103 protein-coding genes (2 of these 103 only partly in view) are annotated in these 115,343 nt (G+C 65.4%); 43 read left to right on the top strand and 60 right to left on the bottom strand.

What is annotated here, in order from left to right:
• On the bottom strand, positions 1-251 hold the 5' end (the start) of the coding sequence (locus ACOGXH_RS04435) for an SDR family NAD(P)-dependent oxidoreductase (protein WP_419927911.1). 667 nt of this gene lie to the left of the window's left edge; 251 of the gene's 918 nt are visible here — the first part of the coding sequence; its start codon is at positions 249-251; the stop codon falls past the left edge of the window.
• A 70-nt stretch (positions 252-321) separates the two neighbouring features.
• Here ACOGXH_RS04435 and ACOGXH_RS04430 point away from each other — a divergent pair, with 70 nt between their 5' ends.
• A complete protein-coding gene (locus tag ACOGXH_RS04430) occupies positions 322-1,065 on the top strand; it encodes a metallophosphoesterase family protein (protein WP_419927910.1) in 744 nt (247 codons plus the stop codon).
• On the opposite strand, the gene ACOGXH_RS04425 is transcribed toward ACOGXH_RS04430, so the two are convergent.
• Positions 1,062-1,925, bottom strand: coding sequence for an SMP-30/gluconolactonase/LRE family protein (locus ACOGXH_RS04425; RefSeq protein ID WP_419927909.1), 864 nt, complete (start codon positions 1,923-1,925; stop codon positions 1,062-1,064). The two genes, ACOGXH_RS04430 and ACOGXH_RS04425, sit on opposite strands and share 4 nt — an antisense overlap.
• Positions 1,926-1,975: 50 nt before the next feature.
• Here ACOGXH_RS04425 and ACOGXH_RS04420 point away from each other — a divergent pair, with 50 nt between their 5' ends.
• On the top strand, positions 1,976-2,902 hold the full coding sequence (locus ACOGXH_RS04420) for a TauD/TfdA dioxygenase family protein (protein WP_419927908.1): 927 nt from the start codon (positions 1,976-1,978) through the stop codon (positions 2,900-2,902).
• On the opposite strand, the gene ACOGXH_RS04415 is transcribed toward ACOGXH_RS04420, so the two are convergent.
• Positions 2,887-3,738, bottom strand: a complete 852-nt coding sequence (locus ACOGXH_RS04415) for an enoyl-CoA hydratase/isomerase family protein (RefSeq protein WP_419927907.1) — start codon at positions 3,736-3,738, stop codon at positions 2,887-2,889. The two genes, ACOGXH_RS04420 and ACOGXH_RS04415, sit on opposite strands and share 16 nt — an antisense overlap.
• An 81-nt stretch (positions 3,739-3,819) precedes the next feature.
• On the opposite strand from ACOGXH_RS04415, the gene ACOGXH_RS04410 reads away from it, so the two are divergent.
• The gene (locus ACOGXH_RS04410) at positions 3,820-5,079 is read left to right on the top strand and encodes an APC family permease (RefSeq protein ID WP_419927906.1); all 1,260 of its coding nucleotides are present in this window, start codon (positions 3,820-3,822) and stop codon (positions 5,077-5,079) included.
• Between the two features lie 117 nt (positions 5,080-5,196).
• Entirely contained in the window at positions 5,197-6,843 is a 1,647-nt protein-coding gene (locus ACOGXH_RS04405; RefSeq protein ID WP_419927905.1) for a trypsin-like peptidase domain-containing protein, read from the top strand.
• A gap of 19 nt (positions 6,844-6,862) precedes the next feature.
• On the opposite strand, the gene ACOGXH_RS04400 is transcribed toward ACOGXH_RS04405, so the two are convergent.
• From ACOGXH_RS04400 to ACOGXH_RS04390, 3 genes are read right to left on the bottom strand one after another with little or no spacing between them, the layout of a single operon-like run.
• On the bottom strand, positions 6,863-7,963 hold the full coding sequence (locus ACOGXH_RS04400; RefSeq protein ID WP_419927904.1) for an NAD-dependent epimerase/dehydratase family protein: 1,101 nt from the start codon (positions 7,961-7,963) through the stop codon (positions 6,863-6,865).
• 28 nt (positions 7,964-7,991) lie between these two features.
• Positions 7,992-10,292, bottom strand: coding sequence for a CoA transferase (locus tag ACOGXH_RS04395; protein WP_419927903.1), 2,301 nt, complete (start codon positions 10,290-10,292; stop codon positions 7,992-7,994).
• The gene (locus ACOGXH_RS04390; protein WP_419927902.1) at positions 10,289-11,077 is read right to left on the bottom strand and encodes an enoyl-CoA hydratase/isomerase family protein; all 789 of its coding nucleotides are present in this window, start codon (positions 11,075-11,077) and stop codon (positions 10,289-10,291) included. Before ACOGXH_RS04390 ends, ACOGXH_RS04395 begins: the two co-directional genes overlap by 4 nt.
• 72 nt (positions 11,078-11,149) lie before the next feature.
• On the opposite strand from ACOGXH_RS04390, the gene ACOGXH_RS04385 reads away from it, so the two are divergent.
• Both ACOGXH_RS04385 and ACOGXH_RS04380 read left to right on the top strand, forming a co-directional pair.
• The gene (locus tag ACOGXH_RS04385) at positions 11,150-12,022 is read left to right on the top strand and encodes an LLM class F420-dependent oxidoreductase (protein ID WP_419927901.1); all 873 of its coding nucleotides are present in this window, start codon (positions 11,150-11,152) and stop codon (positions 12,020-12,022) included.
• A 60-nt stretch (positions 12,023-12,082) separates the two neighbouring features.
• Positions 12,083-13,018, top strand: a complete 936-nt coding sequence (locus ACOGXH_RS04380; protein ID WP_419927900.1) for an SDR family oxidoreductase — start codon at positions 12,083-12,085, stop codon at positions 13,016-13,018.
• Here ACOGXH_RS04380 and ACOGXH_RS04375 read toward each other — a convergent pair.
• The 5 genes from ACOGXH_RS04375 to ACOGXH_RS04355 are packed head-to-tail and all read right to left on the bottom strand — an operon-like array spanning position 13,015 to position 19,856.
• On the bottom strand, positions 13,015-14,070 hold the full coding sequence (locus tag ACOGXH_RS04375; RefSeq protein ID WP_419927899.1) for a DUF1214 domain-containing protein: 1,056 nt from the start codon (positions 14,068-14,070) through the stop codon (positions 13,015-13,017). The genes ACOGXH_RS04380 and ACOGXH_RS04375 overlap by 4 nt on opposite strands.
• 31 nt (positions 14,071-14,101) lie before the next feature.
• Positions 14,102-15,244 (bottom strand): sulfotransferase family protein, encoded by a 1,143-nt coding sequence (locus ACOGXH_RS04370; RefSeq protein WP_419927898.1) that lies wholly within the window; start codon positions 15,242-15,244, stop codon positions 14,102-14,104.
• A gap of 31 nt (positions 15,245-15,275) precedes the next feature.
• Positions 15,276-16,148: an LLM class F420-dependent oxidoreductase gene (locus ACOGXH_RS04365; RefSeq protein ID WP_419927897.1), complete on the bottom strand. Its 873-nt coding sequence runs from the start codon at positions 16,146-16,148 to the stop codon at positions 15,276-15,278.
• A gap of 23 nt (positions 16,149-16,171) precedes the next feature.
• Positions 16,172-18,421, bottom strand: a complete 2,250-nt coding sequence (locus ACOGXH_RS04360; RefSeq protein WP_419927896.1) for a xanthine dehydrogenase family protein molybdopterin-binding subunit — start codon at positions 18,419-18,421, stop codon at positions 16,172-16,174.
• 43 nt (positions 18,422-18,464) lie between these two features.
• On the bottom strand, positions 18,465-19,856 hold the full coding sequence (locus ACOGXH_RS04355) for an ABC1 kinase family protein (RefSeq protein WP_419927895.1): 1,392 nt from the start codon (positions 19,854-19,856) through the stop codon (positions 18,465-18,467).
• 212 nt (positions 19,857-20,068) lie between these two features.
• Here ACOGXH_RS04355 and ACOGXH_RS04350 point away from each other — a divergent pair, with 212 nt between their 5' ends.
• Genes ACOGXH_RS04350 through ACOGXH_RS04340 form a run of 3 tightly spaced genes read left to right on the top strand, consistent with a single transcriptional unit; the run spans position 20,069 to position 23,790 of the window.
• A complete protein-coding gene (locus tag ACOGXH_RS04350) occupies positions 20,069-21,292 on the top strand; it encodes an NAD(P)-dependent oxidoreductase (RefSeq protein ID WP_419927894.1) in 1,224 nt (407 codons plus the stop codon).
• On the top strand, positions 21,289-22,572 hold the full coding sequence (locus ACOGXH_RS04345; RefSeq protein ID WP_419927893.1) for a DUF1015 family protein: 1,284 nt from the start codon (positions 21,289-21,291) through the stop codon (positions 22,570-22,572). The genes ACOGXH_RS04350 and ACOGXH_RS04345 overlap by 4 nt, the downstream gene beginning before the upstream one ends.
• Positions 22,573-22,608: 36 nt before the next feature.
• On the top strand, positions 22,609-23,790 hold the full coding sequence (locus tag ACOGXH_RS04340; protein ID WP_419927892.1) for an amidohydrolase family protein: 1,182 nt from the start codon (positions 22,609-22,611) through the stop codon (positions 23,788-23,790).
• On the opposite strand, the gene ACOGXH_RS04335 is transcribed toward ACOGXH_RS04340, so the two are convergent.
• Entirely contained in the window at positions 23,783-24,196 is a 414-nt protein-coding gene (locus tag ACOGXH_RS04335; protein ID WP_419927891.1) for a globin, read from the bottom strand. The two genes, ACOGXH_RS04340 and ACOGXH_RS04335, sit on opposite strands and share 8 nt — an antisense overlap.
• A gap of 19 nt (positions 24,197-24,215) precedes the next feature.
• Between ACOGXH_RS04335 and ACOGXH_RS04330 the strand changes: the two genes are divergently transcribed.
• Complete coding sequence (locus ACOGXH_RS04330; protein ID WP_419927890.1) at positions 24,216-24,683, top strand: SixA phosphatase family protein; 468 nt, start codon at positions 24,216-24,218, stop codon at positions 24,681-24,683.
• On the opposite strand, the gene rmuC is transcribed toward ACOGXH_RS04330, so the two are convergent.
• Complete coding sequence (gene rmuC / locus ACOGXH_RS04325) at positions 24,680-26,089, bottom strand: DNA recombination protein RmuC (protein WP_419927889.1); 1,410 nt, start codon at positions 26,087-26,089, stop codon at positions 24,680-24,682. The two genes, ACOGXH_RS04330 and rmuC, sit on opposite strands and share 4 nt — an antisense overlap.
• Positions 26,090-26,185: 96 nt before the next feature.
• On the opposite strand from rmuC, the gene ACOGXH_RS04320 reads away from it, so the two are divergent.
• The 4 genes from ACOGXH_RS04320 to ACOGXH_RS04305 are packed head-to-tail and all read left to right on the top strand — an operon-like array spanning position 26,186 to position 29,883.
• Positions 26,186-27,262 (top strand): TIGR03857 family LLM class F420-dependent oxidoreductase, encoded by a 1,077-nt coding sequence (locus ACOGXH_RS04320; RefSeq protein ID WP_419927888.1) that lies wholly within the window; start codon positions 26,186-26,188, stop codon positions 27,260-27,262.
• Between the two features lie 26 nt (positions 27,263-27,288).
• Complete coding sequence (locus ACOGXH_RS04315) at positions 27,289-28,086, top strand: alpha/beta fold hydrolase (protein ID WP_419927887.1); 798 nt, start codon at positions 27,289-27,291, stop codon at positions 28,084-28,086.
• Positions 28,086-29,378: an LLM class flavin-dependent oxidoreductase gene (locus ACOGXH_RS04310; protein WP_419927886.1), complete on the top strand. Its 1,293-nt coding sequence runs from the start codon at positions 28,086-28,088 to the stop codon at positions 29,376-29,378. The genes ACOGXH_RS04315 and ACOGXH_RS04310 overlap by 1 nt, the downstream gene beginning before the upstream one ends.
• Before the next feature lie 37 nt (positions 29,379-29,415).
• Positions 29,416-29,883 carry a cupin domain-containing protein gene (locus ACOGXH_RS04305; RefSeq protein WP_419927885.1) on the top strand — a complete coding sequence of 156 codons (468 nt, stop codon included), beginning with the start codon at positions 29,416-29,418 and terminating at the stop codon, positions 29,881-29,883.
• Here ACOGXH_RS04305 and ACOGXH_RS04300 read toward each other — a convergent pair.
• Positions 29,880-31,001, bottom strand: coding sequence for an amidohydrolase family protein (locus ACOGXH_RS04300; protein ID WP_419927884.1), 1,122 nt, complete (start codon positions 30,999-31,001; stop codon positions 29,880-29,882). The two genes, ACOGXH_RS04305 and ACOGXH_RS04300, sit on opposite strands and share 4 nt — an antisense overlap.
• Before the next feature lie 74 nt (positions 31,002-31,075).
• On the opposite strand from ACOGXH_RS04300, the gene ACOGXH_RS04295 reads away from it, so the two are divergent.
• Both ACOGXH_RS04295 and ACOGXH_RS04290 read left to right on the top strand, forming a co-directional pair.
• Complete coding sequence (locus ACOGXH_RS04295; protein WP_419927883.1) at positions 31,076-31,522, top strand: flavodoxin family protein; 447 nt, start codon at positions 31,076-31,078, stop codon at positions 31,520-31,522.
• 2 nt (positions 31,523-31,524) lie between these two features.
• Positions 31,525-32,748 (top strand): amidohydrolase family protein, encoded by a 1,224-nt coding sequence (locus tag ACOGXH_RS04290; RefSeq protein ID WP_419930320.1) that lies wholly within the window; start codon positions 31,525-31,527, stop codon positions 32,746-32,748.
• Between the two features lie 27 nt (positions 32,749-32,775).
• Here ACOGXH_RS04290 and ACOGXH_RS04285 read toward each other — a convergent pair whose 3' ends face one another.
• Entirely contained in the window at positions 32,776-35,037 is a 2,262-nt protein-coding gene (locus ACOGXH_RS04285; protein ID WP_419927882.1) for a xanthine dehydrogenase family protein molybdopterin-binding subunit, read from the bottom strand.
• Between the two features lie 52 nt (positions 35,038-35,089).
• On the opposite strand from ACOGXH_RS04285, the gene ACOGXH_RS04280 reads away from it, so the two are divergent.
• Positions 35,090-36,037 carry an alpha/beta hydrolase gene (locus tag ACOGXH_RS04280; protein WP_419927881.1) on the top strand — a complete coding sequence of 316 codons (948 nt, stop codon included), beginning with the start codon at positions 35,090-35,092 and terminating at the stop codon, positions 36,035-36,037.
• Positions 36,038-36,046: 9 nt separating this feature from the next.
• Positions 36,047-36,520: a 2,4'-dihydroxyacetophenone dioxygenase family protein gene (locus tag ACOGXH_RS04275; RefSeq protein WP_419927880.1), complete on the top strand. Its 474-nt coding sequence runs from the start codon at positions 36,047-36,049 to the stop codon at positions 36,518-36,520.
• A gap of 24 nt (positions 36,521-36,544) precedes the next feature.
• On the opposite strand, the gene ACOGXH_RS04270 is transcribed toward ACOGXH_RS04275, so the two are convergent.
• Positions 36,545-37,783 carry an MFS transporter gene (locus tag ACOGXH_RS04270; protein ID WP_419927879.1) on the bottom strand — a complete coding sequence of 413 codons (1,239 nt, stop codon included), beginning with the start codon at positions 37,781-37,783 and terminating at the stop codon, positions 36,545-36,547.
• Between the two features lie 51 nt (positions 37,784-37,834).
• On the bottom strand, positions 37,835-39,559 hold the full coding sequence (locus ACOGXH_RS04265; protein ID WP_419927878.1) for an N-acyl-D-amino-acid deacylase family protein: 1,725 nt from the start codon (positions 39,557-39,559) through the stop codon (positions 37,835-37,837).
• Positions 39,560-39,658: 99 nt separating this feature from the next.
• Here ACOGXH_RS04265 and ACOGXH_RS04260 point away from each other — a divergent pair, with 99 nt between their 5' ends.
• The gene (locus tag ACOGXH_RS04260; protein ID WP_419927877.1) at positions 39,659-40,795 is read left to right on the top strand and encodes a UDP-galactopyranose mutase; all 1,137 of its coding nucleotides are present in this window, start codon (positions 39,659-39,661) and stop codon (positions 40,793-40,795) included.
• Positions 40,796-40,801: 6 nt separating this feature from the next.
• A complete protein-coding gene (locus ACOGXH_RS04255; protein WP_419927876.1) occupies positions 40,802-44,422 on the top strand; it encodes a hydantoinase B/oxoprolinase family protein in 3,621 nt (1,206 codons plus the stop codon).
• Here the strand turns inward: ACOGXH_RS04255 and ACOGXH_RS04250 are convergent.
• Together ACOGXH_RS04250 and ACOGXH_RS04245 are read right to left on the bottom strand one after the other, a co-directional pair.
• On the bottom strand, positions 44,395-44,907 hold the full coding sequence (locus ACOGXH_RS04250; RefSeq protein ID WP_419927875.1) for a (2Fe-2S)-binding protein: 513 nt from the start codon (positions 44,905-44,907) through the stop codon (positions 44,395-44,397). The two genes, ACOGXH_RS04255 and ACOGXH_RS04250, sit on opposite strands and share 28 nt — an antisense overlap.
• Positions 44,908-44,916: 9 nt before the next feature.
• Positions 44,917-45,717, bottom strand: a complete 801-nt coding sequence (locus tag ACOGXH_RS04245; protein WP_419927874.1) for an SDR family NAD(P)-dependent oxidoreductase — start codon at positions 45,715-45,717, stop codon at positions 44,917-44,919.
• A gap of 121 nt (positions 45,718-45,838) precedes the next feature.
• On the opposite strand from ACOGXH_RS04245, the gene ACOGXH_RS04240 reads away from it, so the two are divergent.
• Positions 45,839-46,696, top strand: a complete 858-nt coding sequence (locus ACOGXH_RS04240; RefSeq protein ID WP_419927873.1) for a PAC2 family protein — start codon at positions 45,839-45,841, stop codon at positions 46,694-46,696.
• 22 nt (positions 46,697-46,718) lie between these two features.
• Here the strand turns inward: ACOGXH_RS04240 and ACOGXH_RS04235 are convergent, their stop codons facing one another.
• Both ACOGXH_RS04235 and ACOGXH_RS04230 read right to left on the bottom strand, forming a co-directional pair.
• Positions 46,719-47,237: a UGSC family (seleno)protein gene (locus tag ACOGXH_RS04235; protein ID WP_419930319.1), complete on the bottom strand. Its 519-nt coding sequence runs from the start codon at positions 47,235-47,237 to the stop codon at positions 46,719-46,721.
• A gap of 28 nt (positions 47,238-47,265) precedes the next feature.
• On the bottom strand, positions 47,266-48,327 hold the full coding sequence (locus ACOGXH_RS04230) for a hypothetical protein (protein ID WP_419927872.1): 1,062 nt from the start codon (positions 48,325-48,327) through the stop codon (positions 47,266-47,268).
• Positions 48,328-48,354: 27 nt separating this feature from the next.
• On the opposite strand from ACOGXH_RS04230, the gene ACOGXH_RS04225 reads away from it, so the two are divergent.
• Positions 48,355-49,149 carry an SDR family NAD(P)-dependent oxidoreductase gene (locus tag ACOGXH_RS04225; protein ID WP_419927871.1) on the top strand — a complete coding sequence of 265 codons (795 nt, stop codon included), beginning with the start codon at positions 48,355-48,357 and terminating at the stop codon, positions 49,147-49,149.
• A 7-nt stretch (positions 49,150-49,156) separates the two neighbouring features.
• Here the strand turns inward: ACOGXH_RS04225 and ACOGXH_RS04220 are convergent, their stop codons facing one another.
• Complete coding sequence (locus ACOGXH_RS04220; protein WP_419927870.1) at positions 49,157-49,720, bottom strand: nuclear transport factor 2 family protein; 564 nt, start codon at positions 49,718-49,720, stop codon at positions 49,157-49,159.
• A gap of 131 nt (positions 49,721-49,851) precedes the next feature.
• Between ACOGXH_RS04220 and ACOGXH_RS04215 the strand changes: the two genes are divergently transcribed.
• The 6 genes from ACOGXH_RS04215 to ACOGXH_RS04190 all read left to right on the top strand — a co-directional run bounded on the left by ACOGXH_RS04215 (position 49,852) and on the right by ACOGXH_RS04190 (position 56,468).
• Positions 49,852-50,760 (top strand): branched-chain amino acid ABC transporter permease, encoded by a 909-nt coding sequence (locus ACOGXH_RS04215; protein ID WP_419927869.1) that lies wholly within the window; start codon positions 49,852-49,854, stop codon positions 50,758-50,760.
• Positions 50,757-52,097: a branched-chain amino acid ABC transporter permease gene (locus ACOGXH_RS04210; RefSeq protein ID WP_419927868.1), complete on the top strand. Its 1,341-nt coding sequence runs from the start codon at positions 50,757-50,759 to the stop codon at positions 52,095-52,097. Before ACOGXH_RS04215 ends, ACOGXH_RS04210 begins: the two co-directional genes overlap by 4 nt.
• Positions 52,094-52,921, top strand: a complete 828-nt coding sequence (locus ACOGXH_RS04205) for an ABC transporter ATP-binding protein (protein ID WP_419927867.1) — start codon at positions 52,094-52,096, stop codon at positions 52,919-52,921. The genes ACOGXH_RS04210 and ACOGXH_RS04205 overlap by 4 nt, the downstream gene beginning before the upstream one ends.
• Complete coding sequence (locus ACOGXH_RS04200; protein WP_419927866.1) at positions 52,918-53,715, top strand: ABC transporter ATP-binding protein; 798 nt, start codon at positions 52,918-52,920, stop codon at positions 53,713-53,715. The genes ACOGXH_RS04205 and ACOGXH_RS04200 overlap by 4 nt, the downstream gene beginning before the upstream one ends.
• Positions 53,716-53,854: 139 nt before the next feature.
• On the top strand, positions 53,855-55,213 hold the full coding sequence (locus ACOGXH_RS04195; protein ID WP_419927865.1) for an ABC transporter substrate-binding protein: 1,359 nt from the start codon (positions 53,855-53,857) through the stop codon (positions 55,211-55,213).
• Between the two features lie 37 nt (positions 55,214-55,250).
• Positions 55,251-56,468 (top strand): cytochrome P450, encoded by a 1,218-nt coding sequence (locus ACOGXH_RS04190; protein ID WP_419927864.1) that lies wholly within the window; start codon positions 55,251-55,253, stop codon positions 56,466-56,468.
• Between the two features lie 21 nt (positions 56,469-56,489).
• On the opposite strand, the gene ACOGXH_RS04185 is transcribed toward ACOGXH_RS04190, so the two are convergent.
• The 6 genes from ACOGXH_RS04185 to ACOGXH_RS04160 all read right to left on the bottom strand — a co-directional run bounded on the left by ACOGXH_RS04185 (position 56,490) and on the right by ACOGXH_RS04160 (position 62,731).
• Complete coding sequence (locus ACOGXH_RS04185; protein ID WP_419927863.1) at positions 56,490-57,488, bottom strand: XdhC family protein; 999 nt, start codon at positions 57,486-57,488, stop codon at positions 56,490-56,492.
• Positions 57,489-57,506: 18 nt separating this feature from the next.
• The gene (locus ACOGXH_RS04180) at positions 57,507-59,858 is read right to left on the bottom strand and encodes an aerobic carbon-monoxide dehydrogenase large subunit (RefSeq protein WP_419927862.1); all 2,352 of its coding nucleotides are present in this window, start codon (positions 59,856-59,858) and stop codon (positions 57,507-57,509) included.
• 9 nt (positions 59,859-59,867) lie between these two features.
• The gene (locus ACOGXH_RS04175; RefSeq protein WP_419927861.1) at positions 59,868-60,347 is read right to left on the bottom strand and encodes a (2Fe-2S)-binding protein; all 480 of its coding nucleotides are present in this window, start codon (positions 60,345-60,347) and stop codon (positions 59,868-59,870) included.
• A 2-nt stretch (positions 60,348-60,349) separates the two neighbouring features.
• The gene (locus ACOGXH_RS04170; protein ID WP_419927860.1) at positions 60,350-61,213 is read right to left on the bottom strand and encodes an FAD binding domain-containing protein; all 864 of its coding nucleotides are present in this window, start codon (positions 61,211-61,213) and stop codon (positions 60,350-60,352) included.
• 91 nt (positions 61,214-61,304) lie between these two features.
• Complete coding sequence (locus ACOGXH_RS04165) at positions 61,305-61,679, bottom strand: NYN domain-containing protein (protein ID WP_419927859.1); 375 nt, start codon at positions 61,677-61,679, stop codon at positions 61,305-61,307.
• 131 nt (positions 61,680-61,810) lie between these two features.
• Complete coding sequence (locus ACOGXH_RS04160) at positions 61,811-62,731, bottom strand: Dyp-type peroxidase (RefSeq protein ID WP_419927858.1); 921 nt, start codon at positions 62,729-62,731, stop codon at positions 61,811-61,813.
• 117 nt (positions 62,732-62,848) lie between these two features.
• Between ACOGXH_RS04160 and ACOGXH_RS04155 the strand changes: the two genes are divergently transcribed.
• From ACOGXH_RS04155 to ACOGXH_RS04145, 3 genes are read left to right on the top strand one after another with little or no spacing between them, the layout of a single operon-like run.
• The gene (locus tag ACOGXH_RS04155; RefSeq protein WP_419927857.1) at positions 62,849-63,643 is read left to right on the top strand and encodes an enoyl-CoA hydratase/isomerase family protein; all 795 of its coding nucleotides are present in this window, start codon (positions 62,849-62,851) and stop codon (positions 63,641-63,643) included.
• A gap of 10 nt (positions 63,644-63,653) precedes the next feature.
• A complete protein-coding gene (locus tag ACOGXH_RS04150) occupies positions 63,654-64,820 on the top strand; it encodes an acyl-CoA dehydrogenase family protein (RefSeq protein WP_419927856.1) in 1,167 nt (388 codons plus the stop codon).
• Between the two features lie 6 nt (positions 64,821-64,826).
• Positions 64,827-66,191: a phosphotransferase family protein gene (locus ACOGXH_RS04145; RefSeq protein WP_419927855.1), complete on the top strand. Its 1,365-nt coding sequence runs from the start codon at positions 64,827-64,829 to the stop codon at positions 66,189-66,191.
• A 3-nt stretch (positions 66,192-66,194) separates the two neighbouring features.
• Here ACOGXH_RS04145 and ACOGXH_RS04140 read toward each other — a convergent pair whose 3' ends face one another.
• Positions 66,195-67,073, bottom strand: coding sequence for an ROK family protein (locus ACOGXH_RS04140; protein WP_419927854.1), 879 nt, complete (start codon positions 67,071-67,073; stop codon positions 66,195-66,197).
• Between the two features lie 28 nt (positions 67,074-67,101).
• Between ACOGXH_RS04140 and ACOGXH_RS04135 the strand changes: the two genes are divergently transcribed.
• From ACOGXH_RS04135 to ACOGXH_RS04115, 5 genes are all read left to right on the top strand, one after another.
• Positions 67,102-69,456 carry a xanthine dehydrogenase family protein molybdopterin-binding subunit gene (locus tag ACOGXH_RS04135; protein ID WP_419927853.1) on the top strand — a complete coding sequence of 785 codons (2,355 nt, stop codon included), beginning with the start codon at positions 67,102-67,104 and terminating at the stop codon, positions 69,454-69,456.
• 174 nt (positions 69,457-69,630) lie between these two features.
• A complete protein-coding gene (locus ACOGXH_RS04130; protein WP_419927852.1) occupies positions 69,631-70,104 on the top strand; it encodes a cupin domain-containing protein in 474 nt (157 codons plus the stop codon).
• The gene (locus ACOGXH_RS04125; RefSeq protein WP_419927851.1) at positions 70,101-70,958 is read left to right on the top strand and encodes a TauD/TfdA dioxygenase family protein; all 858 of its coding nucleotides are present in this window, start codon (positions 70,101-70,103) and stop codon (positions 70,956-70,958) included. The genes ACOGXH_RS04130 and ACOGXH_RS04125 overlap by 4 nt, the downstream gene beginning before the upstream one ends.
• Positions 70,959-70,971: 13 nt before the next feature.
• Positions 70,972-71,859, top strand: a complete 888-nt coding sequence (locus tag ACOGXH_RS04120) for a transglycosylase family protein (protein ID WP_419927850.1) — start codon at positions 70,972-70,974, stop codon at positions 71,857-71,859.
• A 49-nt stretch (positions 71,860-71,908) separates the two neighbouring features.
• The gene (locus ACOGXH_RS04115) at positions 71,909-72,862 is read left to right on the top strand and encodes a TIGR03564 family F420-dependent LLM class oxidoreductase (RefSeq protein ID WP_419927849.1); all 954 of its coding nucleotides are present in this window, start codon (positions 71,909-71,911) and stop codon (positions 72,860-72,862) included.
• Here the strand turns inward: ACOGXH_RS04115 and ACOGXH_RS04110 are convergent.
• The 7 genes from ACOGXH_RS04110 to ACOGXH_RS04080 form a co-directional block, all read right to left on the bottom strand.
• A complete protein-coding gene (locus ACOGXH_RS04110) occupies positions 72,854-73,123 on the bottom strand; it encodes a hypothetical protein (RefSeq protein ID WP_419927848.1) in 270 nt (89 codons plus the stop codon). The genes ACOGXH_RS04115 and ACOGXH_RS04110 overlap by 9 nt on opposite strands.
• Before the next feature lie 9 nt (positions 73,124-73,132).
• Positions 73,133-74,362, bottom strand: coding sequence for an amidohydrolase family protein (locus ACOGXH_RS04105; RefSeq protein WP_419927847.1), 1,230 nt, complete (start codon positions 74,360-74,362; stop codon positions 73,133-73,135).
• Entirely contained in the window at positions 74,362-75,597 is a 1,236-nt protein-coding gene (locus ACOGXH_RS04100) for a cytochrome P450 (RefSeq protein ID WP_419927846.1), read from the bottom strand. The genes ACOGXH_RS04105 and ACOGXH_RS04100 overlap by 1 nt, the downstream gene beginning before the upstream one ends.
• 29 nt (positions 75,598-75,626) lie before the next feature.
• On the bottom strand, positions 75,627-76,211 hold the full coding sequence (locus tag ACOGXH_RS04095) for a superoxide dismutase (protein WP_419927845.1): 585 nt from the start codon (positions 76,209-76,211) through the stop codon (positions 75,627-75,629).
• A complete protein-coding gene (locus tag ACOGXH_RS04090) occupies positions 76,201-77,610 on the bottom strand; it encodes an amidohydrolase family protein (protein WP_419927844.1) in 1,410 nt (469 codons plus the stop codon). The genes ACOGXH_RS04095 and ACOGXH_RS04090 overlap by 11 nt, the downstream gene beginning before the upstream one ends.
• A 42-nt stretch (positions 77,611-77,652) precedes the next feature.
• Positions 77,653-78,873, bottom strand: coding sequence for an amidohydrolase family protein (locus tag ACOGXH_RS04085; protein ID WP_419927843.1), 1,221 nt, complete (start codon positions 78,871-78,873; stop codon positions 77,653-77,655).
• A gap of 80 nt (positions 78,874-78,953) precedes the next feature.
• Positions 78,954-79,325 (bottom strand): DUF3499 family protein, encoded by a 372-nt coding sequence (locus tag ACOGXH_RS04080; protein ID WP_419927842.1) that lies wholly within the window; start codon positions 79,323-79,325, stop codon positions 78,954-78,956.
• A gap of 86 nt (positions 79,326-79,411) precedes the next feature.
• On the opposite strand from ACOGXH_RS04080, the gene ACOGXH_RS04075 reads away from it, so the two are divergent.
• Positions 79,412-80,416: a hypothetical protein gene (locus ACOGXH_RS04075; protein ID WP_419927841.1), complete on the top strand. Its 1,005-nt coding sequence runs from the start codon at positions 79,412-79,414 to the stop codon at positions 80,414-80,416.
• Between the two features lie 70 nt (positions 80,417-80,486).
• Positions 80,487-81,419 (top strand): aldo/keto reductase, encoded by a 933-nt coding sequence (locus ACOGXH_RS04070; protein WP_419927840.1) that lies wholly within the window; start codon positions 80,487-80,489, stop codon positions 81,417-81,419.
• Here the strand turns inward: ACOGXH_RS04070 and ACOGXH_RS04065 are convergent.
• The 5 genes from ACOGXH_RS04065 to ACOGXH_RS04045 are packed head-to-tail and all read right to left on the bottom strand — an operon-like array spanning position 81,386 to position 86,963.
• On the bottom strand, positions 81,386-83,107 hold the full coding sequence (locus ACOGXH_RS04065; RefSeq protein ID WP_419927839.1) for a phospho-sugar mutase: 1,722 nt from the start codon (positions 83,105-83,107) through the stop codon (positions 81,386-81,388). The two genes, ACOGXH_RS04070 and ACOGXH_RS04065, sit on opposite strands and share 34 nt — an antisense overlap.
• A 31-nt stretch (positions 83,108-83,138) precedes the next feature.
• Complete coding sequence (locus ACOGXH_RS04060; RefSeq protein WP_419927838.1) at positions 83,139-83,948, bottom strand: purine-nucleoside phosphorylase; 810 nt, start codon at positions 83,946-83,948, stop codon at positions 83,139-83,141.
• A 56-nt stretch (positions 83,949-84,004) separates the two neighbouring features.
• Complete coding sequence (locus ACOGXH_RS04055; protein ID WP_419927837.1) at positions 84,005-84,982, bottom strand: adenosine kinase; 978 nt, start codon at positions 84,980-84,982, stop codon at positions 84,005-84,007.
• Between the two features lie 17 nt (positions 84,983-84,999).
• A complete protein-coding gene (locus tag ACOGXH_RS04050; RefSeq protein ID WP_419927836.1) occupies positions 85,000-85,965 on the bottom strand; it encodes an aldo/keto reductase in 966 nt (321 codons plus the stop codon).
• Positions 85,965-86,963, bottom strand: a complete 999-nt coding sequence (locus tag ACOGXH_RS04045; protein WP_419927835.1) for a Gfo/Idh/MocA family protein — start codon at positions 86,961-86,963, stop codon at positions 85,965-85,967. Before ACOGXH_RS04045 ends, ACOGXH_RS04050 begins: the two co-directional genes overlap by 1 nt.
• A 120-nt stretch (positions 86,964-87,083) precedes the next feature.
• Between ACOGXH_RS04045 and ACOGXH_RS04040 the strand changes: the two genes are divergently transcribed.
• Positions 87,084-87,902 carry a phytanoyl-CoA dioxygenase family protein gene (locus ACOGXH_RS04040; protein ID WP_419927834.1) on the top strand — a complete coding sequence of 273 codons (819 nt, stop codon included), beginning with the start codon at positions 87,084-87,086 and terminating at the stop codon, positions 87,900-87,902.
• 25 nt (positions 87,903-87,927) lie between these two features.
• Here ACOGXH_RS04040 and ACOGXH_RS04035 read toward each other — a convergent pair whose 3' ends face one another.
• The gene (locus ACOGXH_RS04035) at positions 87,928-90,318 is read right to left on the bottom strand and encodes a glycoside hydrolase family 3 N-terminal domain-containing protein (protein WP_419927833.1); all 2,391 of its coding nucleotides are present in this window, start codon (positions 90,316-90,318) and stop codon (positions 87,928-87,930) included.
• A 36-nt stretch (positions 90,319-90,354) separates the two neighbouring features.
• A complete protein-coding gene (locus ACOGXH_RS04030) occupies positions 90,355-91,764 on the bottom strand; it encodes an ABC transporter substrate-binding protein (protein WP_419927832.1) in 1,410 nt (469 codons plus the stop codon).
• A gap of 85 nt (positions 91,765-91,849) precedes the next feature.
• On the opposite strand from ACOGXH_RS04030, the gene ACOGXH_RS04025 reads away from it, so the two are divergent.
• The 4 genes from ACOGXH_RS04025 (at position 91,850) to ACOGXH_RS04010 (ending at position 100,527) form a co-directional block, all read left to right on the top strand.
• Complete coding sequence (locus tag ACOGXH_RS04025) at positions 91,850-92,884, top strand: hypothetical protein (RefSeq protein ID WP_419927831.1); 1,035 nt, start codon at positions 91,850-91,852, stop codon at positions 92,882-92,884.
• Between the two features lie 24 nt (positions 92,885-92,908).
• Entirely contained in the window at positions 92,909-95,086 is a 2,178-nt protein-coding gene (locus tag ACOGXH_RS04020; RefSeq protein ID WP_419927830.1) for an MFS transporter, read from the top strand.
• Positions 95,086-97,935 (top strand): ABC transporter permease subunit, encoded by a 2,850-nt coding sequence (locus ACOGXH_RS04015; RefSeq protein ID WP_419927829.1) that lies wholly within the window; start codon positions 95,086-95,088, stop codon positions 97,933-97,935. The genes ACOGXH_RS04020 and ACOGXH_RS04015 overlap by 1 nt, the downstream gene beginning before the upstream one ends.
• A gap of 69 nt (positions 97,936-98,004) precedes the next feature.
• Positions 98,005-100,527, top strand: a complete 2,523-nt coding sequence (locus ACOGXH_RS04010; protein WP_419927828.1) for a M1 family aminopeptidase — start codon at positions 98,005-98,007, stop codon at positions 100,525-100,527.
• Positions 100,528-100,616: 89 nt separating this feature from the next.
• On the opposite strand, the gene hpnH is transcribed toward ACOGXH_RS04010, so the two are convergent.
• The 17 genes from hpnH to ACOGXH_RS03925 form a co-directional block, all read right to left on the bottom strand.
• Positions 100,617-101,624 (bottom strand): adenosyl-hopene transferase HpnH, encoded by a 1,008-nt coding sequence (gene hpnH / locus ACOGXH_RS04005; RefSeq protein ID WP_419927827.1) that lies wholly within the window; start codon positions 101,622-101,624, stop codon positions 100,617-100,619.
• Position 101,625: 1 nt separating this feature from the next.
• The gene (locus ACOGXH_RS04000; protein WP_419927826.1) at positions 101,626-102,174 is read right to left on the bottom strand and encodes a hypothetical protein; all 549 of its coding nucleotides are present in this window, start codon (positions 102,172-102,174) and stop codon (positions 101,626-101,628) included.
• Positions 102,171-104,057 (bottom strand): squalene--hopene cyclase, encoded by a 1,887-nt coding sequence (gene shc / locus ACOGXH_RS03995; RefSeq protein ID WP_419927825.1) that lies wholly within the window; start codon positions 104,055-104,057, stop codon positions 102,171-102,173. The genes ACOGXH_RS04000 and shc overlap by 4 nt, the downstream gene beginning before the upstream one ends.
• On the bottom strand, positions 104,057-105,046 hold the full coding sequence (locus ACOGXH_RS03990; protein ID WP_419927824.1) for a polyprenyl synthetase family protein: 990 nt from the start codon (positions 105,044-105,046) through the stop codon (positions 104,057-104,059). Before ACOGXH_RS03990 ends, shc begins: the two co-directional genes overlap by 1 nt.
• Positions 105,043-106,518: a hydroxysqualene dehydroxylase HpnE gene (hpnE, locus tag ACOGXH_RS03985; protein ID WP_419927823.1), complete on the bottom strand. Its 1,476-nt coding sequence runs from the start codon at positions 106,516-106,518 to the stop codon at positions 105,043-105,045. The genes ACOGXH_RS03990 and hpnE overlap by 4 nt, the downstream gene beginning before the upstream one ends.
• The gene (hpnD, locus tag ACOGXH_RS03980; protein WP_419927822.1) at positions 106,515-107,369 is read right to left on the bottom strand and encodes a presqualene diphosphate synthase HpnD; all 855 of its coding nucleotides are present in this window, start codon (positions 107,367-107,369) and stop codon (positions 106,515-106,517) included. The genes hpnE and hpnD overlap by 4 nt, the downstream gene beginning before the upstream one ends.
• On the bottom strand, positions 107,366-108,268 hold the full coding sequence (gene hpnC / locus ACOGXH_RS03975) for a squalene synthase HpnC (RefSeq protein ID WP_419927821.1): 903 nt from the start codon (positions 108,266-108,268) through the stop codon (positions 107,366-107,368). Before hpnC ends, hpnD begins: the two co-directional genes overlap by 4 nt.
• A 130-nt stretch (positions 108,269-108,398) precedes the next feature.
• Positions 108,399-109,193, bottom strand: a complete 795-nt coding sequence (locus ACOGXH_RS03970; RefSeq protein WP_419927820.1) for a TetR family transcriptional regulator — start codon at positions 109,191-109,193, stop codon at positions 108,399-108,401.
• Between the two features lie 67 nt (positions 109,194-109,260).
• Positions 109,261-110,445, bottom strand: coding sequence for an NAD(P)/FAD-dependent oxidoreductase (locus tag ACOGXH_RS03965; protein ID WP_419930318.1), 1,185 nt, complete (start codon positions 110,443-110,445; stop codon positions 109,261-109,263).
• Positions 110,446-110,467: 22 nt separating this feature from the next.
• The gene (locus ACOGXH_RS03960) at positions 110,468-110,668 is read right to left on the bottom strand and encodes a ferredoxin (protein WP_419927819.1); all 201 of its coding nucleotides are present in this window, start codon (positions 110,666-110,668) and stop codon (positions 110,468-110,470) included.
• An 80-nt stretch (positions 110,669-110,748) separates the two neighbouring features.
• A complete protein-coding gene (locus ACOGXH_RS03955) occupies positions 110,749-111,081 on the bottom strand; it encodes a hypothetical protein (protein WP_419927818.1) in 333 nt (110 codons plus the stop codon).
• A 230-nt stretch (positions 111,082-111,311) separates the two neighbouring features.
• Entirely contained in the window at positions 111,312-112,481 is a 1,170-nt protein-coding gene (locus ACOGXH_RS03950; protein WP_419930317.1) for a thiolase domain-containing protein, read from the bottom strand.
• Positions 112,478-113,533, bottom strand: coding sequence for a lipid-transfer protein (locus ACOGXH_RS03945; RefSeq protein ID WP_419927817.1), 1,056 nt, complete (start codon positions 113,531-113,533; stop codon positions 112,478-112,480). The genes ACOGXH_RS03950 and ACOGXH_RS03945 overlap by 4 nt, the downstream gene beginning before the upstream one ends.
• Positions 113,533-114,132: a Zn-ribbon domain-containing OB-fold protein gene (locus ACOGXH_RS03940; RefSeq protein ID WP_419927816.1), complete on the bottom strand. Its 600-nt coding sequence runs from the start codon at positions 114,130-114,132 to the stop codon at positions 113,533-113,535. Before ACOGXH_RS03940 ends, ACOGXH_RS03945 begins: the two co-directional genes overlap by 1 nt.
• Positions 114,129-114,575: a Zn-ribbon domain-containing OB-fold protein gene (locus ACOGXH_RS03935; protein ID WP_419927815.1), complete on the bottom strand. Its 447-nt coding sequence runs from the start codon at positions 114,573-114,575 to the stop codon at positions 114,129-114,131. The genes ACOGXH_RS03940 and ACOGXH_RS03935 overlap by 4 nt, the downstream gene beginning before the upstream one ends.
• A gap of 4 nt (positions 114,576-114,579) precedes the next feature.
• Positions 114,580-114,942, bottom strand: a complete 363-nt coding sequence (locus ACOGXH_RS03930) for a PEP-utilizing enzyme (RefSeq protein WP_419927814.1) — start codon at positions 114,940-114,942, stop codon at positions 114,580-114,582.
• 37 nt (positions 114,943-114,979) lie between these two features.
• On the bottom strand, positions 114,980-115,343 hold the final stretch of the coding sequence (locus tag ACOGXH_RS03925) for a Zn-dependent alcohol dehydrogenase (RefSeq protein ID WP_419927813.1). Its footprint extends 719 nt past the window's final position; 364 of the gene's 1,083 nt are visible here — the last part of the coding sequence; its start codon lies beyond the right edge, outside the window; it ends in the stop codon at positions 114,980-114,982.

Genomic DNA, 115,343 nt, shown 5'->3' with positions numbered 1-115,343 from the left:
GCCTCCACTGTCTTGGGCACCAACTCGGTGCGCGCGCCGTTGGGATCGCTGAGGTCGGACGGAAGCACGAGGCACTCCCCGCCGAATGCCTCGATGCGCCCTTTGGTAGCGGCCAAACCCTGCTCGTCACGGGCGGTGATGGCCACACGGGCCCCCTCAGCGGCCAAGCGCAGCGCGATCGCGGTGCCCGTGCCTCCCTTGCTGGCCCCGGTGACCAGCGCAACCTTGCCCTCACAAGCGCGTTCTGCCATAGCCTTGCCTTCCGGTAAGAAATTATGTGCGAGCCTACGCCGACGAGATGAGCTGAGGACTACTAACAACGTGACCGATAACCATCTCCAACAACGCCGAGCCCTCTCCCTGCTGCACACGTCGGACTGCCACCTGGGCACCTCACCAGCCCGACGGCAAGAAGCCGCCTTTGCCGCCGCCATGGATCTGGCCATCTCCGAGGAAGTGGACGCAGTCATCATCTCCGGAGACCTGTTCGACCACAACCGGGTGAGCGACGACGTGCTGAGCTGGGCCGCCGAGCAGCTGGCTCGACTGTCGTGCCCGGCGGTGATGATCGCGGGGAACCATGACGCCCATCCAGAGACATCAGTGCTCCACCGTTTCAGCCCCCACATCCAAGACTTCCCGATCACCATCCTCGATTCCCTGGAGGGAACCACCACTCACCTCCCCGAGCTGGATCTCACCGTCTGGGGCAAGTCGATGGACGACCACCATCCCGGATTCCACCCCCTCGACGGACTCCCCGACCGCCCGGAAGAGGGCTGGTGCGTGGCCATGGGCCACGGCCTGGTAATGGACGACGAGACGCCGTCGTACCGATCATCCCCCATCTACCCCAGTCATCTCGATGCCCTCGACTGGGACTACGTCGCCCTCGGCCACATCCACCGCCACATGGTGATCCGGGAATCACCCTCTGTGGTCGCCTACTCCGGTGCCACCGCGGAATCGCTAGAGGGCGACCCCGCCGTGCTGCTCGTCACTCTTGATCCCGACTCCGGCGTCTCGTTGACTCTGCGCGAGTTGACGCCCAGTCCCGTCGCTTAGGGCTTGCCGACGCCGGGGACGGTGACATCGGTTGCGTAGATGGACCCGGTTTTGGCCGCGGTCACCACCTCTTTCTTCCAGTCGTCAGCGGCGCAGATGAGCAGCGTGCGGCGGTCGTCGCCGCCCAACACGCAGGCCACCGGGACTTTGGGGGCCATGTCATAGGAGTCGGTTACCTCTCCCCCAGGCAATACCCGGAACACTCGCAGACCCAGGGGATCGGCCACCCACACCGCGCCCTCGGCATCCAGGCAGATGCCGTCGGGCGGGGCTACCGGCAGCTTGTCGGACTCGGGCACCAACTCGGCGTAGACCCGGCGGTTGGACAGTGTGCCATCGGCGGCCACATCGAAAGCGGTGAGCCGGGAGGCGGCGCTCTCAGCCACGATCAGCGTCTCCTCATCGAGGGTCAAGATGTGGCCGTTAGGGGCCTCCATCTCGGGCGCGCCCACGCTCACCGATCCATCGGGAGTCACCCGGAAGGTCTGGCCGGTGAACCGATCACCCCCAGCGTGAATCCTCTGGCCCATGTCGCCGATGTAGGCGGTGCCGTCGGAGCGCACGATCATGTCGTTGATGTCGCCGACGGCCAGCGGCGACAAGTCGGCGTGCTCCACCATGGAGCCGTCGGGCTCTTGGCGTAGCAGCTTCTGGGTGGACATGGCCACCACCAGCAGCCGACCATCGGGCAGCCAGCCCAGCCCCGAGGGGTCATCCCAGTCGACCACCGCCACCGTCTCGTCGTTGCCCTCCATGTCGGTGCGGACCACCCGGTGGGCGTGCATGTCGGAGAACCACAGCGCGCCGTCGCGCCACCGGGGGCCCTCGGAGAAGTTGAGCCCGTCCAAAATCGTGCGCATCTGGTGCCTCCTCATCGCCTTGCTTGGGGACGAGATGGCACAATAGCCCTATGAGCATGACCCTCACCCCCGGCATCGACGCGAAAGAGTCTTACGAGACCATCCAGGTGTCCCGTATCGGCGGGTCGCTGGGCGCGGTCATCTCGGGCGTGGACCCCCGCGACGACCTCAGCGACCAGCAATTTGGCGAAATCCACGAGGCACTGCTCCGCCACGAGGTGATTATCTTCCGCAACGTGCCTATGAGCGCTGAGGCCCAGTTGGAGTTGGCCTCCCGCTGGGGCCAGCCCAGCATCTACCCGCTTCAAGCTCTGATGGGGGTCACCGAGCCCAATACCTCAGTCATCCGCGACGACGCCGACAGCCTGCCGACTACCGACAACTGGCACACCGACGTGACCTGGATCGAGGTGCCCCCCAAGGTCGCCCTGCTCCAAGCTCTGGTGGCGCCTCCCTACGGCGGAGACACCATGTGGTGCAGCATCACGTCGGCCTACGACGCTTTGTCGGAACCGATGCGAAACATGATCGACGGGCTGGAACTCCACCACTCCAACTACCCCCAGTACTGCACCAACATGGCGGAGAAATCAGGAAGCTGGGACCTGGTGCCCTTGCTGCGGGAGGCCTACCCCGGCGTGAACCATCCGCTGGTGCGCACCCACCCCGAAACTGGGCGGCGGGCGCTGTATGTGGCCACCAACTTCCAGCAGTACGTGGTGGGGCTGTCCGAGAATGAGAGCACGGCTCTGCTCGACTTCCTGCTGCGCCACATAAACCAGCCCCGTTTCCACTGCCGGTGGTCGTGGACCGAGGGTGACTTGGCCATCTGGGACGAGCGATCGACCAACCATCGGGGCGTGTCCGACCACTACCCCGAGGTCCGGGAAGTGCGCCGCTGCACGGTGGACGGCGACCGCCCCTACTTCGACCCGTCGATACCCTACGTGCCCAAGAGCGCCTACCAGCCCCAGTAATCACCGCCGAAGCGCTCATCGCGCTCGGCCAGCGCCCCCTTCATGCCCTTCTCCCGGGACGTCTCGTGGAAGTCGAACTCGTCGGGACTTCGGCGGGTGCCCATCACGAACAGCGGGTGGACGCCGTAGTGGGGGGTGAACGATTGGCCGATGCCCAAAATGTCGTAGGCCAGGTGGGCCACCGTGCGGCCGGTGGCGATGCCATCGCGGGGCAGGCTGGACAGCGCACCGGTGAGCTGGGCCACTGCCTCATCGAGCTCTTCTGCGGGCACCACTCGGTTGACTAGGCCCAGCCGATCGGCCTCGGCGGCGTCGAACTTGCGCCCGGTCACCACCAGCTCATTGGCCCGCTTCAACCCGATCTGAGAGGCCAGCATGGGATACAGCCACGAGGTGCCCGCCGAGCCGAACCTCTCCTCGGGCAGTCCGAACGTCGCATCGTCGGTCACCACCGCGAAATCGCACACCAGCACCAAGTAGAGCCCGGCACCGATGCAAGGCCCGTGGACTCGGGCCACGATGGGCTTGGCCGAATACAGCAGGTCGCGCATCACCCACGCCCGGCGGCGCAGACCAGCAACGGCGAACCGCCCGCCCTTAGTTTCGGCCCCGCCGTAGAAGTCGTCGGGGCTGGACAGGTCGAACCCCGCGGTGAACCCTCGACCCGCCCCGGCCAACACGATGCACTTCACGTCGTCGTCGGCCTCGGCCTGGCGAACGAAGGCCACAATCTGGTCGAACATCTCGTCGGTCAGGGCGTTGAATACCTCAGGCCGGTTCAGGGTTATCGAAGCCACCGCACCGTCGGTCTCATAGGTCACTAGGTCTTCAGCCATGATCCCTATCCTGCCGGACGACGGGCACTATCGCCGCAGGGAAGGAGGAACAAGTCCATTGCCCCCCTTATCCTTCTAACCGTGAGCAACCCCCCCACCCGGTTGGCCCGGCGGCTGGGCACCGGGGATGCGATCGTCATGGGGCTGGGGTCCATGATTGGGGCCAGTGTGTTTGTCGCCATCGGGCCGGCCGCGGCCGCAGCCGGTTCGGGGCTGATGATCGGGCTGGCGGCAGCTGGCGTGGTGGCCTTCTGCAACGCCACCTCTTCAGCTCAACTGGCCGCCCTCTATCCCGCCTCGGGGGGCACTTACGTGTACGGACGCAGGCGGCTGGGAAGCCTTGCCGGGTTCAGCGCCGGATGGGGATTCGTGGTCGGCAAGGCGGCCACCCTTTCGGTCTCCGCGTTGGCATTCGGCGCCTACGCCTTTCCCGAATACCCCCGTATCGCCGGCATCACCGCAGTCGTTGTGGTGACTGCCATCAACCTCCGGGGAATCACCCGCACCGCGGCAGCCACCAGGATCACCGTGACCCTGGTGTTGGTCGCCCTCGGGCTGGTGGTGGCCGCCGCAGCGGGTGGAGGCACCACTAATGCCGACAACTTGGCCGACTGGGGCGCAGGCGGTGCGGGCGGGATACTGGAGTCTGGCGGGCTGTTGTTCTTCGCCTTCGCCGGATACGCCCGTATCGCCACCCTGGGCGAGGAGATCAAGGATCCGGCTCGCACCATTCCCCGGGCCATTCCCGCCGCGCTGGGCTTTACGCTGGTCGTTTATGCCGCAGTGTCCGCCACCGCCCTGTGGGCGGTCGGCCCCGAAGTGCTGGCTGCCGCAGCCGCTCCCTTGGCCGCGGCCACCGACGCCGGGTCTTGGAACGGCCTCACGCCGGTGGTCCGGGTCGGGGCAGCCATAGCCTCGGCCGGGGCTCTGATGGCGCTGATCGCCGGCGTGGGGCGCACTACGTTCGCCATGGCCTCGGTAGGCGATTTGCCCCGAGTGCTGGACAGGGTCCATGCGACCCACAAGGTGCCCCACTATGCCGAGATTACGGTGGCCGCGGTGGTGATCGTGCTCGTTTCGCTGACCGACTTGCGCAGCGTGCTTGGCTTCAGTTCGTTCTGCGTGCTGTTCTACTACGCCGTGACCAACGCCTCGGCGTGGACTCTGTCGGATGGCCAGCGCCGCTGGCCGCGGGGACTGAGCGGACTCGGCTTCATCGGCTGTGTAATATTAGCCATTACCCTACCCGGGGCCTCCGTGATCAGTGGTCTCGCCGTCCTTGCCGCTGGAGTCCTTTTCTGGCGCATCCGCCAAGCTCTAAATCCGGCATCCTCTCAATAGCGGGAAACGAAAAGAGAAAACTTGAAATCGACACGTTCGCAGTCAGCTGCAGGTGCAATCCCTACTCCACGGCGCCTCGCTACCAGAGTCGCTGTTGTTCTTGCCATCTTTGCGGCGGTGCTGTCGGTTGCCGACGCAGCCGGGGCGCAGTCAGTCAGCCAAGCAGAGATCTCCCGGCGCGACCAACTGATCGCCGAGCAGGAGGCGCTGCTCAACGTCTACCGCTGCCGATTTGATATCGATACCCAACTTGTGCCCGGGGGCTGCATCAACGGGGCGCCCGCAGAGCCGGCCAAAGAGGCCAAGCCCTTCACCGGAACGCCGACCGCCAATGCCCTTGCCCAACGCGACTGGCTCGTAGCTTCTCAAGAGAACCTGCTCAACGCCTACCGGTGCCGATTCAACATCGATACCGCAATCGTCCCGGGCGGCTGCGGCGACGAGCAGCCCGGGCCCACGCCCAGCCAGCCTCCTCGACCGACCCCGCCACCAGTAGGCGAGGAATTGTCACCAGCTGAGGTGTACGCCCTGGTTTCACCATCCATCGCGCTGGTCGAGACCTCGTCCAAGCTCGGCAGCGGCATCCTGATCGAAGGCGGATACATCGTCACCAACAACCATGTGGTGTGGCCCTACGACGAAGCCTGGCTGGTATTCCCGGACGGCACAGAGATTCGTGACGTGCCGGTTATTGGACGAGATTTTATGGCCGACTTGGCCGTGCTGGGGCCGGTCGACGTGCCCTACCAGCCGCTGACATTCTCCGATCGGGACGACCTCCCCCTGGGCACCGACCTCTTCTTGGTGGGCTATCCGTCTGAGCCTGAGCTGTTCCCGCAGCCCACCATCACCCAGGGCATCTTGTCCCGACTTCGGGAATGGGCCACCTACGACCTCACCCTGCTCCAGTCTGATGCCGCCATCGCCGGCGGGCAGAGTGGCGGGGCACTGGTCAACTCACGAGGAGTTGTGGTTGGCATCTCCACGTGGAGGTTCAGCGAGGCTGGCTTCGCCCTGGCCACCTCAGCCGCCGACGATGCACTGATCGTTCAGAGGCTGATTGCCAGCTATGAGCCCCCCGAGGAGAAGACCGAGCGCAGGGGACCGAGAACTGTCGGGGAATTCGAACACAGAGTCACCGGAACTTCGGAAATCGACACCCCTGCATTCACCTTCAATGCCGCCGCGGGCACAAAGGTGACCATTCAAGTCACTGGCAAAAGCGACGGATACATAGTCGTTTCCGACTCGACGCGTACAATTGCCTCTCAAGACTCAACCAAGGTTGGTGCCGAGCAAACCACATTTGAAGTTCGTCGGAGCGGCACGCACTTCGTGAGTATCGGAAGCAGCTCAGATGGTGAATTCGAATTCGAGTTGACCAGCTCCATCAGGCTGCGTCCTTACACCGACGAATTCGACGGCACAACGCTGCTGGAAGAAGGCAACGTGGAGACCTTCTACGGACACTTCGACTACTTGTTTGACACCGATTGGTTCAAGGTCAGCCTCGAAGAAGACGAAACGATTGAAATCAACACCGATTCCATCCTCGCTGACACCACGATCACAGTAAGAAACCGAGAGACCGGCGAATCGGTCAAGAGCGAGAACATAAATCCGCGCACTGGTCTGGGCTTTGCCATAAACGCGCAGCTTCGGTTCACCGCACCAGAGGCAGGTGACTACGCCATTTACGTCCAAGAGAGGTCGGGAGCCCGCGGCCGCGGCTACGCCGTGACCGTCGAGCGGGTCCTGGAATAGCGACTCTCTTTTCCAGCAATCAGGCCCCGCCCTGCACATGGGCGGCGATTTGGTCCTCGAAGGTGAAGTCCAGATCGAGGCTCTGGTCGAGACCCTCGGCCACCATCCAGCGGTGAACGTGGTCGACCATGGCAGCCAGGGTGTACTCCGGCTCCCAGCCGATGTCGGCCCGCAGCCGGTCGACCGAGAACACCACGCTGCGGTTCCAGCGGTGCAGGTTGGGAGCCAGCCGTTGCACGAGTTGAGCCAGCTTGAATCTCCGTCGGGTGTTGTCGGCGTCGGCTCGGGCAGTGTCGGAACTGCGGATGTCTATGTTCACCGGGGAGGCCTTGCCTTCCTCGAACACCAGGGCACCGTCCCACAGGTCGTCCATCACCGGAGCGGGGATGAACACCTTGTCGGCTTCCACCCCCAGAACCTCGGCAAAGGTGTCCACATAGCCCACATCTGACTGGTAGGTCCCGCCGGTGAGGTTGTAGCGCTTTCCGAAGGTCTGGGGCTGAAGCATCATCATCCGCAGCGCCCGGGCCTGGTCGTCCACATGGCCCACCTGACCCAGTGTCGTGCCGTCACCAGGGATCAGCACCGGGCGTCCATGTAGCAGCCGCAAGATCATCCGCTGCTCCCGGTCGGCCAGGATGTTGCGGGGGCCGAACACCATCGAGAACGGCACGATGGTGGCCGGAAACCTCCGGCTGCGCCAGGCGTCGACCAGGATGTCCTCGCACAGCAGCTTGTGCAGCCCGTACTCGTTCTGATTGGGGCTTCGGTCATCGGCGTGGTCCTCGGTAATCGGCAAGATGTCGGTGGGGGCATAGATGACGGTGGAGGAGGCGAAGATGTAGTGGCTGACGCGTCCTTCAAACACCTCGATCATCAACTCCACGTCGGCCGGGTGATAGGCGCTCATGTCCTGGACGGCGTCGAAAGTCTCGTCCTTGAGCACCGACCGCACCTGGTCGTGATCAGTGCGGTCGGCCACCAGCCTACGGACCGACCGAGGGAAGTCCACCGCTGTGCGGCCCCGGTTCAGCACAGTCACCTCGTGGCCATGCTTCGCCAACTCCATGACCAGCGAGTAGCCGTTGAACTGGCTCCCGCCCATGACCAAGACCTTCATACCTGCTCCTTTGCCTGACGGGCCGACTTCAGCGGCAGATGCCCGCTTCGGCCAGGGCTTCTACTTCTTCGGACGGGATGCCCAGAACTTCTCCCAGCACTTCGACGGTATCGGCGCCGAGTAGTGGCGATGGGCCAGCGGTGCGGGTCTTGGTAAACCCGAAGCGGATCGGATTGCCCACATGGGTTTCCTTGCCCACCACCGGGTGCTCCAGCACATCGAGGGCGCCCCTTGTGGCCAAGTGCTCATCGCCCAGGTGGTCGTAGGGGCCCATCACCGGCATGGCTGACACCCCGGCGGCCTGCAATCGCTCAGCTCGGTCGGCGGCCAGTCCTCCGGTCATCCAGGCGGCAACTGCGGCATCCACCGCCTCGACGTCGGCCAGCCGATCGGCGTTGGTGGGCCAACGGTTCTCCACGCCGATGACGCCACAGCACCGCTGCCACGACTCATCGTCGTGACAAGCCAGCGCCACCCAATCGTCGTCGCCCCCGGCTCGGTACACGTCATGGGGAGCGACGATCTCGGAGCGGTTGCCTTTGGCCTGGGGATCGGCACCAGCAGCGGCCGCGCCCATATACACGTCACCGATCAGATAGGCCGCCGCCTCGGTCTGGGCCATGTCGATGAGCTGGCCCTGGCCAGTGCGCTGCTTGTGGTCGAGGGCGGCCAGCACCGCCACCGCCAGCAGCTTGCCCGCGATGTGGTCGGGATGATTCAGCGTTGTGCCGCAGGGAAATGGCACATCCGCGTGGTTCCACAGCCAGTGGGCCCCGGCGAAGCTGGCATTGAGCGGCCCGTAGGCCGGCATCTTGCCCATCGGCCCGCCCCGCCCGTAGCCCTGCGAGCACACGTACACCAGATCGGGTCGTCGAGCCGACATGTCGTCCCAGCCCAGACCGAGCTTGTCCAGCGATCCGCCCCGCAGGTTCTCGGCCACCACATCGGCGGCCATGAACAGATCCAGAGCCAGCTCTCGGCCCCGCTCGGTGGTCAGATCAAGGGCCACCGACCGCCGTCCCCGGCTCTCGGCGTTGAATGGGAAGGCCTTGTTGAGGTCGCCGCGACCGGCGAAGCGCAGCGAGTCGGGATGGGCCACCGATTCGATCTTGATGACGTCGGCCCCCAAGTCCGACAGCATCCAGGTGGCCTCGGGCACCACCGCAGCCATACCAAACTCCACCACCCGCACTCCGGACAGCAATTGGCCGTCGCCGTTGGAGCGCTTCGAAGGCCCGGCTGACCAGGGGTTACCGACAGCGCGGGGGCCGAACTGCGCCGCTTCGTCCCCGGCTGCGGGAGCCCGCTTTCTCACTCCGGCCGGGGTGCCCGAGAGCTGCCAGGGGGCGTCGGGCATGGGCAGGCCCTCGGAGCCCTCCACGTCGTGGCGGAAGAATCCCCGACCCACCACTTGGGGATGATTGGCGAATTCGCTAGGCGACTGGATCACTCCGATGGTGGTGCCCGCGGCAAGGCCATGTTCGAATAACTCTGATCGATCCCGCTGCGACGTGATTGCATCGGCCACCACGTGAATCACATCTCGGTTGCGGCCCCGGAACACTCCGTCGGCCCACTCCGGACCGGTCAGGGCGTCGGGGTTGCCCAGCACCTCCACGAACCCGTTCCACTGATATGGCGTGCCGATCACGGTGCGCACCCAGCCATCTCGGGCCGGGAAGATCCAGTAGTTGCCGTCAGCGTTGCGACGACCCTCGTGGGGCAGCTCGGGAAAGTGCTCCACGTAGTCGGGAATAAGCACCGACCAGGGGTTGAGCCCCGACAACGAAGCCTCCTGCACGCTCACCTCCACCACTTGGCCCTGGCCGTGGCGGCGGCGATCCATGACCGCGGCCAGCCCGCCGATGGCACCGAACACTGAGGCGCAGTCGTGGGCCAGATGACCGGGATGCCAGCAAGGTGATTTCTCCCGAAATCCTGACAGGAAGTGCCCGCCGGACGAGGCAAACGCCGGCAGCGGCTCCAGCTTCCAGTCTGAGCGGGGGCCGGTGAGGCCCATATCGGTGAGTGCGACCACCACCAGGGCGGGATGGCGCTTGGCGACCTGGTCGAGGTCCAACCCGGTGTTGTCGATAAGCAGATCGGCGTCGGACGTCAGCGACTCCAACTCGACAGCCTCGCCCCCCGCCTTGTTGGCGTTGCGATGGGCGTGGGACAAGTCGTCGGGATCGGGAACTGGCGGTATTCGGATCACCTCGGCGCCCAGATCGCCCAGGATTCGACCACATAACGCACCCCGCATATCCGTGTGGTCCACCACCCTTAGCCCGGCCAGTGCACCGGGATCCATGGGCCCCGGAGAAGTCATCGGATGCGGGGCTCGATTCGGGTTTGCTCCTTAATCCCCCGGGCCTTCTCGGTGATCTCCTCCTCGGCCCCGGCCAGGCTCAGGAAGGCCACCCCGCTGTTCATGGCGTTGGCCAGCGTTGTGTACTGGGCGGTCCAAATCCCCCGCATGGTGGCCTCAATGGCCAAGCGCTCAGGGGCCGATGCGATGGCCTCTGCGGCCCAGCGAGCCGCGTTCATCAATTCCTCCTGGGGCACGACCTCCTGCACCAGTCCGATCTGGAACGCCCGTTGGGCCGACATGCGCTCATGGCGACCCAGCAGCGACATCCGCATGACCTCGCCCAGCGGCATCCGCTGGAGCATAAACATGGGTTCGTTCACTGCGGGCATGCCGTGACTCACGTGGGGATCGAAGAAGGTGGCGTTCTCGGAGGCGATGATGAACTCCACCTCGCCCAGCAGGTAGAACGCGCCTCCGGCGGCCATGCCGTTGACCGCAGCAATGACCGGACGCCAGTAGTCATTGGACTTGGGCCCGAGGGTGGAGATCGGGTCGTCGACCATGAAGGGCGAGGCGGGCTGCTTCCACGAGCCGCTGATGTCCACCCCGGTGGTGAAAGCCCGCTCTCCGGTGCCGGTGAGGATCACGCACCTCACGTCGTCGTTGTAGCGGAGTTGGGCCCACACCGCCCGGAGCTCGTCGCAGGACGCGTTGTCCATGGCGTTGAGCCGATCGGGCCGGTTCAGCGTGACCAACGCCACCCCGTCAGACTCCTCGTACAGCAAGTTCTCGTACTCAGGCACGGCCCGAAGCGTAGCCTGGACATGAGCTGAGGCTTATGGGTTCCAAAGTGGGAATCATTAGCCTTCCTGCCCATGGACATCGGAAGAATCGGTTTGTGGCAGGGCGTTTTGGACCAGCAGCCCTCAAGTCAGGTGCGAGAAGTCGTCGCCGAACTAGAGGAGATGGGCTGGCCCACTATGTGGATCCCTGAGGCAGTGGGCCGCGATCCCTTCGTATCGGCATCGGTCATGCTGGGGGCCACCAGCACGCTGAAGATCGCCACCGGCATCGTGCAGGTCCACGCCCGCCATCCCATGACCACTGCGGCCGCCCAAAAGACGGTGGCTGAGGCGTTCGACAATCGGTTCCTGCTGGGCATCGGTGTGAGCCACGGCCCGTTCATCGAGGGCATCCGCAAGCTGGACTACTCCAAGCCCTACTCCTACATGGTGGATTACCTCGATGCCATGGAGGGAGCCATGTACATGGCCGCCGGTCCTGACGAGGACCCGCCAGTGGTGCTGGCCGCACTCGGCCCCAAGATGCTGGCTCTGGCCGCGGAGCGTACCGCCGGCGCCCACCCCTACTTCGTGCCTCCCGAGCACACCGTCATCGCCCGGGAGATCATGGGGCCAGACGCCCTTCTGGCCCCCGAGCAGAAGGTGTGCCTGGAGACCGATGCCGAGGCAGCCCGGGCGCTGGCCCGGGAGAACATGGCCATGTACCTGGGCCTGCCCAACTACGTGAACAACCTTTATCGGCTGGGCTTCACCGAGGAGGACGTGGCCAGTCAGTCCGACCGGCTGGTGGACGCCATCGTGGCTTGGGGCGACTTGGACAACATCCGAGCCCGTATCCAGGCCCACCACGACGCCGGTGCCGACCACGTCGCCGTGCAGGTGCTCACTCCTCGCGGAGAGCTGCCCTTGGCCCAATGGCGAACCCTGGCTGACGCCCTTCTATAGTTCGTCGGCGAAGCCCCTGAGAATGGAAAAGGGGCTCGACAGCACGAGGGATTCGACATCATGAGCAAGTTTTGTGAAGGACGGGTCGCGGTCATCACCGGCGCGGGACGCGGCATCGGGCGGGAGTACGCTCTGATGCTGGCCGAGCACGGCGCCAAGATCGTGGTGAACGACCTAGGGGCCGACCCCGACGGCCGGGGCGGCGATGCCGGACCGGCGGGCGAGGTGGTCGAGGAGATCCGGGCCATGGGTGGTGAGGCGGTGGTAAACGGCGCCGATGTCAGCGATTTCGACGCCGCCCGGGACATGATCCACCAGGCCATTGACACCTTCGGCACTTTGGACATCCTCATCAACAACGCCGGCATCCTGCGAGATCGCATGGTGTTCTCCATGAGCGAATCCGACTGGGACGCGGTGGTTCAAGTCCACCTCAAGGGCACCTTCGCACCGGTGCATCACGCGGCCGCCTGGTGGCGGGAGCAGACCAAGGCCGGGCGCAGTTTTCAGGCCCGGATCATCAACACTGCGTCACCGTCAGGCATCTTCGGCAACGTGGGCCAGACCAACTACGGCGCAGCCAAGGCCGGCATCGCGGCCTTCACGGTTATTTCCGCCATGGAACTGGTCCGCTACGGGGTCACGGTGAATTGCATCGCCCCCAGTGCCCTGACCCGGCTTACCGCTCCGCTGATGGGCGGCGCCGACATATCCGAAGAGGTTCAGGAGACGATGTCCCCTACCTGGATCGCTCCCATCGTCACCTGGCTGTGCAGCCCTGAGGCGGACAACGTGACCGGCCGGGTGTGGGTAGTGGGCAACGGCCGACTGGGCATTGCCGAAGGCTGGGCCCTAGGCCCCAACGTGCCTCTTGAGTCCCAAGACCCCACCGGACTCAAGCCGGTTGTAGCCGATCTGATGGCCAAGGCCCAGCTCAACGCCGACATGAGCGGCGAGCCCGCCGGAGGCCCCGGCCGACCCAGCAACGAGATTTAGATTTCCTCCACCCGGCAGCGAACCTCAGGCTTGATATCGGCTCCTACCCAGCGCAGGGCGAGGCCGCCTCGGGTGTGTCCCGCGGTGTCCAGCCAGTTGGGGTGGCCGGGATCGCGTCGGGCCACCACCACCCGCACCGTGCCGTCGTCTTCGACCGCCGCGGTGTGGTGATTCAGGTTGGTCGGGTAGTACTCGAAGTCCAGTGACTCCAGCCAGTGGTTGCCCAGTTGGATGTTCCAATACTCACACTCGGGAGGCTCGAACTCGATGATCCAAGCCACGTCAGGGCCCAGGTCGTAGTAGCCGTAGTTGTACGACGTGTCGGGGTCGCCTTGGGCAAAGGCCAGCAGCTCGGGATCGATGGGCCGGATCTCGTGGGGGTGGGCGGCGAAGCTGGCTGTCCAGTTCAGAAACTGACCCACGACGGCGCTCACGGTGAAGCCGGCCCGGCCCAGCGCATCGGACAATCGCCCGGGATCCACTGGCTGGGGCGGGCCACCGGCATCGGTGCGTTCCAAGGCCAACTCGGCCGGAACCTGATTGGGCCGATCCAGCAGGGTCTGGCGGATGGTGAGGGCGTTGGTGCCCTCCTTCATGGCCAGCCACGGACCGGTCTGAGGTTCGGTGCTGATCGCTACCTCGAAGCAGCCATCGGCATCCAGCGCAAGGTCTTCGGTGGTCATATAGCTGTCGCGGATCAGCCCCTCGGGGGTGCCCAAGCCGCCGCTAAACGCCCCCATGCGGATGGAATGGGCATCGTTGATGCGGCCTCGCAGCCGGTATTCGAATCGGGGCGACAACCGAGCTCCCCCGTAGGCGTAGTCGGGATTGTCGAGGCCGATCTTCACGCCCGATTGATTGAGGATGGCCCGAGCTGGATCGGCCTCCTCAATGTTGGCCTTCAGAAAGTTGCTGGCCAGTCGGGTGACGTAGCGCAGACCCTCAGCCCGGTCGAAGTCATCGTCGGGTGACGCGTCCAGCACTTGACGGCCCGCGTCCCGCAGAAGGTCGCAGAACTCCTCCCAGCTCTTGGCCAGATCGACTTCGCTCATTCCACTTCCTTGCCGTTACTTGCCCAGTCGCTCATTCCACTGCCACCCCGCAGGCCTCGATGTATTTGGCATAGCGCTCGTGGATGGCCTCGGCCCGCAGCCCGTACTGCTCGGGACTGTAGTCGTGAACCCCGTGTTCGCCCTTGGGGTGATCGGCGGCCCACTGGGCCACGGCCTGCTCAGCGGCGGCATCTAGCTGGTAGCCGAATCGGTCGCAGATGGCAGCCACGCTGCCCAATGGGTCACGCTGGAAGTCGGCGAAGTGCAGGTCGTAGAACCGGTCCTCGCGGCCGGCTCTTGCGGCTAGCAAGCGCTCAATTCCCCGAGCCCACAGTTCAGTCTGCTCGGCGCCGTGGACGATGTTGTCGGGATGCTCCTCGAACCCCTGGCGGCTGACCGCGGTGAGGCTGCACACCGACGCCACCGCTTTCAGTGGATCCCGGTGGGTCATCACCACGTTGGCATCGGGATAGGTGGCGAACAGCGCCTCGGGGGCGAACAGGTGGCTGGGGTCTTTCAATATCCAGCGGGTGTCGGGCTCGTCGACGCCGATGAGCCCGATGCTGCGGCGATGCTGGGCATAGGCCGGGCCCATGTCGCAGTTGGCCCACCAGGTGGAATAGGTGGGTATCCGGAAAAGGCACTCAAATGTCACGCTGGCGAATGACTGGCGGAAAATGTTCCAGCACTCGTCCACTGTGTCGGCCAATTGGAGATGGATGGCGGACTGATCCGGGTTCATCTCGGCCATGGCATCCATCTTGGCCTTGCAGCTGACGTAGTCGTCGATCTGCTCCCATTGGTCACGGGGCGGGCGGGGCTGGGGCATCTCGGCCAGCCAGAGCTCCAACCCCTGGAAGTGAGGGCTGGCCGCCATCAGCTGGTGCAAAGCTGTGGTGCCAGTGCGGGGCAGGCCGATGATGACCAGCGGTTGCTCGATCGCGACATCGGCGGCCTCGGGCCGGGCCTTCAAGCCGGCTGCCGCCTTAAGGCGCCCCATGAGGGCCCCAGTGATGATCTCGCCGACGGCAAAACGGCCGATGTCGGTCATGCCAGCTTCGGCTTCTAGCGACTCCTCCAGCACGGTCAAGCCCTCGAGATAGTCGTCGCGGCCGAAGTCGTCTAGTCCGGATCGCTCGACCGCGGCGCCATGCCATTGCTCGATGCTGCTCATTGGGCCCCCTTCAGGCACCTCTCGATGCTGCTCACTGAGCCGCGGCCTGAAGCTGCGCCCCAAAGGCAGCCATGGTCTCGGCTGTGTCGGCGAAGAACAAGAAAGACGGCACGATCAGCCGGTGGGCCCCCAACTCGGCCACCTCCTGTACCAGCCCGGCGGGGTCGTCCATCGGGGTGTTGGGCAAGCCCACGGTGATCTCGATGCTCGCGGGATCTCGGCCGGCCGCCGCCGCCTCCTGGTGCATCACGTCGATGAGGTCGGCGATGGACACCCCCTCCCTTGGCCCGGGCCAAAAGCCGTCGCCCAGTCGTCCGGCCCGGCGGGCGGCGGCCTTGGAGTGGCCTCCGATCACGATAGGCACCCGGCCGTTGGCGGGCTTGGGGTTCACGCTGACCCCCGAGAACGAGGCGTGATCGCTTTCGAACGACGCGCTGTCGGCGTCCCACAAGGCCCGCATGGCCCCGATGTAGTCATCGGTGCGCTGGCCCCGTCGCTCCCAAGGGATGCCAAGGGCCTCGAACTCCTCTTTCAGCCAGCCCACACCCACCCCAATGGTGACCCGGCCGCCCGACATGGAGTCGAGCGTGCCCAGCGACTTGGCCAACACCACCGGGTTGCGCTGGGGCAGGATCAAGATGCCGGTGCCCAACCGCAGCGTGGTGGTGGCCGTGGCCACCCACGTCAGCCAGATCAGCGGGTCGGGCAGTGGGGTGTCGGGGGTCATCGGCATCCGGCCGGTCGGGTCGTAGGGATACTCCGAGGCGTAGCTGTCCGGGTACACCACGTGCTCCACCGTCCAGATTGAGTCGAACCCGGCCGCCTCTGCGGCTTGACCGAATTCCACCGCCCCCTGCGCGGTGGTCCAGTGAAGAATGTTTGCGAAACCAATCCCGAACTTCATGGCACGCCAGCGTAGGTGAAGCGCTAGCTAGCTGAAGAAGCTATGGCGGTCCAGACCTTTTCGGGGGAGGCGGGCATGTCGAGATGGCGGATGCCAAGGTGCGACAGGGCGTCGATCACCGCGTTCTGCACTGCGGGGGTGGAGCCCACGGTGCCCGACTCGCCGATACCCTTGGCCCCTAATGGATTCAGCGGGGTGGGGGTGATGGACTCGTGGACTTCGAAGCTGGGCAGCTCGGTGGTTGAGATCACGCCGTAGTCGGCGAAGTTCGAGGTGAGCAGGTTGCCGTCGGGGTCGTAGTGGACCTCTTCCATGAGGGCTTGGGCCGCGCCGGCGGCCAGCCCGCCGTGGATCTGGCCGTGGGCCAACAGCGGATTGAGAAGGAAACCGGCGTCGTCCACTGCCACCAGCCGCTCCAGCGTCACCTCTCCGGTGTCGGCATCTACCTCCACCACCGCCACATGGGTTCCGAATGGGAAGGTGGCACCGTGCTGTTCGAAGTCGTTCTCCACAAATAGGGTCTCCGAGTCCGCCGCAGCCACGTCGGCCCAACTGGTCGACCGGGCCGGGGTGCCGACCACGTGGAACTGGCCGGTCTCTGAATCGAGCACTACATCCGCGGGGGCGGCCTCCAACAGATCGGCAGCCCGCGGGCGGGCCGCTTCGATCAGCTTCTCGGAGGCGTTGAGCAAGGCCGAGCCGGCGATCTGGGCGGTGCGAGAGCCACCGCTGATGTCGCTGGTGGGGATCTCATCGGTGTCGCCGTGGATCATCTCGATTTGGTCCATGTCGATGCCCAGGGTGTCGGCCACCACCATCGACAAGGTGGTCACATGGCCTTGGCCGAAGGGAGTGGCCCCAGTGCGAGCCAGCACCGTGCCGTCGGGCCGCAGTTCCAGGCTTCCCGTCTCCGTGCAAACCGGCCCCATGGGTGAGGTGACCTCCACATAGGTGGCCATCCCGATGCCCAACAGCCGATGATCGCCCTGCTCTCGGCGAGCGGTTTGCTCGGCTCGCAGCCCGTGGTAGTCGGCTGCTTCCAGCGCAGCCTCCAGCGAGGCCCGGTAATCCCCGGAGTCATAGGCCGCGCCAGTGGGAGTGGTGAGGGGAAAGGCGTCGGGGGCCAGGTAATTGCGGCGGCGCAATTCAGCCGGGTCCATGTCGATCTCGGCTGCGAAAAGATCCACTGCCCGCTCGATAGCCGCGGTGGCCTCCGGGCGACCGGCCCCTCGGAAGGCGTTTACCGGGGAGGTGTTGGTGGCTACGGCGGTGGCCGACCAGGCCGCGTTGGCAATGTCGTAGTTGCCGCAGGCCATGAGCCCGGTGAAGGTGGGCAGAAGCGCCCCCACACCGGGATAGGCCCCCGCGTCAGCCAGCATGTCCAGGCGGTAGTGGGTGAAGCGGCCATCGGCAGTGCCGCCCAAGGTGACGGTCTGGAACTGAGCCCGGCTATGGCCCAGCGACTGGAGGCTCTCGGTGCGGGTCTCGGCCCAGCGCATCGGGCGGCCCACTCGGCGGGCCAGCCATCCAAGTAGGCATTCTTCGGCGCCGGGGCTGGCCTTGGTGCCGAATCCGCCACCCACATCGGGGATGATCACCCGCACCTGAGACGGGTCTAAACCGAGCGCGCCGACAATGGCCCCTTGAGAGGTGTGGGCCCCCTGGGTGCTCGACCAGCAGGTCAGGCGCCCGTCTTCACCCCAAGCAGCAGCAGCCACTCGGCCCTCAATGGGACTGGCGTAGATCTTGGAGTTGACAACGCGATGAGAGATCACCACCTCGCACTCGCTGAAATCCACCTCTGCGGTGGGGGGCAGGGCAATGGCCACATTGGACTCAGCATCGTCGAACAACTTGGGGCCGTCGGCCGCCGTCTCAGCATCGACCACCGCGGGCAGCGGGTCGTAGTCGGCCCACACCGCCTCAGCGGCGTCGGTGGCCTGCTCGACGGTCTCGGCCACCACCGCGGCCACCGCTTCTCCGACGAAGCGCACCTTGCCGGTGGCCAACAGCGGGCGGGACATGGCGGCGTCGCCTGCCATTGGAGGGCGGGGGGCTAAGTCCAAGTCGTCGCCGACCACCACATCGATCACGCCGGGCATGGCCCGGGCATCATCGGTCTCCACCGACATCAGCCGGGCGTGGGCGATGGGCGATCGCACGAACACCACATGGGCCGCCCCTTCGAGTGGGATGTCGGCCACATAGGTTCCCCCGTCGGTCAGCATCCGGGGGTCTTCAACCCGCCTTACCTCATTGCCCAAAATGCTCATGGGCGAGAAGCGTAGGCCAGAGTCCCGTCGAGGTACCTACCGGCTACTGGTGGAGCGAACGACGCCAAGCTTGCGCATCTTCGCCCATCGGGGTTGACGGGGACCGGTCGGTGAACGGCCACAGCTCCTCGGCGATGCTCCGCCAATTGGCGGTGGCCCCGAGTTGGGCGAACAGCGAGATGAGCCCGAGGTTGATGCGCTGGAGCACCACCAGCGAGGGCGGCACGTTGAGCACCTTCTTCAGCTCGGCGTGCTCGCCAGAGGCATCGAATATGGCTCTGACTCCCGCGGCGGCATAATCCTGGGTGAAGGTCCGGGTCTCGTAGGTGAGCACGAACTCGTAGAAATGGGTGAAGAACGCTTCTACCTCGGCATCGCTGAACGGGGCATCGGCCGGCAGCAGTCCGGCGGTCACCAGCTCGACCCGGAATCGGGGGATGTCTCGGTCGATCACCATGGCGGTGAGCATTCGCTCAAACTGGGCGGTCTCTTGCTCGCTGAATCGCTTGACCAGGCCGAAGTCCAAGAACGTGACCGATCCGTCGGGGTGGAAGAGATAATTCCCCGGGTGGGGGTCGCCGTTGAACGCCCATAGGCGATAGATCGACCCGATCGAGAACCGGTAGACGGTCTCGGCTACCCGGTTTCGCTCCTCCTGGGACCAGCCCAGCGCCTCCTCGAACGTCGCACCGGTGGCCAATTCAGTGGTGAGCACCCGGGCTGAGCTCAAGTCGTCGTACACCTCGGGAATGGCAATGTAGGGATGGCCTCGGTAGTGATCGGCGAACAGGCGCTGGTTGGAGGCCTCGTGTTCGTAGTCCAATTCCTCGGTGAGCCGCTGGCGCAGTTCCTCCACTATGGGGGCGGGGTCCAGGCCTGGAAACAACACCGAGAGAGCTCGGAACACCATGCGGGCCGAACCCAAGTCCGCCGCGATGGCCTCAGCCACGCCGGGATACTGGATCTTGACCGCACAGGCCCGGCCGTCGGGGGTGATGGCCCGATGGACTTGACCGATGGAGGCCGCGGCGATGGGCACTGGATCCCATTGCTCGAATAGCTCGTCAGGCGGAGCACCCAGCTCGGCGGCTAGCACCGACTCGGCCAGGGCCGGGCTCATGGGCGGGGCGTTGGCCTGGAGCTGAGCCAGAGACGACCGGGTGGACTCGGGCAGGCCCACGTCGAGATAGCTGGCCATCTGGCCGATCTTCATCAGCGCGCCCTTCATGTTCCCCAGCACTTCCACTACATCAGCGGCGTTGTGGAGCTCCCTTTCGGTATCCAGAACAACAGCTCGCTCGGCGTCGGCGAAGACTTGACGGGCCCGGGCCATCGCCCACCGCCCGCCACTACGGGCGCCCAAACCGGCCATCTTGGCCGTGCGCCCCAGCCGTCCTCGCCGGGGCACCGCTCCTCGACTGCGCCCGTCTGCCACGCCGCCGAAAATACCGGCCCGACCACTGCTGCCGGTATCTTTGACAGAGAACACCGCGTAAAGGAATGTGCTGATAGTTTCCGTTATTTTTTGGGACACCATCTAGTAAACGCGAGTATCGTAGAGCGGAACAGTTCCGCTATGCGGCACAGGGACGGGACCCGTCCAGTGCCGCATCCCAACGCCTGCCGAGCAATACCGGAGTCCAAGTCATGCGAATCCTATTTGCTGACAGCCTGGCTGAGAGCGCTGTCGAGCGGCTTCGGGCCGGGGGCGACGAATGCGTGGTCGATCCCTCGCTGACCGCTGAGAGCCTGCCCGAGCACATTGCCGGGTTTGACGTGCTGGTGGTGCGCAGCACCAAGGTCACCGCTACCGCTCTGGAGGCCGCCGATCGACTTGGCCTGGTAGTAAGAGCCGGAGCCGGGACCAACACCATCGATGCCGACCGGGCGGCCGAGTTGGGAATCTTCGTGTGCAACGTGCCTGGTCGAAACGCCATTGCGGTGGCTGAGCTGGCCATTGGGTTGATGTTCGCCATCGACCGCCACATCGCCCCCGCAACCGCCGACCTCCGATCGGGAGACTGGAACAAGCAGACTTACAGCGAGGCCCGAGGTCTGTTCGGCTCCACGCTCGGGATCGTCGGAATGGGCGCCATCGGTCTCGAAGTAGCCCAGCGAGCCGGCGCATGCGGACTGCGGGTTGTCACCGAGGTTCGGAATGATCGCACTCGCGAGGTGTGTCGTCGCATGGCCGACATCGGGGTGGAGGAAGTGCCCGACCGGGCGGCGCTGCTGGCTACCAGCGACATAGTGTCGCTGCATGTGCCCGGCGGCGAAGACACCGTCGGAATGGTCAATGCCGAATTCTTGGCGGCCATGAAACCCAACGCGGTGCTCATCAACACCAGCCGGGGCGAGGTGGTCGATGAAGCCGCGCTGCTCGCGGCGCTCGATAGCACCGATATTCGAGCCGGCCTTGATGTGTTCGCCAACGAGCCGTCGGGGGGAGTCGGCCAGATCAGCTCAGAACTGGCCCGTCACCCGAAGGTGACGGCTACTCACCACATTGGGGCCTCCACCGATCAGGCTCAGGTAGCGGTGGCCGAGGGTACCGCCGATGTCATCGAGGCCTACCGCAACGGCGAAGTTCTGGACTGCGTCAACCTGGAGAGGGTCCCCAAGCGCACCGCCACACTGAGCGTCCGCCACCACGACCGGGTCGGTGTGCTGGCCTGCGTATTGCAGGAGTTGAGCCGACGGCATGTGAATGTGGCCAATATGCAAAACCGGATCTTCTCTGGCTCAGAAGCGGCCGTGGCCATCATCGAAGTGGCTGGAGATGTCGACGACGATCTGCTGGAGGTCCTGCATTCCATCGAGCATGTGATCTGCGCCTCGGTGCTCGACACCCACTCGGCGGTGGACCAATGACCGGCGCACGCCCCAACGACACCGAACAGGCGGGGACTGAACCGCTGGTCGCCCCCTTTGCCGGCTGGGTGGTACACCCCGACTGGGCCGAGAGAGTGATCAGTCGGGCCTACGACAATCTCTCGCCGCTACAGCGCCAAGCCCTGGTGGCATCAAACCCCTACAGCTACATGAACGTCACCAGAAGCCGGGAGGATCTCTTCGACAACACCGACCTTTCGCATGAAGACCTGGTTACCCAAGGCGCCTCCGCCCTTACTCGACTGCTCAACGCCAAGGCTTTCGTCCCAACCGGGCGGTCGGCCTTGTATCTGTACCGCTTGACCCACAAGCAGGGCTCACAGACCGGGGTGGTGTGCACAGTGCCGGTGCAGGGCTTTGATGATGGGCGAATTCGCATTCACGAGAATGTCCACGACGAGCGGGCCGACCTGCTCACCGCCCACCTTCAGGGCGTGGGGGCCACTTCCAGCCCGGTGGCCATGGCCGTTCGGTCTGGCGCCGAACTCCGCAACCAGTTGTTCGACATCACCTCCGCTTCGCCCGCTGATTTGGAGTTCGGATCCACCGCGGTGCGCCATCAGGTGTGGACGGTTCCCGACGATTGCACGGAGTCGCTGGTTGCGGCCTTTGGCAATCAGGTGCTGTACGTGACTGACGGCCATCACCGCTCGGCCGCCGCAGTGCGGGCTAGGGCCGCGGAACCTGACAACACGGCACTGGCTCGGACTCTGGCTGTGGTGTTCCCTGATGAACAGCTTCAAGTGCAGGCATTCCATCGACTGGCGGTCGACCAGCACAATCGCAGTCCTGAAGAATGCCTGGCCGCGCTTGATGACGTGGCGGAGGTGACATCGGTGTTCTCATCCATGCAGGCCCGTCCCCAGAAGAAAGGGGTGGCTGGGCTGTACTTGGGGGGTTCTTGGCACCAAGTGGCATTGCCGGCGGCGGTGGGCAATGGAGCGGTGAACGGATTGGATGTAGAGCGGCTGCGGCGATCCATCCTCGACCCTGTGCTCGGTGCCGACGAGCTCGGTGTGCCCGGGGCCGTGGAGTACCTTCCTGCCTCGCTGGGCTTCGACGAGATGGCCCGGCGATGTGATGCGGAAAACCGGGTGGGGTTCGCCTTGCACCCCATGACGGTGCGCGAGCTGATGGCGGTGGCCGACGAGAACGGGCTTATGCCCCCCAAATCGAGCTTCTTTGCCCCCAAGCCCCGCTCAGGCGTGTTCCTCAGGATGCTGGGGCGGGGAGCAACCGCCCACCTGCCTCCTTCCTGAGGCAGTCGAATCCTCCGAGCCGATACTGTTGCCGACGTGTTGATTTCATCGGACTCCCATGTCGTTGAGCCGGGTGATCTGTGGCTGGAGCGGTTGCCTGCGCGGCTGCGGGATCGAGCCCCTCGGGCGGTGCAAGATCCCGGCAACCACTACTGGTACTTCGAAGCCCCGGAGATGGGCCGGGGAGTGAATCTGACCCTGTCGCGCAACGCCGGGATGACGCAGGGGGAAGTGGATGCCCTGCTGGCCGCCGACCCCGACGCATGGGTGGGGGCAACCGGCGGGCACGATCCAGCGACCCGTCTGGCCGACATGTGGGTGGATGACACCTTGGCCGACGTCGTCTACCCCACTGCCGGCCTGTCTCTTCTGCAATACGACGATGTGGAACTCCAGCTGGCTTGCATTCAGGTCTACAACGACTGGCTGGCCGAGTTCTGCGCGGTGGACCCCGACCGGATCATCGGCATCGCCATGATCCCCACCTGGGACATCGAGGTGGGGGTGGCTGAGCTGAATCGCTGCGGCGACATGGGGCTGCGCGGTGCCATTGTCTGGAGCTCGCCTCCCGCCACCCGGGAATACAGCTTCTTTTCTGACCGCTACGAACCCCTGTGGGCCACTGCCGCCGATCGGTCGATACCGATCTCAATCCACATCTTTGGCGGCCACCAAACCAAGGCCATAAGCAGTTACGGGGTGACCGTGGAGGGCACCTACTACTTCGGGATCACGGCCCGCGACGAGCTGGCCCATACCACAGCCGAGTTGATCGCGGCGGGGGTGTTCGAGCGCCATCCCAACCTGCGGATCGTGGCCGCAGAAGGGGGCATCGACTACGCAGCCCGACTGGAGCAGCGGCTCGATCTGACCTACAGCGGGGCATGGAGCCGCATTGACGACCGGCTGACCATGAAGCCTTCGGAGTACTTCCGCCGCAATGTGTACCTGACCTACATCGAAGACCCCATCGGGCTGAACAATCTGCGTTTCACCGGCAGCGACCACTTCATGTGGTCCAGCGACTACCCCCACGGGGCGGCCACCTGGCCCCGGTCTCAGGAGTTCACCGCCGCGGAGTTCGACGAGGCCGGAGTGAGCGAGGCCGACCGCCGCAAGCTGACCCTCACCAATGTGGCCGAGCTGTACAACATCGACTTGGAGAAGGTGAGCCAGCCCTCCCCGGTCATCGCCGACCAGGTGGCAGTGGTCAGCTGAGCGGCAGCCTCCGAGAATCAGTGGGCGGAGCGGGCGGCTGCTTGTTGATGAGGTGGGTGGCAGCCGACTCGAAATAGTCCACCATGGCGGTGTGGATGTCATCGCCTAGCCCGGCCCCAGCCAGCGCAGCCCGCATGTGGCCCATCCAGGCATCCCGCTCGGCGATGCCGATCTCGAAAGGAGCGTGGCGCATTCGCAACCGGGGATGGCCCCGCTCGGCGCTGTAGAGGGGCGGCCCACCCCAGTATTGGGCCAAGAAGCCAGCCAAATGATCCCGTGAGGGGCCCAGGTCGTCGGGATAGAGCGGCCGAAGCACCGGATCATCGGCCACGCCGTCGTAGAAGCGGTCTACCAACTGGTCAAAGAACGCCTGACCGCCAACTGCGTCGTACACCGACTGCTCCACACGCGTAGCGTATTGCGGCATGTCTGCGGTCATCTTCCTCAGGCACGCCAAATCCGACTGGCATGCAGGAGCTTCCAACGACATCGAGCGACCCCTGAACAAGCGGGGACGCCAAGCTGCCGCGGCCGTGGGCATCTTCTTGGCCGAGTCCGGCCATGTGCCCGATCTAGTGCTGTGCTCACCGGCCACTCGGACCCTCCAAACCCTCGAGCTGGCCATGAAAGCAGGGGGCTGGACCAGTCCGACGGAGACCGCCGACGAGCTGTACTACGGATCGGTCAACCAAATGATCGCCCTGGCCTGCCAGCGGCGGGCTCCCGTCACCATGCTGGTCGGGCATGAGCCGACTACGTCGACCGCCATCGGGCGATTGACCGGCGCCGAGCTGAGGATGCCCACCGCAGCGCTTGCCCGGGTCAGTCTCAACCCCGACAACACCGGCCAACTCGACTGGCTGATCCCCCCTCGCCTGCTGACCGACCGTTAGTCGTCCTCAGGATCGCTGACCTCGTTCAACTCCGACACTGCTTCGGCCTCCACCAATTCGGCCGCGGCCACGGCTCGGGGATACGCCTCCACCGGTGAAACCCCCTCGATTCTCTTGGCACCGCTCACTGGGCCCAATTCCTCGAATCGGCGCGCCCGGGGAAGCACTCGACCCTCCAATGAGCCAATGCTGTCGTTGTAGGCCTTCACCGCCCGCTGCAATCCCTTGCCCACATTGTCAACGTGGCCGGCGTAGACCCTCAGGCTGTCGTACAAGGCGGTCGCACCATCGGCAATCTCCTGGGCGTTCTCTTGGAGATCCTGCTGCTGCCAGGCCAGAGCCACGGTCCGGAGAAACGCCAGCAAGAGCCCGGGCGTGGCGATGAGCACCCGATGCTTCTGCCAGGCGTCCTCCCAAAGGGTGGGCTGCACGTCTACCGCGGCATCCAGGATCGGGTCAGCCGGCACGAACATGACCGTGAAGTCGGGAGATCCGTCGATCGCGGCTGCGTAGTCCTTATCCCCCAGCTCCTTCGCACGCCCCATCAGAGATCGGGCATGGCTCTGAAGCAACTCACCCTGACGCTGCTCGTCCTTCTCGCTGTGGGCCTCGAGATATGAGTCCAGAGGGGTCTTTGCATCGATTACCACCTGCACGCCGCCGGGCACCCGGACCACGGCATCGGGCCGAACGCTGCCATCGTCGGTGGCCACGGTGTGCTGTTCGACAAAGTCGATGTGTTCCCGCATTCCCGACACTTCGAGGATGTTGCGCAGGGTCTGCTCCCCCCATAGTCCCCTCACTTGCGGCGAACGCAGCGCCTCTCTCAATCCACCGGTTGCCTCTCGGAGCTGTCCGATCTGGGTCGTCAATCCCTCGTAGGCTCCTTCCCGCTTCTCTTCGATTTCGTTGACCCTCTTTTCGAACTTGGCCAAGTTCTCTTTGACAGGCTTGACCAGCTCGTCGATAGCCTGCTGGCGCTGCTTCAAGTCGGCCTCGCTGAGCCTTTTCTGATTCTCAAACTGCTCCTTCGCCTGCTTGAGGAATGCCTCGCTGTTGGCTTTGGACACGTCGGCGGCTATGCCCTTGAACTGTGTCTCCAACTCCTCGCGAGCCTTGGCCAGTTCCTCGGTGCGAGCTTCATGCTCGGCCTCCGCAGCGGCCAGCTTTCGTAGAGCGCCTTCCCGTTCACCGCGGACTTCCTCCAACTCGGCCCGAGCCGCGTCGCGCTCACTTCGAGTCTCGTTGAACTGCCGATCCCGTTCAGCCAGTTGGACCTCCAGCTGAGCCGCCCGCGTCCTCTGGTCGTTGGCCCCAGCCGCATCGCCCGCTTGTCGCCCCCGCAGCACAACTACTGCTAAGGCAACCACCAGGACCGCCACAACAACGAGAAGAACTATCTCCATAGGCCCGCATCCTAGGAAGCCCAGGTGACAGTTTCTGGCGAAGGCTTCAACCAGCGGTTTCGCCTAGCCTCCACAACGGCAACGAGGGAGGCCCCCATGACCCAGATGAACGAGCTCGGCTTCTACACCCTGGCCGGGGCACCGGAATCTCCCCGGGAGCTGATCGACGAGGTCCGCCAGGCCGAGGAGCTGGGCATCGGCAACGTGTTCATCAGCGAGCGGTTCAACATCAAAGAGGCCGCCACTCTGTCGGGAGCGGTCGGTGTGGCGGCCGAATCCATGGGCATCGCCACCGCAGCCACCAACCACCACACCCGCCATCCCGTGGTGACCGCGGCCTACGCCATGACCATGCACAAGCTGACCGGCGGGCGCTTCTGCCTCGGTATCGGCCGAGGGGTCGATCGACTATCCCAAGCATTCGGCCTCAACGCCATCACCACCGCCCAAATGGAGGACTTCGTGGGCATCATGCGCCGGCTGTGGCAGGGCGAGCCCATCTTCAACCACGAAGGCCCCATTGGGAACTACCCGGTGCTCACCCTCATGGGGGCCAGCAGCGAGCACATCCCCATGGCCCTCACCGCCTTCGGCCCCAACTCCCTGGCCTTGGGCGGGCGCTGCTTCGACGCAGTGGTGCTGCACACCTTCTTCACCGACGAGACCACCGCCCGGGTGGTAGGCGCCGTCAAGCAGTCGGCTGAGGAATCGGGGCGCGACCCGGACTCGGTGAAGGTGTGGTCTTGCTTCGCCACCATCGGCGACCACCTCCCCGAAGACATCCGGCTCAAGAAGACGGTGGGACGCATGGCCACCTATCTCCAGGGCTATCCCGAGCTCATGGCCCGCACCAACAACTGGGACCCCGCCGCGCTGGAGCGGTTCCTGGCCGATGACCTGGTGGCCAACTTCCAAGGCGCTATCGATCAGGTGGCCACCACCGACCAGCTCGAGCACATCGCCGAGCTGATCCCCGAAGAATGGCTCGCCCCCGCCGCCACCGGCAGCCCCGCCCAATGCGTCGAAAAAATCCGGGGCCAGTTCGACCTGGGCTGCGACGGCGTCATCCTCCACGGCGCCAGCCCCACCCAACTCCAACCCATCGTCGAGGAGTACGCCCGCACCCGCCCCACAGGCCGATTCGACCATCTCCCCGCCAACCCCGGCGGCTGAGGGCGAGCCGGTATAGCGTCATGGCGATGCAAACCGTCACGACAACCGTTGCCGGGCTGGGGATGCGGGATTTCACCGGGGGGTCGGGTGATCCGCTGGTGATGCTTCACCACTCGTTCGGGAACCCGGGGTGGATGCCGGTCCACGAGGCCCTGGCCGCCCACTACACAGTGCACGCGCTGGACTTGCCAGGCTACGGAGGCACCGAGGGGTCTGAGCGGCCCGAATGGGCCCGCCATCCCCGTGACTTGGCTCTGCTGGTGGGCCAGTGGCTGCGGGCCAAAGACCTCGGCCCGGTGGAGCTGGTGGGGTGCGGGTTCGGCGGATGGGTGGCGGCCGAGCTGGCCACCATGGCCCCGGAACTGCTCAAGCGGCTCATCTTGGTGGGGGCGGCTGGGCTGCTGCCCGAACAAGGCCGCATCTATGACCAGTTCTTGGTGTCGCACTCCAATTATGTGCAGGCCGCCTTCTCCCGGTTGGAAGCCTACGACGCCATCTTCTCAAGCAACGGCGATAGCCCCGACGAGCTTCCCATGAGTGACGACACCCTGGTCGTGTGGGACATGAACCGGGAGATGACCACCCGGGTGGCGTGGAAGCCATACATGTACAACCGCCGGCTGCGGCCCCTGCTGGGCGGAGTGAACGTGCCCGCTCTGGTGGTGTGGGGTGACAACGACGCCGTGGTGCCGATGGAATGCGCCCACGCCTTCGTCGAGGGCCTGCCCGACGCACGCTTGGAGGTTGTCCCGGACTGCGGCCACGCCGTCGACCTCGAAGCCCCCGAATCCCTCGCCGCCATCATCACCGGAGGAGCTAGCTGATGTTCTTGTCGTATTTCACCGAGCAGCCCATGAGCGCCTACCCGGCCGAGGAGGGCCTGAAGGAGGGCTTCACCTCGGTGATGTTCTCCAACAAGTACTACGACCCCGAAGAAGGCAGCCGTCTGTTCAACGAGCGCATTGAGGAGTACAAGCTGGCCGAGCAGGTGGGCTTCGACGGGATCATGGTGAACGAGCACCACAACGCCCCGTTCTGCATGCAGGCCCGCATCACGGTGATGTCGAGCATCCTGGCCGCCATCACCGAGAGGGCCAAGATCGTGCAGCTCGGCAACCCGCTGCCCACCTACGACAGCCCGCTCATGTTCGCCGAGGAGATCGCCATGATCGACATGATCTCCAAGGGCCGGCTGATTTCGGGCATCGTGCGGGGCGCAGGGCAGGAGTCGGTGTGCCTCAACGCCAACCCGGCCTACAACCGGGAGCGGTTCAACGAGGCCCACGATCTGCTGGTGAAGACCATGACCGACGACGGGCCGTTCTCCTGGGAGGGCGAGCACTTCCAGTACCGGGTGGTCAACCCCTGGGCCCGGGTGCTGCAAAAGCCCCACCCCCGCATTTGGGTACCCGGCGTGTTCAGCGCCGAGACCATCCGCTGGGCGGCCGAGCACCGTTACCCCTACATCTCGCTCAATACCCCCCTGCACCTCACCGGCGAGCTGTGGCAGATCTACGACCAGGCCGCTCGGGCGGTGGGCTACGAGCCGGGACCGGAGAATCGGGGCTATCTGCTGCGGGTCCACGTGCAGGAAGACGGCGACAAGGCCCGAGAGAACGCCCGAGAGTTCATGTGGATGCAGGGCGAGTTCACCGGCATCGGCCACCCCTATTGGGTGAGCCCGTCGGGCTACGGGTCGTCGGCCCGCCGGCTGGACTACGCCAAGATGGCCAATGCCGAGGTCCGGGGCTCACGGGCCGCTTCGTTCGAGAAGCAGTTGGCCGCCCGCGAGATCGTGGCCGGCACCCCCGATGAGGTGATCGCCGAGCTGCGGGTGGTGCTGGAGACCTGCCGCCCGTCGATCCTCATGCTGTGGGGCAACGACGGCGGCGTCACCCACGACGACTCCCTGCGGTGCATCGAGCTGATGGGCACCGAGGTGCTGCCCGCGTTGCGGGACATGGGCGACGAGCTGGGACTGCACGACCCGTTCGAGCTGGACTCCCCCATCAGCCTGGCCCTCACCCCGCCCGACGAGCTGAACCCGGTTGAACTCGACGACGGCGCCCGCCCCGAGGACACCTCAGACAGCACAGCGCTGAAGATGTTCCGGTGATCTCCCTGCAAGACCAGAGTCCCAAAGGAGCACGCCGATGACCGAAACTCAGCCCCAGGTGTCGTACATCCACGCCGAGGACATGGACTTCGCCGAGGTCAAGTCCCAGCAACACGCCGACGGCCGCCGGGTGTCGGTGTGGCTGAAGCTGATGGAGCTGACCCAGGAGCGGGCGGTGTATCACACCCGCTACGACCCCGGACTGGTGCTGGAGCGCCACGGCCACAACAGCGACCACTTCATCTTCGTCATCGAAGGGGAGGTCACCTTCGACGAGGAGGTGTGCCGGCCCGGAACCCTCATCAAGCTCCCCCACCTGGCCACCTTCGGCCCCATCAAGGTGGGCGATGAGGGCGCCGAGATCCTGGAGATCTACTTCGGCGACTCCCGCCCCGCCCCCGCCGACAAAGCCGAATACGCCTCCATTCTCGAAGAGCGCGGCATCACCCCACTCCCCCACCCCCCCGTGGACCTCCCCGACTGGTTCGGCCCGAGGACTGACTAAGCAGGAACCGGGATCCCGAACAGCTTGGCCGGGTTGTCGGTCAGGATCTTGCGCTTGCGCTCGTCGCTGAGGTCGTCGCGCTCCACCAGCAGCTTCACCGAGTGGGGGAAGTCGCAGTCCCAGTGGCAGTAGTCCGAGGAGTAGCACAAGATGTCGTCGCCCACCTGGTCCATCACGTAGGGCAGGGCCGACTCGGTGGACTCCACACCCACGAAGCACCGCCCCGACAAGAAATACTCCGACGGCTTGCGATCCAAGATGGGGGCCTGGTCGGGCATCAGCTCGTACTCCTCGTCCAAGCGCTCCAGCCAGAACGGCAGCCAGCCGCACCCAGCCTCCATGATCCCCAACCGCAAGTTGGGGAACCGGTGCAGCACCCCGCCCACGGTGAAGTTCATCGTGGCCAGCATGGCCCCGAACGGATGGGTCACGGCGTGCTTCTCCAGCCGGGTGTCGTAGCGGTCCAAAACGATAGGCACCTGGTCGGGCGCCTGCCCACCGCCGTGTACGCACACTGCCGCCCCATGGCTGTCGGCCACCTCCCACACCGCGTCGAGGGCCGGGTCATCCAGATTGCGGTCCAAAACGTGCTGGGCGGTCACCATGCCCACGAACAAGTCCGGGTACTGGGTGAAACACCGATCCAGCTCGGCCGCGGCCCGGTCGGGGTCGATCAAGGGCAGCTTGGCCACCAGCTTGAGGCGGGTGGGGTCGTAGGCCGCATAGGTGGCCCGGGCGTCGTTCAGCAGCCGACACAGCTCGGCGGAAAAGCCCGGATCGCCTAGCGCCCACTCCTCGCCCGATCCCGGAGGGAACAAGACGGCCGCATCGATGCCCTCGAGGTCCATGTCGGTCATCCGGGGACCGGGCACGGCCATGCCCTCCCGTTGAAGCGGCGTCTCAAAATCCAGCTCCCCGGGGGCGTACTCGCCGTAGTTCTGCTGGTCCTCGGTGTGCACTGGCGAACCGGCCCCCGGCAGGTCGCCGTAGTTCTCCTTCATCTTGGCCACGTACTCCACCATCTTCGGCCGCCACTCGGCGCTGATCCCGTGGCGCCACTGGGGCGGCTCTCCCCCGTGGCCGTCGGAGTCGATCACGTAGTACCCGTACTTGCCCATCCCACCATCGTGGCACCTGAGAGACTTAGCTGCTAAAAGTCAACCCGTGAGGTTCCAGCGATGAGGATTCAGCAGTGAAGGCAGTGGTGATCTTTGAGAGCCGCACGGGGAACACCCAGCGAGCAGCGGAGATGATCGGCGGGGAGCTGCGCCAAGCCGGCTACGAGGTATCGGTTCGCCCGGTACATGGGATCAAGCTCACCGAGATCGCCGAGGCCGATCTGTTGGCCGTGGGCACCTGGGTAGACGGGCTGGTGCTGTTCGGACACCGCCCCGGCGGCACGGCCAAGCTGATGACACTGCCGTCGCTGCACCACAAGCCGGTGGCCGCCTTCGCCACCTACAAGTGGTACCCGGGCAACTGCATCGACCAGATCGCCGATCTGCTGGCCTACAAGGGCGCGGATGTGATCCACCAGCGGGCATTCAACAAAGCGCAGCTCGACATCCTGGTCCCCGAGTTCGTCGACGACGTGCTGGCCGCAGTGGGGGCAGCGGAGCCGGCCGGAGCCACCGCGTGACCATGACCGCCGAGTCGTCCGCTGAATCCCCGGCTGGCACCGAGATGCCCCGCATCATCAGCGTGGACGACCACGTGGTGGAGCCTCCCGAACTGTGGTCGAGCCGGCTGCCGGCCAAATACCGCGACGTCGGCCCCCGCATCGAGTATCTGCCCCAAGGCGAGGTGGTGCTCGACGGCGGCACCTACCGGGAGCGCCCCGGCACTGAAGGCCGCAACGTGGCCTGGTGGCTGTACGAAGACCACACCTACTCCATCAAGCGGCTCATCGCTGCGGCCGGCTATCCCTACGACGAGGTATCCGTCGAGGGCATCACCTACGACGAGATGCGCCCCGGCTGCTGGCAGCCCAAGGCCCGGGTGGCCGATATGGAGATGAACCACACCGACGCCTCGCTGTGCTTCCCCAACTATCCCCGGTTCTGCGGCCAGCTGTTCAACGAGCGCCAGGACAAAGAGCTCTCGCTGCTGTGCGTGAAGGCCTACAACGATTGGATGGTCGAGGAGTGGTGCGGCGACTCCGGCGGGCGGCTCATTCCGCTGTGCCTGGTGCCTCTGTGGGACGCCGATCTGGCCGCCGCTGAGATCCGCCGCAACGCTGAGCGGGGGGTGCGGGCGGTGGCGTTCAGCGAGCTGCCCACCTGGCTGGGCCTGCCCAGCATCCACTCGGGCTACTGGGACCCGTTCTTCGCTGCCTGCGCCGAAACCGGCACGGTGGTGTGCATGCACATCGGGTCGGGCACCCGCACGGTGTCGCCCGCCGACGACGCCCCCGACGCGGTGACCGCCTCGCTGATCTTCTGCAACAGTGCGGCCTCACTGGTCGACTTCCTCTACTCCGGGGTGCTGCACCGTTATCCCGACCTCAAGCTGATGTACGCCGAGGCCCAGATCGGCTGGATCCCCTACGCCCTGGAGCGGGCCGACGACGTGTGGGTGACCCACGCCGGTTGGAGCGGGGCCAAGAACAACATCCCCGAGCCGCCGTCGTTCTACTACTACCGCCAGGTGTACGGCTGCTTCTTCAAAGACAGCGTGGGCATGGACCTGCTCGACCGGGTAGGCATCGACAACATCACCTTCGAGACCGACTACCCCCACACCGACGGCACCTGGCCCAACACCAAAGAGGTGGCCGCCCGCCTCTTCGGCCACCTTGACGCCGAGTCGGTCTACAAGATCGCCCGCGGCAACGCCATCAAGCTCTTAGGCCTGGATTTCGATTAGGCGCTTCCTAGCGCCCTGTCATAGCCGCTAGACCGCGGCTAGCGCCTGCCAGATGCGCTCGGGGGTGGTGGGCATCTCGATGTGCGCTACACCCAAGTGGGAAACGGCGTCGACGACCGCGTTGTGGATGGCCGGGGTCGAGCCGATGGTGCCCGACTCGCCGATGCCCTTGGCCCCAAGTGGGTTCATCGGGCTGGCCGTCTCGGTATTGCTCACCTCGAAGCTGGGCAGCTCGGCCGCACTGGGCATGAGATAGTCGGCCAGGTTGGCGGTGCGGGGATTGGCGTCCTCGTCGTACTGCACCCACTCGAACAGCGCCTGGGCCGCGCCCTGGGCCACGCCGCCATGTTGTTGGCCGGCCACCAGCAGCGGATTCAAGATGGTGCCGCAGTCGTCCACCGCGACATGGCGCAGCAGCTCCACGCCGCCGGTCTCGGTGTCCACCTCGACCACGGCAACGTGGGTGCCGAAGGGGAAGGTGGCCCCACCCTGGTCGAAGTCGAGCTCGTGGGTGATAACACCGCCGTCGGCCGCTGAGGCCAGATCGGCCCAAGACGCCGACTGGGCGGGCACACCGGCCACATGCAGGCCGCCTTCGCCCACCACGATGTCATCGGCACTGGCTTCGAGTTGCTGGGCGGCCAGCTCCTTGGCCTGAGCCAGTACTTCTTCGCTGGCCTTGTAGACGGCGCTGCCCGCGGTCTGAAGCGAGCGGGAGCCAAGAGTGCCCGCGCCACGGGGTATCTCGTCGGTGTCCGACTGGATGAGCTTGATGCTGTCCATGGGCACGCCCAATAGATCGCTGACGATCATTGAGAAGGAGGTCTCGTGGCCCTGGCCATGGGCACTGGTGCCCACTCGGATTTCCGCGGAGCCGTCGCTCAGCACGTCCACCCGGCCGTATTCGGTGTGCAAGCCGAGCGGCGCGGTGATCTCCACATACGACGACACCCCGACACCCAGCAGCTTGGAGTCGCCCGAATCCCGCCGGGCGGCCTGCTCGGCCCGCAGATCGGCATAGCCCGAGGCCTCCAGGGCAGCGTCCAGAGCCCTCTCGTACTCCCCGGAGTCGTAGTTGGCGCCGGTCACGGTGGCATACGGGAACTGGTCGGCGCCGATGAAGTTGCGCCGCCGGATCTCGGCGGGGTCGATGCCCAGCTCGTCGGCGCCCACGTCCAGCACCCGCTCCAGGATCTGGGTGGCCTCGGGACGGCCCGCTCCCCGGTAGGCGGCGATCTGCGTGGTGTTGGTCACCACCGCGTCGGCCACGAACCGGACCTTGGGAATCTGGTACACGCCCTGGGCCATGGTCTGGGTGAGGATGGGCAAGAAGCTGCCGATGGCCGGATAGGCCCCGGAGTCGGCCAAGCAGTGCAGGTTCAACCCGGTAATACGACCATCGCTGTCGAACCCCATCTTGGCGGAGAAGATGTGGCCCCGGCCCTGCACCAGCGACACCATGTCTTCAGAGCGCGACTCGGTCCACTTCACCGGGCGACCCAGCTCCAAGGCGGCCTTGGCCGCCACCAGGTACTCGGGATACAGGCCGGTCTTGGCCCCGAAACCGCCGCCCACCGCCGGGGCGATGAGGCGCACGTTGTCGCCGTCGAGGCCGAACAGGCCGGCGAACCCGTCCTTGAGGCCAATGGGGGCCTGGCTGGGAAAGATCACGGTCATCCCGCCGTCGGGGGTGCCGGGCTCCACCAGAATCCCGTTGGGCTCCATAGGCACCGCGGCCAGGCGCTGGCTCTCCATCTTCACCTCGGCCACGTGGGCCGCCTCGGCCAAGCCGTCGTCCTCGCCGAGCTCGGTGTGGAAGGCCAGGTTGCCGCCCTCGTTCTGGGGCCACAGCACCTCAACGCCTTCAGACATGGCCTTCTCGGGGTCGGCGTTGGCCGGTAGCGGGTCGTAGTCCACAAATACCGCCTCGGCGGCGTCCATGCCCTGCTCGCGGGTCTCGGTGACCACCGCAGCCACGATGTCGCCTACGAACAACACCCGTTCGCCGGCGATCTGCGGACGCTCGAACACCGGGAGCATGGGGAATCCGGCCGTGGCCGGCAGCCCGATGTTCTCACCGGTGTACACGGCCAGCACGCCGTCCATGGCCTCGGCCTCGCTGGTGTCCACCGACTCGATGGCAGCGTGGGCCATCGGCGAGCGCACAAAGGTGACGTAGGCGGTGCCCTCGGGGGTGAAGTCGTCGTAATAGCGCTCCGCGCCGGTCAACAGCCCCGGATCCTCGCGGCGGACGACTGAATTTCCCAGAATCGAACCAGAACTCGACACGGCTTTCCCCTTTTTCTGTTCTCGGGAGTCGGGAGGATGTTAGAACCACCTCATGGATTTCAGCCAGCTTTACGACCCGGCCCTCGACGAATACGTCCCTGAAGCGTTGGATATCTTGTCGAAGTTCTCGTTCGAATCGGAGGGCAACGACCTCTCCACGCCCGAGGGACTGGCCAAGGCCCGTGACCTCGAATCGCTGGGGGGCGGCATCCTCGCCTCCAACTTCCTTGACGACGTGGACATCCGCACGTACACCGGCGCGGCGGGCGACGAGTTGGAGCTGCGGGTATTCGCCCCCGACGGGCTGGCTCGGGCGGTGTACCTCGACATCCACGGCGGCGGCTTCTTCATGGGTCACCCCAAGATGGGCGATCGTGGTAACCAGGCCATGGCCGACACCCACCAGATCGCGGTGGTAAGCGCCCAATACCGGTTGGCCCCCGAACATCCCTGGCCCGCTGGCCCCGACGACTGCGAGGCCGCCGCGCTGTGGGTGCTGGGACCGGGCCGCGACGAGTTCGGCTCGGTGCCGCTGCTGATCGGCGGGGGCTCGGCCGGGGCCAACCTGGCCGCCACCACCCTGGTGCGGATGCGCGACCGCCACGACGCCGCCGCGGAGTTCATCGGGGCCAACCTGGTTTTCGGCGTGTTCGACGTGAGCGGCACGCCGTCGCAGGTCGTCCTGGGCGACATCGAGTTCCGGGAAATGTACGTGGGCGACCACGACACCCAGGGCCGCCGGCACCCAGACATCTCCCCGCTGTATGCCGACCTCAACCACCTGTGCCCCGCGCTGTTCACCGTGGGCACCCTCGACTACCTCTACGACGACTCCCTTTTCATGGCCGCCCGGTGGCGAGCCGCTGGCAATCCCACCGAGCTGGCCATCTACCCGGCGTCACCCCACGGATTCACCGCACTCCCCACCAAGATGACCCAGGCCGCCAACGAGCGCACCGACGCCTGGCTGGCCGGAATCCTCGATGGGGTTGACGGCTAGCCTGCTGAGATGAGCCTCCTAGACCAAGTGGTCCCATCGGCCCGCCATGTGGGGATCGACGACGTGCCGTTTGTGGAGAACACCGCGCTGGGCGCTCGAATGCGGCTGCTCCAGGTCAACGCTGACGACGGCCTCTATGTGCTGCACGGCTTCATGCCCGCGGGCATGACGGTGCAGACCCACCACCATCAGGGGCCAGTGCTGGCCTTCACCTTGAGCGGGGCGTGGGGCTACCGGGAGAACGACTTCATGAACCGGGGCCGCAGCTACCTCTACGAACCGCCGGGGTCCATCCACACTCTGTTCGTGCCCGAGGACAACACCGAGCCCACCGAGTTGGTGTCAGCCATATACGGCGACGTGGAGTACCTCGACCCTGACGGCAACGTGGAGTACATCTCCAACGCCCAGTCCAACCTGAAGCTGTACTACCGCTACTGCGAAGAGCAGGGCATCCCCCGCCCCAACGGCATCCTCCAGTAGATCTCAGCGCTTTCAGCCATCTGCTCAACCCGCGGCGTCCAGGTGGCGGAGGCGGCCGCGGGTGAGCTGGCTGGCCAGGTAGGCGGTTACCGCGATGGCGGTGATGACTAGCACCCAGCGGATGCCGATGACACTGGCTATGCCTCCTTGCACCAGGATGCTGAACGGCGCAGCCAGGCCGAACAGCATCATCCACAGGCTCATCACCCGGCCCCGATAGGCATCCTCGCATTGACTTTGCAGCGCACTGGTGAGGGTGGGCATGGTCACCATGAAGGCCAAGCCCACCCCGCCCATGGCCACCACCCCCAGGGCAAAGGTCGGCACTACTGCCAACGCCAAGGTGAACAACGCCACCACGGCCATCCCAATGGTTGCGAGCTGGCTGTAAGGGTTTCCGCGGTCGAACTGGAGCATCAGCGCAGCACCGATCAGCGACCCGACCCCGAACGCGCCCAGCAGAAAGCCGAATCCTGCGGCGTCCACTCCGAAGGCGTCGTCGGCGATCACCGGGGCCAACCACTGGGTGGGGGATATGGCCGCAGCCAACATGAAGCTGGCCAGCATCACCACTCGGATGCCCTCGATGCTGCGGGCATAGCGGAACCCCGACAGGAAGTCGGCCAGAAATCCCTGGCTCGACGATGCCCCCGGCGGGGGCCGGGGCGGCAGCAGGCTAAGCCCGATGACGAGCACGGTGAAGCTGGCCGCGTTGAACCAGAAGGCCGCGGCCGGTCCCCAGAACTGGATGAGCCACCCGCCCAGCATGGGGCCCACCGCCCGGGAGATGTTCCACTGGGTGGAGTTCAAGAAGACGGCGTTGCGCATGACCTCTCCGGGCACGAGCTCCACCACGATGGCCTGCTGCACCGGTGCTCCCACCGACGCGGTGGCTCCCCCGCCCAGGGAGAAGGCCACCAGTACCCAAAACGTCTCCGCGTCGATCTGGACCACCCAAGCCAGGGCCACTGCCACCACCATCTGCCCCACCACAGTGGCCAAGAACAAACGGGTACGGCTGTAGCGATCGGCCAGCGAACCTCCGAACGGACTCATGACAAACAAGGGAATCAGCCCGGCAACAGCCGCGACCGTCACCTTCCAGGGGTCGTCGGTGATGTCTTCCACCAGCCAGCCGATGGCGGCCAGGTACATAATCGACCCGACGTTGGACACCACGCTGGTGGTCCAATACAGGCGGTAATCCCGATAGCCCAGCGCCTGCACTGGCACCGGCACCCGCCAATCAGGACCCTCGATCACCCGCTCTTTCTAGTGGTCACTCTGCGAATCGGGCGAGGCGGTTTGAATCGATCAGGGACCGGCGGCGGTCACGGTGTCGGTGTCGCGGCCCGAGCGGATCACCTTGCCGGGGAGAGCGTCGGTGAGAACACCGGCCCTCTGGGTCTCTACTCCGTTGACCAAGACGTGCTCGATGCCCTCAGCACCGCCGGTCAACCGCCACCCCCCACCGGGCATGTCCCAAGCAGTGGTCACCGGAGCCTTGGTCAGACGGGCGGGGTCGAACACCACGATGTCGGCGCACCAGCCCTCGGCCAGCCGCCCCCGGCCCCGCAGGCCGTAGTGGCGGGCGGGGCGATCGGTCACCAGGTTCACCGCCTGCTCCAGGCTCAACAGTCCCCGATCCCGCACCGTGTCGCCCACCAGCGCCGAGGAGCAGCCCCAGGTCATCATCATGTCCAGATGGGCCCCGGCATCGGAGCCGCCGGCCAGCACCCGAGGGTCGCCCAGCATCTCGGTCCGAATTTTCCACGACTCATCGTCATCGCCCACCACCGGTGGTCCGAATCCGGTCATCAGGTCGTCTTCCAGGGCGATGTCGCACATCACGTCGAAAGGATGCTGGCCCCGTTCAGCGGCCAGTTCGCCAACGTTGCGGCCCACCAGCGCCTCTAGCGAGGTAGAGGACACGTCCACCACCGTGGTCTCGGCCCACCGCACCCAAGTGCGATGAGGAGCCTGGGCCGCGCCGTCGAGCAGCCGCTGGCGCACCTCGGGGCGGGCCAGAGCCTCGGCCTTTGCCCCGGGGTCCAAGTGCATGATCTCGGCCCAATCGGGCAGGGTGTCGTACAGCACGCCGGTAGCAAAGTTCAGCCGCATCTGCATCACGTCGGGCAGCAGCAGGCCGACCACAGTGGCGCCCCGCTGTCGGGCATGGTCGGCGGAACCCAAGCGGTTCTCCCGGTAGGCATCCTCGCCGGGCCGCACGTTGAGCAGGTTCCAGTTCAAGGGCCGGTCGGCGGCCAGAACCATAGCCGTCATCAACTCGTAGATCTCTGGCGCCCAGATCGGGTTGATGCTGGGAATGAGCTCCAGGGTGGTACCGGGGTGATCCCGGCAGACCCCGGCCAGCGCCACCATCTCGGCATCGGTGGCCGCCCGTGACGGCACCGGATCGCCGTGGTGGTCGTTGTGGGCCGCCGCCTTGGTGGATGAGAACCCCAATCCGCCCTCGGCCAGGCTCTGGCCCAGCAGGGCCTCCATGGCCTCGATCTGTTCTTCGGTGGCTACCTCGCTCACCGATGCCGACCCCATGACCAGGCGGCGGATAGTGCTGTGGCCCACCAGGAATCCGGCGTTGACCCCCAGCCCGCCGCCCTCCAGGCGATCCAGCCATGACCCGAACGAAGACCACCCGAAATCCAGGCCGGCCTCCAGCGACTCGGTGGGCATGCCCTCCACCCGGGCCAGCATCCGCATCACGTAGTCGGCCTCGTCGGGAACCATCGGAGCGATGGTGAATCCGCAGTTCCCTCCGATGGCAGTGGTGATCCCGTGCAATGACGACGGAGTCAGGTGGGGATCCCACAGCACTTGGGCGTCGTAGTGGGTGTGGACGTCGATGAACCCCGGCGCCACCGCCAGCCCGTCGGCATCGATCACCAGACGGGCCGGCTCATCCGAACGCCCGATGAACACGATGCGCCCGTCTCGCACACCAACGTCGGCCACTCGACCCGGCGCTCCGGTGCCGTCCACCACCATCCCGCCCCGAATAACACAATCCAACATCGCCATACCCCTGCGCTATCGTCGTTTTCCGGGCCACTGAGCCCAACCCCCCTACCGTATCCGAGACGCTCGACTGGAGTTCCCGATGTCTGCGAGGCCCACCCCTTGAGGCGCAGCATCGCCATCGTGGGAGCCGGGTGGACGGGGGCGGTGGCCGGACGCCTGCTTACCGATGCCGGATTCGCCGTGGAGGTGATGGAGAAAACCGACGTGGTGGGCGGACACTCTCGGGCCGAGACCATGAATGGGGTGGTGTACGAGCCCAATGGCGCCCACATCTTTCACACCTCCAACGCGACGGTTAATGAGTTCGTGAACGCCCACGGCCTCACCCGGCCCTACGACCACAAGGTGCTCACCGAGGTGTACCTGTCGCCCGATGATGACGACCATGAGAGCCGCCTGCTGTCGTGGCCTCCCCAAGTCTCAGAGCTGAGAGAGCTGCCCATCTGGCCGAGGGTGGAGCAAGAGTTGGCCGCCCTCCCTTCGCAGCCCACCGGCGACAATTTCGAGGACTACGTGGTGTCGATGATGGGCCGCACCCTCTACGACCTCTTCATCCGGGACTACACCGCAAAGCAGTGGGGCCGCCCGGCCACCGAGCTGTCGGCCCGATTCGCCCCCAAGCGAGTGGAGCTGCGCCATGACGGCCACCGAGGACTGTTCCGAGACCGATGGCAGTACTTCCCTCCCAACGGCATCAACGAGGTAATCGAGTCGGTGCTGTCCCCCGTGACGGTCACTCTGAACACCGAGATCACCATCGACGATGCCGGCCGACTCAACCAGGACTACGACGCAGTGATCGTCACCGCGGCGCTGGACGAATTCGCCCGCTGCCCCGGCGAGCTGGAGTGGCGGGGCATCGAGATGGTGTCCCAATACCACGCCACCGACGAGTCCGGTGGTGTTGTCACCCCGGCCTATGTCACCAATCGCCCGTCGATGCGGGTGCCGTATACCCGCACGGTGGAGACCAAGCACGCCACCGGACAGCAGATCGGGGGCACGGTGGTCAGCGAGGAAATACCCGGCGCCCCCCGGCGCCACTACCCGGTGCTGACCGCCGACGGAGCCAACGAGCGCCGCAACGCCGAGTTGGCCGAGAAGATCGCCGGGTGCTTCGACATCCCGGTGTACTTCGCCGGGCGGCTGGCCACCTATCGCTATATCAACCAGGACGAGGCCATCGCCGACGCCATGGCGGTGGCCAACCGAGTGGCCGAAGAGCTCTCGGGATAGCCGGTCATGGTTGAGACAACGTCACAGGGCTGGCGCTTCTGGATCGATCGGGGGGGCACGTTCACCGATGTGGTGGCCCAGCGACCCGATGGGGAGATCGTTACCGTAAAGCTGCTGTCGGAGAGCCATCGGTATCGCGACGCCGCGGTAGAGGCCATCCGGACCCTGCTGGAGCTGGCCCCCGACCAGCCCATCCCGTCGGACCAGGTGGCCGAGGTGAAGATGGGAACCACGGTGGCCACCAACGCCTTGCTGGAGCGTCAAGGCGAACCCACAGTACTGGTCACCACCAAGGGATTCGCCGACGCCCTTCGCATCGGCTACCAGACCCGGCCGGACCTTTTCGCCCTCGACATCGTGCTGCCCGACATGGTGTACCAGCAGGTCATCGCGGTAGACGAGCGAGTTAGGTCCGACGGCACCGTGGAGCACCCTCTCGATGAGGACGATGCCCGCCAACAGCTGGCCGCGGCTCACCAAGCCGGACTGCGATCGGCCGCCATCGTGCTGTTGCACGGTTATCGCTATCCCGAACACGAAGCCCGTCTGGTGGAAATCGCCGCCCAAGTGGGCTTCGAGCACATCTCGGCCAGCCACCAGGTCAACCCGCTCATTCGACTCGTGCCCCGAGGCGACACCACGGTGGCCGACGCCTACCTGACTCCGGTACTGCACCGCCACATCCAGACGGTGCAAGACCAACTCGACACATCGCTCCTGTTCATGCAGTCCAACGGCGGCCTGGCCCACCCCCATCACTTCCGGGGCAAGGACGCGTTGCTGTCCGGTCCGGCTGGCGGGGTGGTCGGTATGGCCCGCACCGGGGAGGCCGCGGGGCACGGTCGGCTGATCGGCTTCGACATGGGCGGCACATCCACCGATGTGTCGCACTACGACGGCCGCTTCGAGCGCACCACCGACGCCGTCGTCGCCGGGGTTCGAGTCAGGGCGCCCATGATCCTGATCCATACCGTGGCCGCCGGTGGTGGGTCGATCCTGTCGTTCGACGGCAGCCGTTTCCGAGTGGGTCCCGATTCTGCTGGGGCCGAGCCCGGCCCGGCCTGCTACGGCAACGGCGGTCCGCCCACCGTGACCGACGCCAATGTCGTCCTCGGCCGCCTTCACCCCGACCACTTCCCGGCGGTGTTCGGCCCCCGCGGCGACCAGCCTCTCGATACCGCCGCGGCCCAAACCGCGTTCGCAGATTTGGCCACGGCCATCACCGACGCCACCGGACATCCGTGGACCCCAGAGAGAGCTGCCGAGGGGTTCTTGGACGTGGCGGTTCAGAACATGGCCAACGCCATCAAAACCATCTCGGTGCAGCAGGGCCATGACGTGAGCGCCTACACGCTGGCCTGCTTCGGAGGGGCCGGGGGTCAACACGCCTGCCGGGTGGCCGACGAGTTAGGCATGTCCACCGTGTTGATCCATCCTCACGCCGGCGTGCTCTCGGCGCTGGGCATCGGCCTGGCCGACGTTCGCTCGGTTACCGAGCGGGCGGTGGGCCAGCCGCTCACCGAAGAGTTGCTGGCGACAATCGCCCAAGACATCGGCGAGCTGGCCGCCGCGGCCTATACCGAGGTAGCCGCCGACCTGGCCCACTCCCAAATCCACATCGAGGTCACCTACTTTCTGCGCTACGAGGGATCCGACACCGCGCTCGAAGTCACTGCCGACGACTACCTGCCGGTGCTCACCGCCTTCGAGGATCTGCACCGGACCCGCTTCGGATTCGCCTCCCCCGAGACGCCGATCGTGCTGGAGTCGATCCAGGTTGAGGCCATCGGCCGCAGCGGCCTCTCGGAGACCTTGGCAAACCAGCCTGCTGCGGCAGCCCCAGGGCCTTCCGACGATCCTGCCCCCCGGGCCCGCCACTCGGCCAGTTTCCAGGGGCAGACCGTCGACACCCCCTTCTACGACCGGGCCGATCTGGGCCCCGGCACTGCTCTGGACGGTCCCGCAGTCATCGTGGACCCCCACTCCACCACGGTGGTGGAGCCGGGCTGGGCCGCGGCAGTGGCCCCTGGCGGCGAACTGGTGTTGAACCGGGTTGTGCCCCGCCCCGAGGCCGCGGTGGGCACCCACGCCGACCCGGTGATGCTGGAGATCTTCAACAACCTCTTCATGAACGTGGCCGAACAGATGGGGGTGGCCCTGGAAAACACCGCCGCCTCGGTGAACATCAAGGAGCGACTGGACTTCTCCTGCGCCATCTTCGACCCCAACGGCGAGCTGATCGCCAACGCCCCCCACATGCCGGTACATCTGGGGTCGATGGACATGGCGGTCAAAGCCATCATCGCCCGCCATCCCGACATGGCGCCCGGCGACGCCTTCATCACCAACGCCCCCTACAACGGCGGCACCCATCTTCCCGATGTGACCGTGGTCATGCCGGTGTTCGATGCCGACGGCGACGAGGTCTTGTTCTACACCGCGTCCCGAGGTCACCACGCCGACATCGGCGGGAGCGTCCCCGGATCAGCCCCGGCCCACGCGTCCAACATCGCCGAGGAGGGAGTGCTGTTCGACGGCGAGGTGCTGGCCCGAGCCGGGCGGTTCCAAGAACCAGAGATCCGGGCTCTGCTCACCGGCGCCGAATGGCCGGCCCGAAATCCCGACACCAACCTCGCCGACATCAAGGCGCAGCTGGCCGCCTGCCAGAAGGGGGCCGTCTCCCTGGGCGAGGTGATCGACTACTACAGCTTGGCCACAGTCCACGCCTACATGGACCATGTCCGAGCCAACGCCGCCGAATCAGTCCGCCGCCTGATCGACCGCTTGGAAGACGCCTCGTTCTCCGCCAGCTTTGACGACGGCTCCCAGGTGTCGGTGGCCTTTCGGGTCGATCACGGCCGCCGTGCGTTGACCGTCGACTTCACCGGCACCAGCGACCAGCACCCCGGAAACTTCAATGCTCCCCAACCGGTGTGTCGGGCCGCAGTGCTCTATGTGCTGCGCTGCCTGGTGGACGACAACATCCCGCTCAACAGCGGCTGCCTGGAGCCGGTGGAGCTGATTATGCCGTCACCCAGCATGATCAGCCCGGTGGAGCCCGCCGCGGTATTCGCTGGCAACGTGGAAACCTCCCAGCTCATCGTGGACACCCTGTTCGGCGCCGTGGGCTCAGTGGCCGCCTCACAGGGAACCATGAACAACGTGGTGTGGGGCAACGAACGCCACCAGTACTACGAGACCGTATGCGGCGGTGCCGGGGCCACCGCCCGGCGAGACGGCTGCGACGCCGTCCACACCGGCATGACCAACGCCCGACTCACCGATCCCGAGGTGTTGGAGCAGCGCCATCCCGTGGTGGTGGAGGACTTCGCCATCCGCCGGGGCAGCGGGGGTGCGGGCCAACGTCAGGGCGGCGACGGTGTGGTGCGGCGCACTCGGTTCGAGGAGCCCATGAGCCTCAACGTGCTTTCATCTCGGCGGGACATCGCCCCTTACGGCATCAAAGGAGGCGGGCCCGGCGAGGTCGGCGTCAATCGTGTCCTGCGGGCCGACGGCACCGTGGAGAACCATCCCGGCGTGTTCCGCACCGAGGTGCAGACCGGCGACCGGCTTGAGATCGCCACTCCGGGTGGAGGCGGCTACGGCCCGCCTGAAGAAGAGCGCTGAGCGGCCAGTCGGACGCCCTCCACAATGCTGGTGTAGCCGGTGCAGCGGCACAGGGTGCCGGCCAATAACTCCCGGATTTCCCCGTCGGTGGGCTCACCGGCGCCGACGGGCCGATCGGCCAGCCAGGCCACGGTGGACATGATGATGCCCGGCGTGCAGAAGCCGCACTGAAAGCTCATGGCATCGGCAAACGCCTGCTGCACCGGCCCCAGCACCGGGTTGCCGGGGTCGGTCGTGTCGACCAGGCCCTCGATGGTGGACACCTCGCAGCCGTCAGCTTGTACGGCCAGGATGAGGCACGACCGCACCGCGGCGCCGTCCACCAATACCGTGCACGTCCCGCACACCCCGTGCTCGCATCCCAAGTGGGTGCCGGTGAGCCCGCACTGGCGGCGCAAGAAGTCGGCCAGCGTAGTGCGGGTCTCGGCTTTAGCGGCGTACTCAGTCCCGTTGGCCCGCAACTGGACCGTGCGCTTTGGACTCATCAACACTGGCTACCAGGTGATGCTCTGGCCGGCGTTGGCCCGCAGGATTTGGCCGGTCACATAGCGGGAGGCGTCGGAGGCCAAGAACCAGATGAGATTGGCCTGGTCAGACGCCTCGCACACCTCGCCCAGCGGTGAGCGGTCCCGCATCAACTTGAGGTAGCCGTCCATCTCCACAGCGTCGACATTGCCCTCAGAATCCCGCAGATGGCCGCCTACAAAATTGGTGAGCGTGAACCCGGGGGCGATGGTGTTGACCCGAACTCCGCTAGGCCCCGCCTCCACGGCCAGCGACTGGGTGAGCATGGCTACCGCCGCCTTGGTGGCGGCGTACACCGACAGGCCACCCACCGGGGTGTTGATGGCAGTGGCCGACACATTGATGATCGAACCCGACTCCTGGGGAACCATGATCCTCATGGCGGCCTGGCAGCCGAAGAACACTCCCTTGAAGTTGATGGCCAGCACCCGGTCGAGCTCGGCCTCGGTCACGTCTACCAGATCGCCGTAGCTGCCCACCCCAGCCACGTTGGCCATCACATCCAGCCGTCCGAATTCGTCAATTGCCGCAGCTACCAAGTCGCTCACCTGCTCGGCCTGGGTGGTATCCACTGATTGGGCCACCGCCCGGCCACCGCCGTCAACGATGCGGTCCCTGGTTCGGGCTGCTCCTTCACCGTCGATGTCGCCCAGCACCACTGCGGCCCCCGCCGCGGCCAGCGTCTCCGCAGCCGCCTCGCCGATGCCGCTGGCCGCCCCGGTGATGCACGCCACTCGCCCGCTCAGGTCGAACACGCCAAGCCCTTCCATAAAACCAGTTTGTCTTACCGTTATCTGGCTTGCCCCACCGCCGCGCCGGTGCGGGCTGCCATACACAGGTAGCCACATCAAACGGCTTGCCATCCATCGGCGCGAGTGTGAGTCTTGGGCAATGGCGGTGGAGCTGGAATGGCTGGTGGACCAACCCACCCAATCCAACCCAGTCATGGTGGTGGCATTGGAGGGCCTGTTCGACGCGGCCGACGCGGCCACCACCGGAGTGCGCCTGATAAAGGAAAGCGCCAACGGCCTCGAGCCGCTGGCCCGCATCGACCCCGAGGGGTTCTTCAACTTCCAGGACCGTCGCCCCGAAGTCCGGCTGGACGACAACGGCCGGCGGGTCATCGACTGGCCGGTCACCGAGGTCGACGCGGTGGAGCGCTACGGCGCCAAACACCCCCTGGTGGTGGTGGACGGCGTGGAGCCCCACCTGCGGTGGCGAACCTTCGCCGACTATCTGGTTGAGGTGGCCACCGAGTGCCGGGCCGGCCTGGTGGTCACGCTCGGGGCCATGGTGGGCCTAGCCCCCCACACTCGGCCATTGGGGGTGGTGGGAAGTTCCACCAATGCCGATTTGGCCCGCATGTTCGGCTTGGGCCGCCCCACCTACGAGGGCCCCACTGGTCTGGTGGGCGCACTACACGACGCATTGGACCAGGCCGGAATCCCGGTCATCTCGTTGCGGGTGTCGGTGCCCCATTACGTGCCCGGACCTCCCAATCCCGAGGCCACCCGGTCGCTGCTCAAGCGATTCGAGCTCATCACCGGCATCATCACCGACCACGAAGAACTCGACGAGGCCGCGGCGGCCTGGCGAGAGCGAGTGGACACCGCCGTGGCCGGCGACGACGACCTGAAGAACTACGTCGCCCAACTCGAGCGGCAGATCGACGAGGCCGACGACCTGCTCCCCACCGGCGACGACCTCGCCACGCAGTTCGAAGCCTTCCTCCGCGACCCCTGGAAATAGGTAGCGGAGGGGCGTTCCCCAATTACTCCGTGGTCAGGCGGGCGAGGGCTTCGTCGATGATGGTGGTGGCCAGCTTTTGGAGGGACTCGTCGTCGAGGGTGGAGACGGGGTGGGGGACAGCGACTGCGGGGTAGGAGGCCATGCCCACGGTGGGGGCGAACGACTCGACCACCGGCTCAAACGGCTCGGTGATCAGCAGCATCGACGGGATGCCCCTGGACTCCATGTGAACGGCGTCGTGCAGACTGCACGCCGTGCAAGCACCTCAATCGCCCAATCCGGAGATGATGAGGTGGGAGCGGGCGGCCAGCATCTCGGCGTCGTCAGCGTCGATGGGCTTGCCTGCGGCCGATTTGGAGTGGACCACGATGTCGGCCACCGGAAGGCGTTCCCGCAGGCCCTCGGCCACGTAGGTGAGGAGTTCTTTGGCGTTGTTCTTGGCGTTGTCGATCACCCCGATGACCACGGGCTCAGCGGGCATCTGGCGAGGCGCCATGGCTACTTCTTCGACATGGGCTTCTTCGTAGACCGGGGACAACACCGTTACTGACGACACGAGAACTCCTCCTTCACGCCAAGGGTAGCCCTTCGCCGGGTGCGGCCACCTTCCGGGTGACCGCCACCGAGTGAACCGTCGGCGCCCAGTTGGGGATATAGGCCGACCATCCTGCCCCCGCGCTGCCTGCGGTAACCAGGAAGATGTCGTGGGGTCCTCGAACCGTGTTGAGCTTGCCGTCGGCATCGGGGGTCATGTCGTTTTGAGCCGTGAACTCCTGCAGGACCCCGCCCGCCGCCAAGTGCTCGGGGGTCACCCGGCTGTGCTCGGCCAAGAACTCCCTCACCATCGGCTTGGTCCAGCCCGCCTCCGCCAATATCTGGCGGTGCTCGTGACCGATCACCAGCAGCACCTGGTGTTTCTTGGCCACCGCATAGGTGGCAGGGCCGGTCATGGCGGCGGCAAACGTCAACAAGATCCCCTCGGGATCGCCGTTGAGGTGGTTGGCCACCTGATGCGGGCTCTCGGAGGGGAACATGGTCACCGTGGTGTCGTTTTCCCCGTATCCCAGCTCCACCCGAAGCGGTGGCCATCCCTCGGGCGGGATCTCTTCGGCCACCAGCATGGTGTACTTGCCGGGGTGGCCCAGCGAGGATCCGTCGAGGGTGTCTGACCGGGCCCCCAGTACGTTCATGGCAACCAGCCGCAGGGCCCGACCCACCGTGGCGTTGGCCCGATAGCCCGGCCCCAGGGCGTTGCGCCCGGTGTTGAAACCCAGCTCGGCCACCAGCGGCCCGCTCACCACCGCACAGAGCGCGGCGCCGCCAGTGCTGGTCACCACCGTGTGGCAACCGAACCGGGGGTCGAACATGGCCGACAACCCGGCCAAGACCACCGGAAAATACTCAGGGCGGCACCCGGCCATCACCGCATTGACGGCCGCTTTCTCCGCTGTCACCTCTCGGGACCGCTCCGGCACATTGCCCACGATGTCGGCGGCTCCAACTCCAGCGTAGTCGAGCATGGCCTGAACCCGCTCGGGGCTGGGCGGAACCACCGGCAGTCCGTCGGTCCACCCCCGCTCGAAGAACTCCTCTTGGACATCCCCCGCGTCGAGCACCAACTCCTGAGCCATGCCGAGACGCTAGTAGGGTCACCGGCCGTGACCGGAAGACTGACAGGCAAGAGAACCATCGTGACCGGGGCGGGCTCGGGCATCGGCAAGGCTGCGGCAGAACTGTTCGCCGCCGAAGGAGCGCAGGTGATGTGCGCCGACATCAACGGCGACGCCGCCGCGGCCACCGCGGCCGAAATCGGGGATCAGGCCATCAGCCTGGGGGTGGACGTGACCCAACCCGGCGACTGCCAAGCCATGACCGAGCAGGCTGCATCTGCATTCGGCGGCCTCGACGCGGTGTACTCCAACGCCGGGGTGGACGGACCCGGCCGGGCTGGCGACCTCAGCCTCGAGGAATGGAACCGGGTGATCGGAGTGAACCTCACCGGCAAATGGCTGGCGGTCAAGTTCGCCATTCCCCATCTCATCGAGGCTGGCGGCGGGTCGTTGGTCCTCCAGGCCAGCGTCGGCGGCGTGATCGGAGTACCGGGCATTGCCGCCTATGCCGCAGCCAAGGCCGGGGTGATCGGCCTTGCCCGGCAGATGGCGGTGGACTACGGCCCCGACAACATCCGGGTCAACGCCATCTGTCCTGGGACAGTGCCCACTCCCCTGGTGCGGGCCACCTACGAGAAGCGGGGCGGATTCTCCGCCACCGCCGCCGTGTCGGCCGACGCCACCGTCGATGAGATGATCGAAGCTGCCGTGGTGCGCCATCCCATCGGCCGCCTCGGCACCACCACCGACATCGCCCAACTGGCCCTGCACCTGGCCTCCGACGAATCGTCGTGGACCACCGGCGCCGCCATCGTCATCGACGGCGGAATGTCCGTGGCATAACGGACCACTAGCCGACTTCGGCGAAGAACCTCTGCCAGGTGTCCAAGCTCTCGGGGAGCTCTGCGGAGCTGATCTGGCCGAAGTAGCGCTTGCGATCAGCCTCTGTGAGCCCGCCGTCCACCAACTCGGCCATGTCCATGTAATACACCATGGCGATGCTGCGCTCGGCAAAGCGCCACTGCCCGCCGTCATGGCGGTACTTGTCGAAGTAGCGCAGGCCGGTCAAGAAAGTCCTTCCCTCTATGCCCAATTCGGCGTGGGCGTTGACGATGCCGGAGGCGTGGCCGGCTCGGTTGGCGTCGAGCTCCACCAGATGGCTGTTGGGATAGTGGTATGTGGCACCGAACGAAGACAGCCGGTCGGTGTAGAAGTCCACGATGGCCGACCGTCCCTCATTGACCACCGCGCCGTCCCCGTGGCGAAAAACGGCGTCTTCGGTGAACATGGCGGCCACCGAGTCCATGTCCCGGTCGTCCACCGCCATGCCATAGCGAACTACCAGATCTCGGATCTCCTCCCGAGCCTCCATTCTGGCGATTCGCTCAGACAGGCCATCAGTCGCACTGGTCATTTCATTTGCCTCCCGGTCTTGAGCCTCTGATGCCCCCGGTCGGGAGCCATCGAAATTTGTCGGCTTCGGCCAGCGAAAACTACCGTCGCCCTCTGTTGACCGGCAACACCCGGTCGTCCTGAGGGGGGGCCATGCTTCTAGCTTTCGGCAACTTCACTGCTGATCCAAGCGTCAATTTGCAGTTGTTGATCGGCGGATTGGCCTTAGGGGCCATATACGCCGTGGTGGCTCTCGGCTTCGTGCTCGTCTATAAGAGCACCGACGTGCTGAACCTGGCGCACGGGGAATTCCTGATGCTCGGGGCGTATTTCGCGTTGACGTTTTTGATATCGGAAAACCTCAACTTCTTCTTGGGCGTTTTCGTGCTGCTGCTGGTGATGCTGGTGTTCGGCCTTTTGGTCCACTACGGGATCATGCGACGAATGGTGGGGCAAGGCTTTTTTGCCATCGTGCTGATCACGTTGGGAATTGCAACGATCATCCGCGCCCTTCTCTTGATCTTCTACGGCCCCACAGAGCGAGCCCGCCTTGACTTGCTGCCCCAGGGCAGCTTCGAGGTTGGCGGCGCCACGGTGAGGCACGTGGATCTGATCATCTTCGCCGTGGTGGCGGGGTGCGTGCTGCTGTTCTTCCTCTTCTTCAAGTACACCAGGCTGGGGCTGCACATGCGGGCGGTGGCCGACGACATCGAGGCCGCCGCGGCCATGGGCATCGACCCCGACAAGGTGTACGCCATGACCTGGGCCGCGGCCATGGTCATGGCTGGTGTGGGGGGTCTTCTTTTTGGCCACGTCACCGGGGCCATTGACCGCAGCATCGAGGCCATCGGCCTGCGGGCCTTCCCCGCCGCGGTGGTGGGCGGGCTCACATCGCTGGGCGGCTCCATTGTCGGCGGCCTGGTGGTGGGGGTGATCGAGCAGTTCGCCAACGGTCATTTGGGCACCAAGTGGCGGGAGCCGGTGGCCTTCTCGGTGATGTTCGTGGTGCTGCTAGTGCGACCTACTGGCCTATGGGGCCGCAAGGACCTGGAGCGGGTATGACCGCGGTTGACAATCCCCCAGATCAGCAAGCCGCCCAGACCTACCGTCCGTCCACCCTCCAGCGGTTTCTTCCCTTCATCATCGCCGCGGTGGTGCCATTCATCCTGGGATCGACCACCGGCGACTTGAATTTCTGGTGGAAGGCGGTGATCACGGTTGTGGTCTTGGTCGTCGTCGCCCGACTGGCCTGGAAATGGACTCCTCGGGGCGAGCTCACTCACCGCGAGGACATGCGCTTGTGGCGGACCCCCAGCGATCGATCGTGGGCGGCGTTGACCATGTTCGGCCTGCTGGTACTGCCCTTCATCTTGGCCTCCGACTTCACGCCCCCCATGGGCTTCCCCTGGGCCACCTGGTTCGCAGTGGTCAACCTGGTGCTGATCTTCGCCATGGGCGCCGCGGCCTTCAACCTGCTGGTGGGCTACTCCGGCCAGATCAGCCTGGCCCACGTGGCGTTTCTGGCCTTGGGCAGCATCGTCGGCGGCATCGTCGGGGTGCAGTGGAGCGGCGGAAACATGTGGTACGCCCTGCCGGCTGCGGCCCTGGCCGGAGCGGTGGTGGGCGCGATCTCCGGTCTGCCCGCCCTGCGGCTCAAACACCTCTACCTGCTGCTGGCCACCTTCGGCTTCCACTTCGTGATGATGCTGGTGTGGCGGGAGTACCTCCAGGAGTACTTCGGCTTCGTGGGCATTCGCTTCAAGGGCGAGAACTCCCCGCGGATCGCCTCGTGGCTGCACTGGCTGCCCGGCATCGACCCCGACCAAAACGGCGAGTTCGTCATCACCGGCCAGTTCCGGTGGTATTGGGTGCTCATGCCCATCACGGTGCTTTCGATTCTGTTCATGGTGAACGTGGTTAGGACTCGGGAGGGACGGGCGTTCGCTGCGGTGCGCGACCGAGACGTCTCCGCCTCGCTGCTGGGCATCAACGTGGCTCGGTCCAAGCTTTTTGCCTTCGCCTTGTCTTCTGCGATCGTGTCCATGTCGGGAGTGCTGGCCTCGTTCTACATCGGCTCTCGGGGAGAAGACAGCTTCAACGTTCAGACAGTGTTGAACTACGCCATCATCATCGTGGTCGGCGGCTTCTCCAGCATCCAGGGGGCCATCTTCGGCTCGGCGTTCTTCTGGTTCCTGCCGGAGTGGTTCAAATGGGCCCGGGAGGAACTCTGGTTCGTGAGGGACATCGAATTCCTCAGCGACTATCCCAGCGAGATCGACTTGGCCATCAAGGGGTTCTTGGTGGTGATTATCTTGATGTTCAAGCCTGATGGCTTGGCCGGGATGTGGCGTGATTTCAAGAACTGGCTGGGCCGCACACTGGCCAGGAGCAATCCATGAACGCCCGCGGACTCGACCTGACGATTGATGGCCTTACGGTGGTTTACGGAGGCGTCACTGCGCTGGATGACGTCAAGATCAATGTGCCCTCCGGCGGATTCGTAACGGTCTTGGGTGCGAACGGAGCGGGAAAGACCACCCTGGTTCGGTCGATCACCGGCCTGCTCTATCTCCACAAGGGTCGCGTGCGCCGGGGCAGCATCGTATTGGGGGGAGAGTCGATTTTGGGCAAGAAGAGCCCCGATATCGTTTCCGCGGGTGTGGCCCAAGTACCCGAGGGCCGCAAGCTGTTCCCCAACCTCACCGTGAAAGAGAACTTGCTGTGCGGGGCGGCCAGTCGGAGCGACCTATCCGGCATCGACGATTCGCTGGAACAGAACCTGGATCTGTTCCCCCAGCTTCGTCCGCTGCTCGGCCAAACCGCCGGGCTGCTATCGGGAGGCGAGCAGCAGATGGTGGCGGTGGGGCGGGCCCTGATGTCGCAGCCATCCTTGTTGATCTGCGATGAGCTGTCGTTGGGGCTGGCCCCAAAGATCGTGCACCGGCTGTTCGAATTGCTCACCGAGATCAACGAGACTCGAGGCACATCGATCCTGGTCATCGAGCAGAATGCCAGCCTTGCTCTTGAGCACGCGGCCGACGCTTACGTCCTGGAATTGGGCCGGGTGCTCATGGAGGGCAGCGCGGCCGAGCTCCGAGGCAATCCAATGGTGCAGGAGCTCTACCTGGGCGGCGGCGGTGAGGCCCACACCTCTTACGCCGCCATCGAACGCCCCAGCGGTGGAAAGCGCTGGGGACGCAAGAAGGCCGGCGGAGAGTCATGAGCGACGCCATCTTGAGCTTCGACGACGTGACCGTGCAGTTCGGCGGTGTGCGGGCTTGCGACTCGATCAGCGGTCGGGTGGAACGGGGGTCTCTGTTCGCCCTGATCGGCCCCAACGGAGCGGGCAAGACCACGCTGGTCAACGCCATATCGGGGGTGTACAAACCGCTGCCCGGCGCCCAAGTTCAGTTCCATCCCGAAGGAAAGCCCACCGAGGATCTGCTGTCATACCGCCCCTTCCAGGTCGCCCGGTTGGGGGTGGCTCGAACCTTCCAGAACCTGGGATTGTTCATGGGGGAGAACGTGCTCACCAACCTGCTGCTGGGCCGCTACATCCACGAGCACACCCGGCTCATCGAGGGCGGACTCTTCACCCGGCGAGCGGTCAAACGGGAATTGGCCGCCCGCCAAGCCATCGAGCGGGTGGTCGACCTGCTGGATTTGGGCGCGTTTCGGCGAGATTCAGTAGGCGACTTGCCCTACGGGGTGCAGAAGCGGATCGAGTTCGGCCGGGTGTTGGCCATGGAGCCCGAGCTGTTGATGCTCGATGAGCCAATGGCCGGCATGAGCGTGGACGAGAAGCAGGACATGATCCGCTACATCTATTCGGCTCAAGACGAGCTCGGCATGACCGTATTCCTTATCGAGCACGACATGGGAGTGGTCATGTCGATCGCCGACCACGTGATGGTGTTGGACTTCGGCCAGAAGATCGCCGAGGGAACCCCCGCGGAGATGCAGCAGGATGAGCGGGTGATCGCCGCCTACCTCGGCACCGAGATGGCCGAAAACTGAGATAGCCACCGATTTAGCCCCTGACGCCAGCGGTGAATTATGGTGACCTGCTGTAATGCCGATTATTGGACATTCGATAATCGGACTACCAAATGGAGCCGCTTAATCGGCGGCAATAGAAACTAGAGGGGACATACCTATGACTCGACGCTGGCTGAAGATTCTCGTAGCCCTGTTCGCGTTCGCACTGATCGCGGCGGCCTGCGGCAACGACGACGATGACGCTGCACCGGCGCCGGCTCCCACAGCCGCTGCGACCGAAGCACCAGCACCCGCACCCACCGAGGCACCGGCCCCGACTGAAGCCCCCGATATGGGGGTGCCCGACAACCCGGACAACGGAGTGACCTCCAGCTCGATCAAGGTTGGCTGGATGGGCGACCTGACCGGGCCGACCGCATCGTCGCAGCAGTTCAACAGCCACGGCAGCGAGGCCTACTTCGAGTGCGCCAATCGTGACGGTGGCGCCCTGGGCCGCATGTTCGACTACCTCCCCGAGGACGACCAGTTCAACGCCGACAATGCGGCCATCAACTTCACCAAGCTCACCGAGGACGACAAGGTTCTTGCCCTGGTCGGCTTGGGCGGCTCGCACATCAGCACCCAGCTCCAGCCCGATATCGAGACTCTGAACCTGCCGGTGATCGGCCCACCCCAGACCATCGACATCCAGCTTGAGGGCGACCAGTACTTCAACAACCTGGCCCACTACGGCGACCAGGCCGACCTGGCTGCCGGCCACATAGCCGCCACCGTCGGCGGCATCGAGAACGCCGTGGTCATGGGAATCAGCCTCGAGGTGCCCTCCGGCACCGAGTTCGCCGCCTATGTGGAGCAATCGGTCGAGAGGGGTGGCGGCACCTACGTCAACACCCTTTACGTAGCGCCGGGCGCCTCCGAGGTGACCGCGCAGATGGTGGAACTGCAAGCAGGCATCGATGACCAAGGTGTGAACTACGTCACCCTCCACGGCTCGCCGGGCGCTGGCTTGGTGGTCATGCAGGGCATGGCCGATGTGGGCATTACCGACGTACCAATCATCGGCATTCACGGCATCGCGGCCAACTCCATTTGGACCGAGGGCCCAGAGTCGGTGAGCGACGAGACGTTCGGGATGCACTCATTCCTCACCGCCAACAACAACATCGAGGCCTCGGCTTTGATGGAGGAGTGCGCATCGCTGGCCGGTTACGACGGCGAGCACCTCAACCTGAACTTCGCTCACGGCTTCCTCAATGGCTACGTGTTCCATCAGGCAGTGGAGCGGGCCGCCGAGCAAAGCGGCGAGCTGACTCGTGAAACCCTGACCGAAGCCCTCAAGGGCTCCTTCGACACCATGGGCCTCACCTGCCCGATCGACTGGTCTGCACATCCGCACCACAGCCAGTGCGGAGCGGCATTCTCGCTCGACGCCGCCTCTGGCGGTATGGTGCCGGCCAATCCGTTCAGCTTCTACGCCGACAATTTCGACGGCGAGTACGGCATCGAGATCGGCTAATCGAACGAGGGGAGCCCCTGCGTTGTCGGATACCAGCATGATCGCCGAGGACTTCGCCGATTATCTGGCCGACAACGTGGGGGCCGACCCCTACCCCATCTTCCACCGGATGCGCGATGACGCCCCGGTGGTGTGGGCTGAGCCGCTCCAGGCCTGGGTGTTGACCCGGTGGGACGACATCACCGCCATGCTGGAAGACGGCGAGAGCTACGGCCCACTGATGAACCGGCCGGGCACCTCCAGCATCTTCGGCCGGGCCATCTTGCAAATGTCGGGCGACGAGCACCGGCGCAAAGACGCCATCTTGGCCAAGCGCCTGCGCGGCCCCCGCTATCTCGGATCCACCATCGAGGAGATCGTTTCCGGGCTGGTCGATGAATACGGAGAGCAGCTGCCAGTGGCCCCAGAGGTGGCAGACTTGCGCACTGGGCTTACCGAGCCGGTTCCGCTGGGCGCCATCGCCGAGCTGATGGACATGGGCGAGGCCAGCAACTTCCGCAACTGGTACAACGACATCGTCGCCGCGGGAACCTCCAACGTCACCCAAGACCCAGTGGTCCACGCCAAGGGAGAGGAGGCCCGCGACGAGCTCTACGACTTCGTCACCCCCAGCATCGACGAGCGCCGCACCTGCCCCGGTGACGAACTGCTGTCCGACCTGTGCTCCATGGAGTACGAGGGCGAGCGGCTGTCCGATGACGAAGTTCGCAGTTTCACCGCGTTCTTGCTGTCAGCCGGCATCGAGACCACCGACCGGGCGCTGGCCAACTTGGTCAAGCACCTCATCTTGCAGCCCGAGCAGTGGCAGCGCCTGAAGGATGATCCGTCGCTGGCCAGCTCGGCGTCCACCGAGATTCTCCGCTTCCGCCCTCCGGTGCAGGCCATTGTGCGCATGGCCAAGCAGGACATGGAGGTCTGCGGCACCGTGATCCCGGCCGAGAGCAAGCTAATGGGCTTCATCGCCAGCGCCAACCACGACCCCGACCGCTTCGACAATCCCGGGGTGTTCGACGTGGGCCGCTTCGAGGGGGCAGAACGCCCCAACTACACCCCCATCGGCCCGGTTCGGGCCTTCGGCGCCGGTCCTCACACCTGTACCGGGTCGCTTCTGGCCAAGCTGGAAATGGAACGCACCCTGGAGTATTTGGTCGACCGCTTCGACCACTTCGAATTCGCTGGCGACGTGCCCCCCGACACCGGCATCGTGCTGCGCTCCCCCGAGACTCTCGACGTAGTCCTCCACCCCGCTGCCTGAACCGGCACAAGCCGGGACGGTCTAGGAGACGAATTCAGCGGGTTCAGCCTCGAAGCGCTGTTGGCAGCCGGCAGCGCAGAAGTAGTAGTCGCTGCCGTCGTGGAGGGTGTGATAGCGGGCATCGGACACCAACACGGACATGCCGCACACCGGGTCAACGGCCTTTACGGGGCGTTCTTGAGGGGCTGCCTCGGCATCGATTTCGAGCCGGCCCTCAGCCCGACGAGCCACCAGATCGGCCAATATCGCAGCGGCGATCTCCCGGTTGGGGATGCGGCCCAGATCCAAGCCGGCTGGTGCGCTGATGCGGGCCAGATCGTTGTCGCCGAATCCCTGGGTGCGGAGGTAGTCACTCATGGCTTGTGCCCGCTTGGCCGACGCAACCAAGCCGATGTAGCCGGCGTCGGTGCCCAGCGCGGCCGCTAGGGCCACGTCGTCGTAGTGCCCCTGGGTGGCCACCACCACCGCGGTGGCCGGATCGATGGCAAGACTGCTCAGATCAAGGCTTGTGCGCACTAGTTCGGGGTGCTCGTGATCGTCGGGCTGGCCGCCATCGTCAATGATCACTGCATCCCAGCCGATGGCGGTAGCCACTGCGGCGATGGCGTCCACCGCCGGGGAGCGGCCGATCACCACCACTTGGGGGGTGGGCAGGTTCGGCTCCAGGTAGATCTCCATCGCTCCCTCCGAATCACACGCCATGGCAATCGAGCGCAGGCCGTCGCTGTCGTCATCGGCCTGATCAGGGACAGGACTGCGATTGCGATCCCGGCCGTTTGACGGGCCCAAGCACAGCAGCCGGGGTTGGCCGTGGCCCAAGCAGGCCAGCGCCTCAACGATCACGGTGGGCTCGGCGCAGGCCCCGCCCAGCCAGCCCCGCACCGTGCCGTCGGACAGGATCACCGCCTGCGACCCCTGCTGGCCCGACGACGGCGCTCGGCGCCAGATCACCGACGCCAACACAAACGGCAGTCGCAGTCGACGCAACTCAACTGCCCGAGCCAAGACGTCGACGTTCACAGCACGAGCACCTAGCGACTAGCTAGCTGCGTCGATAGCAGCCCACACCCGGTCGGGCAACACCGGCATGTCGATATTGCGGACCCCGAGATGGGCCAGTGCATCGATCACCGCGTTCACAAATGCGGCAGGCGACCCCACGGTGGCCGACTCCCCCACGCCCTTGGCCCCGATGGGATGGTGGGGCGAGGGAACCTCGGTGGCCAAAAGCTCGAAGCGGGGGGTCTCCCAGGCGGTGGGCACCAGGTAGTCCATGAAGTTGGCCCCGATGCAGTTGCCGTCGTCGTCGAAGGTGATCCACTGCATGGCCGACATGGCGAATCCCTCGGTGAGGCCGCCGCAGATCTGGCCTTCCACGATCATCGGGTTGATCCGCACCCCGCAGTCGTCCAGCGCCACCATGCGCTGCACTTCCCACACGCCGGTGTCGGGGTCCACCTCCACCACCACGATGTAGCTGCCGTAGGGGTAGGTGAGGTTGGGTGGGTCGTAGTAGGTGACGTCTTCCAGGCCGTACTCCATGCCCTCGGGCAGATTGGTGTAGGCAGCCAGGGCCACGTCTTGAATGGTGACCGACCGGTCAGGGCTTCCGGCTACCGAAAACACTCCCGAGGCCAGCTCGATGTCCTCGTCGGCCGCCTCCAACAGGTGGGCGGCGATCTTCTTGGACTTGTCGGCCAGCTTGCGGGCCACCACCGCAGTGGCCGCCCCGCCCACCGGGGTGGATCGGGACGCGTAGGTGCCCAGCCCGTAGGGGGTGTGGTCGGTGTCGCCGTGCTCCACCTTGATGTCGTTGGCCGGAATGCCCAAAACCTCGGCCACGATCTGGGCGAACGTGGTTTCGTGGCCCTGGCCCTGGGTCTTTACCCCCAGCTTCAAAATGGCCTTGCCAGTAGGATGCACCCTCAGCTCGGCCGAGTCGATCATCTTCAGCCCGGCGATGTCGTAAGTGCGCGACGGCCCCGCCCCCACCGCCTCGGTGAAGTGGGCGATGCCAATGCCGATCAGCCGCCCCTCGGCCCGGGCTTCAGCCTGCTCCCGGCGCAAGTCCTCATAGCCAACCTCGTCCATGGCGGTGCGCAGGGCGGTGGGATAGTCGCCGGAGTCGTACACGAAGCCGGTGGCCGTCTCGTAAGGAAACTGCTCGGGCTGGATGAAGTTCTTCAACCGCATCTCGGCCGGGTCGATGCCCACCTCGTAGGCGGCGTTTTGCACCAGCCGCTCGATGAGATAGGAGGCCTCGGTGATGCGGAACGAGCACCGGTAGGCCACTCCGCCGGGCGCCTTGTTGGTGAAGGCGCCCTTGCAGTTGATGTGGGCGGCGGGGAAGTCGTAGCTGCCGGTGACCACGTGGAACAGCCCGGCCCGGAACTGGGTGGGCTGGGCGTCGGAGAAGAACGCCCCCTGGTCCGACAGCATGTCCACCCGCAGGCCAAGGATGCGGCCCTCATCGGTGACGGCAAGTTCGCCCTTCATGTAGTAGTCGCGGGCGAAGCCGGTGGAGATGAGGTTCTCGGTGCGGCTCTCCACCCACTTCACCGGCTGGCCGATGAGCAGTGACGCCGCGGTGGCCACCACATAGCCGGGGTAGATGGGCACCTTGTTGCCGAAGCCGCCGCCGATGTCGGGGCTCACGATGCGGATGTTCTGCTCCGGCAGCCCGGCCACCATGGCGAACAGCGTCCGGTGGGCGTGGGGGGCTTGCGAGGTCATGTAGATGGTGGCCTGGCCGGTCACCGAGTTGACGTCGGCCACGATGCCGCACGTCTCCAGCGGGGCGGGATGCGAGCGGGGATAGTGGGTCTCCAGTGTGACCACCCGGTCGGCCTGGGCGAAGGCCTCTTCTGTGGCGCCTTGGTCGCCGGTCTCCCAGGTGTAGGCCACGTTGTCGGTCTGGCCCTCCTTCTCGTCCCGGATCAGCGCCGCCCCCTCCTCCAGCGACTGCTGGGGAGTGGTGATGGGAGGCAATTCCTCGTAGTCCACCTCGATGTGTTCAAGCGCGTCAGTGGCGATGTAGGGATCGGTGGCGATGACCGCGGCCACCTCCTGGCCCTGGTAGCGCACCTTGTCGGTGGCCAGCACCGCCTGGGTGTCGCCCGACAAGGTGGGCATCCAGGCCAGCCCGTGCTGGTCCATCAGCTCGCCGGTGACCACGGCGAGTACACCGTCGATGGCGGTGGCCGCCGAGGAGTCGATGCCGTTGATACGGGCGTGGGCCAGCGGCGAGCGCAGGATGGCCATGTGCAGCGTGCCGGGCAACTCGATGTCGTCGAGGAAGTTGCCCTGGCCCTCGATGAGCCGGGCGTCTTCCTTGCGCTGGACGCTATGGCCGATGCCGCCGATCTCAGCGGGAGTAGTTGGTGCAGCCATGATTGCTCCTCAGCTTCCGTTGGACGACTCGGCCACACGGGCCGCTGCCGTCTGGATGGCCTTGACGATGTTGATGTAGCCGGTACACCGGCACAGGTTTCCCGAGATGGCCCAGCGCACATCGTCGTCGGACGGATCGGTGTTCTCGGCGATGAGCGAGGCGCCCACCAGCATCATCCCCGGGGTGCAGAACCCGCACTGGAGGCCGTGGTCGTCGGTGAACGCCGACTGGATGGGGTGCAGGCCGTCGGCGGTCTTGAGGCCCTCCACGGTGGTGACCTCAGACCCGTCGGCCTGCGCGGCCAATACCGTGCAGGCCTTGACCGGTTTCCCGTCCATCAGCACCGTGCAGGCCCCGCAACTGGTGGTGTCGCAGCCCACATGGGTGCCGGTCAAACCGACCGTGCGACGGATGTGATCCACCAGCAGGGTGCGGGGCTCGACGTCGCTGGCGTGGTCGGAACCGTTGATGGTGATGGTGATTTCCATTGTCAGCTCCCTTCGGCCTGCTGGGCGGCGGCGGCCAGCCCCCGCATGGTGTAGGTGCGGACCACCTGGCGCTTCCAGGCGGCGGTGCCCCGGACGTCGTCGCGGGGCTCGGCGGCGGCCGCGGCCAACTCGGCGGCCTCGGCGAACAGCTCATCGGAGGGCTGCTGGCCCACCAACAGGGCCTCGGCGTCGGCCACCTTGGTGTTGATGGGGTTCACCGAAGTTAGGGCCAGCCCAGCAGCGGAGATGGCCCCGGAGTGATCCAACTCCAGATGGGAGGCCACGGCCACGGTGGCGTAGTCGCCGACCTTTCGCTCCAGCTTGAGGTAGGCCCCGCCCGAGCGGCCCGAGGGAACGGGTATGCGGAGCCCAACCACCAGCTCGTCCTCGCCCAGCGTGGAGGTGAACGCCCCGTCAACGAAGTCGACAATCGGAATCGACCGCTCGCCGTTAGGCCCCTGGGCCAAGACGTCGGCCCCAGTGGCCAACAGCACCGAGTTCCAGTCACCCTCCGGGTCGCAATGGGCCACCGAACCGCACATGGTCCCCCGGTTGCGGACCAGGGGATCAGCCACCCACGGGGCCGCGGCGGCAATAGCTCCAAAGGTGGCATCCGAGGCCACCACATCGGCGTGGCGGACTAGCGCCCCCACTTGGAGATGCCCGTTGGACTGCTCAATGGCATCGAGGCCCGCGATGCGGTTGATGTCGATGAGCGTCTCAGGAAACGCCACCCGCATCTTCATCATGGGGATCAGGCTCTGGCCCCCCGCAAGGAACCGGCCGCCCTCCCCCGCGTCCGCCTTGGCCTCCACGGCCTCACCGACAGACTGGGCCACCACTAAGTCGAATCGTGAAGGAAACACCAGTCCTCCTCCCCTGGACTTCAGTTGTTCCCGTCACCCTACCCCTCAGCTCAATCGCCCCGCTGAGGAAGTGAGGGTGGTCATCTGTGGTTCAACCCAATCGGCGGTCTAGGCGGTCGCGGAAGGCGCGGGCGCCAACGACTACGGCGCCGTGGCGTCGCACTTGGCGAGCTAGCTCACGGTCAGAGGTGACCACCGTGGCCGCCGACGGGTCGTCCATCGCCGCCACTTCCTCGGCAATGCGATCATCGGCCGCATTGGGGCCGCGGCGGGAGGCATAGGCCAACTCGACCACACCGTGGCTTCCGGCAGGCAAGCTGGGAACCGGTCGGCCGTCGGCCACGACCAGGGCCCGCACGCCAGCGTCGCCCAAGTCTTCGACCAAACGGATCAGCGCGCCGTCCCGATCAGCCCACCAGCCATCAGGCCGACACCCGATCACGTTCATAGCGTCAACCACAATCACCAAGAACCCCCCTCAGTGTGGCCGCTAGCGGAAGGCGTGGTGGGGGGTGGCGTCGGTGGCGGACCTGGCCGCACCGACGGCCAGGCCGCTTCCGGCGACAGGACCCGCCGCCACGCCGGTTGGATTGACGTCTAAGCCAGGCTTGAGTCCAGGCACTCCACGGAAGGAGCGAAGTAGTAGCTGCCCGATGCCGGGTTCGAGAAGTCGGTGAGCATGTCGCGCACCTGGCCATTGCGGCCATACATCGCATCCATGCGCTCCCGGAACGGCGCCTGGGTCTTGCAGAAGGCCATGAAGTACAGGCCCACGGTGCCATCGTGGAAGGCATACGGCGTGGACCGGCGGGCGATCTCATCCCGCTTGGGCTTGGACGCATCAGCGGTCTCGCCGTCGCGCAGTTCTACGTGGGAGAGGTGCGAGTGCGGTGCCTGCTCGTCCAGGCGGGTGGAGTCGGCCTTGGTCCGACCGAAGTTCACCTCTTGGGTTGCCACATCCTGCTTCTCCCAGGCCACCAGATCGTGGACCCAGCGCTGGGCGATGATGAAGCTTCCGCCTGCACCGGCCTCGCCGTCGGGAATGATGGCCACCGCAGGCTGATCCTCGTCTTCCGGGTTGCCGGTGCCGTCGATGAAACCAGTCATGTCCAGGCTCTCGCCGTAGATGAAAGTCGGGGTCTCCCGGGCCACGCTCATGCCCGAGGCGATCAGGGCCATGCGGGCGTCCCACTGGGCCTTCCACACGATGTCTTTCTCGTCGTGGGTCATCCACAGCAGCAGCTCCTCCTGGGTGCCCTTGGCCTCACGGCCACTGCCGTCGATGGACTCAACCGTGTGATACGGCTGGAAGTCGTCGGGAACGTCGTCGGTCAGGTCGGCCAACAGCGTGGGACCGAGCCCGACCACCAGATTGATCCCCTGGGCATCGCAGTTGCTGCGACAGTCGGAGATCGCCGACTTGATGCCCCCCAAGTCAGCCCCGTCGCCGCGGCTGAGGTGGACGTACCACTGGTATTTGCCCATTTCGTTGAAAATTGCCGGCTGGCAGGTCGCCATTGCGCATCTCCTCCTTGAAAACGTCGACTTCTAGCGAAGTCTGGCACTATTGCCGGGCAGATTCACCTTGAAGCGCAAAATTCCAGAACCCATCCTGACAATTGCGGGAGGAGTCCCATGAACCCTGATGACTACGGCGCCTTGGAAGTGTCCACCGTCGATCGAATCACCACGGTGGAGCTCAATCGCCCCGAGGCCCGCAACGCCATCAACGCGGTGCTGCACCACGATTTGTCCCGGATATTCACCGACCTCGATCAAGACCCCGACACCGACGTGGCCATCCTCACCGGAGCAGGCGGGGCGTTCTGCGCCGGAGGCGACATTCCCTGGTTGCGCAGCATGGCGGGGAATCTGTCGGAGGTGGAGCGGGTAATCCGGGCCGATCGGCGCATCACCGAAACGGCGCTCACCCTGGAGAAGCCCATCTTGGCCAAGGTGGACGGCCCCGCGGTGGGTTTGGGCTGTTCGCTGGCCTTGTACTGCGACTTCGTCTATGCCTCGGAGCGGTCGGTGTTCGGCGATCCCCACGTTTCGGTGGGGCTTGTGGCCGGCGACGGCGGCGCCCTGCTGTGGCCTCAGCTAGTGGGGTACGCCCGGGCCCGGCGCTACCTGCTCACCGGCGACCTGATCAAGGCCCCTGAAGCGGCCGAAATCGGCCTCATCACCGAGTGCGTGTCCGACGATGAGTTGGACCACACCGTTCAGGCCATGGCCGAGCGCATGCGCGACGGCGCCCGCATGGCCATCAAGTTCACCAAGGCGTCCATTAACGCCGGAATGCGCCAAGTGGCCAATGCTGTGGCAGACCGGGCCGCATCCACCGAGGGGATCACCATGATGACCGAGGACTTCAAGATCGCCCTCGACGCCTTCCTGGCCAAAGAGCCCCCCGAGTTCATCGGCCGCTAAAAGGACCGCCGTGGACTACCCCCAAGAAGCCGAGCACCACGGGTTGCTGCGAGAGACCGTCCGGCGATTTGTCGAGACGGAGGTGCCCCGGGAGCTGGCCCGGCAGTGGGACCGGCACAACGAGATCGATCGGGGTGTGCTTTACAAGCTGGCCAGTCTCGGGCTGTTCGGCATCACCATCCCCGAGCAATACGGCGGGTCGGGGCGGGACATCACCGCCACCATGATCGTGATCGAGGAGCTGTGCCGACGCAGCACTGCCCTGGGCAGCGGATACATCTTCGGCGCCTGCTACGCGGGTATGAACTTGGTGGATACGGCCAGCGAGGCCCAGCGACAGGAGTGGCTGCCCAAGGTGGCCCGGGGCGAGATGCTGTTCTCCTACGGGCTGACCGAGCCCGATGTGGGCTCCGATTTGGCCAGCGTTGCCACCACCGCAGTCCGCGACGGCGACGTGGTGCGGATCAACGGCGCCAAGCGGTTCTGCTCGGGCACCACCTACACCGACTACATCTACGCCCTGGTCAACAGCAATCCCGATGGCGAGCGCTACCACAATCTCTCGTTTGTGCTGATCCCGCCTCGCCATCCGGGAGTGACCATCGAGCTCCAGCACGCCATGGGACTCAAGGGCTCGATGACCACCGATGTCACCTTCAGCGACGTCGAGGTGCCCGCCGACAACATCGTCGGCGGCGACGAGGGATGGAACCAGGGATGGGCCAAGCTGGCTGGCCCGGGACTGGATGTGGAGAAGATCGAGGTAGCGGCCATGGCCCTGGGCATCGCCTCCGGAGCGGTCGAAGACGCCTGGGACTACGCCCAAGAGCGGGTCCAGTTCGGCAAGCCCATCAGCAGCCACCAGTCGATCCGCCACATGCTCTCGGAGGCTCGGACCCGGCTACTGGCCTCCCGCTTGATGACCTATCACGCCGCCCGTTTGCTGGATGAGGAGAAGCCCGCGTCGGTGGAGACCTCGATGGCCAAGCTGTTCGTATGCGACACCGCCAAGGACATCGTGTTGTCGATGCAGCAGGTGATGGGTGCCTACGGCTACGTGGAGGACTTCGACATGGAGCGCTACGTTCGCGACGTGCTGGTCATGCCCATCATTGGTGGCTCCTCCGCCATCCAGCGAAACAACATCTCCAATCGCCTCAAACTCGCCAAGGAGTAGCCCGCAGTGACCGTAACCAAAGACCCTATGGACACTGATGCCGCCACCGAGAAGGTGGTGGCCTGGCTGGAGGACAATTTGGGGGGCACGGTCACCCATGTCGATCGTCAGGCCCGCTGGCGGCCGGTATGGTTCGCCGATCTAGAGCGCAATGGCGAGCGACTCGAGTTGTGCGTGCGGGGTGATCGCACCGATATGCCACTGGTTTTCCCGCTCGACCACGAAATGCGTCTGCAATCCCTGCTCGGTGATCACGGCATCCCGGTGGCCCACGTGTACGGATGGATCGACGACCCCGCGGCCTACGTCATGGACCGGGTTCCCGGCGAGAACCACTTCGAGAACTGCACCGATGCCGAGCGGGACGCGGTGGTGGACGACTACCTGCACATTCTGGCCCGGATGCACGCCCTTGACATCCAGCCCTTCGTTGACGGGGGCATCATGCGTGCCGACCGACCCGAGGAGTCGGGCTTGCTGGGTTTGAGGCGCTACGAGCAGTTGTACCGCAGCGTAAAGACGCTCCCCGACCCATTCTTGGAGTTCAGCTTGGGGTGGTTGCACCGCAATCCCCCGTTCTCCCGGGGCCGGGAGTCGGTCATCGTGTGGGACACCGGACAGTTCCATCATCAAGACGGCCGGGTGCTGGCCGTACTCGACGTGGAGATCGGCCACATCGGAGACCCGATGATGGACCTGGCCGCGTGGCGCCAGCGGGACACCGTGCTCGGGTTCGGCAACTTCGCCAAGCTGTACGACCGCTACGGCGAACTGGCCGGCGAACCGGTGGACTTGGACGCCATTCAGCGCCACCACTTCATGTTCACCCTTTCCAACCAGCTCCCGTTCAGCGCCGCGTTGCGAGAGCCAGCCCCCGACTCCGACCTGATGACCAACCTCCAGTGGTGCTATGAGACCAACCTGTTCGCCACCGAGGCCCTGGCCGAGATCCTCGGCGTGGAGCTGCCAGAAGTGGAGGTGCCCGAGCCCCGGGAGTCCCGAGCCGAGGTGGTGCTCAACCACCTGGTGCGCAATCTGCGCACCGTGCAGATCGAGGACGAGTACCTGCGCTACAAGCTGCGCACGATGTTCCGCATGGCCCGCCACGCCGCCCGCATCGACGAGATAGGCGACGCCGTGTCCGAGGCCGACTTGGACGACCTCCACGAGCTGCTGGGGCACCGCCCGGAGTCATGGCTGGCAGGCGAGGCTGAGCTTGAGCAATTCGTGCTAGCCAACGCCGACACCGACCGCTACGACGAAACCCTGGTCACGCTGTTCCACAAGCGCAACCTGCGGGCTCAGATGCTCCTCGGCCCCGCTGGCTCAGCCATGGCCCGTCACCTGCGAATTCAGACCTTCAGCGACTGACTCTCAATCTGCTCGGGCCCGCCCAGCAACGGCAGCGGCACCGATGAGCCCGCCATCGGCACCAAGGGGGCTGGGGACGATGCGAGCCCCTTGGGAGTGGACCAAGCGGCAGACGCGATCGATCTCGGCTTGGGCGGCGTCGAAGAAGTCGTCGCCGTAACCCAGGGCCACCGACCCGCCGACCACAGCCAAGCGAAGGTCCAGCAGATTGGCCACCGAGCCCACTCCTCGACCCACCAGCGTGCCCACTCGCCGGCGCATCTCCACCGGCGCATCAGCAGGGGCGATCCCGTCGAGCAGATCGGCTATGGCATTACCCGACGCTTGGCCCTCCAGCAGGCCCACCGCCCCGGCGGCATCGGCCCGACCGCCATCGGTCACGAAGATGTGGCCGATGTGGCCGGCATTGCCGTCGGCGCCGTCGAGTAGCCGGCCATTCAGCACGATCCCGCCCCCTATGCCGGTGGACACCACCATGGCCAGGTAGTTGTTTTCTCCGACGGCACCGCCCACCCATCCTTCGGCCAAGGCCAGGGCCTTGGCGTCGTTGTCCACCACCACCGGTATTCCGAGGACTTCAGACAGACGATCTCGAAGGGGAAAGTCCCGCCACACGGCGATGTTGAGCGGAGAAAGCAGTCGATGGTTGTCTCGAGACGGTCCGCCGCTGCCCACCCCGCACACGTTCACCGGCTGGCCGTGTTCCTCGAGAACCTCCCCCGCCAACGCCACAATCAGGTTGAACAGCGCCTCTTCGTCAGCTGCCTGAGACGGCCCTCGCCGCTGGCCCAGCACCTGCCCACTGGGGGCCACCACGCCGACGGCCACCTTGGTGCCGCCGATGTCCACGGCCAGCACCGGGCCGTCGAGCACTATTTCCACGGGGAGAAAACTAATACGCTCGGCCACCATGCGGTTTACCGGCTCCAGCGTCCCCCGGCGGGAGGATCCCCGACTGCTGGCCGGCGCGGGGCGATTCGTGGACGACATCAACCGTCCCGACCTGCTGGAGGCAATGTTTGTGCGCAGCCCAGTGGCCCACGGGCTACTGGTTTCTGTCGACGCCGATGCCGCTCTGGATACCGAAGGCGTCGTAGCCGTGTTGACTGCCGAGGATCTCGCCCAGTGCTGCTCCCCCATGGGACTGGGCATAGCCGGCCCGCTGATCGTGCCTGCTCATCTGCCTTTGGCTGACGGGAAAGTGCGTTTCGCGGGTGATCCGGTTGCTTTGGTGATTGCCACCAGCCGGGCCGCGGCTGAAGACGGCGCCGATGCGGTGGAGGTCGACATCGAGCCGCTGCCCCCGGTGACCAGTGCCGCCGCCAGGGGCGAGAACGCCGCCGCCGTTTGGGATGAAGCCCCTGACAACGTGCTGTGGTCGGGAGGGGAGGTGTGGGGCGACCCCGACGAAGCCTTCGCATCGGCCGCCCATGTCATATCCGAGACGCTCACCCAGCACCGCCACACCTGCGTCCCCCTGGAAGCCCGGGGCGGATTGGCCGAGTACGACCCGTCTACCGGCAACCTCCGCTACGAAGTGTCCCATCAGAACCCCCACGCGTTGCGGGTGCACCTGTCGGCCATTTTGGGGCTGCCAGCCACGCAATTGCGAGTGATCTGCGACAGCATCGGCGGGTCGTTCGGCCTGAAGTCCAACCCAACTCGGGAGGATGTTGCGGTGTGCGCGGCCGCTCGCCTCTTGGGCCAGCCGGTGCGCTGGATGGAAGATCGGGCCGAGAATCTGGTGGCTGGCGGCCACGCCCGCGAGGAGCAGGTGAGCGTGGAGGCCGCCCTCGACGAAAACGGAGTGGTGATCGGCTTGCGGGCCGATCTGGTGATGGACCACGGTGCCTACCCGTTCTTGAACCTCCCGATGTCGCTGTTCGCCAACATCATCAAGGTGCTGCTGCCCGGAACTCTGCGGGTGCGCCACTACCAGTTCCGCGGGTCGGTGGTGGCCACCAACAAGGCGTCATTCGTGGCCTATCGGGGGCCGTGGGAGATCGAGTGCTGGGTGCGGGAGCGCCTCATGGACCTCATTGCCCGCCAGCTCGAACTCGACCCCCTGGAGGTACGCCGCCGCAACTACATGGACGACGACCAGTTCCCTGGCGCCATGCTCACCGGCCCCACCCTGGAATTCATGACCATCAACCAGACCCTTGACCGGGCGGTGAAACTGGCCGACTACCAGGGCTTTCGAGTCGCCCAGGCCGAAGCCCGAGCCGAGGGTCGCTATCTGGGCATCGGCCTGTGTACCTATTTGGAACCCGGTCCCGGTCCCACCGACTACGGCCAGGCTCTGGGCTTCACCTACGAGCAGCGTTCGATGCAGCGAGCTCGGGTGAAGTTGGAACCCGACGGCTCCGTGACGCTGTTCACCAGTCAACAGCCCCACGGCCAGAGCCACGAGACCACCTTTTCCCAAGTAGTGGCCGACGAGCTGGGAGTCGACATCGACGTCGTGCGGGTGGTGTGCGGCGACACCGATCAGGTGCCGTTCAACATGGTCAGCACCGGGGGGAGCCGGGCCGCCACCCTGGGAGCCGGTGCTGCCCAAGGCGCGGCCCGCATCGTGCGCAACAAGCTGCTGTCGGTGGTGGCCAACTTGCTGGAGGCCAACCCCGACGACCTGGAGATCATCGATGGGGTGGTGGCGGTACGGGGTTCCCCCGACCGCTCCAAGACGGTGGCCGAAGTGGCCCGACTGTCCTACATGGCACCGTTCACCCTGGACGAGGCACTGGGCGACGGGTTCGATGCATCGTTCGACTTTGAGACCCCCGCCGGCGGGTGGACACAGTCAACCCACGTTTGCTGGGTGGAACTGGACCCTGGCACCGGGCTGGTAACCGTGCCCCGCTATCTGGTGGTTGAGGACTGCGGAGAGATGATCAACCCCGCGGTGGTGGAGGGCCAGATCAGAGGCGGAGTGGCCCAGGGGATTGGCAGCGTGCTGCTGGAGCAAATCATCTACGACGACAGCGGGCAGTGCACCACATCCACGTTCATGGACTATCTGCTCCCCACTGCGGCCGAAATCCCCCGCATCGACATCGAGCATCTCGAGGGTCCTTCCCAGGGCGACGTGCCCTGGCGGGGGGTGGGGGAAGGCGGGGCCATCGGCGCTCCCGCGGCAGTGTGCAACGCCATCGAAGACGCCCTCGCCCCCTGGGGCGTCGCGATCACCGAGCAATATCTCCCTCCCAGCCGCATCCTTCAGCTCATCTCCCCCGCCGCAGAGCCAGATACCACTGGCAACTAGTGGTCCGTCTGTGAATTGGTCAGGGCGTCCTGCTAGGCATCGACGCCCCTCGCGGCGTTGCTCCTCCTTGCCGTACGCTCCGGGTATGGCTGCGTCGGTGCGCCTAGCGAGGAACGCCGCTGCCGTCGCAATCCGCTCCCGCCAATTCACAGACGGACCACTATCGTTGTGGCCGTGAGCGACAACCCCATTGGCGAGCGGCGCCCGATCCGCATCGCCGATATCGAATGGGAGGACTTCGCCGACCCTGACGATCCCGACCGGGAACCAGGCCCATTTGTGCGCTGGTTGGTCGATCCGGCGTCGGGCAACCGGGTCATGCACGTCAAGTCGTGGGCCGGCCGCAATGCCGCGGCCCACTGGCACTTGTCCGACACCGTGTATTTGGTGACCAAGGGGGAGTTCATCGTCGAAGGCGAGGAGCCCTACCGAGAAGGCGAGTTGCGCTGGGTACGGGGCGGATTCGCCTACGGGCCGGAACGCTCAGGGCCCAATGGCTGCGAGTACCTGTTCTTCAGCCTCGGCCCCTACGACAAGCTCGACCCCGACGAATTTCCGCCCCCGCTGGGGCGTTGGGATGACCCATCCACTTGGGTGGAGGGCTACCCCCAAGTGGAGCGGGCCAAGCTGATGGATAGTCCCCGATGAGCCTCAAGGTAACTCCGCTCGAAGCCCCCTTGGGTGCGGAGGTGGCCGGATACGACTTCGCGGCACCACCAGACTCTGGGACAGCTGATGAACTGCGGGCCGCCGTGGACGAGCACCTGCTCCTTTTGTTCCGGAACCCCGAGCCTCCTACCCCGGCCCAGGTGACCGATTTCTGTGAATCGTTCGGCCCCCTTCGGCCCACATTGGCCGACAAGTCCCGCCTGCCGGGATTTCCCGGGATCAACCGGGTGTCCAACGTGGATGTCGACGGGGTGGTCGGGACCGGGGGCACCGACGTGGTGACCTTCCACTCCGACCTCAGCTTCACTCCACCGCTCATCGAGTTCCTGTACCTGGACGCAGTGACGCTGCCGTCTGAGGGTGGAACCACAAAGTGGCTCAATCTGGTGGCCGCCTACCAAGACCTCGACGACAACTTCAAGGCCCGCATCGACGATGTAGGCGTGGTCTACCGGCTGCGCGACGGCTTGGACTTCGGCAGCTACTTCAAAGCCACCGATGGCAAAGCGCTACTAGCCGACCGCACTTGCATTTCTCTCGTGCAGACCAACCCCCGCAACGGCCGCCGCAGCGTGTGGCCCAACACCGGCCCCGATTTCGCCGCCGATGTGGAGGGCCACGGCCCCGATGAAGGCACCGCCCTTCTGGCCGAGCTGTTCGCCCACTGCACCCAAGACCGCTACGTCTACGAGCACCATTGGACTGTCGGGGAGTCCGTCTTCTGGCTCAACACCCAGACCATGCACCAGCGCGAGGCCTTCCCCGCCGACCAAGTGCGCGAGCTCCGCCACGTGAACATCCTCGGCCACACCGACCCCCGCCAAGCGGCTTAGGAGGACAAGGACCATGACCACTCGTCAACGCTGGTTCCGCTATGGGACGTTGGCCGTGGCTATCGTTCTTGTCTTTGGGCTGGTCGGCTCCTCGGCGGGCGGACAAGCCCCCGATGAGCGCGACGCGAGAATCGCCGAGCTGGAGAAGCTCGTTGCCGACAGAGACACGCTGGTTGCGGCCCAAGAGATGCTGTTGAATGAGTACCGATGCTTGTTCAACGTCGACACCCAGTTGGTTCCCAACGGCTGCACCAATTCTGCACCGACGCAGCCAACCCCCAGCCAGCCAACCCAACAGCCCACTGCGGCGGATCTGCCTGCCGGCACGACCGAGGAGCAGTGGGAGCAGCTCCGCCAGTGCAATGCCGACGGCAACTACCAGTACGCCAACCCCAACGGGACCAACTTCGGCGCCTATGAGTTCAGACGAACCAGTTGGAACGACTTGGCCCGCCGCCATTACCCGCGCCTCATTGGTGTCGTGCCCAACGAAGCGGCCCCCGCCGACCAAGATCGCATGGCCTACGCCCTCTACGAAGAGCGGGGGTGGGCACCGTGGCCTAGCTGTAGACCATCGCCCCAGCCAGGAGACGCCACGCCTGCGGACCCGACCTCATTCCCCCCAATACCGGCGGGCACCACCCAGGCCCAGTGGGATCAACTCGTCCGGTGCGAGTCCCAGGGCAACTACCGGGCCTACAGCTCCGTCGGGCCATTCCTGGGGGCCTTCCAATTCCTCCAGAGCACTTGGAACTGGGTAGCCGGTATCCACTACCCCCGCTTGGTAGGAGTAGATCCCCGCGATGCAGCCCCCATCGACCAGCACCGCATGGCCTACGCCCTGTACGGGATGCAGGGATGGCGACCGTGGCCCGCCTGCACAGCGGCTTTCCGCCAGTAGCCACCGACCGCTAAACACTCCCCTGTCGACCAGCGAGTAGACACAGGAGATGGCGATGCGCGGCATGAGAATCGGGGCGATGGCGGCTGAAGGCACCGGCGATCCGCCGGTTCCGGGGATGAGCGGACCCCCGGGGTTGGACGAGATCGTGGAGAACGCCCAGCGGTTTGAAGCGCTGGGCTTGGAAACGGCATGGATCGCCAATATCGAGATCGACGCAGTCACCGCATCGGCGGTCGTCGGCACCGCCACCAGCCGGATCGAGATCGCCACCGGGGTGACCCCCACCCCCATGCGCCACCCCTTTGCCTTGGCCCAGCAGGCCACTACTGCGCAGGCGGCGTGCGGAGGTCGGTTCACCCTGGGCATCGGCCTGTGCCACCAGGGGATGGTGGAGAATTTGATGGGCCTGTCCTACGCCCGGCCGGCCCGCCAGATGAGGGAGTATCTAGAGATCGCCGGTCCCATGCTGCGGGGTGAGGGAATGAACTACCAGGGCGACATCTACACCACGCGGTGGCGGGGTCTTTCGCACGCACCCCCTACTGACATCATCGTGGCCGCCATGGGGCCGATCATGCTGGGCCACGCCGGACGCCTGGCCTCGGGCACCTTCGTGTGGGCCACCGGACCCAACACGCTGGCCGACTACGTGGTGCCCACCATCGGCGCGGCCGCCGAAGCCGCCGGTCGTCCCCAGCCCAGGGTTGCTGCCGGGTTCCCGATCTCGGTAGTCGACGACGCCAAGGCTGGCTATGAGGCCGCCGCCCGCACATTCGCCCACTACAAGGACATCCCCTCGTATCGGGGCATGCTCGACCGGGAGGGCATGCCCGGCGTGGAGGACTTGGCCATCACCGGCGATGAGGCCGCGGTGACTAACCAACTGGAGCGCGTTCGAGATGCCGGAGTCACCGACTTGGTGGCCTTCATCTACGACACCGACAACCAATCCCGAGCCCGCACCGAAGCGCTGCTGGGAGAATTGTCCGGCTCAGCCTGAGGCCAGCAGAGCGATATAGGGCTCGGGGTTGCCGATCCAGCGCAGGGCCCGCAACTCTTCGGTGCTGCGACGGCCTGATAGCACGGCGTGCAGTTCGTCGAGAGGCGCCTCCAGCGTGGCTGCCGGGGGCATCCGGTCGGCCACTCCGACGATCCGGGTCTGGTCGCCAAATCGCAGCACCAGGCCTCGCAGCCCGGCGTCAACGATGCGTCGGCCCAGCTCGGCGGCCAGCTCTTCGAATTCCGGGCTGACTGCGGCCACCAGCCGGGCTCAGCCCCGCAGCTCAGCCGCGCTCGGCAGGTCTAGGCCCAACATCCGAATGGCGTTGTCCCGACAGATGGCGTCCACTTCGGCCTGAGTCAGATGCCCCATCTGCGAGGCCAGCAGTTCCTTGGAGTGCGGCCAGGTCGAGTCGGAGTGGGGATAGTCGGTCTCGGTGGTGATGGTCTCCAATCCGATGGCGTCGATATTGGCCAGTCCCACCCTGTCGTCGAAGAAGCAGACGAACACATGGTCCCGGAAGTAGGTGGACGGTGGTTCGGGCACTTTGTCGGCCACCCCGCCCCAGGCTGCGTTCTCCTTCCACACCACGTCAACCCGGTCCAAGATGTAGGGCAGCCAGCCCATCTGGCCTTCTGAGTAGGCCACCTTGAGGCCGGGGAACCTAACGAACACGCCCGACATCAGAAAGTCCACCAGCGAGTAGGTGGCGTTGGAATGCACCAGCGCGGAACCCACTGCGCCGGGGGCGTCGGGCGAGGTGGACACCATCTTCGAGGACGAGCCGATGTGCATGCACACCACGGTGGACGTCTCCTCGCACGCGGCGAAGAACGGGTCCCAATAGCCCGAGTGGATCGACGGCAGGCCCAGATTCGGAGGGATCTCCGAGAAGCACACCGCTCGCACTCCCTGCTCGGCGTTGCGCCGGACCTCAGCGGCGGCCAACTCCACATCCCACAATGGGATCAGGCACAACGGGATCAACCGCCCGCCGGAGGGACCACACCACTCCTCCACCATCCAGTCGTTGTAGGCCTGCACGCACAGCAGGGCCAGGTCCATGTCGGAGGCCTCGGCAAAGGCCTGGCCGCAGAACCGGGGGAACGACGGGAAGCACAGCGAGGCATCCACATGGCCGATGTCCATGTCGGACAGCCTGGGCTCAACTTGCCAGGCGCCGGGCTGCATCTCATCGAAGGTGATCCCCACCATCTGGAGTTCATCTCGGGGAAAGGTCACCGCCGAGTGGGTGCGCACCATCGGATAGTGGAGATCCTCGTAGTACCAATACGCAGTAGGCCGGCCTGTGCCCTCGGACCACGAGAACACGCCTCCGACGTAGGAGATCTCACACGGAGCGGTCACCACCCGGGGGCCGATGTCGGCATAGCGGGAGGGCAGCCGGGACTGCCACACATGGGGCGGCTCGATGACGTGGTCGTCGACCGAGATAATCGGCGGGATCTCAATGGCCGATTCAGCCGCCGCTGTTGCCATTACTGAACCGCTATGGGGAACAAGCCCAGCGAGCCATCGCCCTCGGGCTCGCTGCGGGTGAACTCCGCATTCAGACCGATCAGCCCTCGGGTGAAGGCGCCGGCACGGTATTGAGGCTCGTAGTAGGGCTCCAGCCTCATGTCGGGCAGCCGCCGGGTCAGCTCTTCGAACATCACCTTGAGCTGCAACCGGGCCATCGAAGCCCCCAAGCAGAAATGCGTGCCGAAGCCGAAGGAGAGATGGTGGCGGGCATCGCGCCGCACATCCATCTGGTCGGGGTTCTCGAATACCTCGGGGTCGCGATTGGCCGAGGCATACATCAACAACACCTCATCGCCCTCGTTGAGGGTCTTGCCGTGCAGTTCATGGGCGGTGGTCACCGTGCGGCGCATATTCAAGATGGGCGACACGTAGCGGATGAACTCCTCCACCGCGGTCTCGCCGATCACCTCGGGCTCGTCGATGAGGATCTGGCGCTGGTCGGGGCTCTCCATCAGCGCGAGGCAGGTGGTGCCGATCACCGTGCGGGTGGTCTCGGCGCCGCCGTCCAGTACCAACAGCACCTCGTGCATGATGTCCTCGTCGCTGAGCGGCTTGCCGTCCAGTTCCTTGTGGCACCACATGGAGATGAGGTCGTCTTGGGGGTCGGCCTTGCGCTTCTGGACCAGCTCGTAGGTGACGCCCATCCAGTCTTCGATGGCCCGGTCGCCCTGCACGGTGTGGAATGCGGGACCGCCGCCCCCCTGCATGGTGGCCTCCGACCAGTGCATGACCCGGGACCACATTTCGGGGGGATAGCCCAGCCGCTCGCCGATCATGTAGGCCGGCAGCGGAGCAGCCAGGTCGTAGACCACATCGCACCATCCTCGGGGAGCCACCCGGTCGATCAGCTCGGTGACCACCGCTTTGATCTTGTCCTCTTGCTTACGGACAGCCCGGGGGGTGAACTCCCGGGCCACCAGCATCCGCTGGCGCTGGTGGTCGGGATCGTCCATGTTGATCATGGAGTCAGACATCTCGATCTTGGGGCGGCTGCCGGAGGCCGAGCTGTATAGATCGGTGTTCTTCTCCACGGCCAGCAGATCAGCGTGACGGGAAATCCCCCAGATCTCGTTCTTGGCGTCCCAGTACACCGGGTCGTTCTCCCGCAGCCAGGCATACACCGGGTAGGGGTCGTGGGCGTACATGTAGCCGTCCAGCAGATCGACGGTCTGAGTCACCTGAGCAGTCGCCATAAGCGGCGATGGTAGTGGGCGCGCTTCGTTCAGTCGGAAGCGAGGTTCTCGGCGACGAACTCCCAGTTGATCAAATGATCCAAGAACGCCTCGACGTAGGCGGCTCGAGCGTTCTGGTAGTCGAGGTAGTAGGCGTGCTCCCACACGTCCACCACCAGCAGAGCCCGGCGATCTTGCAGCAAGGGCAGATCGGCGTTTGCGGTCTGCACGATGGCGAGTCCGTTCTCGTCGGCCGCCAGCCACGTCCAGCCCGAGCCGAACAGGCCCACGGCCGCGTCGGCGAACTGGCGGCGGAACTCGTCGGTCGAGCCGAAGGACTCCTCGATGGCCGCCCGAACCGGGCCCGAGGGAGCGCCACCCCCGTCAGGGCTCATCGAGTGCCAGTAGAAGGTGTGATTCCAAATCTGGGCGGCGTTGTTGAAGATCGCGCCATCGGCGCCCAAGACCACCTTTTCGAGCTCGGCCCCTTCCCACTGGGTGCCGTCAGTCAGACGGTTCAGGTTGGCCACATACCCGGCGTGATGCCGGTCGTAGTGGTAGCTCATCGTCTCAGCGCTCACATAGGGCTCGAGCGCGCTTTGGCTGTAGGGAAGGGGAGGAAGCTCAAACGCCATAACGGGCTATTACGGTACCGGCAAAAAATTCGGGATTGATAGCCGTATACATCCGAAACGGGTTATCGAACACAAACGCTCGGAAATCATCCTCGGTGATCAGACCTTGTTCCACTAAGCCGTGGGCCTCGTCCATGATCGAACCGATGTCGGTCACATCCCAGTGGCCGATGTCGGAGGAGAACACCGCATTGAGCCTTACCCCGCAGGGGTTAGCCGGTCCGAAGGCCACATGCACACCCCGATCATCGGCCTCGCAGCCGAAGTAGAGCGACGACGCGAACGACTCGGCGATTTCCTCGGGCGAGCTCACCGCCAGCTGAGTCCACTCGTCGGGATCTTCGGGTGTGCCCCCGTGGATGGGCATTTCGTGGGCGTAGGAGGCCAGGTCGTCGCCCAGAGTCGCCCGAAAGTTGTCCCCGTAGCGCTCGAAGTATCGGCCCAATTCGTCGATGTCGAGCAGGGCAGGGTCGAAGTTGCGCTGGATGGCCTCCCAGCTGCGCTTCTCCCAGTGCTCGATGATGTCGCACAAGAGCTGGGTGCCCCACGACACGCCGCACTCCAAGAACACGAACGGCAGCTCCGGGATGCGGCGGGTGACCCCGCCCAAGAACAGCGATTTGCACAGCTCGTACATCAGGGCCTGGAACTGGCCGATGTGATTGGCGGTGTAGCTGGACACGAAGGTATGGACGCCGGGGCGGAAGGAGAGCCCGCCGTGAAAGGTGGCCGCGAAGCCGAGTTCGACGCAGCGGCGCCACACCGGGTCGTAGTCGTAAGCCGAGTCCAGCCCATAGCAGTCGAACCAGTGGCGCTGGCCAGGCCATAGCCAGCCCGATCGGGTCTGCTGGTCGGGCTCGTCGATGGGCCGCATCACCCCTTCGGCGAACACCACCACTTTCAGGCCCAACGCGGCGCAGTGCTCCAGCTCGGCGATGGCCTCATCGGGGGTGTGAGCGGGGATGATCCCGGCCATGGCCATGCGATCGGCGTAGGGGTTGTAGACGTCGGCGTAGAACTCGTTGAAGGCCCGGCACAGGCCGGTGCGGTAGTCGGCGTCTTCCACCGCGCAGCTGGTGAGGGTGTTGGTGGGGTACAGCACCGTGTAGTCGATGCCAACTTCCGGCAGCCGCTCATAAAGCAGGGCGGGCAGCATGGCGGTGGCCCGGTCCAGCACATTGGCGGTGTGCGTCCCCCACCAGGCCCCCTGCGGCGAGCGGGTCCGGCGGCGCTCTTCGAAACTGCGAGCCTTCTGGGAGTTGCGCATCGGAAGGCCCTCCGACAAGTACCGCCCATACAGGTCAGCCCCCAGCACCCGCTCCAGGTGGGGCTGCTGGGCCGCGGTTATCTCCAGCACATGGCCATCGGCGTCGATCACCGGGTGGCCGAATCGGCTCACCGCAGTCTCCGCTCTATCCCAGAGGCGAGGTTCTCAATCGGACTAGGGCAGGCAGTCGTCGGGCAGCGGATGGCGGAACAAGCGAGCCGCATTCTCGTGGGTGAGCTTGCGGATGACGTCGTCGCTCAAGTGCCCCAGCTTCGATTCCAGGGTGTCCTGGCATTCGGGCCAGGTGGAATCGGCGTGGGGATAGTCGGTTTCCACCATGGTGTGGTCGAGGTTCATTGCGATCACCGCGTCAATCGACGACGGGTCGTTGATGGTGCAGTAGTAGAAGTTGCGCATCAGCACTTCGTGGGGGCCGATGTCGGTTCCGCCGGGCCACACCCCGCGCCCGTGACCGGAGATCTCGATTTGGTGCTTGAGCCTGTCGTACATGATGGGCACCCAGCCGCAGCCCCCTTCCGACATGGCGATCTTGATGTTGGGATAGCGCACCGGGATGCCCGACCACACCCAGTCGGCCGCGGCCGCATAGGCGTGCATCTGGAACATGGTGGCCCCCACCCCTATGGGCGGTCCGCCCGGATCAGTGGGCATAACGTGTCCCGACGACGCCACATGAAGGCAGATCACGGTGTCGGTCTCCTCGCACGCCCTCCACACCGGGTCCCACCATTCGCTGTGGATGGACGGCAGATCGATGTTGTGGGGAATCTCCGGCAGCGTGACGGCCACGAAACCCCGCTCTGCATTGCGGCGGATCTCGGCGGCGGCCAGATCGGCGTCCTTCAGCCAGGTGATTCCCATGGGGATAATGCGCTCGGGATACGAGCCCCACCACTCCTCATAAATCCAGTCGTTGAACGCCCGGGTCACCGCCAAGCCAAGTTCGGGATCGGAGCAGTCCGAATACACCCGGCCGCAGAATCCGGTTATCTGGCTGGGAAAGCAGATCGACGCCCAGATGCCGCCCAGGTCCATGTCGTGGATGCGGGCCTTGATGTCCCAGGATCCCCGGCGCATATCGGAGAAGCGGGCCGGCTCTATGGTGAAGTCATTGCGATCGGCCCGCCCCACCAGGGCATTCAGGCCCAGCTGGGCGTAGATCTCACCGTCGAACTCCCAGTGCTGACCTCCGTCCTCGCCCTCAACAACCTTGGGCGCCCGGTCGGCGAACCGGGCCGGCAACCGGCCCTCGAACAGCCAGGGCGGCTCCACTAGGTGGTCGTCAACCGAGATGAGCGTGTATCGGATTCGCTGGGCCTCGGGGTCGGGAAGCAGCAGATCACTGGGCTTCTCGTGGATATCGACGATGGTCATAGCCGAAGCCTACGGTTCGGGGTACGACCTGCGCTAGAAGCCAGCCCCTCAATCTTGGAATTCGTGCTGGTGGCTTCGGTTCAGTCTAGGCCGGCGGCCCGGAATGCCCGGCTGAGCAGCGGGGGCACTTCTCCCACCGCAGCGTCTTCCATGTCGTCCTCAGCCTCTTCCTCCATTTCTGGAAGCCGGAAGGCTTCAGACGAATCCGAAGAAGCATCGTCGATCAGCACCAGTTCAGGCTCGAATTCATCGGCCGGAGGGCGCGAATCCGACAGCGTCCATCCCAATGGCACCACAATGGCGTCGGCATGAGCTCGGCACAGTGGCACTCCGGCGATACCGGTGTCTTCATGGATGCCGACGATCTGCGCCGACAATTCCTGGGCATTTATCAACAGGATTGCCGTAGCACGCTCGCCGCAACACACACGCGCGCAAAACCTTCCTGACATACAAGAAAAAATACCCTTGTCCAACCCCAAAATAACGGATACCCCGGTTGCGCCGTCTCCCCAGCTGGCTGTAGATAGGTGAGGAGATGAAGTCAGAATCAGTAAACCGCCGATCCGTAGACGTCATGGCCCGACAGCTTGAATTGTGCCGGGCCGCGCCGGGCCGTCCGGCGATGGTGCTTTCTGATGATGCCACTGATCCCGCCTTGCTCGACGCCACGGTTCATGCGCTCGAACAGATCGGTGCCCTCCCCACGTCGGTCTTTGTCGACGAACTGCCTTCTGAAGGACTGAGCGCCGATCCGACAACGCCCGACATCGTCGTAAACCTTCTAAATGGCCATTCGGATGCGGTGAACTCCTTGGTCCCCTCGAACGCCCGAGTGCTGTCGGTGGTGGCCCACAGCACTGGTGAGCTGCGGGGAATCGTGCCCCATGTTGGATTGGGCCGCCGGGTAAAGCGAGGCATGGACCTCCTGGATGCCGGGCAGGAACTGCATGTGGGTGACGATCAGGGAACGAATCTGCGGATCGGTCTCAGAGGCGCCCGCCGGTGGATGCACGACGGCCTGGCCACCGTCCCCGGCACGGTTGCCGAATGGCCCCGAGGGATGATCGGTTCGTCCCCCGTCACGGGAACCGCTAATGGAACCGTGGTGATGTCGCCCGGCGACATCTGGCTGCCGATGGCCTGGTACGCCCGGTCGTCGGTGGCGCTGACTTTTGAGGGAGGTCGGATGGTGCGCATCGAGGGACCGCAAAGCGAGACCGATGCCATCCGCGCCCACCTGGCTTCGGTCGGCTCTCCCTCGGCCTACCGACTCGATGCGGTGGAAATCGGCCTACTTTGGATTGACAGCCCCCGGCCGCCAGCGCTCTTTGAGCCAGGACTCGCCGATTCATTCGGGGTTGCCGACCGCTATGGCCATGTGGTGATCGCCACCGGCGACTACCCCACCGTGGGCATCGCCTGCTGTTTGAGGAGTGCCACGGTGGCCGTCGACGAGGTGGCGGCGGTGAGGTCGGGGCAACCCCAAGGGGACCTCGCTCCCGACGTCTACGAACAGGCCGCCCACCGCTTTCCGCTGTAGTGGACGGCCACGTGGCCATTGCCCTTCTTGAGAGGTCACCTGATCGGTCGTAGCTGTAGTGTCCCAGCGCATGGAGATACGCAGCATTGGAAGCTTGTCGGCCTCGGTGATCGGGCTGGGGTGCAACAACTTCGGTATGACCATCGACGCCGATGCCACCCAGACCGTGGTCGACGCCGCTTTGGACGCCGGGATCAACTACTTTGACACCGCCGACCTGTACGGTCGAGGAAAGTCTGAAGAGTTCCTCGGGGCTGCTCTGGGCAGCCGGCGAGACCAGGTGATTGTGGCCACCAAGTTCGGGCATCCGGGGGCCCTGCCCGAGGGGCAGAAGGGCGGCGATCCGGCCTGGATCCGCCAAGCCGTCGAGGCCAGCCTGACTCGGCTCAACACCGACCGCATCGACCACTACCAACTCCACATGCCCGACACGGACACTCCCCAAGCAGAAACGCTGGGCGCCCTGCAAGACCTGGTCGACGAGGGCAAAGTCTTGGAGATTGGGTGCTCCAACTTCAGCGCCGAGCAGATCGACGAATCGGCCCGCGCTGCGGCGCAGGTCGACGCCGGCAACTACGCCAGCGTGCAGAACCACTACTCGGTGTTGACCCGCGACGTAGAGGATGAAGGCGTGGCCGATGCCTGCGAGCGCACCGGGATGACGGTGGTTCCCTACTTCCCCTTGGAGTCCGGGCTGCTCACCGGCAAGTACTCGGGGATGACACCCCCCGAGGGCTCGCGGCTCTCCCTTTGGAAGGGCGAGATGCGGGACATGTTCTTGAGCGAGGACAACCTGGCCGCGGTGGATCGGCTCACCAGCTATGCCGCCGACTCAGGCCACAGCATCCTGGAATTAGCCATCGGGTGGCTGGTGTCGAACCCGGCGGTGGCTACCGTCATCTGCGGCGCCACCAAGCCCTCCCAAGTGGCCTCCAATGTGGCTGCGGCCGACTGGGCAATGTCGCCTGCTCAGCGATCCGAGATCGCCGAGCTGGCCTCATAGATCAACTCTCGAACCGACTCGCTCAAAGTAATGAGGGGGTCGGGGATTGTAGTGTCGCCGACCACTTCGATGTAGCCCTTGATCTGGGGTTCCGTGCCGCTGGGGCGCAACGACACCCGACTGCCGTCGGCCAGATCGAATCGGAGCACGTCAGCGGGATAGAGCCTGCCGACCCCATCGATGTAGTCGGTTGTTTGGGACACCTCGATAGTGCCGAATCGATCGGGCGGCGCCGATCGGATAACGTCCATGAGTTCTGAGCCGGGGCGGCCGTCCAGGTCAATGCTGACTTGATCGGTTCGGTGGAGGCCGAATTCGTCCATCAATTCGGCTAGCCGCTCGATTGGGGTGCGACCGTGCTCATAGGCCAGCCACCGGCACATCATCGTGAAGTGGACGGCTGCACTGATGCCGTCTTTGTCCCTCACCCTGTCGTTGCAGGCGAATCCCAATGCCTCTTCGTAGCCGAATACCAACCTCCAATCCAGGCCGTCGTCGCGGGGGTCGAGGTTGTCGGCGGCGCGGGCAATCCACTTGAAGCCGGTCAGCGTCTCCACATGAGTAGCGCCCTGGGCCTCGGCGATGCGACCGACCAGCCGGCCCGAGACGATGCTGCTGGCCACCACCCGCTCGTCGCCGCCTGATTCGACCCTCAATCCCAGAATCCAGTCGCACAGCAGCGCTCCGATCTCGTCGCCGGTCAATACCCGCCACTCGTTCTCGTAGGCCCACACCGCGGCGGCCATCCGGTCGGCGTCGGGGTCATTGGCTATGGCTAGCGGGGTGTCGATCTGCTCGGCCCTACGGATGACCTTGGCCAAGGTGTCGTGGTTCTCCGGGTTGGGCGACACCACGTTGCGGAAGAGGGGGTCGGGCTCGGCCTCGTCTTCGACGACGAACGGCTCGCCGTTTTCCAGATATGTCAGAGCGAAGTTCACGTAGTGCAGCCCCACGCCTTGAAGCGGGGTGTAGGCCAGCGGATGGAAGGAGTAGAGGTGAGGCACATTGGCCAAGATCGCTGCCATGTACTCCACTTCAACGGTGACCTTTTGAGGCCATTCCGGGTCGGGACCTCGATCGGGCAGGTCGCGGGGCGGTAGCGGCTGGGCGGCCATGGCCGCTTCGATGGCCTGGTCGTGGGGCGGTATGACCTGGGCACCGTCAGCCAGGTACAGCTTGAGGCCGTTGTCACCGACAGGATTGTGACTGGCAGTGACCATGACACCCGCCGCGCAGGTGAGTTGGGTGACGGCGAAGGCCAGAACGGGAGTGGGCGTGTTGGGGGGCAGCGTCACGGGCCAGCAACCTGCCCCGGCCAAGACCTCAGCGACATCGGCGGCAAATATGTCAGAGTTCTGGCGGGCATCGTGGGCGATCACCACCCCGCCCCTTCCACCCAGCCACCCGGCCAGCGCAGCGGCGAACTGGCGGACCACCACCCGGTTCATGCGGTTGGGGCCAGCGCCCATCGGGCCGCGAATCCCTGCGGTGCCGAAACAGAGTCGGTCGCCAAATCGATCTTCGATCCCTCCCTGATCGCCGGCTTCCAACAGCGCTTCTAACTCGGCCCTCGTATTCGGGTCGGGATCCGCAGCCAGCCACTCCTCAGGCGTTGGTATAAGGCGCTCGGCATCGGCGGGGACCCGCATCGTCGTGCTGAGGGTTGGCTTCTGGGGGCTGGTGCTCACTGCGCCTCCCATCGAGGGGTGAACGCCGGGTTCACAGCGCCTCGATCACAGCACCCAGCACTGCCGTAACCCGGCTCTGGGCGGCTTGCCCCGCGTCGAGCACTTCTCGGTGGTCGAGCGCGCCGCCCATTCCTGCCGCGGCGTTGGTGACCAGCGAAACGCCGGCCACTTCGGCTCCCAGATGGCGCACGGCAATGGCCTCTAGCACCGTGGACATGCCCACCAAGTCGGCCCCCATGCGGGCCAGCATGGTTATTTCCGCCGGGGTTTCGAAGTGCGGTCCCACAAGCCCGGCGTACACCCCCTCGCCCACCGACGGATCAATGACACGCACCGCCTCGCGGATGCGCGACGAGTACAGGTCGGTCAGGTCGGTGAATCGGATGGCATAGCCCTCAGGCGGTGCCGGGCCGAACAGCGGGGACTGTCCGGTGAGGTTGATGTGGTCGCTGATCAGCACCGGCTGACCCACTCCGAAGGCGGGGTTCATACAACCAGCGGCATTGGTGAGAACCACCGTGGAGCATCCCGCGGCCACTGCGGCTCGTACACCGTGAACCACTTCGGCCGGTGGATGTCCCTCATAGAGATGGACCCGGCCCGCCATCACCAGCACGCGCCGATCGGCCACGTTTACCGCACTGAGCGTGCCACCGTGGCCGGGCACCGACGGCGGATGGAAACCGGTAATGGATTCGGCGGCCACCGCAGCATCAACGGTGCCCAGACCCTGGGCAACCTCGGCCCAGCCCGAGCCCAATACCACCGCAGCGTCGAAGTGGCCCCCCAACTGCTCAATGAGCTGGGCTCCGGCCTGCTCAGCTCGTTCGAATGGGTTCATGTCCTGATGGTAGGTGGCGCCGGTGACACTTCCCGCACCACCATCGAGGGGAGGCGCTAGCCAGCCAAATGGGCCAGCGATCCAGTGGGGCGGGCGCCGAACTGGCTGATGGTCTCGGTGGCGGCCAGAGAGCCCAGCCATCCGCACTGGGCCAGGTCCATTCCCTGGGTCCAGCCGTATAGAAATCCAGAGGCATACAGGTCCCCCGCCCCGGTGGTGTCCACCACATTGGGCGGCGAAGAAGGCGGCACCTCGATGATCTCATCAGGGGTGACCAAAACCGAGCCTCCTTCGCCCCGGGTCAAGGCCGCCACCGCGCACCGCCCCTGCACCGCGGCTATCGCGGCTTCAAAATCGTCGCCAGTCTCGTACAGGGTGCAGATCTCATGCTCGTTTCCGAACAGCAGGTCGATGGGGCCGTCCACCAAGTCGAGCCACTCCTGGTGGTGGCGCTCTACACAGAAGCTGTCCGACAACGTGAACGAGATGGTCCCCCCGGAGGCCGAGCAGATTGAGATGGCCTTGCGGATGGCCTCTTTTGTGATGTCCACGTCCCAGATGTAGCCCTCGCAATACAGCACCTGGGTTGCGCCCACTAGATCGGGGTCGATGTCGTCGGGGTGCAACTCGGTGCTGGCCCCCAGGTAGGTGTTCATGGTCCGGGCCGCATCGGGGGTGACAATGATCAAGCATCGGGCGGTGGGCGGCCCCGCGGTGGCTGGGGCCACCTCGAAGCGCACCCCCAGCGCCCGTATGTCGTGGGCGAATACCTCGCCGAGCTGGTCGTCGCGCACTTTGCCTATGTAGCCCACCTGCCCCCCGAACGAGGCCACCCCGGCCACCGTGTTGGCCGCCGAGCCCCCCGATGTCTCAATGGCCGGAGCCATTGCGCCATAGAGCTGTTCAGCCCGGTCGGCGTCGATCAGCGTCATCGCTCCCTTGACCAGGCCATGAGCGTCGATGAAATCGTGCTCCTCAGTGCTGATCACATCGACGATGGCGTTGCCGATCCCGACTACGGCTAACTCGCCCACTCCTCTTCCCCCTGCCACTAACCGGAGAAGATGTAGTCGAGGTCGGCATCAGCCAGAACTGTGCCCTCAGCGACAATGTTCTCTTCCACTTCTTCCACCGTGGCGTTGGCCACGATGACCAGAGGATTGAAGTCGGCGTGGAGTGCCCAGGCCAGCGCCACTTGGCTGAGGCTCAGGCCGAGTCGACGGCCCACCTCGGCGGCCCGCTCTCGCCGAGCCCAGTTGTCGTCGTTGAAATAGCAGCGGGCGGTGTCGGCGATGAATCCCTCGGCGGATTCAAGCTCTGCCCGGCTGATCCGTTCGCTCAGGAAACCCCCGGCCAGCGACGACCAGGCGACAACCGCTACATCTCGCTGTCGATGCCACTGCCGGTCGGCTTCCCGATCAGCTCCGGTGAGGGTGACCACGTCGGGCCAAGGATCATCGAGTTGATCGGCAAGGCTGTAGTGGGCGCTGTTGGCTACAGGACCCCTCAGATCATGGGCGGCGGCATAGTCCAACGCCGCTTCAATGCGGGCCGTCGCCCAATTCGACACCCCCCAAGCCCCGATATGGCCCCGATCGATGGCCGAGTTGACCTCCTCAACCAGAATTCCGATCTCGACAGCCGGGTCGTCGCGGTGGAACATCCAGAGGTCGATCCGATCGATGCCGATCTGCTGGCGCGACTTGTCGATGTCTTCGACGGTGGCATCGGGATTCACCCGGGATCCCCAGTCGGAAACATCCGGATGGCACCCCTTGGCAATCACGACGACGTCTTCGTGACCACCCCGATGGCTGATCCAACGGCCGAGCATGGCATCCACGCTCATGTCGCCGAAGGCGTAGTTGACTGCGGTGTCGAATGCAGTAATCCCCCCTTCTAATGCAGCATCGAGCATTTCCAGGCGGGTCTCCTCGTCAAGGGCGAACAGGCTGATCGCTCCTTGGACCACTCGGCTGACGGGAGTATCCACTCCGGGGAGTTCGAAGTACTGCATCACGAACCGCCTTCATCAAAGGGGTAGACAACTCCGAGCCTGCCTCGAATCTCATCGCACAAACCGGCCATCTCCAACGTCAAGGTCAGCGGCATGCGTTCGCTCTCGGTGCGACCGGCCCGCACGCAGTTCACCACCTCTTGGATCTCGTATTCGAATCCGTTGGCCCGATGGGGGATCTCCTCGGTCTCATCTTCTGCTCCGGCCCGCAGGATGGCCCGTTCGGCGGCAAAGAAAACCGGGATCTCAATAGACCCGGCAGTGCCGTAGATCATTGCGCTGAAGTCAAGGTTGGCCACGGTGGCACAGCCCAGCTGGGCCAGTCCGCCGCCGGGATACGACGCGGCAATGGAGACGACTTCGTCCACGCCGGTTTCGCCCACCCTGGCCACCACCCCGTATTCAGAAGGATGGGATCCGTAGAGCCAATGGGCGATGGTCAATGGGTACACCCCCACGTCGAGCAGGCTTCCCCCGGCGAGGTCGGGATTGAACAGCCGGTGCTCGGGCATCACCGGAGCGGCGAAGCCGAACGAGGCCGTCACCTGCCGAACCTCCCCGATGCGACCCTCGTCGACCCAGCGGCGCACGACATCATAGATGGGCAGAAACCGGGTCCACATCGCCTCCATGGCGAACACGCCCGCATCCTGGGCGGCGTCCACGATGCGAGTGGCACCGGCCAACGTGGGTGCCATGGGCTTCTCCACCAGCACGGCCACCCCGGCATCAATGCAGGCGATGGCCGCCTCAACATGAGACGGGTGGGGTGTGCAGATATACACCGCATCAAGCTGTTCGGCATTCAGCATCTCGCCGACCGATCCGTAACTCGCGGCGATGCCCCGATCTTGGGCGAACGCGCTGGCCCGACCGCTGTCTCTGCCGGCCACTGTGCCAACATGGGCACCTTCCACAACCTCCATTGCGGCCAAGAACTGTCCGGAGATGTGGCCGTGGCCGACCATGCCAAACCGAATGTCGTCTCCCTCGGCCACTGTCGCCTCCTTGAACCCAGCGAGGTCCGAGGCTAACGGACCCCATTTGGCAGGGCATTACTGAGGCAGGACGCCTCCGCTACTGTGCATTTGTCCAGTCCGCTTCAGGGAACCGCGTTCATGAGTGACCGAATCGACGGTGATGAGTACCGGGTAACCGACGAGGAGAAGGCTTACTTCGCCGAGCACGGCTACGTGCATCTGCGGGGACTCTTGACCGACGACGAGGTCCACGAACTCGAGGGCACCTACGACCGCTTCCTGCGCCGGGAGATCGATGTGCCGGGCAAGGACTACTGCGATATGGCCGGCGACTACGGCCGGGACCCCGAGGACTTCTCGATCATCAACGTCATGCTCCCCCGGCGCTACTACCCGGCCTGGCAGGGCAACATCTACGAGCGGCGGGCGGCGTCAGCGGCTCGTCAGCTGTGCGGCGACGGGATGGCCATCGACTACGACCAGATCTTGGCCAAACAGCCGTACAAGGAAGACGCCGTGTTCGCCTGGCATCAGGACATGGCCTACTGGCCCGATACCCCCGACACCCGCACGGCCACGTTCTGGCTGGCCATCGACGACTCCACCATCGCCAATGGCTGCATGCGCTTCGTGCCTGCCACCAACCGGGAGGAGGCGCTGCGGCCCCACACCCCCCAATACGGCGACCGGGGCGAGTCTCACGCCTTGGGAACCAACCTGCAAGACGGCGACGAGCCACTCCCCGTGCCCATCAGCCGGGGCGACGTGACCGTTCACAACGAACGGGTCATGCACGGCTCAGGCGGCAATTCCACCGCCGGGTTCCGCCGGGCCTACGTGATTGCCTTCCGCGCCGAGGAGACCGTGGCCATCGAGCGCCAGTTGGGCTTCACCCACAGCCACAATGACAGCGGCGACGTGCTCGACCAAGTCGGCGTGGAAGGCCAAACCCGCTGATCAGGTTTAACCCGCCGCAATCTGGCTATCTTCGCTCGTCCACGCGAGAAGTAGTTGTGAACGACGTGCGGTGATCGAGCTTGAGGCTGCTTATCAACCGGATATTGGCTCTCAGCGGGAGGTCGACCGACGACGACCCGATCATCACCTCGATATCGCCCTCCTCGACCACCAATTCGAAATTGCGGTCGAGAAAGGCGAGTTGGCTGGTGTCGAAGTCGAATTCCACCCGACAGCTCTCCCCAGGGTCAAGCGACACCCGGTGGAAGCCAGCCAGCTGCCGTACAGGACGGGTGATCGACCCCACCACATCTCTCACATAGAACTGCACAACCTCATCGCCAGCTCGATCCCCCGTGTTCTTCACACCACAGGCGATCACAACCACATCTCCAGCCCGGACGCTGGTGTCAGACAGGGCGAGGTCACTGATCTCGAATGAGGTGTAGGAGCGGCCGTGGCCAAAGGCCCAGACCGGAGCACTGGGTCCGTCCACATAGGCCCGGTCGGATGACGAGCCGCTGCCGTGCTTGTGCCCGTGGTAGGTCGGCGACACCCCCACACCCGCAGGAAATGAAACGGGTAGCTTGCCTCCGGGGTTCAGCTCGCTGAACAGGGCCGCGGCGATGGCTTGGGGACCCTCAGGCCCGGGATGCCAAACCTGGAGGATGGCTTTGGCCCCGGCGAGGTCACCGGCTATATCCAGCGGCCGGCCGCTGACCACGACCGCAACGGTGGGAACTCCGGTGGCGATCACTCGTCGCACCAGTTGGGACTGAGCTCCGGGAAGCTCGAGGGTCTTGCGATCCCGGCCCTCTCCTCCAGTGGCGTCGCCCACCCAGCCGGTTTTCTCGCCCACGGCCAGCACCACCACGTCGGCGGCCTGGGCCACAGCGACCGCTTCGTCGATCCCGTCTTCTTCACGGCGGGTCCAGTCACAGCCCTTGATGCTCGTGACCGGGGCGTACTGGCCGATGGCGTCGGCAATGGTGCCCATGGTTGGGTATAGATCGCCGATCCCCTGATCCAGTTCGGCCGGGTCGATGATGGCCCCGGTGCTGTGGAAGACCTGGGAGACCGCGTCCAGGGTTGGGTCGGAAGTGCTCGAGTCGTCGGCATCATCGGAAGCCTCGAACACGCCGGCCATCGACCCTCCGAGACCCTGAGACATCGCCATGAAGAGTTCGAGGGCGGCGGCTGGGGTGTAGGCCGCGAACAAGCCCCGAAGCGTGTCAGCCATCGGCCCGATCACCGCCACCGTTCCGGCGTCGGGGCCCAAGGGAAGAGTCCCGTCATTCTCCAGCAAGACCAGCGACGCGTCCGTGATTGTTCGGGACAGCTTCAGCGCTTCTGGCTCATTGAAGGCGGCTGTCGCCTCTTCGGGATCGACGGTCGGAGAGTCCATGAGGCCAACCTGGAAGCGTTGGGTCAAAGCCCGCTCTACCGCAAAGTCGAGGACCGATTCGTCGAGATCTCCGTCTCGGATGGCATCAGGCAGCGAGGAGTAGCCGATGCCGGTGGGCAATTCGATGTCGAGACCGGCCGACAGGGCCAGCACCCCGGCTTCAGCGTCGGTGGCGGCGACGGCGTGGGGCTGACGGAGCCGGGCCACCGCCGAGTAGTCGGCTACCACGCAGCCCTGGAATCCGAGTTGGCCGCGCAGCAGGCCGGTGAGGAGCTCCCGAGAGCCGGCCACCGGCACACCGTCGATCTCGGAGTACGAGTTCATCACCGAGGCCAGTCCGGCGTCGCGGATGGCACCTTCAAAGGGCAGCGCGTAGACCTCGTGTACTGCCCTGGGGCCCATGGGACTGGCCGTCTGGTTGAGGGCTCCCTCGGTATAGGAGTAGCCGAGAAAGTGCTTGCCGGTGGCGATCGTGCCCCTGCCCAGGTCGTCGGTCTGCATGCCGCGGACGAAGGCGATGCCCATCGCGGTGCACAGAAAGGGATCTTCGCCGTAGGTCTCGTGGACTCGGCCCCACCGAGCGTCCCGGTTCACGTCCAGCACCGGCGAGAGCACATGATTGATGCCCACCGCTCGGGCCTCACGGCTGGCCACACCGGCCATCTGCTCGATGAGCCGGGGCTGGAACGTGGCCGCCAGGGCGATGGCGGTGGGGAAGGCGGTGGCGGAGTCTTGGGCCAGCCCGCACAGCGACTCGTTGTGAACCATGGCCGGAATCCCCAGCCGGGTGTTGTCCCGCAACCACTCCTGGATGGTGTTGAGCACCAAGGCCAGTTCCCGGGGCCTTCTGGCCAGGCCCCCGCCCATGCAGATGTGGCCCACCCCGTGGGGAATCAACTCGCTCATCTTGTCGGGATCAGGCCCGGCAGGCCCCATGAACATCCCGGGGAAGACGCCCACTACCTGGGCGGCCTTTTCTTCCAAGGTCATGCGCGATAAAAGATCAGCCACCCGCTCAGGGATAGGCAAACTGGAATCGTCCATCAATTAGTTCATGGGGACGAAGGCGTCGGAGGGTGGGTCGAAGACAAGGAGAATCGGGGACCCATCGCTGATGTCGAACTTGCCGGCGGCCACCGATGCCGCCGAATTCGCGGTCACGTCGAGGATGAGACCACTCTCGGCGGCGGCCCGGAACGAATCATTGGTGAGGTCGGCTCCGGCGGCTGTGGCGATCTGGGTGAAGATCTCCACTGCTTGGCACGCCCAGATTGTGGTGTTCAGGTTCACCATTTCGCCGGGCTCGGGGCTAATGAGCACTGTCTCGTCTGATGCCGCCTCGAAGCGTTCGATGCAAGCGGCAATGCTTGCATCACCAGCCAAGGCCAGCTCTTCGAATCCCAGTGAGCCGAGTGCAATTGCCCCTTCGAGGGGATCAGTGGAGTAGCCGAGATCGCGATAGAGCTGAGTATCGAAACCGATGGGGCCAACGAACACAATCGCCGGGCGGTAGGGACCCCGATCTAAGCCGGAAACGATCCCGAGGACCGCTCCTGAACCCACGCCGAAAATGATCTCGGCACCGTCGGCCTGCCACCGCTGGGCAAATGCCTGCATTTCGGCTTCAGCCGCGGCGGCGTCTCCTCCGGTGTCAGTGGCGGCGGTCTCGGACACCACCTCAATTCCCGCGGCAACAAGCGCATCCACGTAGTGATCGCGCTCCGATCCAGTGTCCACGGCGACATGCACCGCCACCGGCCCATCAAAGGCTCCGGCCCCCACCAGCGCCTCAACGCTGATCGCCGCGCCCCGTGCGGGGAGCGATCCCGGGCCGATGGCAACGGCCTTCGAGCGGTCGTACTCCTCTTGGCTGATTTCGAAGGTGTTGATGAAGATCGTGTCGTTCACATCGGTAAAGCAGGTCAGATTGGTCAGCAGCGGTCCCATGGCGGCGAACACCTGCTCGTCTTGGGTCAGTTGCACACAGGCGGCTTCGGTTTCGACATCGCCCAGTGGCGAATAGAACTCATAAACCGGCTCAAGCTGGCGGCCGAGGACTCCGCCACTGGCGTTGACTTCGTCGATAACAGCCTGCCACTTCGCCTCCACGTCACCATTGGACCGTCCAATTACGGAGAGGTCGATGATGACAATCCCGATCTTGATTGCTTCGGCGGTGACGCCTCGGAACGAATCGGTGAGCACGATCGGCGTGGGCTCGGGGGTGGGCTCCGGCGCCTCGGGCTCCGGCGCCTCCTCGGGCTCAGCAGTCTCTGCCGCCGACGGTGTGGCCTCAGGCGCAGGCTCTTCCGGCCCGGCCGCGCCCTCCGGTGCATCTGTTGGCGACGGCGCAGTCTCCTCTTCTTGGACCGGCTGCGTCTCCGGCTCCTGAGCACCGTCGTCGGCTGCCGGTTCAGAATCCCCGCCTCCGCATGCCGATGCCAACAAAACCAGCACAGTGAATATCCCTATGAATCTCAAGCGCATCGTTCCGTCCCCCGTGAAACTCTGGCCCCTTATGTTTTCACATTAGGTTTGGGCCATGCGGCGGGACTCCGGCACCTTGCAGATCACCGTCCAACCCCCCGATCGCTCCCACGAGCCGGTTCAATTCGACGCTTCGTTCGAGCCTCCCGCCGGTCGGGTGCTCCACTGCTGGGGCCAGCTCGGCGTCGAGGATCGACCTCAGCTGGTGGCCGACGAGGAGCTGTGCGAGTACGAAGCCACCATCGATCCGAAGCCGGGAGTGGTCAGCACCTACGCCCACGTCCACGACACCAGCGACGGCATTCTCGATGCCTTTTGCCAGGGAATCGGCAATCTCGTAGCCAAGCGCCCTCGGATTGGGCTGATCGTGGGACTCCACGTCCGCCCGGTTGAGCGGGAGGTGGCCAAGGGGTCCTGCGACGAGTCGCTGCGCCGCATGGCCCGGTGCCTGCGCAAGCTCGAGGTGCCGGTGTGGTTGCGGATCGGCTACGAGTTCAACCTCAGCTTCGACCCCCACGACACCGAGGCCTACAAAGACCTCTTTCCCCACATTGTGCAGATCTTTCAAAAGGAGGAGGCTCACAACGTGGCTTCGACGTGGTGTTCAGCGGCCGGCTCGTTCCAGTTCCGAGACCCGTTCGACTGGTGGCCCGGCAACGAGTACGTCGACTGGGCGGCCATGGACGTGTTCGCCCCGATCGGCTTCGAGCGCCCCGAAACGACCGCCTTCCTCGACCGATGCCGGGAGGAGGAAAAACCGGTGATGATCCCCGAATCCTGCCCGTTTTTCTTCGACTGGAACCTGGTCGACCCCGATCGCCCCGAGTCGTTTCGCGACGGGCTGCTCGAGATCGGCGACATAGAGGATCAATGGGCTTGGTACGAAGCCATGTTCGAACTGGTCCGCCGCCGACCCGAGATCAAGGCCCTCACGGTGATTGCCACCGACTGGCGAGACGGCTTGTTCCCGTTCTACGGGGACACCAGGATCGGCTCGTGGGATGGCTTGCCATCGCGCTATGCCGCTGCCCTGTCCGACCCGCGGTTCATGCACCGACAAGAGACCCAAGAGCTCTTTCAGAACCGTTAACCACACCGCCGGAAAGGGGGACAGATGACCGACGCGGCCCGCGACGACGCCGGTGCCCTGTCCCGTCGGGTACTCGACAGCCAAACGGATAAAGCCGACGCTGACGATGAGATTTTGTTCCCCGATGACGTGCTGCCCGGCGTGGGCAGCCAAGAGATGTCGCTGCGCGAGGGGCTGGCCAAGGGAGGCATTGCCACCTTCGTTGTCTTGTTGATACTCAACAGCCTCGACGAGCTTGAAGCGGCGGCGCTAGCAGTTCTCGCTCCCGAGATCCGCGACAGCTTCGGGGTTGGCGATGGGGTCATCGTCTTCTTGGGGGCGGCCTCGGTGTCATTTGTGTTCCTGGGGGCATTGCCCATGGGCTGGCTGGCCGATCGATTTCGCAGGGGACCGGTCATCGGAGCGGCCAGCCTCGCCTTCGGACTCTTCTCGCTGCTGTCGGGCCTGGCCCGCAATGTGGTGGTGTTCTTCTTTGCCCGACTCGGAACCGGGATCGCCAAGTCCAACACCATGCCCGTTCACAACTCGCTCATCGCCGACCAGTACCCCATCGGGGTGCGAGGCCGCATCGCGTCGCTCACCATCATGTCCGGACGCACGGTGAGCATCATCAGCCCGGTACTGGTGGGGGGCATCGCCGCCGTCGTCAGCTGGCGTTGGACCTACTACACCCTGTGGATCCCGGTGGCTGTCGTGGCCGTGCTGGCCTTCCGACTCCCTGAACCGGTGCGGGGCCAGTGGGAAAAGAACGACGTACTGGGCAAGGCTGGCGACGCCGTCGACCCTGCCCCCATCTCGCTGGAAGCGGCGTTCGCCCGGCTCAACAAGGTGGCCACCCTGCGCGCGGTACTCCTCGGGTTCGCGGCACTGGGATTCGGGCTGTTTAGCCGACCGGTGCTCACCTCGTTGTTCCTCGAGGACGAGTATGGCCTAGGGCCTCTGGGCCGCGGCACCCTCACCACCGCTTCAGGCGTGGGAGTAATCGCCATCATGCCGTTCGTCGGCCGATGGTTCGATCGCTTCTACCGCCAGAACCCCACCCGGTCGATGACGCTGATCGGAGCGCTGATTCTGCCCTCGGCGCTTTTGCTCCCCATCCAGTTCAACATGCCCAACCCGTGGCTCTTCGCCGTGCTGGATGTTCCCGGGGCGTTGATGATGTTCGCGGCCTTCGCCATGGTCGGGCCCCTGATGCAAGCCGTCGTCCCCTACCGGCTTCGGGGCATCGGGTCGTCGCTGGCCACGCTGTACATCTTCTTCATTGGCGCGGCCGGCGGCGGGCTGCTGTCGGCCATGGTGGTCGATGCCAGCGGCCCCAAGACCACCATCCTGGTGCTGGGCCTGCCCTCCACCATCGTCGGCGGGGCCTTCATGTTGAACGGCGCCCGTCACATCCGGCACGACCTGTCGCGCAACGTGGCCGAGATACTCGAGGAGCAGGCCGAACACGACCGCCAACTCGAAAGCCCCGAGCACATTCCCGCCCTGCAATTGGCCGATATCGATTTCAGCTACGGCAACGTTCAGGTTCTGTTCGACGTGGGCTTCGAAGTCCGCAAGGGCGAGACCTTGGCGTTGCTGGGAACCAACGGCGCTGGCAAGTCGACCATCTTGCGGGTCATCGCCGGCCTGGGCACCCCGGAACGGGGAGTGGTGCGCTTGGGCGGCCGCACCATCACCTTCTCCACCCCCGAGCAGCGAACGAACATGGGAATCCAGACCCTGCTGGGGGGAAACGGCGTGTGGGCACCGCTCAGCGTTCGCCACAACCTGGAAATGGGGGCCCATCAGCTTCGAGATGACAAGGCCGAGCGACAGCGTCGCATCGAGCATGCCCTAGAGCTGTTCCCTGAACTGCGCTCCCGCCTCGACGACCGGGCCGACTCCTTGTCGGGCGGCCAACAGCAGATGCTGGCATTGGCCCGAACGCTGTTGTGCCCGCCCGAAGTCCTCCTCATCGACGAGCTGTCGCTCGGCCTTGCTCCCACTGCGGTGGCCGAGCTCATGGGCCACATCGAGCGGCTCCAATCCACCGGGCAGACCATTGTCATCGTCGAGCAGTCGCTCAACATCGCCCTGGAATTGGCCGACCGAGCCGTGTTCATCGAGAAGGGCCAAGTGCGGTTCGAGGGGCCGGCCTCGGAGCTCGCCGAGCGAGATGACCTGGTCAGGGCAGTTTTCTTGGGGGACGAGGGGGGCTGATGCCACTGGGGTTCCTCGAGGCCAATCGCCAGCTCATCTTCGACGGGGTGGTGAACGGACTGGTGTACGGAATGCTGGCCATGGGAATCGTCCTGGTGTTCCGCTCGTCCCGGGTCATCAATTTCGCGGCCGGGAATTTGGGATTGCCCGGTGCCGGCCTCTTAGCCCTACTGGCACTGCGCTGGGGCGTCCCCCTCTGGGCCGCGGCACTCACCGCCATCGCGGTGGGCGCCCTCTTCGCCGCCATAGTGGAAGCCAGCGTGGTGCGCCGGTTGTTCACCGCGCCGAGGGTGATCCTGCTGGTGGCCACAATCGGGGTCGCCCAACTGGCCCAGGGCATCCTCTTGGCCTATCCCGAGGTCGGCGGAGGCATCGGCATCCGCTATCCCGTCATCGTCGACACAACCCTGACCGATGCGGCCGGGCTCTTCATCACCGGCCCCCAGCTCAGCGTGCTGATCGTCGTCCCTTTGGTCGCCATTGCGCTTGCCCTGTTGCTCGATCGCACGCCCTACGGTCGAACCGTTCAGGCCACCGCGGCCAACCCCGACTTGTCGCGAGTCTCGGGCATCAACCCGAAGCGGGTCTCGTTCACCATCTGGGTGATCGCCGGGGTGGTGTCCACCATCGCGGTGATCCTGCTGTCGGCCGACCGCAGCGTGAGCGGCCTTGAGACCGTCGGACTCACCACTATGGCCAATTCCCTGGCTGCCGCGGTCATCGCCCGGATGCGGTCGTTCCTGCTGTCGCTGGCCGGTGGAATGGTGGTGGGCGTGACATTCTCGCTGGTCAAGTTCAACTACCCGGTGGAAGGCGGGCTATTTGAGTTCGTCCTGCTGGTCGGCGTGTTGGTGGCGGTGGCGATACAGCGCCGCCAGGACGATGACGCACCGGGGCGGTACTCGTTTGCCCCCAGAATCCGCTCCATTCCCCAGCACCTGCTGTCTATCTGGTGGGTCCGGCACCTGGGCAAGATCGCCCTTGGCCTTGCCGGGGCAATCGCGGTGCTGCTGCCCATTATCGTTGCCACCCCGTCGCGGCAGATCACCTACGCCACCATCCTCGCCTTCGGGATCTGCGCGGTGTCGGTGGCCATCATCACCGGATGGGCCGGTCAGCTTTCGCTGGGCCAGATGGCCTTTGCCGGAATTGGCGCCGTCTCAGCAGCCTCATTCCAGCGGGGCATCCAAATGGACATTGGCTGGGGCGATAACCGGCTATTCGACTTCGAGTCCAGCGGCGTCCCCTTCGCGGCCGCGGTAGTTCTCGGCGCGGTGATCGCCACCGCGTTCGCCGGGCTGGTGGGCGTGGGCGCACTGCGAGTGCGGGGTCTGCTGCTGGCCGTGGCCACGTTCGTTCTCGCCCTGGCCACCGAGGAGTACCTGTTCCGGCGACCCATATTCAGCGGGGGAAACAGTTCCTCCGTACCCTTGCGCCGGGGCCAGGTATTCGGGCTCGACCTCGACAATCAGCGCACCTATTACTGGCTGCTGCTCGGGATCTTGGCCGTGGTGCTGATCGCGGTGGCTCGCATCCACCGCAGCAGTTTTGGCCGGGCCATCCGAGCCCTGCGGGACAACGCCGATGCCGCGGCGGCCTATGGCATTCGCCCGGCGCGAACCAAGCTTCGCGCCTTCGTGCTGGCCGGCGCAGTTGCCGGATTAGGCGGTGGCCTGTTGGCCGGAGTGATTCACCAGGTGCCCTTGACGGGTCGTTTCTTCGGAACCGGGGAATCGCTGCGGCTGATCTCCATGGCCATCATAGGCGGCATCGGCGCCACCATCGGGCCGGTGTTCGGCGCCCTGTGGGTGATCGGGCTTCCCGCTTTCGCTCCCACCAACCGACTGATCCCCCTGTTCACCTCGGGCGTCGGCCTGCTGATTCTCCTGCTGTACTTTCCCAGCGGCCTTGTGCAGATCGCCTATTCGGCCCGCGACCGGATCGTCACCTGGTTGGAGGCCCGCCGACCACCGCCGGTGGCCAAGCAAACCCATTCTGTGCCCGCCGCGCTCCCTGCACCGGCCGCGGTGCCCGAGACCTCTGGTCCGGCCCTGGCAGCCACCGAGATCTCCGTGCGTTTCGGCGGCCGGCTGGCGGTTGACAACGCCCATGTCGAAGTAGCCCCCGGTGAGATCGTGGGGCTCATCGGCACCAACGGTGCCGGCAAGTCGACCCTGATGAACGCCATCGGCGGATTCGTCCCGTCCAAGGGCCGCGTCGAACTCTACGGCATGCCGATCCACCGCCTCAGACCCGCCGAGCGATCCCGCCGAGGACTGGGCCGCACGTTCCAAGCGGCAACCCTGTTTCCCGAACTCACCGTGCGGGAATCCGTTCTCGTTGCCGCCTCCTCGACGCCCTCCCCCAATCCAAAGAGACTCGTGCCAAGAAGAATTGCAAGCGGGGCCCGCTCTGCCCGGGGCAAGCGCGCCTCGCGCACCCAAGTCGACGACCTGATCGACTTCCTCGGGCTGGGCCGCTACGCCGACCGTCAGATCGCCGACCTATCGACCGGCACCCGGAGAATCGTCGAGCTGGCCGGACTCCTCGCCCTTAACGCCCAGATGCTGTGCCTCGATGAGCCCACTGCCGGAGTGGCGCAGCGAGAAGCCGAGGCCTTCGGCCCGCTCATCGTCGAAATCCGCCGCCATCTCAACGCCGCCATGCTCATTGTGGAGCACGACATGCCCCTCATCATGTCGATCAGCGACCGCGTCTACTGCCTCGAAGCCGGCTCCATCATCGCCCAGGGATCACCCCCCGAAGTCCGGACCAACCCCGCCGTCATCACCAGCTACCTAGGCCTAGACACCCGAGCCATAGACCGCAGCGACCAAGCCCCCAACTGAGACACCCCCAAAGCACAAACCCGCTGATTGGAGCCTACGAAGCCTCATCAGGTCATCTAGTCTCAGCCGATGGCTGAGGACTCCTCGAATCCTTATCGGTTGCCCCGAGGCGTGGTGCCGCGGCGGTATGAGCTGCGTTTGGAGCCTGATCTGGAGGCGTTCACGTTTGCGGGGACGGTGGGGGTGGACGTCGAGATTTTGGAGCCGGTGGACGAGATCGTACTCAACGCCGCTGAGCTGGAAATCAACGAAGGCGATCTGGGTGACGTGGCGCTAGCGGGGATCGACTACGACGACGAGCACGAGCGGGCGGTGTTGCGGCTGGGCGAATCGGCGTCGCCGGGGCCGGCTCGATTGAACTTGAGCTTCACCGGCACGCTGAATGACCAGCTTCGGGGGTTCTACCGCTCCACGTTCACTGACGACGATGGCGATGAGAGGGTGATCGCCACCACGCAGTTCGAGTCCACCAACGCCCGTAGGGCGTTTCCCTGCTGGGACGAGCCCGATCTCAAGGCGGTGTTCGAGGTGACCTTGGTGGTGCCCAAGGACCTGATGGCGGTGTCATCCGGGGCCGAGATCAATTCCCAGCCAGCCGGCAATGGCCGCCGGGAGGTGGCGTTCGCCCCCACCATGGAGATGTCCACCTACCTGCTGGCCTTCATTGTGGGCCCCCTGGAGGCCACCGAACCGGTGGATGTGAACGGCACGCCGCTGCGCATCATCCACCCCGTTGGCAAGGGCCACCTCACCGAGTTCGCCCTGGACGCCGGAGCGTTTTGCCTCGGGTTCTTCGAGGATTACTTCGCCATCGATTACCCCGGCGACAAGCTCGATCTGGTGGGCATACCCGACTTCGCCTTCGGGGCCATGGAGAATATGGGCTGCGTCACATTCCGGGAGATTCTGCTGCTGCTCGACGCCGATTCTTCTACCCAGCAGGAGCGCCAGACCGCGGTGGACGTAATCGCCCACGAACTGGCCCACATGTGGTTCGGAAACCTGGTCACCATGAAGTGGTGGAATGGCATCTGGCTCAAAGAGGCCTTCGCCACCTTCTGCGAGATGCTGGCGGTGGACGCCTACCGTCCCGACTGGAAGCGCTGGCTGGCCTTCGGGCTCTCTCGGGCCGCGGCGTTCGACGTGGACGCCTTGGCCGCCACCCGGGCCATCGAGTACCCGGTGGTCTCCCCCGCCGACGCCGAGGGCATGTACGACCTGCTCACCTACGAGAAGGGCGCCGCCGCGGTGCGGATGCTGGAGCAGTACCTCGGGGCCGACGAGTTCCGCAACGGGGTCCGGCACTATCTCCGGCGTCACTCCTACGCCAACACTGAGACCCACGACCTGTGGGATGCGCTGGCCGAGTCCACCGGCGAGCCCGCCCGAGACGTGATGGATTCATGGATCTTCCAGGGCGGCCACCCAGTGGTGACCGCCGCGGCCCGCGACGACGGGACGATCACGCTCAGCCAAAGCCGGTTCCGCTACGACGGACAGACCGACGACGCCCGCTGGCAGGTGCCAGTAGTGGCCATAGTGGGCACCGACACCGGAGAGCGAACCGACCGGTTGGTTTTGGAAGACCCGGTCGCCCTTGGCGGTGACAGCCCCGATTGGGTCATGGTCAATGCCGGTGCCGATGGCTTCTACCGAGTGGCCTACGAAGGTGAATTGTTGGGCAGGCTGCTTGACACGGGCCCCGATCTAGACCCGCTCCAGCGATACGTGTTGGTGGATGACCAGTGGGCCCTGACTGTGGCCGACCGGCTGGGCGTGGCCGACTACCTGGCCTTTGCCGAGCGCCTGGCCACCGCGGAGGACGATCTGGCGGTGTGGCGCCGCCTGGCCGGCACGCTGGGCACCCTCGACCACATGGTGCCCGATGCTGGGCAGGCTGGGCTCCAGACCCGAGTAAGAGCCATGGTCGGCCCGGCCTGGGGTCGGGTGGGCTGGGAGCCAGTGGCCGGCGAGAACGACCGCATCGGCGAGCTGCGGGGCGTGCTGGCGCGCACCCTGGCCGTGGGGGGCAACGACGCCGAGGCCATCGCCCGGTGCCGAGGGCTGATGGCCGCCGAGGGCGTCGACCCCGCGCTGGCCGCGGCCGCTATCGCCGTGGTGGCCGCCACCGGAGACGAGGTCGACTACGAGGAGATCCACCAGCGCTACGAGAATGCCCCCACCCCGCAGCTCGAGCTGCGCTACCTGATGGCGCTCACCACCTTCGACGACCCCGCTCTCATGGACCGCACCCTGGCGGCCACCCTCGACGGCACCGTGCGCAGCCAGGATGCCGGGTTCGTGCTCCGGGGCTGTTTGGAAAACCGCGACCACGGCCCCCGGGCCTGGGCGTATATCGCCGAGCAGTGGGCCGAAATCAACCAACGCCTCCCCTCGGCCATCGTCCCCCGAATGCTCGGCGGCATCAGCGCCCTGTCCACCCCCGAACTAGCCACCGAAGTGGAGGCGTTTCTCGAAGCCCACCCCGTCCCCCAAGGACCGTTGATCGTCGCCCAACACCTAGAACGCCAGAAGATCAACGTGCAATTGCGAAGACGAGTTCAGGAGGAACTCGGAGGAACAAACACCTGAGGCGGGCGGGGGGTGGCGCCGCAGGCGGACCTGGTCGCTCCGACGGCCAGGCCGCCGTAGGTGACAGGACCCGCCGTCCGCCGGACGCGCTAGTTAGTTCCGACTGCGGCCCGAATGGACTCGCGCAGCGACTTCATTGTGGCGAACACGGCAGTGGGCTCGTAGCCGCAGTGGGCCATGCAGTTGTCGCAGCGGGGATCTCTGCCCCGGCCGTAGCTGTCCCAATCGGTGGTGTCGATCAGCTCCTGGTAGGTCTCGGTATAGCCGTCAGCCATGAGATAGCAGGGCCGCTGCCAGCCGAACACCGAGTAGCTGGGGATGCCCCACGCGGTGCACTCGTACTCCACCTTCCCCTCGAGGAAGTCCAAGAACAGCGGCGTGTGGTTCAGCCGCCACTTCTTGCGCTTACCCTCGGAGAAGGCATCTCGGAACAGGCTCTTGGTCTGCTCCACCGGCAAGAAGTGCTCCTGATCGGGGGCCTTCTCGTAGGCGTACCCCGGCGAGATCATCATGGAGTCGACTTCTAGGTCGTCGTTCAAGAAATCCAGCACGCTGCGCACGTCTTCGGGGCTGTCGGTGCTGAAAAAGGTGCTGTTGGTGGTGACTCGGAATCCCTTGTCCTTGGCCTCGTTGACGGCCTCCACAACCTCGTCGAACACTCCCTCTCGGGCCACGGCCAGGTCGTGGCGCTCTTGGAGCCCGTCCACGTGAACCACAAACGAGAAGTAGGGCGACGGCTTGAACTTGTCGATCTTGCGCCGCAGCAGCACCGCGTTGGTGCACAGGTACACGAACTTCTTGCGCTTGATGAGCTCGTCCACCATGTCGTCGATCTGGGGGTGCAGCAGCGGCTCGCCTCCGGCGATGGACACCATCGGGGCACCGCACTCCTCCATGGCGGCCACCGCCTCGTCCACGCTGACCCGCTTGCGCAGCACCTCGGTGGGGTACTGGATCTTGCCGCAGCCCGGGCACTCCAGATTGCAGGCAAACAGCGGTTCCAACTCCACGATCAGCGGGAACTTCTCTCGGCGGCGCAGTTTGTTCTTGAACACATAGGTGCCCACCTTTGCCGCCTGTCTCATCGGAATAGGCATGTCAGCCAACCTCCCTTGTCAGCACTGGCGTCAACCGTCGAATGGTGCGCAGCGCTCGATAGATCCTTGCCGGGGCGGCGGCCGTCCGCAGCTCGCGGGTCGGTGTGTCGGTTACCACCCGCACCACCGCCGCGGGACCGCGATGATTCTCCAGCAACCAGGCCGACTCCATGTCGACCGCCACCGCGCCCTTGTACGCCAATTCCTGCCGGCGCGGGCCGACGGCCAGCTTGGACACACTTGCCACCGGACCGGTGTGCACGGTGAACCCGGCATCTGACAGGCCCTTGGCCACTGCTTCGGCCTGGGGCAGACCGATCGAAACGACATCGTCGGCCGACACCTCGGTGGCCACCACCACGTCGCCCGGCTCGATGCCGTCAACCACCGCACCGCCCATTCCGACAACGGCCACCGCTCCGTTCTCCGGCTCGACCCGGCGGCTGCGATCGGGCCCCATGCCGGTACACACCACCTTGGCCTCGCCCCGGATACCACGCCGGGCAGCACGGGCCTCCATGGCTAGCGGGCACCAGAGGGTCAGGCTCATGCCTCGTCCTCAATGGCCCGCACCCAGCGGCCCAGGGCCATCACCGGGAACACCAGGCGATACAGGTGGTAGCGGATATAGAAGTCCCCCGAGAAGCCAGTTCCGGTGTACCAGGGCTCGTCCCAGTCGCCGTCGCGGCGCTGGTTCTCCACCAGCCAGGCCACCCCACGACGAGCCGCCTCCCCGCTTGCCTGGCCGCCGGCGATCAACGCCAGCAGGGCCCACGCGGTTTGCGACGGGGTGGACTCCCCTCGGCCCCGCCATTCCCGATCGGTGTACGAGCGCATGTCCTCGCCCCAGCCGCCGTCGTTGTTCTGCACCGACTCCAGCCACCGACAGGCTCGCACCACCCGGGCGTCGTCGGTCGAAATCCCGGCACTGATCAGCGCCGGGATTGCTGCGCCAGTGCCGTAGATGTAGTTGGCGCCCCATCTCCCGTACCAAGACCCGTCGTCTTCTTGCTCGTCGCTCAGCCATTGAACCCCTCGGTCCACTACCACTGGGTCCACCTTCAGACCCAGCCCGTCGCCGTCCAACTCGCACAGCATCTCGATGACGTGGGCGGTTACGTCAGCCGAAGGCGGGTCAATGACTTCGCCGAAGTCGCAGAACGGCAGCTCGGCTACCAGCGGAGAGCAGTTGTCGGCGTCGAATGCCGCCCAGCCGCCATCTTGGCACTGCATCCCTTGGACCCACTCCACTGCTCGATCCAGTGCCCGATTCACCTTCCGGGCATCGGTGTGATTGATTCGGCGCAAGGCCAAGGCCACCTCGGCGGTGTCGTCCAAGTCGGGATAGAAGTTGTTCTCAAATTCAAATGCCCACCCTCCGGGGGCCAAGTGGGGTCGCTGCTCGGCCCAGTCGCCCACAACATGGACTTCCTGGTCCATCAGCCAGCGAGCCCCCGCTTCCATCTGCGAGTCGTCGGGGTCCACGCCGGCGTCGGCCAGCGCGATCAGGGCCAGACAGGTGTCCCACACCGGCGACTGACAGCACTCCAGCCGCCGCATGTCGTCCTCGACAATGGTCCAGGCGTCGAATCCGGCCAGGCCTTGGGCCAGGATCGGATGGTGGAGGGAATAACCCCGGACGTAGAGGGCCAACAGCGAATACACCCACGGGGGCTGGATTCCTCCCCAGCAGCCATCGGCTTCCTGGCGGGCGATAATCCACTGCTCGGCCCTCCGTAGCGACCATTCCCGCAGCCGCCGGTGTGGGCGATTCTCATAGTGGTGCAAAGCCTGATCGAGGCGCTGAAACCGCCGGGCCACCGTGCCGGCCGGGGCGAGCTCTCGCTCCGGCGGGGTGGCCCCGGTGCGAATCTCGTCCAGGTTTATTCCCATGGAGCGCACCGGGCGGTGAGCACCAACCACGGTCAGCGACACCACGGTCTGGCGAGCCCAGCAGGCGAAGTCGTAGATGTTCAGGGGCACCTGCTTGGGCAGAAGAATCACTTCGGGAGGAAGCGCGGGCAGATCCTCCCAGCGCCAGAGGCCGAACAGCGCCATCCAAATGCGAGTGAACACCCGGCTGCGCTCTAATCCCCCTTCGCTGCGGATGTAGTCAGCCGCTTTGGTCATGTGGTCGGCGTCGACGGGATCGCCCGCATAGCGCAGCGCCCAGTAGGCCTCCACGGTTACCGACAAATCGGCCGGTCCCTGGTAGAAGGTGGCCCAAGTGCCGTCGGCCCGCTGGCTGTGTCGGATCCAGTTGGCGGTCTGCCGGGTGACTTCTGGGTCGGCGATGCCCAAGAACTCTCGGAGGAACAGATCTTCGGCCTCGATGGACACGTTGGTCTCCAGCTCGTCCTTCCACCACCCCTCGATGTCTTGGAGGCTCATGAGCCGATCTCGGGCTCGGGCCAAACATTGCTCCACACCCATCAGAAGTCCCTTCCCACGATGAACTCGGCCAGCGAGCGCATTTCCTCGACCACCTCGACGACGACCCCCTCGCAACTTGACAGGGAATCAAGGGCTGACACCGCCAAGTCGTAGTGGTCCCGGGCCAGCGCCTGGGTGTGCTCCCGGCCGCCCCCCGCCTCCACCAAGGCCCGGGCGGCATCCACACCTCCGGCATCCCATTCAGGACGGGCATAGAGATCGGCCAGCTCTTCGGCCTCTGAGGTGTCGCTGTTGAGGGCAATCACCACCGGCACGGACTTCTTTCGCTCCCGCAGATCGGCGCCTGCGGGCTTCCCGGTGCGCTCGGGGTCGCCCCAGATGCCCAACAGATCGTCCACTGCTTGGAACGCCACCCCCATGTGGGCGCCGAAGTCGACCAGCTCTTCAACAACCGTGTCTTCGGCCCCGGCCAGAATCGCCCCCACCGAAGAGGCATAGGCCAACAGCGCTCCAGTCTTCCCCTGCTCCATGGCCAGGCACTGCTCCAGAGTTACCGAGGGCAATTCCTCGAAGGCCATGTCCATGCTCTGGCCAGCGATCATGGCCGAAACCGCCTCGGCCAGGTTCTTGGCCGCACTGACTCGGGGTGGGCTGGGATCAGACAGCAGCACCTCGAAGGCCAGGGCGTGGAGGGCGTCGCCGACAACCACGCCTACGCCAGTGCCGAATTTGGCCCAGACCGTGGGCCGGTGCCGGCGCTCGGCATCGTTGTCGATGATGTCGTCGTGGATGAGCGAGAAGTCGTGGATCAGCTCGATGGCCACCGCACCGGGCACCGCGGTCTCAGCAGGAGCACCAACGGCCTCGGCCGACAAGATGGCCAGTGCGGGACGGGTTCCCTTTCCCCGGCCCTTGAAGTGGTATTCGGCGGGCACCCTCAGCTCTTCGCACAGTCCGCCGAGAGCGGCAGCGATGGCTGGGTCGACCAGTTCCCTGGCCCGCCCGAGAATGTCCGGTGCCCCACTCATGCGCTCAACCTCTCCTGCTCTTCCGCTGATGTCACTGAGCTGTGTTGCTGTTCTGAGATGTCTTCGGATGATTGGTCGGGCGGGGACTCGGCCCGTTCCCGGCAGTGATCGAGGGCAAGCCGGGCCGCAAGGTTGCCGGAACGCACTGCGCCCTCCATGGTGGCGGGCCATCCGGTATCGGTCCACGCCCCGGCCAAGAACACTCCATCAATGGCGGTGCTCGGACCAGGACGAAGCCGCCTGGTTCCAGGACGGCCGGCAAAGGTGGCCCGGTGCTCACGGGTCACCACGGCGTCGATCACCTCGGCCTCTGCCGCGGGCGGAAACAGATCCTCGAGGGCCGATTGATAGCGCTCGATCAACTCGGCTGGGCGGTCGCCGATCTCATCAAATGCCGCTGACTGCGACACGGCCACGACCTGCTCGCCACCGCTGCCTTCTACCGACTCTTCTTCACTCCAATTGGCGGCCTCGGTTCGATCGAACACGAACTGCACCGGGGAGTCCAAAGCCGCGGTGAAGGGCACGTCCATGACCTGGCGATCGAACACGAAATGCACGTTGACGATGGGCGAAATCCCCAGGTCGGCCAAATCGGATTGCCCGGATATGGTGCCGGTGGGCACCAAGCCGTCCACAACATCGTGAGGCACGGCCAAGATCACCGCGTCGGCATCGACCCGCTTCCCATCAGCCATGACCAGCGGACCGTCGCCCACAGCTTCCACATGGGCTTGCAGTTGGACATCCCCGCCTAGGGCGGTGATGGCTCGGGCCGCAGCGTCGCCGTGCAAAGCACCCAATGGCACCCGGGTCCAGCCCAGATCACCACCGTCAGCGTCGTCGAGGAGCCCGGTGCGGAACACCTTGACCGCCAAGCTCAGCGAGGCGTCGTCGGCCCGAAGGTTCACGGTGGGCAAGCAAATGAGATCCCACATCCCGGCGATAGCCCGATCGGACTCCCCCCGAGATCGGAGCCATTCCCCAAAGCTCGTCTCATCGGTTGCCGGATCGTCGGGATCGAGGCGGCGCAGGGCCAGCGCGGTGCGCACGGCCCGGAACCGATCGGCAACCGACAGCGGGCTGTAGCGCAGCAGCGACCGGGCCAAGTGCAGGGGGGCTGGAGCTCCTGTGCGGAAGATGCGCGCCGGTCGGCGGCCGGGGCGCATGACCGAGACCGACATTCGCGACTGCTCGGTCACCTGGTCGGCCACATTCAAGCGATCCAGGAAGGCCCGGTATTCGGTACAGCACCGCATGAAGACGTGCTGGCCGTTGTCGAACCAACGGCCGTTGCGCTGGAACGACCAGGTGGCCCCGCCCAATCGGGGACCCCGCTCATACAGCGTCACCTGCACTCCACCATCAGCCGCGGCCACTGCCGCGGCCAGCCCGGCCAATCCACCTCCGACCACCGCTACTCGCGGTGCAGCGTCCGGATCCCGGCGATGCTCAGAACCGGCCAGTCTCATGTAGTGACTCCCGCCAGGCTTCGGAGGGCCACCCAAGCCTTCTCCTTGGTGGACAGTGACAGCCGTCCTTCCAACACGGCGGCAGGCCTTTCGGAAATGCGGGCCAGCAAACGGTGGTAGATCCCAGCCATGGCCCCGGTACAGGCCCGGCTGCGGCGATCCAGCATGTCGAGCAGCTTCAGTCCTTGTGCGAAATGCCGCTCGGCTCGCTCGGCTTCAAATGCCACTAGCTTGCCCACCGCATCGGGCGGTCCGGTCAGGTCGGGGGCGCAACCGAATCGCTCGATGTCAGCGGTTGGCAGATAGGTCCGGCCCATGCCCCGGTCCTCCACGATGTCACGCAGAATGTTGGTGATCTGAAGGGCGACCCCCAGCACGTCGGCCAGCTCGGCCGCCACCTCGGGATCGCCTTTGGTGCCGAATACCCCCAGCGACAGACGGCCGACCGATCCTGCTACCAGCCGGCAATACTCCTCGGTTTCCTCAATGGTGGTGTATTCCTTCCCAACGGCGTCTTGCTCGCAGCCGGCGACGATCTCGTTCAGCGCGGCGGTGGGGATGGGAAAGCGGCCGATGGCATGGTGCAGGCCGACCATCACCGGATCGTCGGGATCGCGGAGCCTGCCGTCGGCCAGGGCGTCGATGTCGGCCCGCAGTTCGGCAAGGCCGGCAAGCTTCTCGTCTTGGGGCAGCGGGCCATCGCCCACGTCGTCGATCCGCCGGGCCATGGCGTACAACGCCGACATGGCCTGGCGCTTGGCTTTGGGCAACAGCCGGATTCCATAGGAGAAGTTGCGGGCCTCGGTACGGGTGATCTCCTCACAGCGCTGGTAGGCGTCGGCCGTTCTCACCCTCGCCTCCAACGCACCATGGCGTCTCGGACGGCGCTGACGGCTTTGGCGTCGGTCAATTGGCGGGGGGAGGCCAGGCGCGCCAAGTGGAACGCCGTGCGGACCTTCGAAGGGGTCCGCAGCTTCTTGAGCACGTCGTAGTCGGCTCCGGCGATGGCGTCCAACGCGGCCAAACCACCGGCCACATAGCCGGCTACCGTCACTTTGGCCCAGCCGTTGAGAGAGGCCACCAGCGGCCCACCCCGGAGCAGAAGTCCGCGGGCGCTGTCGCACTGGTGGGCGATCAGCCGGCGCAGCGATTCCGACGCCCGGGCCGCCCCCAGGTCATCCTCGGTTACACCAAAGCGGGCCATCTCATCGGCTGGGAAGTAGACGCGGCCCTTCTCGGTGTAGTCCTCGCCGATGTCTTGGAGGTGCTCCACGATTTGCAGACCTGTGCACACCGCATCGCTGAGGACAATGCGCTCAGGCGTGGCTGCGCCGAACACCGCTAGCACCAGCCGGCCAACAGGGTTGGCCGACAGCGTGCAGTACTCGGCCAACTCGGCCTGGGTCTGGTAGCGGTGCTTGCGCTGATCGACTCTATTGGCCTCAATGAGCGCCAAGAACGGCTCGTCGTCGACATCGAGTTCGTCGAGAAAAGGAGTGATCTGGACCATCACCGGATGGGTGGCGTTGCCGGTGCGGGCTCGTTGGAGCTCCGCTTCGATCCAGTCCAGCGCGGCTAGGCGGTCGCCGCCGTATTCGTCTCCGATGTCGTCGACAAACCGAGCGAACCCGTAGATGGCCAGGAGGTGGGCGCGATGATCCGCAGGGACGGCCTTTAGCACAACCGGGAAATTCTCGCTTCCCTTCTGATCCATGATCGAGTCCAAGTCGAACCCGACTTCAGCCTGCACAGCACCCCCGCTGCTTTCGGAGCTAACCCGCTGGTCAGCGGGCCAACCTAGCCGTCCATGACAATGTTCTGACAATCGTTACTCAATTGCAAACAAAAGAGTGACCATCAGGTCACCTTTTTGTACGCGCTCAATCTGAGGCTGTCAAGGCATTGGCAGCCTCGTGGTCTTCGAACTTGGGACGATCGGCGAAACGGCCCATCAAACTCTCGGCGAAAATGTGGGCGATAGCGTCCATTATGAGGGCGCCGGCGAGCCGGTGCCTTCGAGGATCGTCGGACAGGGCCTCACCCAGTCGCTCGGCTAGCCGCCAGAACACTCGCTGGGCGGCGGCGGCATGCTCCACCTGGCCTTGCACCGACCGCTTGGCCACCTCCAGCATGATGGGCAGACCGGGCAGGAGCGTTTCGGCCAGGCGACGGGTGAGCTCTTGGCGGCTCAACCCGACCTGGCCGCCTACCGAGGCGGCGAAATCCTCTGCGGTGTTGTCCACCACCGCTTCCACCGCTCGGAAGAACAGGTCTTGTTTGGAGCGGTAGTAGCGGTAGAAGGTGCCCTTGGCCACGCCGGCCTGGGCGCAGATGTCGGCCACGCTCACCTCGGTGTAGCCCCTGAGGGCGAACTCCTGAATGGCCACATCCCGCAACTGCTCACCACTGTCGGCCAAATTGGCCACCTCGGTGTGGTCGGGGTTCTCCGCATTCATGATCTGGGCGATGTGGCGCAACGGCAGGCGGTGGCGCTCTCGCAATTCCCTGATCTGCTCTACCGCCTCGGCATGGCGCTGGTTGTAAAGGAAGCGGTTGGCCGCGGCCCGACGGGGCGCGGGCAGAAGGCCCAGCCGCCGGTAATGGTGGATGGAGGCAGCCGGTACTCCGGTGCGGGCTACTAGCTCGCTGATGGGGAACTCCCCGGGAGTGCCCATGCCTCCACTCTTATTCGCATAGCCATGCCGCCGCCAGCGCGTACCGGAAACTCGTGCCTGCGGATGGCTATTCCTGCTCGGCAATCTTGATCGCGTCTTCGAAGCTGGTGCCCTGCTCGATCAGGTTGCGGTACTTCATCACGTGGCGGGGTCGGTTGAACCCGAGTACGCCAACCAGGCGGCCGGCCCGACCGTAGAGGGCGGCAAACCGCCGCTCCTCGGTCGACCCGGTGATGATGCGAACCTCGTCGTCAGGAGCGGCTCGTCCGGCTAGCTGGATTTTGCGGTCGTACTGGTCGCTCCAAAACCACGGCACCGGGGCATAGGGCTGGGCCTCATCGTCCGTGTGGAGCAAGCGAAGCGCGGCGTGCTGGCCCTGGGCGATGGCGTTGTCCCAGTGCTCCACCCGCATGGTCTCGCCGAACAGGGGGTTGGGCCAGCGGGCCACGTCACCAGCGGCGGCAATTCCCGGCGCGGCCAGACAGGTCTCGTCGCACACCACCCCGTTGTCCAAGATCAGGCCCGAGCCCTCCAGCCATTCGGTGTTGGGCATCACGCCAATGCCCACCACCACCACGTCGGCTTCCACCGAAGCGCCGTCGCTCAGATTCACCCGCTCCACCCGGCCATGGCCATCGAAGCCGTCGACGCCCACGCCGAGGCGAAGGTCAACCCCGTGGTCCCGGTGGACATCGGCGCAAACTGTGCCGATCTCGGTGCCCAAAACGCGGCCCAGCGGCACCGGTAGAGCCTCTATCACCGTGACCTCCAGGCCCCGCTCCCGGGCGGTGGCCGCCACTTCGGCGCCGATGAACCCAGCCCCCACTACTGCCACCCGCTGCGGGGAAGCTTCCAGCTCGGCCCGTATGGCCAGGCAGTCATCCAGATCCCGCAGGGTGTAGATGCCGTCGAGTCCGTTGGTGGGCAGTTCCCGACAGCGCGCTCCGGTGGCGATGAGAATGCCGTCGGCGGTGACCGTTGAGCCGTCATCGAGGGTGACGGTGCGGCTGGCCACATCGAGGGCGGTGGCCCGGCGGCCGAGCCGCCAGTCGGCCTCTAATTCCTGGAGGGACTCGTCATCGGAAAGCGCGATGCGGTCCTGTTCCCATTCCCCGGCCAGGAGCTGCTTGGACAGGGGAGGCCGGTCGTAAGGCTGGTGGGGCTCATCGCCGATGATGGTGATGGCCCCGTCGAATCCTTCTCGCCGAAGCGACTCGGCCGCTCGCGTTCCGGCCAGCGACGCTCCAACAATTGCTAGTGAGCGCAGTGGGCGCCTACTCCTCGGCCACGGAGATGGCCTGCTTGGGGCAGCGCTGGACCGATTCGTTCACCCGATCGCGGGCCTCATCCCCCGGGGTCTCGTTCAGCAGATACAGAAAATCGTCGTCGCGTACCTCGAAAATGTCAGGAGCGACCTGCATGCAAATGGCGTTGCTCTCGCACAGGTCGTAGTCCACGACCACCCGGTATCCCATCGGATCCTCCCATCTCCCAAAAAGACACCCCGACCCTACCCAACCAACCCCCACCCCGTCACCATCGGGCCTCGACTCTGTTACAGGCAGTGGTGTTGGGTGTAGGTGCGGATCTCTTGGCGGGCGGTGGCCACTACTTCTTCTAGGGCGAAGGCCCGCTCGAATAGCTCTTTGAGGTTTTTGATTTCGTCGATTTCCCGGGAGGCGTTGGCCACGGTGGTGACCGCCTCGCGGATGTCCGGCGGCGCAGCGTCTTCCAGAGCATCCAACTGGGCTAGATCGACTTCCCCCTCAGCCGGCCTCATCCCCACCCCGTCTTCGGCCAACTCACAAAACGCCACAATGTCGCCCTTGTCGTCACCACCACACGCCGCCAACCCCATCAAAACCAAGATCGACAAGACCACTGGCACGCACGCTCGTAGGGATGTTTGCCACTTCGCCTCAGCCTCCGAACCCAGGTGGGCTGGGGGGTGGCGCCGCTCAATTCGCACTCGCAAAAGCGACAAGCCCCGCATACTCCAATGACAATAACCACCGAGGGCGGGGGGTGGCGCCGGTGGCGGACCTGGCCGCTCCGACGGCCAGGCCGCTTCCGGTGACAGGACCCGCCGCCCGGACGCGCGTACAACCATTGTCCCGTTTAGGAAGCTGGCTTGTCGGCGCCCACGATCCACATGGCGTAATACTGCGCCCCGCCCCCGTAGGCATGCCCGAAGGCCTTGCGGGCGCCGTCCACTTGGTGCTCGCCGGCCATGCCCCGAACCTGGAGGGCGGCCTCGGCGAAGCGGATCATGCCCGAGGCTCCGATGGGGTTGGACGACAGCACCCCGCCCGAGCAGTTCACCGGCAGATCGCCGCCGTCGAGATGGGTGGCACCTTCCTCCACCAGCTTCCACCCGTCACCGATCTCGCAGAATCCCAGGCTCTCCAGCCACATCGGCTCGTACCACGAGAACGGCACGTAAATCTCAACCTCGTCGATCTCCGCTCGGCGATCGGTGATGCCCGCTTGGGCGAACACGTCGTCGGCGCAGTCCCGGCTGGCCTGGGGATTCACCTCGTCGCGTCCGGGGAAGTTGTTGGCCTCGCTGCGCAATGCCGCGCCGTGGATCCAGGCCACCGGCTTGGTCGAAGCATCGCCAGCGGCCTCGTCACCCAACACAATCGCGCAAGCCCCGTCGGACGACGGACAGGTCTCAGAAAACCGGATCGGCTCCCACAGCATGGGCGACTCCACCACCTGGTCGAAGGTCAGGTCTTGCTGTTGCAGGTGGGCATACGGATTGCGCAGGGCGTGCTGTCGGTCTTTGAACGCCACCATGCAGCCGATCAGCTCGGGGGCGTTGGTGCGGGCCATGTACTGGCGGATGATGGGCGAGAAATAGCCGCCAGCCCCGGCATTGATCGACACCGAGAAAGGCTGCGGCAGCGACAGAGCCCATGTGGCGTTGGACTCCGACTGCTTCTCGAATCCCAGGGTGAGCACCCGGCGGTGGATGCCGGATTGCACTAGCGAGGCGGCCACCACCGCAGTCGACCCGCCCACCGATCCTGCGGTGTGGACCCGCAGCAGCGGCTTGCCCACCGCCCCCAGCGCCTCGGCCAGGAACAGCTCGGGCTGCATGACCCCCTCGAAAAAGTCGGGGGCCTTGCCCACCACCACGGCATCGATGTCGTCCCAACCCACCTCGGCGTCCTCCAGCGCCCGGTAGGCGGCCTCCCGCACCAGGCCGGGCAGCGACACGTCGCCCCGGGTGGTCTGATACTTGGTCTGGCCGACCCCCAGCACTGCGGTGCGCTCAGCCATCACTCCCCCTCCATCACGCACACCAGGTTCTGCTGGAGAAACAACCCCGACGCGGCATGGCCCAGTACCCGGTCGGCCCGACCGTCGTAAATCTGGCGGGCGGCGTCGGCGATGCGCATGAGGCCGGCGGCCATCATGGTGTGGCCGGCCAATGCCCCGCCGCTGGCGTTGACGGCGGTGTCGGATCCCAGCCCGAGTTCGACCTCCAAGATGTGCTCTTGGGTGGTGAACGGAGCGGCCAGTTCAGCGGCGTCCAATCGATCGTTGCCTGCTCCGGCCTCCGCGGCCGCCTTGTGGGCGCTGGGCGCTCGGGTGAGATCGCGCACCCCCGGCTGGTGGGGATCGATGCGATGGTCGATGCCTTTGATCCATGCCGGTCGATCGCACAGCTCGCGAGCCCGGTCACCGGCCGCCAGCACCACGGCTACCCCTCCGTCGGCAGAAGCGGCGCAGTCGCTGGGCCGCAGCGGGTCGGCGATGGGCGCTTCGGCCAGCACCGAGTCGACGGTGACGTCGGCCGAAGAACGCACGGCCAGCGGGTTGTCGGCCGCGCCGTTGAGGCTGCGGACTGCGATCTCCGCCAAGCGCTGCTCGCTGACCGCACCCGACTCCAGCATGATCCGAGCCTGGAGGGCGGCCATGGCAAAGGCGTCTGGCCGCAGGGGCCCCAGGTAGTAGGGGTCAAGCTGGGTGGAGAGCACGTCGCGCAGCGATCCGGGCGACGACTTGCCGTAGCTGTACACCAGCGCGGTGTCTATGCCGCCGATCTGGAGCTTGACCCACGACTCATACAGCGCCCAGGCTCCGTCCATCTCCACATGGCTCTCGCTTATGGGCGGGACCGCGCCCACCGCGTCCAAGGTGTGAACGAACGAGAACGCCTGCCCAGCCAGAAAGTCGCTGCTCCCCGAGCAGGTGAAGCCGATGTCGTCTTGGGTGAGGCCCACCGCGCCCCGGGCCTCGTTGATGATGGGCACCATCAGCTCCACCTCGGTGGTGTGGGTGAGGGCCTTTTCCTGGCTCTGGGCCACCGACACCACGGCGATGTCGCGCATCAGCCCTGCTCTCCCGACTCAGCAGCCTGCTTGGCGTGCCAGGCGTTGGTGCCCGCGGCGGTAACCGGTATGTCGGGCTCCGCGGTGGGCTCCCAGTACAGGATGTTCTCGGCCGTGCGGCCCAGTTGGTCGTCAGGTTTCCACACCGCACGCACCCTCATTCCCATACGCACCTCGGAAGTGTCGATCCCCGCCACCAAACCCAAAAAGCCGATGTCGGCGCCGTCGAGGTGGATCCAAGCGCTCACGTAGGGGATCTCCAGGTCATCCCTACCCGGGATGGGCAGCCGGGTCACGCAGAAGCCCCCCACATGGCCGGTGTCGGGCAGTTCCACATAGTCGGGCGTGGCCGCGCCGTGGCGGGGATCAACCCCTCGAGGCGGCACGAACACCGCCCCGTCCACCGGCGAGCGCTGGCCCAGGATCTTGCGGTCGGCGAAAGCGTTCAGATAGCCGGATGAGGCCGAACCGGGAATGAAGTCGTATTCCAAGCGGATGGGGGTGCGCACCGAACGCACCGGCTCCACGTCGCGCAGCTTCTCCGGCAGGGACACCTCGCTCGACAGCGCCTCGGGAGGAATGCTCGGATCGGCGCTCATTGCCCCGCTCCCTCGGGCGCAAACCCCTCCAGATCAGCGATATGGCCCTCGCGCTCCGATCGCCACCGGGCGATCACCCGCATTCCGACCGACAATTCGTCGGGGCTGTCCACCAATAGCCCGTGGACCATGGGGGTGTCGGCCCCATCAAGGCGGATCATGCCCAGGCCGTGGGGTTGGTCCCAGGGTGACTGCGACCGGGGCGGATCCACCCAGGTCCAGCTCACCAGCTCACCGCCCGGCCCTACCTCCACCAGTTCGGTCAGTGGGTCCGAGGTCACCGGGTCGTACTCGGTGGGCGGGCACAACACCGTGCCGTCGGGGCGGCGGATGCCCAAAACGATCCCCTCCCGAAGGCCAGTCAAGAATGCCCCTATCACCGGCCCAGTAGTTCGGGTGAACGGGTACTCCAGTACCAGGTCGGCCCGCAGCCGCTTAGCCATCTGCCTAGCCCTCCCCGTCCACCGAGATGGTCCCGGCGTCGGTGTCGATGACGACAGGAGCACCGTCGGCGGGCTCGTCGCCGTCAAATTCCACCCCCATCAGACAGGGGATTTGGAAGTCCCGGCTGATGATGGCCAAGTGACTTTCGATGTCGCCCGAACGGCACAGAATCCCGGCCAGGTCGGCCTCGATGGGAGCCAAGAACGTGGCCCCGGCGTCTTTCACCAGTGCCACCGTTTCCGAGGCCACGTCATCGCCAGCGTCAAGCACGGCAATCACATCATCGGGCGTGTCAAAGCGCATCAGCCGACCGTGGCCGGAGATGCCAGAGAACACCGGGCTGCCCCGGCCAACAACGCCGCCCATCAGTTATCGACCCCTAGGCCCGTGAATCGCACCGGCATCAAAATTCGATGACCTGGCGTACAACCTCGCCGTTTCGCACAGCTTCTAGCGCGGGATTGATCTCGTCGATGGTGATGCGCCGGGTGATCATGCGCTCCAGGTCGAGCTTGCCGCCCTTCCACAACCGCAGCAGCTTGTGAAAGTCGGTGCGCACGTCGGTACCGCCGTAGTAGGAGCCGATCAGGGTCTTCTCGTTGTAGAACAGCTCGAAGGCGTTGAACGACACCATCTCATCCATGCGGCCCACCCCCACGATGCAACACGTGCCGCCCCGCCGGGTCATGTCATAGGCGGTACGCATTAAGACGGGAATGCCGACGCATTCCAGGGCGTAGTCGAAACCCTCGCCCCCGGTGATCTCG

Origin of the sequence: Candidatus Poriferisocius sp. (assembly GCF_965208355.1) — a bacterium.
Lineage (GTDB): Bacteria > Actinomycetota > Acidimicrobiia > Acidimicrobiales > Bin134 > Poriferisocius.
Note: the sequence above shows the minus strand (reverse complement) of the source record. Positions and strands in the feature narration are given on the sequence as shown.

What these genes read in the sequence shown, in the direction of transcription:
- ACOGXH_RS04265 (WP_419927878.1), bottom strand. Translation starts at nt 39,559, where the DNA reads ATGGCGATGTTGGATTGTGTTATTCGGGGCGGGATGGTGGTGGACGGC.
- ACOGXH_RS04395 (WP_419927903.1), bottom strand. Translation starts at nt 10,292, where the DNA reads ATGACTTCTCCGGGGCCCATGGATCCCGGTGCACTGGCCGGGCTAAGG.
- hpnE (WP_419927823.1), bottom strand. Translation starts at nt 106,518, where the DNA reads ATGAGACTGGCCGGTTCTGAGCATCGCCGGGATCCGGACGCTGCACCG.
- ACOGXH_RS04415 (WP_419927907.1), bottom strand. Translation starts at nt 3,738, where the DNA reads ATGGCTGAAGACCTAGTGACCTATGAGACCGACGGTGCGGTGGCTTCG.
- ACOGXH_RS04025 (WP_419927831.1), top strand. Translation starts at nt 91,850, where the DNA reads ATGCGGCGGGACTCCGGCACCTTGCAGATCACCGTCCAACCCCCCGAT.
- ACOGXH_RS04040 (WP_419927834.1), top strand. Translation starts at nt 87,084, where the DNA reads ATGAGTGACCGAATCGACGGTGATGAGTACCGGGTAACCGACGAGGAG.
- ACOGXH_RS04000 (WP_419927826.1), bottom strand. Translation starts at nt 102,174, where the DNA reads ATGAGCCTGACCCTCTGGTGCCCGCTAGCCATGGAGGCCCGTGCTGCC.
- ACOGXH_RS04365 (WP_419927897.1), bottom strand. Translation starts at nt 16,148, where the DNA reads ATGAAGTTCGGGATTGGTTTCGCAAACATTCTTCACTGGACCACCGCG.
- ACOGXH_RS04200 (WP_419927866.1), top strand. Translation starts at nt 52,918, where the DNA reads ATGAGCGACGCCATCTTGAGCTTCGACGACGTGACCGTGCAGTTCGGC.
- ACOGXH_RS04135 (WP_419927853.1), top strand. Translation starts at nt 67,102, where the DNA reads ATGCGGTTTACCGGCTCCAGCGTCCCCCGGCGGGAGGATCCCCGACTG.
- ACOGXH_RS04070 (WP_419927840.1), top strand. Translation starts at nt 80,487, where the DNA reads ATGGAGATACGCAGCATTGGAAGCTTGTCGGCCTCGGTGATCGGGCTG.
- ACOGXH_RS03960 (WP_419927819.1), bottom strand. Translation starts at nt 110,668, where the DNA reads ATGGGATACCGGGTGGTCGTGGACTACGACCTGTGCGAGAGCAACGCC.
- ACOGXH_RS04290 (WP_419930320.1), top strand. Translation starts at nt 31,525, where the DNA reads ATGACCGCCGAGTCGTCCGCTGAATCCCCGGCTGGCACCGAGATGCCC.
- ACOGXH_RS04210 (WP_419927868.1), top strand. Translation starts at nt 50,757, where the DNA reads ATGACCGCGGTTGACAATCCCCCAGATCAGCAAGCCGCCCAGACCTAC.
- ACOGXH_RS03935 (WP_419927815.1), bottom strand. Translation starts at nt 114,575, where the DNA reads ATGGCTAAGCGGCTGCGGGCCGACCTGGTACTGGAGTACCCGTTCACC.
- hpnH (WP_419927827.1), bottom strand. Translation starts at nt 101,624, where the DNA reads ATGCCTATTCCGATGAGACAGGCGGCAAAGGTGGGCACCTATGTGTTC.
- ACOGXH_RS04195 (WP_419927865.1), top strand. Translation starts at nt 53,855, where the DNA reads ATGACTCGACGCTGGCTGAAGATTCTCGTAGCCCTGTTCGCGTTCGCA.
- ACOGXH_RS03930 (WP_419927814.1), bottom strand. Translation starts at nt 114,942, where the DNA reads ATGGGCGGCGTTGTTGGCCGGGGCAGCCCGGTGTTCTCTGGCATCTCC.
- ACOGXH_RS04180 (WP_419927862.1), bottom strand. Translation starts at nt 59,858, where the DNA reads ATGGCTGCACCAACTACTCCCGCTGAGATCGGCGGCATCGGCCATAGC.
- ACOGXH_RS04115 (WP_419927849.1), top strand. Translation starts at nt 71,909, where the DNA reads ATGGCGATGCGCGGCATGAGAATCGGGGCGATGGCGGCTGAAGGCACC.
- ACOGXH_RS04010 (WP_419927828.1), top strand. Translation starts at nt 98,005, where the DNA reads ATGGCTGAGGACTCCTCGAATCCTTATCGGTTGCCCCGAGGCGTGGTG.
- ACOGXH_RS04385 (WP_419927901.1), top strand. Translation starts at nt 11,150, where the DNA reads ATGGACATCGGAAGAATCGGTTTGTGGCAGGGCGTTTTGGACCAGCAG.
- ACOGXH_RS04350 (WP_419927894.1), top strand. Translation starts at nt 20,069, where the DNA reads ATGCGAATCCTATTTGCTGACAGCCTGGCTGAGAGCGCTGTCGAGCGG.
- ACOGXH_RS04060 (WP_419927838.1), bottom strand. Translation starts at nt 83,948, where the DNA reads ATGAACCCATTCGAACGAGCTGAGCAGGCCGGAGCCCAGCTCATTGAG.
- ACOGXH_RS03945 (WP_419927817.1), bottom strand. Translation starts at nt 113,533, where the DNA reads ATGCGCGACATCGCCGTGGTGTCGGTGGCCCAGAGCCAGGAAAAGGCC.
- ACOGXH_RS04240 (WP_419927873.1), top strand. Translation starts at nt 45,839, where the DNA reads ATGGCGGTGGAGCTGGAATGGCTGGTGGACCAACCCACCCAATCCAAC.
- ACOGXH_RS04190 (WP_419927864.1), top strand. Translation starts at nt 55,251, where the DNA reads ATGATCGCCGAGGACTTCGCCGATTATCTGGCCGACAACGTGGGGGCC.
- ACOGXH_RS04370 (WP_419927898.1), bottom strand. Translation starts at nt 15,244, where the DNA reads ATGAGCAGCATCGAGCAATGGCATGGCGCCGCGGTCGAGCGATCCGGA.
- shc (WP_419927825.1), bottom strand. Translation starts at nt 104,057, where the DNA reads ATGGGTGTGGAGCAATGTTTGGCCCGAGCCCGAGATCGGCTCATGAGC.
- ACOGXH_RS04275 (WP_419927880.1), top strand. Translation starts at nt 36,047, where the DNA reads ATGAGCCTCCTAGACCAAGTGGTCCCATCGGCCCGCCATGTGGGGATC.
- ACOGXH_RS04255 (WP_419927876.1), top strand. Translation starts at nt 40,802, where the DNA reads ATGGTTGAGACAACGTCACAGGGCTGGCGCTTCTGGATCGATCGGGGG.
- ACOGXH_RS04205 (WP_419927867.1), top strand. Translation starts at nt 52,094, where the DNA reads ATGAACGCCCGCGGACTCGACCTGACGATTGATGGCCTTACGGTGGTT.
- rmuC (WP_419927889.1), bottom strand. Translation starts at nt 26,089, where the DNA reads ATGGAGATAGTTCTTCTCGTTGTTGTGGCGGTCCTGGTGGTTGCCTTA.
- ACOGXH_RS04310 (WP_419927886.1), top strand. Translation starts at nt 28,086, where the DNA reads ATGTTCTTGTCGTATTTCACCGAGCAGCCCATGAGCGCCTACCCGGCC.
- ACOGXH_RS04015 (WP_419927829.1), top strand. Translation starts at nt 95,086, where the DNA reads ATGCCACTGGGGTTCCTCGAGGCCAATCGCCAGCTCATCTTCGACGGG.
- ACOGXH_RS04280 (WP_419927881.1), top strand. Translation starts at nt 35,090, where the DNA reads ATGGATTTCAGCCAGCTTTACGACCCGGCCCTCGACGAATACGTCCCT.
- ACOGXH_RS04020 (WP_419927830.1), top strand. Translation starts at nt 92,909, where the DNA reads ATGACCGACGCGGCCCGCGACGACGCCGGTGCCCTGTCCCGTCGGGTA.
- ACOGXH_RS03970 (WP_419927820.1), bottom strand. Translation starts at nt 109,193, where the DNA reads ATGGGCACTCCCGGGGAGTTCCCCATCAGCGAGCTAGTAGCCCGCACC.
- ACOGXH_RS04380 (WP_419927900.1), top strand. Translation starts at nt 12,083, where the DNA reads ATGAGCAAGTTTTGTGAAGGACGGGTCGCGGTCATCACCGGCGCGGGA.
- ACOGXH_RS04245 (WP_419927874.1), bottom strand. Translation starts at nt 45,717, where the DNA reads ATGGAAGGGCTTGGCGTGTTCGACCTGAGCGGGCGAGTGGCGTGCATC.
- ACOGXH_RS03990 (WP_419927824.1), bottom strand. Translation starts at nt 105,046, where the DNA reads ATGAGTGGGGCACCGGACATTCTCGGGCGGGCCAGGGAACTGGTCGAC.
- ACOGXH_RS04160 (WP_419927858.1), bottom strand. Translation starts at nt 62,731, where the DNA reads ATGGCGACCTGCCAGCCGGCAATTTTCAACGAAATGGGCAAATACCAG.
- ACOGXH_RS04250 (WP_419927875.1), bottom strand. Translation starts at nt 44,907, where the DNA reads ATGAGTCCAAAGCGCACGGTCCAGTTGCGGGCCAACGGGACTGAGTAC.
- ACOGXH_RS04375 (WP_419927899.1), bottom strand. Translation starts at nt 14,070, where the DNA reads ATGAGCGAAGTCGATCTGGCCAAGAGCTGGGAGGAGTTCTGCGACCTT.
- ACOGXH_RS04100 (WP_419927846.1), bottom strand. Translation starts at nt 75,597, where the DNA reads ATGGCGACTGCTCAGGTGACTCAGACCGTCGATCTGCTGGACGGCTAC.
- ACOGXH_RS04125 (WP_419927851.1), top strand. Translation starts at nt 70,101, where the DNA reads ATGAGCCTCAAGGTAACTCCGCTCGAAGCCCCCTTGGGTGCGGAGGTG.
- ACOGXH_RS04050 (WP_419927836.1), bottom strand. Translation starts at nt 85,965, where the DNA reads ATGCAGTACTTCGAACTCCCCGGAGTGGATACTCCCGTCAGCCGAGTG.
- ACOGXH_RS04320 (WP_419927888.1), top strand. Translation starts at nt 26,186, where the DNA reads ATGACCCAGATGAACGAGCTCGGCTTCTACACCCTGGCCGGGGCACCG.
- ACOGXH_RS04360 (WP_419927896.1), bottom strand. Translation starts at nt 18,421, where the DNA reads ATGAGCATTTTGGGCAATGAGGTAAGGCGGGTTGAAGACCCCCGGATG.
- ACOGXH_RS04120 (WP_419927850.1), top strand. Translation starts at nt 70,972, where the DNA reads ATGACCACTCGTCAACGCTGGTTCCGCTATGGGACGTTGGCCGTGGCT.
- ACOGXH_RS04095 (WP_419927845.1), bottom strand. Translation starts at nt 76,211, where the DNA reads ATGGCGTTTGAGCTTCCTCCCCTTCCCTACAGCCAAAGCGCGCTCGAG.
- ACOGXH_RS04075 (WP_419927841.1), top strand. Translation starts at nt 79,412, where the DNA reads ATGAAGTCAGAATCAGTAAACCGCCGATCCGTAGACGTCATGGCCCGA.
- ACOGXH_RS04230 (WP_419927872.1), bottom strand. Translation starts at nt 48,327, where the DNA reads ATGGCTCAGGAGTTGGTGCTCGACGCGGGGGATGTCCAAGAGGAGTTC.
- ACOGXH_RS04300 (WP_419927884.1), bottom strand. Translation starts at nt 31,001, where the DNA reads ATGGGCAAGTACGGGTACTACGTGATCGACTCCGACGGCCACGGGGGA.
- ACOGXH_RS04085 (WP_419927843.1), bottom strand. Translation starts at nt 78,873, where the DNA reads ATGACCATCGTCGATATCCACGAGAAGCCCAGTGATCTGCTGCTTCCC.
- ACOGXH_RS04345 (WP_419927893.1), top strand. Translation starts at nt 21,289, where the DNA reads ATGACCGGCGCACGCCCCAACGACACCGAACAGGCGGGGACTGAACCG.
- ACOGXH_RS04400 (WP_419927904.1), bottom strand. Translation starts at nt 7,963, where the DNA reads ATGAAGGTCTTGGTCATGGGCGGGAGCCAGTTCAACGGCTACTCGCTG.
- ACOGXH_RS04080 (WP_419927842.1), bottom strand. Translation starts at nt 79,325, where the DNA reads ATGTCAGGAAGGTTTTGCGCGCGTGTGTGTTGCGGCGAGCGTGCTACG.
- ACOGXH_RS04305 (WP_419927885.1), top strand. Translation starts at nt 29,416, where the DNA reads ATGACCGAAACTCAGCCCCAGGTGTCGTACATCCACGCCGAGGACATG.
- ACOGXH_RS04215 (WP_419927869.1), top strand. Translation starts at nt 49,852, where the DNA reads ATGCTTCTAGCTTTCGGCAACTTCACTGCTGATCCAAGCGTCAATTTG.
- ACOGXH_RS04315 (WP_419927887.1), top strand. Translation starts at nt 27,289, where the DNA reads ATGCAAACCGTCACGACAACCGTTGCCGGGCTGGGGATGCGGGATTTC.
- ACOGXH_RS03940 (WP_419927816.1), bottom strand. Translation starts at nt 114,132, where the DNA reads ATGAGCGCCGATCCGAGCATTCCTCCCGAGGCGCTGTCGAGCGAGGTG.
- ACOGXH_RS04420 (WP_419927908.1), top strand. Translation starts at nt 1,976, where the DNA reads ATGAGCATGACCCTCACCCCCGGCATCGACGCGAAAGAGTCTTACGAG.
- ACOGXH_RS04425 (WP_419927909.1), bottom strand. Translation starts at nt 1,925, where the DNA reads ATGCGCACGATTTTGGACGGGCTCAACTTCTCCGAGGGCCCCCGGTGG.
- ACOGXH_RS04105 (WP_419927847.1), bottom strand. Translation starts at nt 74,362, where the DNA reads ATGGCAACAGCGGCGGCTGAATCGGCCATTGAGATCCCGCCGATTATC.
- ACOGXH_RS04330 (WP_419927890.1), top strand. Translation starts at nt 24,216, where the DNA reads ATGTCTGCGGTCATCTTCCTCAGGCACGCCAAATCCGACTGGCATGCA.
- ACOGXH_RS04155 (WP_419927857.1), top strand. Translation starts at nt 62,849, where the DNA reads ATGAACCCTGATGACTACGGCGCCTTGGAAGTGTCCACCGTCGATCGA.
- ACOGXH_RS04220 (WP_419927870.1), bottom strand. Translation starts at nt 49,720, where the DNA reads ATGACCAGTGCGACTGATGGCCTGTCTGAGCGAATCGCCAGAATGGAG.
- ACOGXH_RS04175 (WP_419927861.1), bottom strand. Translation starts at nt 60,347, where the DNA reads ATGGAAATCACCATCACCATCAACGGTTCCGACCACGCCAGCGACGTC.